The 110693-nt window shown below is 60.8% G+C and carries 108 protein-coding genes and 5 tRNA genes (1 of these 113 running past the window's edge); 55 read left to right on the top strand and 58 right to left on the bottom strand.

All coding sequences use genetic code 11. The annotated features are described in order from the left end of the window. From VGO12_RS03305 to VGO12_RS03280, 6 genes are all read left to right on the top strand, one after another. A protein-coding gene (locus VGO12_RS03305; RefSeq protein WP_327511308.1) for a M15 family metallopeptidase crosses the window boundary here: on the top strand, nucleotides 1–930 show its 3' portion. The gene continues 2136 nt to the left of window position 1, outside the view; only the last 930 of its 3066 coding nucleotides appear in the window; its start codon lies beyond the left edge, outside the window; it ends in the stop codon at nucleotides 928–930. A gap of 2 nt (nucleotides 931–932) precedes the next feature. Further along, complete coding sequence (locus tag VGO12_RS03300) at nucleotides 933–1676, top strand: hypothetical protein (RefSeq protein ID WP_327511307.1); 744 nt, start codon at nucleotides 933–935, stop codon at nucleotides 1674–1676. Further along, nucleotides 1676–2278: a hypothetical protein gene (locus VGO12_RS03295; protein WP_327511306.1), complete on the top strand. Its 603-nt coding sequence runs from the start codon at nucleotides 1676–1678 to the stop codon at nucleotides 2276–2278. Before VGO12_RS03300 ends, VGO12_RS03295 begins: the two co-directional genes overlap by 1 nt. A gap of 9 nt (nucleotides 2279–2287) precedes the next feature. After that, nucleotides 2288–2725, top strand: a complete 438-nt coding sequence (locus tag VGO12_RS03290) for a DUF6950 family protein (RefSeq protein WP_414650668.1) — start codon at nucleotides 2288–2290, stop codon at nucleotides 2723–2725. 14 nt (nucleotides 2726–2739) lie between these two features. After that, complete coding sequence (locus tag VGO12_RS03285) at nucleotides 2740–4908, top strand: hypothetical protein (protein ID WP_327511304.1); 2169 nt, start codon at nucleotides 2740–2742, stop codon at nucleotides 4906–4908. Between the two features lie 74 nt (nucleotides 4909–4982). Continuing rightward, nucleotides 4983–7601, top strand: coding sequence for a hypothetical protein (locus VGO12_RS03280; protein WP_327511303.1), 2619 nt, complete (start codon nucleotides 4983–4985; stop codon nucleotides 7599–7601). Nucleotides 7602–7670: 69 nt separating this feature from the next. Here the strand turns inward: VGO12_RS03280 and VGO12_RS03275 are convergent, their stop codons facing one another. Together VGO12_RS03275 and VGO12_RS03270 are read right to left on the bottom strand one after the other, a co-directional pair. Beyond that, nucleotides 7671–8360, bottom strand: coding sequence for a hypothetical protein (locus VGO12_RS03275; protein ID WP_327511302.1), 690 nt, complete (start codon nucleotides 8358–8360; stop codon nucleotides 7671–7673). A gap of 399 nt (nucleotides 8361–8759) precedes the next feature. Beyond that, the gene (locus tag VGO12_RS03270; protein WP_327511301.1) at nucleotides 8760–8972 is read right to left on the bottom strand and encodes a hypothetical protein; all 213 of its coding nucleotides are present in this window, start codon (nucleotides 8970–8972) and stop codon (nucleotides 8760–8762) included. A gap of 304 nt (nucleotides 8973–9276) precedes the next feature. On the opposite strand from VGO12_RS03270, the gene VGO12_RS03265 reads away from it, so the two are divergent. From VGO12_RS03265 to VGO12_RS03245, 5 genes are all read left to right on the top strand, one after another. Then, nucleotides 9277–10023 carry a hypothetical protein gene (locus VGO12_RS03265; protein ID WP_327511300.1) on the top strand — a complete coding sequence of 249 codons (747 nt, stop codon included), beginning with the start codon at nucleotides 9277–9279 and terminating at the stop codon, nucleotides 10021–10023. Beyond that, nucleotides 10020–10220 (top strand): hypothetical protein, encoded by a 201-nt coding sequence (locus VGO12_RS03260; protein WP_327511299.1) that lies wholly within the window; start codon nucleotides 10020–10022, stop codon nucleotides 10218–10220. The genes VGO12_RS03265 and VGO12_RS03260 overlap by 4 nt, the downstream gene beginning before the upstream one ends. 174 nt (nucleotides 10221–10394) lie before the next feature. Further along, complete coding sequence (locus VGO12_RS03255; RefSeq protein ID WP_327511298.1) at nucleotides 10395–10586, top strand: hypothetical protein; 192 nt, start codon at nucleotides 10395–10397, stop codon at nucleotides 10584–10586. Further along, nucleotides 10583–10891: a hypothetical protein gene (locus tag VGO12_RS03250; protein WP_327511297.1), complete on the top strand. Its 309-nt coding sequence runs from the start codon at nucleotides 10583–10585 to the stop codon at nucleotides 10889–10891. The genes VGO12_RS03255 and VGO12_RS03250 overlap by 4 nt, the downstream gene beginning before the upstream one ends. A gap of 411 nt (nucleotides 10892–11302) precedes the next feature. Continuing rightward, entirely contained in the window at nucleotides 11303–11836 is a 534-nt protein-coding gene (locus VGO12_RS03245) for a hypothetical protein (protein WP_327511296.1), read from the top strand. A gap of 119 nt (nucleotides 11837–11955) precedes the next feature. Here the strand turns inward: VGO12_RS03245 and VGO12_RS03240 are convergent, their stop codons facing one another. The 10 genes from VGO12_RS03240 to VGO12_RS03195 all read right to left on the bottom strand — a co-directional run bounded on the left by VGO12_RS03240 (nucleotide 11956) and on the right by VGO12_RS03195 (nucleotide 16963). Next, nucleotides 11956–12507 carry a hypothetical protein gene (locus tag VGO12_RS03240; protein WP_327511295.1) on the bottom strand — a complete coding sequence of 184 codons (552 nt, stop codon included), beginning with the start codon at nucleotides 12505–12507 and terminating at the stop codon, nucleotides 11956–11958. Nucleotides 12508–12588: 81 nt separating this feature from the next. Continuing rightward, on the bottom strand, nucleotides 12589–13080 hold the full coding sequence (locus VGO12_RS03235; RefSeq protein WP_327511294.1) for a thermonuclease family protein: 492 nt from the start codon (nucleotides 13078–13080) through the stop codon (nucleotides 12589–12591). A 113-nt stretch (nucleotides 13081–13193) separates the two neighbouring features. After that, nucleotides 13194–13409 (bottom strand): hypothetical protein, encoded by a 216-nt coding sequence (locus VGO12_RS03230; RefSeq protein WP_327511293.1) that lies wholly within the window; start codon nucleotides 13407–13409, stop codon nucleotides 13194–13196. A gap of 623 nt (nucleotides 13410–14032) precedes the next feature. Continuing rightward, entirely contained in the window at nucleotides 14033–14311 is a 279-nt protein-coding gene (locus VGO12_RS03225; protein WP_327511292.1) for a hypothetical protein, read from the bottom strand. Between the two features lie 50 nt (nucleotides 14312–14361). After that, a complete protein-coding gene (locus VGO12_RS03220) occupies nucleotides 14362–14931 on the bottom strand; it encodes a hypothetical protein (protein WP_327511291.1) in 570 nt (189 codons plus the stop codon). Between the two features lie 42 nt (nucleotides 14932–14973). Further along, nucleotides 14974–15456, bottom strand: a complete 483-nt coding sequence (locus tag VGO12_RS03215; RefSeq protein ID WP_327511290.1) for a hypothetical protein — start codon at nucleotides 15454–15456, stop codon at nucleotides 14974–14976. After that, nucleotides 15453–15743, bottom strand: a complete 291-nt coding sequence (locus tag VGO12_RS03210) for a hypothetical protein (RefSeq protein WP_327511289.1) — start codon at nucleotides 15741–15743, stop codon at nucleotides 15453–15455. Before VGO12_RS03210 ends, VGO12_RS03215 begins: the two co-directional genes overlap by 4 nt. After that, a complete protein-coding gene (locus VGO12_RS03205; RefSeq protein WP_327511288.1) occupies nucleotides 15740–16216 on the bottom strand; it encodes a helix-turn-helix domain-containing protein in 477 nt (158 codons plus the stop codon). Before VGO12_RS03205 ends, VGO12_RS03210 begins: the two co-directional genes overlap by 4 nt. Before the next feature lie 273 nt (nucleotides 16217–16489). Next, nucleotides 16490–16711 (bottom strand): hypothetical protein, encoded by a 222-nt coding sequence (locus VGO12_RS03200; protein WP_327511287.1) that lies wholly within the window; start codon nucleotides 16709–16711, stop codon nucleotides 16490–16492. A 21-nt stretch (nucleotides 16712–16732) separates the two neighbouring features. After that, on the bottom strand, nucleotides 16733–16963 hold the full coding sequence (locus VGO12_RS03195) for a helix-turn-helix transcriptional regulator (protein ID WP_327511286.1): 231 nt from the start codon (nucleotides 16961–16963) through the stop codon (nucleotides 16733–16735). A gap of 119 nt (nucleotides 16964–17082) precedes the next feature. Between VGO12_RS03195 and VGO12_RS03190 the strand changes: the two genes are divergently transcribed. Both VGO12_RS03190 and VGO12_RS03185 read left to right on the top strand, forming a co-directional pair. Then, entirely contained in the window at nucleotides 17083–17409 is a 327-nt protein-coding gene (locus VGO12_RS03190) for a hypothetical protein (RefSeq protein WP_327511285.1), read from the top strand. Between the two features lie 323 nt (nucleotides 17410–17732). Then, complete coding sequence (locus VGO12_RS03185; protein ID WP_327511284.1) at nucleotides 17733–18056, top strand: succinoglycan biosynthesis protein exoi; 324 nt, start codon at nucleotides 17733–17735, stop codon at nucleotides 18054–18056. 90 nt (nucleotides 18057–18146) lie between these two features. Here the strand turns inward: VGO12_RS03185 and VGO12_RS03180 are convergent, their stop codons facing one another. Beyond that, nucleotides 18147–19034, bottom strand: a complete 888-nt coding sequence (locus VGO12_RS03180) for a DUF4238 domain-containing protein (protein WP_327511283.1) — start codon at nucleotides 19032–19034, stop codon at nucleotides 18147–18149. Between the two features lie 162 nt (nucleotides 19035–19196). Next, nucleotides 19197–19272, bottom strand: a tRNA-Lys gene (locus tag VGO12_RS03175). Between the two features lie 192 nt (nucleotides 19273–19464). Between VGO12_RS03175 and VGO12_RS03170 the strand changes: the two genes are divergently transcribed. Both VGO12_RS03170 and VGO12_RS03165 read left to right on the top strand, forming a co-directional pair. Beyond that, on the top strand, nucleotides 19465–20211 hold the full coding sequence (locus tag VGO12_RS03170; protein ID WP_327511363.1) for a cytochrome c biogenesis CcdA family protein: 747 nt from the start codon (nucleotides 19465–19467) through the stop codon (nucleotides 20209–20211). 135 nt (nucleotides 20212–20346) lie between these two features. After that, nucleotides 20347–21309: an AEC family transporter gene (locus VGO12_RS03165; protein ID WP_327511282.1), complete on the top strand. Its 963-nt coding sequence runs from the start codon at nucleotides 20347–20349 to the stop codon at nucleotides 21307–21309. Here the strand turns inward: VGO12_RS03165 and VGO12_RS03160 are convergent. Then, nucleotides 21277–22488, bottom strand: coding sequence for a UbiH/UbiF family hydroxylase (locus VGO12_RS03160; RefSeq protein WP_327511281.1), 1212 nt, complete (start codon nucleotides 22486–22488; stop codon nucleotides 21277–21279). The two genes, VGO12_RS03165 and VGO12_RS03160, sit on opposite strands and share 33 nt — an antisense overlap. A 278-nt stretch (nucleotides 22489–22766) precedes the next feature. On the opposite strand from VGO12_RS03160, the gene pcsA reads away from it, so the two are divergent. The 8 genes from pcsA (at nucleotide 22767) to VGO12_RS03120 (ending at nucleotide 31682) form a co-directional block, all read left to right on the top strand. Next, complete coding sequence (gene pcsA, locus VGO12_RS03155) at nucleotides 22767–23492, top strand: phosphatidylcholine synthase (protein ID WP_327511280.1); 726 nt, start codon at nucleotides 22767–22769, stop codon at nucleotides 23490–23492. 9 nt (nucleotides 23493–23501) lie between these two features. After that, nucleotides 23502–24479 carry a quinone oxidoreductase gene (locus tag VGO12_RS03150; RefSeq protein ID WP_327511279.1) on the top strand — a complete coding sequence of 326 codons (978 nt, stop codon included), beginning with the start codon at nucleotides 23502–23504 and terminating at the stop codon, nucleotides 24477–24479. A 48-nt stretch (nucleotides 24480–24527) separates the two neighbouring features. Then, a complete protein-coding gene (locus tag VGO12_RS03145; protein WP_327511278.1) occupies nucleotides 24528–26102 on the top strand; it encodes an ABC transporter ATP-binding protein in 1575 nt (524 codons plus the stop codon). Then, nucleotides 26092–27186 carry an ABC transporter permease gene (locus VGO12_RS03140; RefSeq protein WP_327511277.1) on the top strand — a complete coding sequence of 365 codons (1095 nt, stop codon included), beginning with the start codon at nucleotides 26092–26094 and terminating at the stop codon, nucleotides 27184–27186. The genes VGO12_RS03145 and VGO12_RS03140 overlap by 11 nt, the downstream gene beginning before the upstream one ends. Further along, nucleotides 27186–28106 (top strand): ABC transporter permease, encoded by a 921-nt coding sequence (locus VGO12_RS03135; RefSeq protein ID WP_327511276.1) that lies wholly within the window; start codon nucleotides 27186–27188, stop codon nucleotides 28104–28106. Before VGO12_RS03140 ends, VGO12_RS03135 begins: the two co-directional genes overlap by 1 nt. Nucleotides 28107–28155: 49 nt before the next feature. After that, the gene (locus VGO12_RS03130; protein ID WP_327511275.1) at nucleotides 28156–29226 is read left to right on the top strand and encodes a BMP family ABC transporter substrate-binding protein; all 1071 of its coding nucleotides are present in this window, start codon (nucleotides 28156–28158) and stop codon (nucleotides 29224–29226) included. Nucleotides 29227–29481: 255 nt separating this feature from the next. After that, entirely contained in the window at nucleotides 29482–30225 is a 744-nt protein-coding gene (locus VGO12_RS03125) for a FadR/GntR family transcriptional regulator (RefSeq protein WP_327511274.1), read from the top strand. Between the two features lie 164 nt (nucleotides 30226–30389). Beyond that, on the top strand, nucleotides 30390–31682 hold the full coding sequence (locus tag VGO12_RS03120; RefSeq protein WP_327511273.1) for a hemolysin family protein: 1293 nt from the start codon (nucleotides 30390–30392) through the stop codon (nucleotides 31680–31682). A gap of 317 nt (nucleotides 31683–31999) precedes the next feature. Here VGO12_RS03120 and glp read toward each other — a convergent pair whose 3' ends face one another. The 5 genes from glp to VGO12_RS03095 are packed head-to-tail and all read right to left on the bottom strand — an operon-like array spanning nucleotide 32000 to nucleotide 37459. Beyond that, a complete protein-coding gene (glp, locus tag VGO12_RS03115) occupies nucleotides 32000–33211 on the bottom strand; it encodes a gephyrin-like molybdotransferase Glp (protein ID WP_327511272.1) in 1212 nt (403 codons plus the stop codon). Between the two features lie 4 nt (nucleotides 33212–33215). Continuing rightward, entirely contained in the window at nucleotides 33216–33704 is a 489-nt protein-coding gene (moaC, locus tag VGO12_RS03110; protein WP_327511362.1) for a cyclic pyranopterin monophosphate synthase MoaC, read from the bottom strand. Next, nucleotides 33704–34519: an indole-3-glycerol phosphate synthase TrpC gene (gene trpC, locus VGO12_RS03105; protein WP_327511271.1), complete on the bottom strand. Its 816-nt coding sequence runs from the start codon at nucleotides 34517–34519 to the stop codon at nucleotides 33704–33706. Before trpC ends, moaC begins: the two co-directional genes overlap by 1 nt. Before the next feature lie 15 nt (nucleotides 34520–34534). Next, nucleotides 34535–35548: an anthranilate phosphoribosyltransferase gene (gene trpD / locus VGO12_RS03100; protein ID WP_327511270.1), complete on the bottom strand. Its 1014-nt coding sequence runs from the start codon at nucleotides 35546–35548 to the stop codon at nucleotides 34535–34537. A gap of 18 nt (nucleotides 35549–35566) precedes the next feature. Continuing rightward, on the bottom strand, nucleotides 35567–37459 hold the full coding sequence (locus tag VGO12_RS03095; RefSeq protein ID WP_327511269.1) for a peptidylprolyl isomerase: 1893 nt from the start codon (nucleotides 37457–37459) through the stop codon (nucleotides 35567–35569). A 339-nt stretch (nucleotides 37460–37798) separates the two neighbouring features. On the opposite strand from VGO12_RS03095, the gene VGO12_RS03090 reads away from it, so the two are divergent. Then, nucleotides 37799–39445, top strand: a complete 1647-nt coding sequence (locus tag VGO12_RS03090) for a Na/Pi cotransporter family protein (RefSeq protein WP_327511268.1) — start codon at nucleotides 37799–37801, stop codon at nucleotides 39443–39445. 8 nt (nucleotides 39446–39453) lie between these two features. Here VGO12_RS03090 and VGO12_RS03085 read toward each other — a convergent pair whose 3' ends face one another. Then, nucleotides 39454–41220: a hypothetical protein gene (locus VGO12_RS03085; RefSeq protein WP_327511267.1), complete on the bottom strand. Its 1767-nt coding sequence runs from the start codon at nucleotides 41218–41220 to the stop codon at nucleotides 39454–39456. Nucleotides 41221–41465: 245 nt separating this feature from the next. On the opposite strand from VGO12_RS03085, the gene glmU reads away from it, so the two are divergent. The 5 genes from glmU to VGO12_RS03060 are packed head-to-tail and all read left to right on the top strand — an operon-like array spanning nucleotide 41466 to nucleotide 46115. Then, nucleotides 41466–42836, top strand: a complete 1371-nt coding sequence (gene glmU, locus VGO12_RS03080) for a bifunctional UDP-N-acetylglucosamine diphosphorylase/glucosamine-1-phosphate N-acetyltransferase GlmU (RefSeq protein ID WP_327511266.1) — start codon at nucleotides 41466–41468, stop codon at nucleotides 42834–42836. Nucleotides 42837–42845: 9 nt separating this feature from the next. Beyond that, a complete protein-coding gene (locus tag VGO12_RS03075) occupies nucleotides 42846–43070 on the top strand; it encodes a hypothetical protein (RefSeq protein WP_327511265.1) in 225 nt (74 codons plus the stop codon). 14 nt (nucleotides 43071–43084) lie between these two features. Further along, entirely contained in the window at nucleotides 43085–44911 is a 1827-nt protein-coding gene (gene glmS / locus VGO12_RS03070; protein ID WP_327511264.1) for a glutamine--fructose-6-phosphate transaminase (isomerizing), read from the top strand. Continuing rightward, nucleotides 44911–45408 (top strand): N-acetyltransferase, encoded by a 498-nt coding sequence (locus VGO12_RS03065; RefSeq protein WP_327511361.1) that lies wholly within the window; start codon nucleotides 44911–44913, stop codon nucleotides 45406–45408. Before glmS ends, VGO12_RS03065 begins: the two co-directional genes overlap by 1 nt. A 17-nt stretch (nucleotides 45409–45425) precedes the next feature. Next, nucleotides 45426–46115: a DUF502 domain-containing protein gene (locus tag VGO12_RS03060; RefSeq protein WP_327511263.1), complete on the top strand. Its 690-nt coding sequence runs from the start codon at nucleotides 45426–45428 to the stop codon at nucleotides 46113–46115. A 96-nt stretch (nucleotides 46116–46211) separates the two neighbouring features. Here VGO12_RS03060 and recG read toward each other — a convergent pair whose 3' ends face one another. Next, entirely contained in the window at nucleotides 46212–48317 is a 2106-nt protein-coding gene (gene recG / locus VGO12_RS03055; RefSeq protein WP_327511262.1) for an ATP-dependent DNA helicase RecG, read from the bottom strand. 220 nt (nucleotides 48318–48537) lie between these two features. On the opposite strand from recG, the gene VGO12_RS03050 reads away from it, so the two are divergent. Continuing rightward, the gene (locus VGO12_RS03050) at nucleotides 48538–48843 is read left to right on the top strand and encodes a succinate dehydrogenase assembly factor 2 (RefSeq protein WP_327511261.1); all 306 of its coding nucleotides are present in this window, start codon (nucleotides 48538–48540) and stop codon (nucleotides 48841–48843) included. Nucleotides 48844–48849: 6 nt separating this feature from the next. Continuing rightward, the gene (mfd, locus tag VGO12_RS03045; RefSeq protein ID WP_327511360.1) at nucleotides 48850–52353 is read left to right on the top strand and encodes a transcription-repair coupling factor; all 3504 of its coding nucleotides are present in this window, start codon (nucleotides 48850–48852) and stop codon (nucleotides 52351–52353) included. 138 nt (nucleotides 52354–52491) lie between these two features. Here the strand turns inward: mfd and VGO12_RS03040 are convergent, their stop codons facing one another. Then, a complete protein-coding gene (locus VGO12_RS03040) occupies nucleotides 52492–53154 on the bottom strand; it encodes a DsbA family protein (RefSeq protein ID WP_327511260.1) in 663 nt (220 codons plus the stop codon). Nucleotides 53155–53244: 90 nt separating this feature from the next. After that, the gene (locus tag VGO12_RS03035; RefSeq protein WP_327511259.1) at nucleotides 53245–55059 is read right to left on the bottom strand and encodes an extracellular solute-binding protein; all 1815 of its coding nucleotides are present in this window, start codon (nucleotides 55057–55059) and stop codon (nucleotides 53245–53247) included. Between the two features lie 273 nt (nucleotides 55060–55332). Here VGO12_RS03035 and VGO12_RS03030 point away from each other — a divergent pair, with 273 nt between their 5' ends. Next, nucleotides 55333–55962 (top strand): invasion associated locus B family protein, encoded by a 630-nt coding sequence (locus VGO12_RS03030; protein WP_327511258.1) that lies wholly within the window; start codon nucleotides 55333–55335, stop codon nucleotides 55960–55962. A 116-nt stretch (nucleotides 55963–56078) separates the two neighbouring features. On the opposite strand, the gene hspQ is transcribed toward VGO12_RS03030, so the two are convergent. The 3 genes from hspQ to VGO12_RS03015 all read right to left on the bottom strand — a co-directional run bounded on the left by hspQ (nucleotide 56079) and on the right by VGO12_RS03015 (nucleotide 58505). After that, on the bottom strand, nucleotides 56079–56411 hold the full coding sequence (hspQ, locus tag VGO12_RS03025) for a heat shock protein HspQ (RefSeq protein WP_327511257.1): 333 nt from the start codon (nucleotides 56409–56411) through the stop codon (nucleotides 56079–56081). Between the two features lie 280 nt (nucleotides 56412–56691). Next, complete coding sequence (glnA, locus tag VGO12_RS03020; RefSeq protein ID WP_327511256.1) at nucleotides 56692–58101, bottom strand: type I glutamate--ammonia ligase; 1410 nt, start codon at nucleotides 58099–58101, stop codon at nucleotides 56692–56694. A gap of 65 nt (nucleotides 58102–58166) precedes the next feature. After that, complete coding sequence (locus tag VGO12_RS03015) at nucleotides 58167–58505, bottom strand: P-II family nitrogen regulator (protein ID WP_025427016.1); 339 nt, start codon at nucleotides 58503–58505, stop codon at nucleotides 58167–58169. 346 nt (nucleotides 58506–58851) lie between these two features. On the opposite strand from VGO12_RS03015, the gene VGO12_RS03010 reads away from it, so the two are divergent. Continuing rightward, nucleotides 58852–60333 (top strand): NAD(P)H-hydrate dehydratase, encoded by a 1482-nt coding sequence (locus VGO12_RS03010; protein ID WP_327511254.1) that lies wholly within the window; start codon nucleotides 58852–58854, stop codon nucleotides 60331–60333. Between the two features lie 67 nt (nucleotides 60334–60400). Here VGO12_RS03010 and gpt read toward each other — a convergent pair whose 3' ends face one another. Beyond that, entirely contained in the window at nucleotides 60401–60898 is a 498-nt protein-coding gene (gene gpt, locus VGO12_RS03005; RefSeq protein ID WP_043620356.1) for a xanthine phosphoribosyltransferase, read from the bottom strand. Between the two features lie 130 nt (nucleotides 60899–61028). Further along, the gene (locus tag VGO12_RS03000) at nucleotides 61029–61784 is read right to left on the bottom strand and encodes a competence/damage-inducible protein A (protein ID WP_327511253.1); all 756 of its coding nucleotides are present in this window, start codon (nucleotides 61782–61784) and stop codon (nucleotides 61029–61031) included. A 164-nt stretch (nucleotides 61785–61948) separates the two neighbouring features. Here VGO12_RS03000 and wrbA point away from each other — a divergent pair, with 164 nt between their 5' ends. From wrbA to VGO12_RS02985, 3 genes are all read left to right on the top strand, one after another. After that, complete coding sequence (gene wrbA, locus VGO12_RS02995) at nucleotides 61949–62548, top strand: NAD(P)H:quinone oxidoreductase (protein ID WP_327511252.1); 600 nt, start codon at nucleotides 61949–61951, stop codon at nucleotides 62546–62548. A gap of 229 nt (nucleotides 62549–62777) precedes the next feature. Further along, nucleotides 62778–63020, top strand: coding sequence for a DUF2188 domain-containing protein (locus VGO12_RS02990; RefSeq protein WP_327511251.1), 243 nt, complete (start codon nucleotides 62778–62780; stop codon nucleotides 63018–63020). 175 nt (nucleotides 63021–63195) lie between these two features. Then, a complete protein-coding gene (locus VGO12_RS02985; RefSeq protein ID WP_034791089.1) occupies nucleotides 63196–63414 on the top strand; it encodes a hypothetical protein in 219 nt (72 codons plus the stop codon). An 84-nt stretch (nucleotides 63415–63498) separates the two neighbouring features. Here the strand turns inward: VGO12_RS02985 and VGO12_RS02980 are convergent. The 5 genes from VGO12_RS02980 to VGO12_RS02960 form a co-directional block, all read right to left on the bottom strand. Further along, nucleotides 63499–63583 (bottom strand) — tRNA-Leu (locus tag VGO12_RS02980). Between the two features lie 68 nt (nucleotides 63584–63651). Next, entirely contained in the window at nucleotides 63652–63909 is a 258-nt protein-coding gene (locus VGO12_RS02975; RefSeq protein ID WP_327511250.1) for a hypothetical protein, read from the bottom strand. Between the two features lie 113 nt (nucleotides 63910–64022). Next, a complete protein-coding gene (locus VGO12_RS02970) occupies nucleotides 64023–64727 on the bottom strand; it encodes an HAD family hydrolase (RefSeq protein WP_327511249.1) in 705 nt (234 codons plus the stop codon). A 5-nt stretch (nucleotides 64728–64732) separates the two neighbouring features. Further along, nucleotides 64733–65323, bottom strand: a complete 591-nt coding sequence (locus VGO12_RS02965; RefSeq protein WP_327511248.1) for a hypothetical protein — start codon at nucleotides 65321–65323, stop codon at nucleotides 64733–64735. Between the two features lie 81 nt (nucleotides 65324–65404). After that, nucleotides 65405–66859: a TrkH family potassium uptake protein gene (locus VGO12_RS02960; RefSeq protein WP_327511247.1), complete on the bottom strand. Its 1455-nt coding sequence runs from the start codon at nucleotides 66857–66859 to the stop codon at nucleotides 65405–65407. Between the two features lie 153 nt (nucleotides 66860–67012). Here VGO12_RS02960 and ilvA point away from each other — a divergent pair, with 153 nt between their 5' ends. After that, the gene (gene ilvA / locus VGO12_RS02955; RefSeq protein ID WP_327511246.1) at nucleotides 67013–68260 is read left to right on the top strand and encodes a threonine ammonia-lyase; all 1248 of its coding nucleotides are present in this window, start codon (nucleotides 67013–67015) and stop codon (nucleotides 68258–68260) included. Nucleotides 68261–68337: 77 nt separating this feature from the next. Further along, on the top strand, nucleotides 68338–68658 hold the full coding sequence (locus VGO12_RS02950; RefSeq protein ID WP_327511245.1) for an HlyU family transcriptional regulator: 321 nt from the start codon (nucleotides 68338–68340) through the stop codon (nucleotides 68656–68658). 188 nt (nucleotides 68659–68846) lie between these two features. Here VGO12_RS02950 and VGO12_RS02945 read toward each other — a convergent pair whose 3' ends face one another. Next, nucleotides 68847–70820 carry a bifunctional 2',3'-cyclic-nucleotide 2'-phosphodiesterase/3'-nucleotidase gene (locus tag VGO12_RS02945; protein ID WP_327511359.1) on the bottom strand — a complete coding sequence of 658 codons (1974 nt, stop codon included), beginning with the start codon at nucleotides 70818–70820 and terminating at the stop codon, nucleotides 68847–68849. A gap of 240 nt (nucleotides 70821–71060) precedes the next feature. Here VGO12_RS02945 and VGO12_RS02940 point away from each other — a divergent pair, with 240 nt between their 5' ends. Next, entirely contained in the window at nucleotides 71061–72308 is a 1248-nt protein-coding gene (locus VGO12_RS02940; protein WP_327511244.1) for a GGDEF domain-containing protein, read from the top strand. 6 nt (nucleotides 72309–72314) lie between these two features. Here the strand turns inward: VGO12_RS02940 and VGO12_RS02935 are convergent, their stop codons facing one another. After that, nucleotides 72315–72776: an Lrp/AsnC family transcriptional regulator gene (locus VGO12_RS02935; RefSeq protein ID WP_034791115.1), complete on the bottom strand. Its 462-nt coding sequence runs from the start codon at nucleotides 72774–72776 to the stop codon at nucleotides 72315–72317. A 157-nt stretch (nucleotides 72777–72933) separates the two neighbouring features. Between VGO12_RS02935 and ald the strand changes: the two genes are divergently transcribed. Next, the gene (ald, locus tag VGO12_RS02930; protein WP_327511243.1) at nucleotides 72934–74052 is read left to right on the top strand and encodes an alanine dehydrogenase; all 1119 of its coding nucleotides are present in this window, start codon (nucleotides 72934–72936) and stop codon (nucleotides 74050–74052) included. 52 nt (nucleotides 74053–74104) lie between these two features. Here ald and VGO12_RS02925 read toward each other — a convergent pair whose 3' ends face one another. From VGO12_RS02925 to VGO12_RS02905, 5 genes are all read right to left on the bottom strand, one after another. Further along, complete coding sequence (locus VGO12_RS02925) at nucleotides 74105–74572, bottom strand: DUF1203 domain-containing protein (RefSeq protein ID WP_327511242.1); 468 nt, start codon at nucleotides 74570–74572, stop codon at nucleotides 74105–74107. A gap of 92 nt (nucleotides 74573–74664) precedes the next feature. Next, nucleotides 74665–75228, bottom strand: a complete 564-nt coding sequence (locus VGO12_RS02920; protein WP_327511241.1) for a GNAT family N-acetyltransferase — start codon at nucleotides 75226–75228, stop codon at nucleotides 74665–74667. 4 nt (nucleotides 75229–75232) lie between these two features. Further along, nucleotides 75233–76087, bottom strand: coding sequence for a 3-mercaptopyruvate sulfurtransferase (gene sseA / locus VGO12_RS02915; RefSeq protein WP_327511240.1), 855 nt, complete (start codon nucleotides 76085–76087; stop codon nucleotides 75233–75235). A gap of 15 nt (nucleotides 76088–76102) precedes the next feature. Then, complete coding sequence (locus VGO12_RS02910) at nucleotides 76103–76852, bottom strand: alanyl-tRNA editing protein (protein WP_327511239.1); 750 nt, start codon at nucleotides 76850–76852, stop codon at nucleotides 76103–76105. A 7-nt stretch (nucleotides 76853–76859) separates the two neighbouring features. Next, the gene (locus tag VGO12_RS02905; RefSeq protein ID WP_327511238.1) at nucleotides 76860–77900 is read right to left on the bottom strand and encodes a cysteine synthase A; all 1041 of its coding nucleotides are present in this window, start codon (nucleotides 77898–77900) and stop codon (nucleotides 76860–76862) included. A 314-nt stretch (nucleotides 77901–78214) separates the two neighbouring features. Between VGO12_RS02905 and VGO12_RS02900 the strand changes: the two genes are divergently transcribed. Next, on the top strand, nucleotides 78215–79054 hold the full coding sequence (locus tag VGO12_RS02900) for an SDR family NAD(P)-dependent oxidoreductase (RefSeq protein ID WP_327511237.1): 840 nt from the start codon (nucleotides 78215–78217) through the stop codon (nucleotides 79052–79054). Here the strand turns inward: VGO12_RS02900 and VGO12_RS02895 are convergent. From VGO12_RS02895 to VGO12_RS02875, 5 genes are all read right to left on the bottom strand, one after another. Then, a complete protein-coding gene (locus VGO12_RS02895) occupies nucleotides 79042–79368 on the bottom strand; it encodes an SMR family transporter (RefSeq protein ID WP_327511236.1) in 327 nt (108 codons plus the stop codon). The two genes, VGO12_RS02900 and VGO12_RS02895, sit on opposite strands and share 13 nt — an antisense overlap. Further along, nucleotides 79355–79726 (bottom strand): SMR family transporter, encoded by a 372-nt coding sequence (locus VGO12_RS02890; protein ID WP_327511235.1) that lies wholly within the window; start codon nucleotides 79724–79726, stop codon nucleotides 79355–79357. The genes VGO12_RS02895 and VGO12_RS02890 overlap by 14 nt, the downstream gene beginning before the upstream one ends. Nucleotides 79727–79901: 175 nt before the next feature. Beyond that, nucleotides 79902–81155: a cyclopropane-fatty-acyl-phospholipid synthase family protein gene (locus VGO12_RS02885; RefSeq protein WP_327511234.1), complete on the bottom strand. Its 1254-nt coding sequence runs from the start codon at nucleotides 81153–81155 to the stop codon at nucleotides 79902–79904. Nucleotides 81156–81250: 95 nt separating this feature from the next. Then, nucleotides 81251–82696 carry a deoxyribodipyrimidine photo-lyase gene (locus VGO12_RS02880; RefSeq protein WP_327511233.1) on the bottom strand — a complete coding sequence of 482 codons (1446 nt, stop codon included), beginning with the start codon at nucleotides 82694–82696 and terminating at the stop codon, nucleotides 81251–81253. Between the two features lie 95 nt (nucleotides 82697–82791). After that, nucleotides 82792–82866 (bottom strand) — tRNA-Asn (locus VGO12_RS02875). A 155-nt stretch (nucleotides 82867–83021) separates the two neighbouring features. On the opposite strand from VGO12_RS02875, the gene VGO12_RS02870 reads away from it, so the two are divergent. From VGO12_RS02870 to VGO12_RS02855, 4 genes are all read left to right on the top strand, one after another. After that, nucleotides 83022–83318: a hypothetical protein gene (locus VGO12_RS02870; protein WP_414650664.1), complete on the top strand. Its 297-nt coding sequence runs from the start codon at nucleotides 83022–83024 to the stop codon at nucleotides 83316–83318. A 194-nt stretch (nucleotides 83319–83512) separates the two neighbouring features. Beyond that, entirely contained in the window at nucleotides 83513–84256 is a 744-nt protein-coding gene (locus VGO12_RS02865; protein WP_327511232.1) for a thermonuclease family protein, read from the top strand. 141 nt (nucleotides 84257–84397) lie between these two features. After that, nucleotides 84398–84471: transfer RNA gene (locus tag VGO12_RS02860), tRNA-Cys, on the top strand. Between the two features lie 413 nt (nucleotides 84472–84884). Continuing rightward, entirely contained in the window at nucleotides 84885–85217 is a 333-nt protein-coding gene (locus VGO12_RS02855; RefSeq protein WP_327511231.1) for a hypothetical protein, read from the top strand. A gap of 87 nt (nucleotides 85218–85304) precedes the next feature. Here VGO12_RS02855 and lexA read toward each other — a convergent pair whose 3' ends face one another. Beyond that, the gene (gene lexA, locus VGO12_RS02850; RefSeq protein WP_327511230.1) at nucleotides 85305–86027 is read right to left on the bottom strand and encodes a transcriptional repressor LexA; all 723 of its coding nucleotides are present in this window, start codon (nucleotides 86025–86027) and stop codon (nucleotides 85305–85307) included. A gap of 267 nt (nucleotides 86028–86294) precedes the next feature. Continuing rightward, nucleotides 86295–86591: a hypothetical protein gene (locus tag VGO12_RS02845; protein WP_327511229.1), complete on the bottom strand. Its 297-nt coding sequence runs from the start codon at nucleotides 86589–86591 to the stop codon at nucleotides 86295–86297. Between the two features lie 367 nt (nucleotides 86592–86958). On the opposite strand from VGO12_RS02845, the gene VGO12_RS02840 reads away from it, so the two are divergent. Continuing rightward, nucleotides 86959–88359, top strand: a complete 1401-nt coding sequence (locus tag VGO12_RS02840) for a DUF6538 domain-containing protein (RefSeq protein WP_327511228.1) — start codon at nucleotides 86959–86961, stop codon at nucleotides 88357–88359. A 139-nt stretch (nucleotides 88360–88498) separates the two neighbouring features. Here VGO12_RS02840 and VGO12_RS02835 read toward each other — a convergent pair whose 3' ends face one another. Further along, nucleotides 88499–90088: a GmrSD restriction endonuclease domain-containing protein gene (locus VGO12_RS02835; RefSeq protein ID WP_327511227.1), complete on the bottom strand. Its 1590-nt coding sequence runs from the start codon at nucleotides 90086–90088 to the stop codon at nucleotides 88499–88501. A 207-nt stretch (nucleotides 90089–90295) separates the two neighbouring features. After that, complete coding sequence (locus VGO12_RS02830; protein ID WP_327511226.1) at nucleotides 90296–90652, bottom strand: hypothetical protein; 357 nt, start codon at nucleotides 90650–90652, stop codon at nucleotides 90296–90298. A 187-nt stretch (nucleotides 90653–90839) separates the two neighbouring features. Between VGO12_RS02830 and VGO12_RS02825 the strand changes: the two genes are divergently transcribed. From VGO12_RS02825 to VGO12_RS02800, 6 genes are all read left to right on the top strand, one after another. Further along, nucleotides 90840–91481, top strand: a complete 642-nt coding sequence (locus tag VGO12_RS02825) for a recombinase family protein (protein ID WP_327511225.1) — start codon at nucleotides 90840–90842, stop codon at nucleotides 91479–91481. 185 nt (nucleotides 91482–91666) lie between these two features. Continuing rightward, a complete protein-coding gene (locus VGO12_RS02820) occupies nucleotides 91667–94012 on the top strand; it encodes a hypothetical protein (RefSeq protein WP_327511224.1) in 2346 nt (781 codons plus the stop codon). Between the two features lie 54 nt (nucleotides 94013–94066). Continuing rightward, on the top strand, nucleotides 94067–94345 hold the full coding sequence (locus tag VGO12_RS02815) for a hypothetical protein (protein WP_327511223.1): 279 nt from the start codon (nucleotides 94067–94069) through the stop codon (nucleotides 94343–94345). 1086 nt (nucleotides 94346–95431) lie between these two features. After that, nucleotides 95432–96145 carry a hypothetical protein gene (locus VGO12_RS02810; protein WP_327511222.1) on the top strand — a complete coding sequence of 238 codons (714 nt, stop codon included), beginning with the start codon at nucleotides 95432–95434 and terminating at the stop codon, nucleotides 96143–96145. Nucleotides 96146–96285: 140 nt separating this feature from the next. Then, nucleotides 96286–96429 carry a hypothetical protein gene (locus VGO12_RS02805; protein ID WP_327511221.1) on the top strand — a complete coding sequence of 48 codons (144 nt, stop codon included), beginning with the start codon at nucleotides 96286–96288 and terminating at the stop codon, nucleotides 96427–96429. A gap of 10 nt (nucleotides 96430–96439) precedes the next feature. After that, entirely contained in the window at nucleotides 96440–96895 is a 456-nt protein-coding gene (locus tag VGO12_RS02800) for a BRO-N domain-containing protein (protein ID WP_327511220.1), read from the top strand. On the opposite strand, the gene VGO12_RS02795 is transcribed toward VGO12_RS02800, so the two are convergent. Next, nucleotides 96870–97817 carry a nucleotide-binding protein gene (locus tag VGO12_RS02795; RefSeq protein WP_327511219.1) on the bottom strand — a complete coding sequence of 316 codons (948 nt, stop codon included), beginning with the start codon at nucleotides 97815–97817 and terminating at the stop codon, nucleotides 96870–96872. The genes VGO12_RS02800 and VGO12_RS02795 overlap by 26 nt on opposite strands. Nucleotides 97818–98166: 349 nt before the next feature. Between VGO12_RS02795 and VGO12_RS02790 the strand changes: the two genes are divergently transcribed. Both VGO12_RS02790 and VGO12_RS02785 read left to right on the top strand, forming a co-directional pair. Further along, a complete protein-coding gene (locus VGO12_RS02790; protein WP_327511218.1) occupies nucleotides 98167–98355 on the top strand; it encodes a hypothetical protein in 189 nt (62 codons plus the stop codon). A gap of 2 nt (nucleotides 98356–98357) precedes the next feature. Further along, entirely contained in the window at nucleotides 98358–98687 is a 330-nt protein-coding gene (locus tag VGO12_RS02785; RefSeq protein ID WP_327511217.1) for a hypothetical protein, read from the top strand. Nucleotides 98688–98785: 98 nt separating this feature from the next. Here VGO12_RS02785 and VGO12_RS02780 read toward each other — a convergent pair. From VGO12_RS02780 to uvrA, 6 genes are all read right to left on the bottom strand, one after another. Next, nucleotides 98786–98861 (bottom strand) — tRNA-Ala (locus tag VGO12_RS02780). A gap of 152 nt (nucleotides 98862–99013) precedes the next feature. Beyond that, the gene (locus VGO12_RS02775; protein ID WP_327511216.1) at nucleotides 99014–99442 is read right to left on the bottom strand and encodes a GNAT family N-acetyltransferase; all 429 of its coding nucleotides are present in this window, start codon (nucleotides 99440–99442) and stop codon (nucleotides 99014–99016) included. 177 nt (nucleotides 99443–99619) lie between these two features. Beyond that, entirely contained in the window at nucleotides 99620–103426 is a 3807-nt protein-coding gene (locus tag VGO12_RS02770) for a vitamin B12-dependent ribonucleotide reductase (RefSeq protein ID WP_327511215.1), read from the bottom strand. A 929-nt stretch (nucleotides 103427–104355) separates the two neighbouring features. Beyond that, a complete protein-coding gene (locus VGO12_RS02765) occupies nucleotides 104356–105159 on the bottom strand; it encodes a DUF72 domain-containing protein (protein WP_327511214.1) in 804 nt (267 codons plus the stop codon). 41 nt (nucleotides 105160–105200) lie between these two features. Further along, nucleotides 105201–105656, bottom strand: coding sequence for a GNAT family N-acetyltransferase (locus tag VGO12_RS02760; protein ID WP_327511213.1), 456 nt, complete (start codon nucleotides 105654–105656; stop codon nucleotides 105201–105203). 41 nt (nucleotides 105657–105697) lie between these two features. After that, on the bottom strand, nucleotides 105698–108619 hold the full coding sequence (gene uvrA, locus VGO12_RS02755) for an excinuclease ABC subunit UvrA (protein ID WP_327511212.1): 2922 nt from the start codon (nucleotides 108617–108619) through the stop codon (nucleotides 105698–105700). A 279-nt stretch (nucleotides 108620–108898) separates the two neighbouring features. On the opposite strand from uvrA, the gene VGO12_RS02750 reads away from it, so the two are divergent. Then, nucleotides 108899–109459, top strand: coding sequence for a single-stranded DNA-binding protein (locus VGO12_RS02750; RefSeq protein ID WP_327511211.1), 561 nt, complete (start codon nucleotides 108899–108901; stop codon nucleotides 109457–109459). A 94-nt stretch (nucleotides 109460–109553) separates the two neighbouring features. Here VGO12_RS02750 and VGO12_RS02745 read toward each other — a convergent pair whose 3' ends face one another. Beyond that, nucleotides 109554–110183, bottom strand: coding sequence for a MarC family protein (locus VGO12_RS02745; protein ID WP_327511210.1), 630 nt, complete (start codon nucleotides 110181–110183; stop codon nucleotides 109554–109556). Nucleotides 110184–110693 lie beyond the last annotated feature (510 nt).

Below are 110693 nucleotides of genomic sequence, written 5' to 3'. Positions count from 1 at the left end.
CTGCCAGCAGCAGGAACGTCTAAGACGGGCATTGGCCTGTCCACGATCAGCACGGCAAGCGGTCTGACCGCAGATGTGAATTCCAAGTTCGCTTCGCAGTTTCAGTCGCTCGTCAACGACCTTGAGGCCACTGGCTACCAGATCAAGTCGATTGGCGGCTACAACCACCGCAACATCGCCGGGACAAACAAGCTGTCGAACCATGCCTATGGCAATGCGATTGACATCAATCCGCAGGCCAATCCGATGGGGCGAAATCTTGTCACCGACATGCCGACTGGCGTCAGCGCCATAGCGGCTCGAAATGGCTTCAACTGGGGCGGCGACTGGAAGTCCAAGAAGGACGCCATGCATTTCGAAATCTCGCAGGCCAAATCGGCCGGCGAGGCGCTCGAGAAGTTGGCAGGCGCTTCCACGGAAACGACCAAGGGCCTTAGCAGCCTCGCAACCAACCTCACCTCGGCAGGTGGTGGCGGATCATCCTGGCTGTCATTCCTGTCCGGCACAGCTTTCTCCGGATCCAAGCAACTCGCGGCGAGCGGCGGCATCGGCCTGTTCGATAAGGGCGGGTATACCGGCTCAGGCGGCAAGTACACGCCTGCCGGCATCGTCCACAAAGGCGAGTACGTCTTCGACGCAGCAGCGACCAGCCGCATCGGCGTTCCAACGCTTGAGCGTCTTCGCGGCTACGCCAACGGCGGCCTCGTCGGCGCGCCGCGTGCTCCGCGGCTAAACGGTCGCGCATCGGCGACGAACAGCAACTCACAGCCGGGTGTTCTGCAGGTGCACATCAGCGGCGCCAGCGGTGACGATCACGTGCGCACGCTGGTGAAGCAGGGTGTGGGCGAGGCTTTGGCCGCGCAGAACGACAATGAGCGCCGCGGCGGCTTCGGGACCATGCAGGTCCGCTATACAAACCAGAAGGGCTGACAATGGCTGTTTACATCAATCAGCCGACGCTGGCGGCCAACTTTCTGGCCCCGTTGCGAACCACCTATGACGTCACCGGCTCGTCGATCGACGGCGGCCGCAATGGCGTGGGTGAGGGGCAGTCAATCGAGATGAGCGGTGGCGGTATCGTCACCGCCATCTATGAAGACTGCAAAATCAAGGATCCGGAGCACTACGAATATGTGAATTGGCTCGGCGCCCGCCTGAATGGTGGGTACCGATTCATCAACGTTCCGATCATCACCGACTGGTTCGGGCCGTTCCCTAAAATTGGGCGGTTGCCGACGCCGATCGTCAGCGGCATTCCGCATTCTGATGGGTCCTATTTCGATGATGGCTCCGGCTACAGCCAGGCGACCGCCTGGGGCGAGATCACCGAAGCAGCGGCCCTGAATGCTGGTGTAATTCGATTGAAGGTCTACGGGTTGTCTAGACCGCTGCGGTGGTCGGATTGGTTTTCGATCTACCACCCGACAAAGGGCTGGCGAGCGTATCGATATTGGGAAGTCTTGGACTCGACCGAAGGTTCAGACGGCTCGGGCGCATTCACCGACTATCAATTGGCCATAGCACCCCCGCTGCGGGAAGCCGTGACGGTCGGAACGCGTGTCGAATTCGCTCGGCCGATGTTCGTCGCGAAGTTCAAATCGGATTTCACGTTGCCGTCCGTGGTCGAGGCGTTCTTCGTGACGCAGCAGGCCATTCAGTTTGTTGAGGCGTTCTGATGGGCTGGGTTCCAGACAACGTTATTGAGGAACTGCGCGGGAGCCATCAACTTGGCATCTTTCTTCGCATTGCCACCGACCCTGCTTTGCATATGTGGTTCGGAATCAACGATATACCAGCGAATTTTGACAGCATAGATCCAGACGGGACCGTCTATCTCGGCGGCGGCCGACTTGTCGGCGTCCCCACGCTCGAAGTGCTGGTCAACGGAACTGCGGATAGTGTGGAGTTCACGCTGTCGGGCATCGACCCAGCGACGGCCGCAAAGACGATCGACAGTCTGCCGGTGGTGCGCGGCGCGAACGTCCAGATGGGCATCACGACGCTGGATCAGTATTTCCAGCCGATGAGCGACATCATCCCGATCTGGACAGGGACCGCCTCCCACGTCGGCGAGCAATCACCGGCAACGCCGAGCGGCCAGTCGGTGACGCTTACCCTTTCGCTGGCCGTAGTGGCCGGAGAGGCGACACGGTCGAGGCCGGCGCGCACGCTCTGGTCTTCGGCTCACCAGAAGGCGATTTCGTCGAGCGACAAGTTCTGTGATGAGACGGCCCGCCTTGCCCGCGGTGTCCAGCCCACATGGACGCTCGGCTACTAGCCCCGGCCAATCGCTGCCGCGTGGCGGCAAGGAAACAAGATGACATTGCAGGAATTTGCAGCCCTGCCGCACCGATTCAGGTGGGGCGGGATGGGCGGTGACGACTGCACGACGTTCTGCGCCACCTGGCTGCAAGAGAGCATCGGCGTCGATCCCGCCGCCAGTTACCGCGGCACTTATTCCACGGCCAGGGGCGCTCACGAAATCCTAGCGCGTGCTGGGGGCACCGTTGCTTTCGCCGCGAAGACACTAGAGCCACTGGGTTTCAAGCGCATCCAGCACCCACAGGACGGCGACGTCGGCGTGGTCAAGGCACCTGCCGGCATGGACGGCGAAATCACCGAGATTTGCGCAATCAGGTTTGGCCCGCTCTGGATGATGTTGGGGCCTTCCGGCGTTGTCGCGAAACAGATGAATTACGTTGCAGCGTGGAGGTTTACGGGGTGAGCTTACACCATCGCATGATGCTGCAGCGATATGGCCTTGGTCATTCGACATCGCTTTACAGCACGGTCGTTTTTGACCCCATCTTTACGCCACTGTTTACCGCCGTGCTGGGCACTGGCGGCATCACGATTGGCGCCTCGACTATCACTTACGCGTCGATTGCATCGGCCATCGCGACGACGGCGCTATCGATCGGCATTCGGATGCTGATGGCGCCCAAACCCCCGAAGCCTGAGGCGGCCAAGGTTCCGCTGACGCAGTCGATACCATACCGCATCTGGGCAGTCGGCCGCACGCGAATGGCTGGCGCCTACATGCTTTGGGAGTCCAAGGGCCACCGCCTTTTCGGCATCCAGGCGATGGCCGGTCACCGCATCAAGTCGTTCAATCGCTATTGGCTACACGACGATGAAGTCTCTCTCGACGGCAGCGGCTGGGTGATTTCGCCCGGTGGCGGCCGCTACGGCAACACCAGCGTCCAGATCCAGACGCGTCTGGGTCTTCCTACTGAGACGGCCTACGCTAACGCAGTGGCCGACTTCTCGTCGGAGGGCCTCTGGACCAACGATCACCGCGGGGACGGGCAGGCGTCTCTTTGCATGTTCGCCGGCGCGACCCGGATGAAAGACCAGCAGAAGCGGTTCCCCTATGGCGTGCCGCAGGTTTCCGTCGAGCTCGATGGTGCCCTTTGCTGGGATTTCCGAGACCCGGCACAGAACCCTGCTGATCCGAGTACCTGGCAGTGGACGCGAAACAGCGCGATCATCACCGCATGGCACCTTTGCTTTAACGAGTTCGGGTTCGGCCTCGACTATCAAAAGGCGTTGCTCCCGGTCATCGACCTCTGGAAAGAAGAGGCCGACATCTGCGACGAAGCGGTAACCCTTGCCGGCGGCGGTACTGAGAAGCGCTATGAATGCAACGGCTTCGACACCACTGAGAACGGACCGAAGGCTGGCCTGAACGCCATGCTTGCCGCCTGTGACGGGCATTTAGTGGCAAGAGGTGACGGCGCTCGCATCCTGACGGTCGGCAAGTTCCGCGAGAGCCGCTGCGTTACGCTGTCGGATCGCGATATCGTCGGCCACAACATTCAGTACGACGTGCTTTTCGAGGACGAGTGCAACCGCCTCATTCCGAAGTTCACGTATCCATCCACCGACTACACAACGTCGGACACCGACTATTTCGAGGATGTGGAAGCTCAACTTGAATCTGGGCGCATCTTGGCTGAGGAGGCTGAGTATCAGTGGGTACACCAGTGGCGGCAAGCACGAAGGCTCGGCAAGCGTGACTGGTTGCGGCTTCGTCAGAAAGTCAAGGGCAGCATCGACGTTCGTTTATCCGGCATCAACGCGGTATATTCGCGATGGGTTCGATTGGATACGCCGCTGCGGCTGCCAAGGCTAAACGGAAAGCTGATTGAAAATCGCCGTTCACTGCTTGCACTCACGCGTGGCGGCTTTTCGATGGATATTGTGCAGCATCCGGACAACATCGACGCATGGAATCCTGCGGTCGACGAGGGGGTGCAGCCTCCAGTTCCAAACCAGCCGGCCGTCTCTGGGATTGTAACTCCAGTCATCAATCTGGTGCAGTCAAAGGCGAACGGCGGCTCCGTCTACATCCGCGTGGTGGTCATTGACCCCGGCGACGCAAGTCTCACGCCGATTGTCAGATACCGCGTTGCCGACATCGGGGCGGGGGTTCCGGGCGCGTGGGTTGAGCAAAGTTTCCCCGATGCTCAGCCCTCGATCGGCTACATCAACTTGAACACCAACACGGTTCCGGTGAATCAGGCGCTTGAAGTGCAGGTCGCTTATACAAGTCCTGGCGGTGCCTATTCAGCGTGGTCAACCACCGAAAGCGTCACATCCACCGCCGATCCGACGCCCCCCGGCGCGGTGACTGGTGTTTCTGTAACGCCCGGATCTGGCACAGCAACTTTCAACTGGACGGCTCCGAACAGCGCGAACTACGCCGGAGCGAAAATCTATTGGAACACGGTCAACAACTTCGGCACTGCGACGTATCTCAGCCCGCCTGAGTACGGAGCTCCGAGTTCCACCGACAGTGCTTCGCGCACAATCTCGGCCGGCACTCGCTATGCCTGGATCGTTTCAATCAACAGTTCCGGCATCGAGGGCACGCCCGTAGCTACGGGTAGTTTCGTCGTAACCTGACGCGCCTCTGACGCTGACAATCAAACATCTTGAGCCCTGCCGTTCGGCGGGGTTTTTCTTTTCAGGAGAGCCACGTGGCATTTTCCCCGAACGCACAGACTGTTTATGCGGATGGCCCTGCTGGCTCGCCGCTTCAGCCGGCGAAGTCTGAAATCCGCAAGCTGCTGAAGCAGTATGAGAATGTTATTGACGCCTTCCTGTCCAACGGCGGGTTGCTTTTCTCGTCCAAGGCCAGCCTCGACGCCAGCCTGAACTACGCCGCCAACAGCATGGCGTGGGTGCTGGGCGATGCGACCGTCGCCAACAACGGCGTCTACAAGAAGGTTGGCGCTAGCGGGACCGGAAGCTGGACGCGCGTCAGCGATCTGCCGTTCTCCTTCATCATTGCGAGCGATGTGGGTGCCGGCACGGCGAACGCCATCCAGGCGACGACTTCGATGCCGGTTTCGGGCTCGGCGCTGATCTGGACAAACGTGTTTCGCGCGAACACGGGAAGTCCGGTGACGATTAGCTTCAACGGCGGCTCGGCACTCACGATCAAGACGAATACCGGCAATAACGTTAGCGCGGGCGGTCTGGTCGCGGGCATGATCGTTCTCGGTATTGTTTCCGGCTCGACGTTTAGGCTGCTCAACGACCAAGTGTCTAGCGCTATCGTTGCTGCTGCTGAAGCGGCGCAGGTGGCGGCCGAGGCTGCGCAGGCGGCAGCAGAAGCGGCGGCTGCGATAGGAGGAGGCGGCAACCCCGTCAATAGCTGGCGCGGATACACGGAACTCAACACTTTCACGGCGACCGGCGCGGCCAAGTCGAATGTTGATGGCTACCTTAAGCTCATTGCTTCCGGCGCAAGTACACAGATCACCCTGAGTGGCCTGACCATCAATGGGGCGACCGAGCGCTATCTTGCCATTCGGTATCGGCGCACTGTTGGGACTCCTGGCTGGGACTCCGACGAAGACGCCTTCGGCTGGTCTACGTCCGGTCACGGCTTCACCAGCAGCTTCCTCGCCAAGATCATCAACACGTCGACGGGCTGGAAGACCGCATACCTTGATATGTGGAGCCCCTTTGCGGGCGGGACTGACTGGAAAACGAACACGATCACCGGGATCCGCTTCTTCGCCGCCAATGGCGTTGGAGCTGACATCGATATCGCTTGGATTGCTACCTGTGCTGATGCTCCTCGGCGTGGCGATGTGCAGAATGATCTGAGGTTTCTGCAAACGCAGCAGGACGCGGGGTTCACTGGTAGTGGAATCTACTCAGTAAAAAACATTATCGAAGGCCACCTCGATCTTTTGATGACTGCGCCGTCTCTGGCGAATGGGGCAGACGTTTCTGCCAAAGTTCAAGCTTTGGTGAATGCCGCCGCAGTCGCAAAGAAGACGGCGTTTATCCCGGCGCACCCTCTCGGCTTCGTCTGGCGTTTCGACAGTCAAATTGACTTGCCGGCAAATACGAAGCTTGTTTTCGACCCGGCGTCGAAGAGCACGACGCAAGCCGCCGTGAAGACTTTCAGGGTTACGGGGTCGCGCGTCTACTTGGATGGCGGTTTTGGCGCGGAATTCTCGCACGGTGGCGATGGGGAATTCCTCGACACCAACCAGAAGGACGCCATCCAGATGCGAGGCTTCCGGCTCGATGTTGGAGGCGTCACCACAAAAGACGGCATCATCGTTTCCGGCTCCGATACTTACATCGAAGACAATGCTTTCGGCTCGTTCCGGACCTCAAGCTACGCTATCCGGGTCGCGAAGAAGGCAGGACAGATCAACATCAATAACAAGATCGTTGATAATTATTTCGGCGGGACCGGTCGAGCTTTCTGCGTTTCTTCAGAAGAGGCCGGCGAGCGGCCGGAGGGAATCACGTTCTCTCGCAACAAGTCGGTATTGACCGGAACGACGATTGTTCAGGTCGAAGCGGTTCTGTCGCTGCATCTGCTCGATAACATGCTTGACCAAGGCTCTTTCGCTATCATCAACCTTGCCTCGTCGGCGGCTGGTATCCAAGGACTAACGGTCGATACTTGCTATATAGCGGCGGCTCAATCTCCTACCGGAGTCGGAGGTGGCATCGGCATCCGCGTTGATTCTGGCAGCGTTGGCGTGATTGACGATGTGAAAATCACGAAAAATGAAATCGCTTGGAGCGCCTACGGTATTTCCCTGCTCAACAAGGTTTCGAACGTCTCCATTGAAGGCAATAGCCTGTTGAACATTGACCAGATTGGCATTAGCGCAGACGCCGACCGTCTTCGGTTGAGAGACAACACGTATACGATGACGGCGGCCGGGATTAAGAAAAACCTAGTCCTGACGGAAAAGGCCGGCGGCGGGTCGATCTCAATCGAAAACGAAAACTTTGATGCGGCTGGAACTGTTGATGTCCCGGTGTCAATTACCCGCGATCGGTGGAATATCGGCCGGACCTTTGGGAAGGTGCTAAGGAAAACTTCCAGCGCAACAGCGGCCAGCCCCGCCAATCAGGCTTACCTCCCCATTCCTCACGGACTGATCCGGGCACCTAGCGTCATAACCGGCCTGACCGCTACCGTGGCAAACGGAGCAGTTTATATGAACCTGCGATGCTCCGTTGTTTCAACGGACGCCACAAACACTACGGTTCAGATCTGGCATGATGGCGCCGTTACCCCAGGGAACATAACATTTTCCTTGGATGCCTCAATTTAAGCGTTCAATAGCACGGCGTCGGCGAACCCGACGCCGTGCTGAAGTGATGCCAAGAGATCGAAACTTCAGCTACTTGGACCTGGGCCGAGTTCCTCTGCTTGACTCCGGGTCCCACGGGGAAGGGGCTAATTGTAGCTCGAGCCACGCTGTACTGCGCAGGTCGATTTTCCCGTCTAGCATAGATGCAGCCCAGAGGTCGTCGCGTGAGTATTTGTACATCACATCAATTTCGGTTTTCCGCACGACCCAGTAAATGTCACTGATGGTTTTCGCGATCGCATCAACTTCGTCGATCGTGAGATAAAAGTAGAAGTTGTTGGTTGTTTCGTAGTTAAAAATCTCATGATGCGTTGTTATTGGCCTGCGGAGCTCAATGTACTTAGATGATTCCTCAATCGAGGATGAGTTATGACAAATGCAATTTCTTGCAATCAGTAAGTCGTCGAAAATCGTTCGCGCGTAATCGACATTTGAGATGAATAGTTCTTCCGCGTCTATCGCGCATACAGCTTTCCTGAACTGAGCAAAACGCCGCTTCAATGCTCCCTGGATCTTCTTGTCCTCTTCGGTGAAGAGATCCAAGTCCTTCCTATTCAGATAGCTACCCTTGAGGCCGTACTCGACAATATTCTTGATCGCGTCGTGCATGGCACTGTCTAGCTTCCCGAAATTTCGAACCAACCGCCCGATCGCTGCATCAAAGAGTAGTTCAGCATTAAGATGATCCGCTGCTGTTAAGGTCTCTGTGGCTATATGCATCAACTTACTTCCTCAAAAAAATTGACCGGTATCGGGGAATCAATCTCCACACTAGCTAAACTAACTTATAGTGACTAAGTAAAACAATTGAACATCCTCACGGTCTCTTGAGCCTTATTAGTTGCTACTTGGTCGCACCGCGGATCTCTCTAACGACGTCGCTGTCCTTTCCGCAGCATTCTGCGGCAATGTCCAAACAGCGTTGCCGCTCCAGAGCAATAGCCTCAGCAACCATCTTGGTCGGGTCGCTTTGTCCGCGCGCAAGGTGACGGGCCGAAAGGCTCCACGCTGTTTCAGTAATGTCTTCTGGAATCATAACTCGCCTCAGTTGACGCTCAACTAAGCGTAGGCGTCCTCGCTTTCCTGAAACGTGTGCGCACATTAGACGGCCCTGTTCAATCACATCCCATCATCAAACTCCACCGCCTGCCCGTGCGAAAGGAACTGCACGAGTGCCGACAGCAATGCCTCCGCACTATACCAGTCCATTGAAACTTCGATCGTCGTGTTCGTCGAAGTTGAAAACTCGAAGAACCCGATGAGTGGGTCGCTGGATATGATAGAAAAGTTGCCCAGAAATTGGGCGCTGATCGTGGTTCCGCCAAGCTCCATAAATGCCCCCTGAAATTCTTCGGTTCTAAAAATCGACGACGAGCCGTTCGCTTAGATATATAAGAAAGCGATAAAATACATGGTTTCTACCGATGGTGGAAGCCTGCTTTCTGACAGGTGGCCAAGCACTGGGTTCCGACGGGAAGAAGCTGGGGCCGTTTCGCTAAGTGGCGGGCCAAAGGGAACCACCTATGAACCCAATCGTCAACTGCGCGAGGTGCTCCGCTATTCTTGGAGCATCCACCTGATGCGGCCGACCTATCCACCAAGGCGGCACTAACCACAACATTCTAGGAGACCACCAATGGACCGCGCGAAATTCTTCGCGGCGGTGCGCTCGCCCTTGTCTGTCAACAAGAAAGCACAAGTGCAGGGCATCGACGCGATTCTCGACGAGGCAGAGCGCCGCGGTACGCCGTTGGCGCATCTGGCTGCGATCCTTGCCGAGACGCACCACGAGACAGGCGGCGCAATGCAGCCAATCTCGGAAAATCTCAACTACTCAGCAAAGCGGTTGACGGAAGTCTGGCCTAGCCGATTCCCGACGCTTGCCGCTGCCGCACCGTATGCCGGCAACCAGCGCAAGCTGGCCAACAAGGTCTACGGCGGCAGGATCGGCAATGTTGGCCCAGACGATGGCTGGCTCTACCGCGGGCGCGGCCTGGCCCAGATCACTGGCAAGGCAAACTACGTCAAGTTCGGGCTCTCGGGCACGCCTGACAAAGCCGGCGAGATGGCCACGGCCATCAATATCCTTTTTGACGGCATGACGGGGGGCACGTTCACTGGCCGCAAGTTGAAGGATTACGACGCGCCAGAGGGTTATCGGTATGCGGCATCGAGGGCAATCATCAACGGCGACGTGAAGGCGAACGGGCCGCGTATTGAGAAGTACGGGCGCTCCTTCGAGGCCGCGCTGCTTGCGGCTGGCTACGTGCCGGGTGCCGTTGTTCCCAATAAGCCCACTACGCCCACCACACCCGCCGCAAACGGCTTCTGGGCGGCGCTCGGTCGCTTTCTGCTGGCGCTCATCAAGGGAGGCAAGAAATGACCGTCTGGATAAGAATCGCCCTCTACATGATTGCGGGCTGGCTCTACGGCTCCGGATACATCGGCGAGGAAGTCAGGTCGCTCATCACAGAAGACCCCGCCGTTGCCGCTTCGATCGAGGCTGGCATCGCCGCCGCTATCGGCGCCATTCCGGTTGCCTGGTGGCAGTGGGCGAGGAAGGTGGGGCATCCGACGTGATAATCATCGCGGCAATCTGGTCCCGCATCTCAAGTTGGCTGGCTCCTGTCGGCGCTGCGCTCGCGATCGTCGCGGGCGCCTTTTTCTATGGACGCTCCAGCGGCAAGGCTGATGCCAAGGCGGAGCAAGCTAAGGCAAACGCGAAAGCCATAAAACAGGCGAGGGGCGTCGAGGATGATGTTCAGAACATGGGGGGTGGCGACGTTGATCGCGCTCTCGGTAAGTGGCTGCGTGACGGCCGGTAGCTACTGCGACGTTGCGCGCCCCGTTCGACCGTCGGTCGAGGACAAGTTGACGGAAGGCACCAAGCGCCAGATCCTGGCCGAGAATGAGAAGCTGGCGAAGCTCTGTGGGGTGAAGCCGTGACCGGCGCCGAAATCATGGCCGTTGTAGGGTTTATCGTCATGCTGTTCGGCGCAGTGTCTGGTGTGTGGTGGCGCATCGAGGGGAAGGTGAAGGTCGCCGAGGACAAGGCGGATAAGGTGGCTGCCGACCTAGCGCAACAGCGCCTTCATGTGGCCGAAACCTACATTACCAAGCAGGGCATGCGGGAAGCGACCGAAAGCATCATGGAGGCCATCAGCGGCGTAAAGACTGCCGTCGACCACATGACGCTGCGCGTTGACCGCATCGTCGAGAATCAGGCGAAGCCGCGAACGACGCGCGCGTAACGTCTTGCGCAAGCAACACAGAACCCCTACGTACGCAGGCAGTTGCGCGATGTGACGTTGAAACGTTCGCGCGCGAAACACCCAACAAAGTGTTGGTGGAACGTTGCGGAATTCGCAACTATGCGTTATGCATGTTGAGTAACGGTGAAACGCAGCGCGTGTCGGCGCGTGTGGAACAAACGCTTAACGATTTACGTTTTATTCTCGCCTAACAAGAATATGGAGGCCAACATGGTTGCGCTTTTAAAAGACAACGGCGATTTCACACCCATGCCGGTAGTGTGTGACACAGCGAAGTTTGAGCAGTTGAAGGCGGAGTTGGATAAGCCCGCGAAAGTTGCTCCTGCGCTCGTTGACCTTATCCGAAGCGCCCGTAAATCGGCGAACGCAAAGTAAGGCCATCGACCTACTATGAACGACATCGTTATTGAGCCCCTCGGCGAACACCCGCGAGGGGCTTTTTGCTGCGACCTTCAGCGAATAGACAATTTCTTTAAAAACAATGCGTTGAAAAGCCATAGGGCTTACGCTCAGCGTGTTTTCGTTGCGTGCACCGCCGACGATAAGTCGCCGGTAGGATTCTACGCTCTGACGACGATGACTTTTCGGCCTGGGATGAACGCTGAAGCTGATAAGAAATTTGGTAGGTTCGACGCTATTCCCTCTATCTACCTCACTATGATTGGGAGGGATAAAGCGGCCCCCAAAGGCTTGGGCGCTCGCATGATGCTGGACGCGTTCCAACGAGCATTAGAAGTTCGCGAGCACGTGGGCGTCTATGCGCTAACTCTGCACGCATTCAATGAAAAGGTGAAGGCATACTACGAGACCTTTGGATTTCAACAGTTTGCGGATCCAGCCCAGGATCAGGAGGAATACAAGGCAATGTTTATTCCCCTATCAACCGTCGCTGAGGCGTTTGTCGAAGCGGGAGACGCCGAATAACCTGCCGCCACCACCACTCCACACGCCCAGGCCCGCCACCCTAATCGGTGGCGGGCCTTTTTTGTTTTCTGGGCGCCATGTTCTGCTGTTGAAACTTGTTTGTCCGCAGGTTCGATAGATCATTCTTGGATGATGCTGTTGGCGAGCTTGCCAGTTATAGTGGAAAGCACCATCGTGAATGACTGCATCTTAAAGGCCCCATCGTACCGTCCATTTGAGAGGCCAGCCAGCAGCTGGTAGTGCGCCGTACCTGTATTTGAGTAGCATTGGGTTGATTTTAACCAAAGGTATAGTTCGGTAGCCTTGGCGCCCCCTACCGCATTCAGCAAACTCTCAAAAATGCTGATGCAATTCGTAGAAAGCGCGCCGAGCTGCTCATGGGCATATGCAGGAGAGTTGACGGCTCGGTTGATCCGCATCGTGTCGGTCGTATCCAGTTCACGGCGGAGCCACGCAGTATCAGCAGGGGAATTGCGGGGGATACGACTGTCGAAATTCTTCCAATATGCCAATGAAGTTTCGGCTAGTTGCTTGCGCTGTTCTGCGGGCATTGTCTGAAATTCTGAGAGGTGAAGAGCGGCAATGATGGCCTTCTCAAATTCTTCGGTGCTTGCCATCACCGGCTGTGAAACGCCCATCGCAAGCAAGAACGGAAGCGCAAATCGAGACATTTTCCCCCCTATGAATCTCCGAGACCCCGCCGACCTCGCGCGCGTGCAGGTTGGCAGGCGAGCGTTTGACGCCACTCTTCGTCAACATGCCGGCAACTGCTTCGCACGTTCCGCTCGAGCTTCGCAAGGTAGCTGGAACTCGCCGCGCCAAATACCAACTCCTGACGTCCGAGCCTTGTCCAGCGCGGCCGCATAGGCGCCCATGCTGTATTTCTCCCAATCAACGGCATATCCATTGGCAACGAGCCAATGGTTGACCGCCTGGCCGTCGGCGCGAAAGCAGACGCCAACGAGGCGTTTGTATCGGTCGCGCTCCACTGTCTCGCAACGGGTAGGCCGCGAGGCTGCGAGGAATCTTTCAAGCGCAAAAGCAGCTTCCTTTCCGCATCGGTACGTGCCTCCATCGCCATCCTGGCATTTCTGCCAACTCTCGGGCGCGTCAATGCCGTGAAGGCGTATGCGCTCGCCGGCGATCTCGATCGTATCACCGTCAATCACCGAAGCGCGCCCGATGATGGGCTCTTGGGCGGCGGCCACATTGATGCTCAAAAGCGCCGCTGCGAAAATAGACAATTCTCTTCAAAGCAGGCAGCGCCTCCGAAGTAGCTGCCGGTGATCCCCGTTGTTGCGCACGATCGGTGCGAACGATCCGGATAGACGTCCATGATGTTCAACGTTGCCGATCATCACGCGGAGGGGCACGTGCCTGCGTTCTCGCTGGGCCGCCAGCCACGAGTGAAACCAACGCTCATTGAGGCTTCGGCAAATGCCAGTTGTTCGCGAAGGTGCCGGCAGTCGTTGAGCAGCGTTTGGACGGTCGCGATCGCGTCTCCATTGTGCCAGTCGAGGGCGGCGGCGAGTTCGTCGGTGTCGGTGGCGTTTTCTAGCTGGGCGGCGGACATGGCTTCTCCTTCTCCGCAGGAACGGAGTTTAAGCGTGTTCTGTCAGGATGGCGGCCGCAACGCCGTGAATGTTCTTATTATGTTCTGGTTTGGTGGGGTGTCAAGAGGTCGGCATCCCTTCGATGCAGCATTAGAAATCTGACAGCTTGCTGAGCTCTTCGAGCGACATCCTTCTCCGCTCCACGGAGCTTTTCAAGAGTGCCGGCAGCTGCGCGTCATGCTGTCTTTGTGCTCTGATGCTTTCTGGGTGGAACAAATTGTTTCACCCACGGGCCTCCTGATCTCCGACCAGATCGCTTGCCTGCGCAGAATATGCGCAGCTTCCTGCGCGGGCGACAGTTCCGCCCGTGCCAGGTTCTCGTCGATCTCCATAAGTTCAGCATGTAGATCATCGACATCATGAACTGCGCATTCTACAGCGGCGCGACCAAGCTCTTGCATCGCCAGCAATCTGTGATGCGTTGGGACATGCGCTCAAGCTGGTCGTCTTTCGCCTGCTTGGCATATGACGCCAGTGCTGCCGCCTTGTCTGCCCAATCTTGGCATTCGTCGAGCGAAGCGCATTCCGCAAGTGCGGTTCTCGCTTTCTCATATGTCGCATGCAAGCTGGCCGATGAACAGCCTCACCTCTCCCGACCCAAATGCGCCGCCCCAATCGCCTGATAGAGGTCGAACAGCGCCTCCTGCGCCCGCTCGGCCAATGCATACCATTCCGGCACCATCAGCACCGCTGGATGATCGCAGAGACGTCCGTCGACGAGATCGCCCAGCATGCTCGCGACGTGCAGTGCCTCGTGGCAACCGTGAGTGCCTGGCGAGAATTTCTCGCACATTTCGTCGAGGGTGTAGTCGCGCCTATCGATGGCGGCTTGTAGGCGCTGTTGGCGGTCTTGTTCTGACATGGCGTTGTCCCTTTTCCAATGGCTAGCCCAATTGCAATATGAGGTGGAGATCAGGCGCGCGGTGTTCCTCGCCGCCAGCTAGGCCGATACGTGATGCCTTTGTGCCAGTCATTAATGCGGGCAATTTCCTCCCGCCCTATGTCGGTCACGGTCCATGTGCGGTCGCCCTGGCTGTCTCGTTTTCCCTCTTTAAGTGCTCCAACCTGCGCCAACTGCTCGAGGGTTAGATCGCGAGCACCCGAGATTTCTGCACTGGTGCGAATATCCGGGTGCTCGACCATGTGGCGCAGAGCTTTCTCGCAGCGGGTGCTTAGACCCAGTTGGGGTTTGCGTTCAGCCCGAATCTCGCGCTTGGGGCGCCAAGCTTCCGGGTTGTCTTTCGCTGGTTCCAAGGTCTGCAACACATAGCTTTTATCGACGCCCATGTATTGATTGTACCACTTGCGGACCAACGGGACCGGCCGGCCGCCGTGAAGGGCGTCGACTTTGGGGAATCCCCGCGCCTCCAAAATCAATAGGGCGCCGCGCTTCCACGTTGATGCTCGTGCCTTGCCGACGATCGCAATGGCGATCTCGTCGTCCGTGGCGAACATGGGTAATTTTGAGAGAGGATCGGTCATCTCACGCTGCCGCAAGGACTCATTCAACTTTTGGGTCACAGGCTACCGCCTCTTCCAGCTCTCGACGATCCTACATGCCTCTGCGTGCCCATCTTCGGTGATGATATAGAGCTTCTGCCCATCCGCGGTCTCGCAATTCACCAAACCCTTCCCGACCAGACGCCCCATCAACACCGACCCGGCGCCAGGCAGAAGATTCAGCGTGTTCAGTTCGGTGTTGTACGACATCGCTACCAGGATGTTTTCACTCTTGGCGTCGAGACCGAACCGTGGCCTGTCGACTTTATCCTCGTCTTGTCGTGCGCGATTAGTGGGTATCGCATTGGCGGATGGCGGTTCACCGATACCGCTGAATGCATTCAGCAAAGCATCGATCGCATGCCGATCCCACTTCCGGGTCCCAGGCACCGTCGGTGGCGCTTTGCCTTTGGCGACCCACAAAGAAAACGTGCTCACGGCAATGCCGCAATACGCGGCAGCCTCTTTGCGGCCGATGAGGCGAGGGGAGTTGTCGTTGTGGGTCATGCGCGCGCCCTTTTCTTGCGTGCTCTCTGAAGCATGGCAAGCGCGTCGGGCCGGTTGGATTTCTTAATCAGACGTTCGCGTTTTTCCGTCTTGCTTTCTTCTTTTAGCAGCGCCGGAATATCTTCGACCGCTACCAGCATTGCCCTGCCTATCTTCTTGGCGACGCCGATTCTCCTCGCCTTTTCCCAGATAGTGCGAGCCGTCATATGCACGCCGCTCGACGCCGTGATACGGCGCGCAATTTCTTCCGGGGTGAGTAGGCCGTCGAGGAGATCATCTTTAGTCATGTTCGCGCCACCCAGCCCTTCTTCTTTGCCAGGCTCTCTAGACGGCGGCGCTCTTTCCGCTCTGGCGTCCAGTAGTCCTGATCTCGCTTGCTGTGATCCAACGGCTCATCGTCCTTCCATTTCTCGATGGCTGCTTTCGTCGCCTCACGCATTTCCTTGTTTTTGGCGTTGGTGGCTTCCCATCTAGCTCGACCACGCCCCTTCTTATTGGCGGTAAGCTTCTGAAGAGTTTGGTAGAGCCTTAAATCAGAGATGTGCGTCTTCACCGTCGGAAGCTTCGACACTTTCGGCGGTTCGCGGAGAACTTCCCACAGCGCCAAAAGATCGCTCTCGGAAAACAGATAGTTGCGACCGGAGCGGGAACACAGGCCATGCGCCTTCGCGAGTTTGATCACGCCGCGATTGGTCAAGCGCAGGCGCGCCGCGGCTTCATCGGCGGTGTAGATCGTATCGAGCGGAACGGTAGGCTCCATGGCCACCCTCCATCAAAAGAGGAACAGACAATGCCGCCGGCACGCATGCCGACCGCGTTAATGTTGTCTCCTCGATGTGGTGGTGGCGCCGAACAGGCGGTGCGCTTGGTGGGCGCTAGTGGAAGCTATTGGCAGAAATCGGAGCGGTCAAGGCCGGAATTCCAAAATATTAGATCTAAGTCTTTGACAAATTTGTAAAATTTAGGTTTCTGGCTTTCCATCGTGCCGAGAGGATCACTCACGGCTGCCTGTCGCGTAGTCGCACGCCGGGGTCTACTTCCTGATCATCGATGGAACGTTCGGCCGATAGAGCTTGCCATCCTTCTCGCCGCTCCACGGATCGCCAAACGCCTTCGCAGACGGCAGTTCGTCACCTTTGGCAAGCGCGTCGGCCACAGCGCGTCGCTCTCGACGATGCTCGCGCTTTTTGAATGGCTTGTCGCTCTCGGCAGTCGTCACGCCAGAGATCGGAGTCTTTTTTCGGGAGCGGGTCATATTGCTTGCCTCAGTTTTAGGTCACCACCTCAAAGCCACGCCCGCGCCCGGAGCTACATCGCCGTTCTCAAGGAAGGTCACACCGGCCGATTCTAGAGAGGTGCGGATAGCCGCCAGGTTATTAGCGATTGGCACGCGTTTTCCGGACTCAAAGTCCCGTAGAGTTGACGGCGACACTCCGGCCGCTTCGGCAAGATGCGGCTGCGTCCAGTTTACAAGTGCTCGCGCGGCGCGGCATTGAGCGGGCGTCATCAGTCAACCTCATTAAAAAACAACAATGTCATTATTTTTTGTTGACATTGATGTGATGTTGGTGTTTTTTAATGACATACCGCTTTTTCGGTAACATCGCAACACGAGGAGCCCAGCCAATGACCAACGTTCGCAGATTAAGACCGCAACCTGCCGTCGCAGTCGAACTCGACGAAGGCAGATTAAGACGCCAGTCCCACGAAACTGGCAGAACGAACGTGCAGGGCGCCGATGACGGTCGCCCGCACCACCCTTGGCGGAGCGAAGTTTACGACCTCCAGATGATGGCGAAGATCGCGGTGACGCTGATCGATGAAGTCTTACGCAACGTAGTGTCTCTGGAGGGTCTCCACGAGATCGGCCTCCGTGAGCATCTAGGCTTCGACGAGTTGTGCTTCCAGGTGCACGCCCTGAGGAACGCTGCCGACGCTCTACAGCCTCAGTAAGTTTCCGGCCGCACCTCCGGCCCTTGCCCCTGAGCGCCTTATGGCGACGGGGCCTTTTATCCCCACCCCCGCGGGGGCGGCGAGGCGCTTGATCCGCCAAGCCGGGCGGGTGGCTGCGTTCACAGCGTCAACCGCCCGCTACAGAAATACCAATGGCCGGCGCGATCACCACCTGCGCCAACACAAGCAGCGCGCCGGCCGGTAACTCCAAGCCCACCACAGCGACCCGCCGGTCTCACCAGCCGGCGGTTATTTGCTTTTTAATTGATTGCTAAATCATGCCTCAACTCACCGTTGTTACACTGTGGGCAAGGGAGGCTGACATGCGAAACTATCACCAATTCCGTAAGGCAAAGCCGAAGCAGTCTTTCTTCGCCAAGGCTCCGGCATTGACGTTCGGCTTGGTCACCGTCGCCATCGCAGGCATTTTCTCAGCGGGCTCGTTTACATCGCTGGCAACCGGGTTGGGCTTATCGCCGAGCTGCAACATCAAGGGTAATGTCAGCATCAATTCCCGCGAGCGTATCTATCACGTACCGGGCCAAGAGCGGTATGCGGAAACAAATATCTCTCCGCAGTACGGCGAGCGCTGGTTCTGTTCGGAATCCGAAGCGAGGGCGGCCGGTTGGCGCAAAGCGGGCCGGTGAAACGCGGTCTGCGTGATATAGATTCTCTGAATGGTCAGGCCCCGGAAGCATCATCCAATTTTGGATTATGCCAATATCAATCGGCGGCCGTCATCGACTCGGCCGCGTGATATCGGTGTTCGTCCCGACGTATGGTGCCAACGATTTAATCAACGCCTCTGATCGTCCCGCAATCTGGCGGCTCTGTTCCGCAAACGCCAAGTTCATATGTCGGACCTGACCGTCGGTAAGGTCGACGACTGCCGTGCCTCCACCATAGTAGCCTGGGCTAACCGCGAGATCTGGGCTGATTGGCAACCAGGCATGGACTCGTTCATCAGACAACAACTTAACTGCACCTGAGGTGACTTTGACGACCGGCCGGCTGGCGAGGATCAACGACTTCCGAGGGTTGGTCACGCGCGCGAAGATCAGTCCTCTGCCTGCGAGCGCATTTCGGATTATGCCACTCTGAGACTTCAAAGTGGTGATGTGGAGGTTATTGCGCGCCGATTTCATTTTGTCAGCGGCAAGATATTTTTCACGCTCGCCGTCGCTCACTGGGCGAACGTTCTTGCTGAAATCGTCAATCGCCTCTTCGATTGCGTCGCGATAAGCTTCGACAGACATCAATTCGTCTCGAAGATCAGGCACCCGGCGCCACTGCTGGAGGAAGAATTCGTCCCAGACAGCGCGCTCATCAGCGGTAAGTAGCGGGCGGCGATTCTTGGACATCGCGTCAATCATTTTAGTTATGAGTGGATCGGCCAACGCTTCGAGCCGACTAAAGTCGACTTCAAGACTCACGTCCTTTGCCCCGCTCTTCGCAACGTGGGTGTATAAATGCCCCTCGAGAAACAGATTCTTAGGCATGTCGGCGCGGACACCGCTTTCGGCACGACGCGAGTCGTAAGTCCACAGACCTGCTTGGTCATTTACAAATCGCTTCTGCAACATCTCCGGCACGAAATGATGCCGTTTGGGAATTGGACGATTCATTAACTCCCCCGAGTTGAGCGTACAAAGCAATCGGCCAATTCATGTACCATGTGCCAATCATGTGCCGTAAAAGCCGGAAATGTGCCGTAAACATCGTAAAATGAGGCGCATTTGGTAGATTAGGAAGGTATGCGTAAGTAGTTGATTTTATTGAGATTTAAATGGTGAGCGCGCAGGGATTCGAACCCTGGACCTACTGATTAAAAGTCAGTTGCTCTACCGGCTGAGCTACGCGCTCCCTGGCCGCGGCCCTTGAAGCCCGGCGGAAGTGGGCGGACATATGCACGCGTGTTTCCCGCCGGTCAACCGAAAAATTGTGATTTTCCCGAACAAAGGGTGCATGGTTTCGTGATCGCCAAAAGGTGATTGGTATCGTGGAGATGCCGCGGTTAAGGGATAGCCCACATGCCGCATGCCGGAGTTCTTGCCGTTGTCGATTGCCGATATTTCCATTTGGACCGCCGTTCTTGCCGGCGCGCTCTCTTTCCTTTCGCCCTGCGTCCTGCCCCTTGTGCCGCCCTATCTGTGCTACATGGCGGGCGTCTCGGTCGATCAGTTCCGCAGCGGTGATGCGGCAACGATCGGCAGCACCAGGCGCGCGGTGCTGCCGGCGGCATTGTTGTTCACGCTCGGTTTTGCCACCGTTTTCGTGGCACTCGGGGCAGGGGCGTCTTCGATCGGACTGTTGCTCCGGCAGCATATGGATCTCTTGTCGCGCATCGGCGGCGTGATCATCATCATCATGGGGCTGCATTTCCTCGGCGTCTTCAAGATCGGGCTCCTGGCGCGCGAAGCGCGTTTCCAGGGTGCTGGCAAGCCGGCGACGCTGTCGGGCGCCTACATCATGGGACTTGCCTTTGCCTTCGGCTGGACGCCCTGCATCGGCCCGGTGCTCGGCACCATCCTTGGCGTTGCCGCGGCGCGCGATACGGTCGGCGACGGCGCCATGCTGCTTGCCATCTATTCGCTGGGCCTCGCCGTACCGTTCTGGATCGCCGCTGCCTTTTCCGGCTCCTTCATGCGTTTCCTCTTCCGCTTCCGCCGTCATCTCGGCCTGATCGAGAAGCTGATGGGAGGCTTGCTCGTCGTTGCTGGCCTCGCCTTTCTGTTCGGTTTCATCAGTTCCGTCGCCATCTGGTTCCAGCAGACCTTCCCGATCCTGATGAAAATCGGCTAGGGCATTCCCTCGTAAACCGGAATCACTTTTCGTCTGGAATAGCCTAATGCGTGGCATGGTTCATGCGTTAGGCGTGTCGCCGTTCTTCGGCGTCGGTGCGGCTGAAGCGATGAGTGACTGGGACGGGGAAATGACATGACGGAAATCGCGGGCCTGGTGCTGCCGTTCTTCGGCCTGATCTTTCTCGGTTACCTGACCGCGAAATTCGTCCATCATCCGGGCGAGGCGATGGGGTGGCTCAACACCTTCATCATCTATCTTGCCCTGCCGTCCCTGTTCTTCAAGCTCGTCTCACGCACCCCGATCGAGCAGCTGGCGCGGGCCGATTTCATCCTGACGACGGTCGGCGCGACCTATATCGTGTTTTCGCTGATCTTCCTCGTCGGCGTTTATGTCAGGCGCAACTCCATCGCCGAATCGACCATTCAGGGCTTTGGCGCGGCCTATGGCAATATCGGCTACATGGGCCCCGGCCTCGCGCTGCTGGCGCTGGGCGATGCTGCTGCCGTGCCGGTCGCATTGATCTTCAGCTTCGAGAACGCGGCGCATTTCGCCGTGGCCCCTGCGATGATGGCGATTGCGGGTGGCCGGCAGGAAAAGCCGCACGTGCTGGCCGCAAGTGTCGCCCGCAAGATCATCCTGCACCCGTTCATCCTGGCGACGCTTGCCGGCGTGGTTGCCGCCTTCTTTTCGGTGCAGCCGCCGGTGCCGGCGCAGCGGTTGATTGACTATCTCGCCCAGTGCGCGGCCCCTTGTGCGCTGTTTGCCATGGGCGTGACGCTGGCGCTGCGGCCGATCAAGCGCATCCCGGTCGAGATCGGCTATATCGTGCCGGCAAAGCTCGTGCTGCACCCGATCATCATGTTCGTCGCGATGAGCCTGACGGGCAACTATGACCCGATCTGGGTTCAGACCGCGGTGCTGCTTGCGGCACTGCCGACGGCGACAAACGTCTTTGTCATCGGCCATCAATATGGCGTCTGGCAGGAAAGGGCGTCGGCGACGATCCTGATCACCACGACGCTGTCGGTCGCAACCGTGACGGGCCTGCTTTATCTGATCCGTTCAGGCGCTCTTCCGCCCGATCTTTTCCCTTAAGCCCTCTTTCAGCGCATTGAGGGCGCTGCCCGGGTGAACGCCCTCGCGCATCATCAGGCTGCGCAGCGGGCCGACCGCGGAAAGCACGTGCAGGCCGAGGGCACGCAGCGCCTGGACCGGCAGGAAGCCGGATAGAAGCGACCGGTTGAGCAAGTCGACGCTCGCGGTGCGGCTCACAATGTCGAGGCGGCGACGGCTGTCGAAACGGCCGCCGATGTCGCCGGCAAGCCGTTCCCCGTTCGGCGCACCGATGAGGTCGACAAGCGTCATGACGTCGCGAAGGCTGAGGTTGAGACCCTGCGCTCCAATCGGCGGGAAGGCGTGGGCGGCTTCTCCGAGAAGCACGACGCGCCCCTTGCCGAAGCGCTGTGCCGTCATGCCGGAGAGCGGGAAGGATTGCGGCGCCCCCTCGACGGTCACCTTGCCGAGGATCGACTGCATCCGGTCCTCGACCGCGCGCGAAAGTTCTGCCGGATCGAGCGACAGCGTCTGCGCGGCGTCTTCCGGCGTGCGCACCCAGACGAGGCTGGAGCGGTTGCCGGGCAGGGGTACCTGGGTGAAAGGCCCGCTTTCGGTGTGGAATTCCGTCGAGATGTTCTGGTGCGGCAAGGTGTGCGCAAAATTGAGAACGACCGCCGTCTGAGGGTAGGACCAGGTGCTGGCGGCGATCTTGGCCGCCTCGCGTACGGGGGAGCGCCGACCATCGGCGCCGACGAGCAGATCGGCGCTCAATCGGTTGCCATCGGCAAGTTCGACCGTTGCGACGGTATCGGAAAGCTCGAATCCGAGCGCCGACGTCGTGATGCGGCTGAGTGTTGGGCTCGCTTCCGCACGCTCTCTCAGGATGTCGATGAAGGGCGCATTCGGGATGTTGTAGCCGAACGCCGACAGCCCGACCTCGGAGGCGCGAAAATTGACCGGCGGCGCGCGCAGCAACCGGGTGGTGCCGTCGAGGATGCGCATGGTGGCAAGCGGCGCGGTCAGCGGCTCGACCTTCTCCCAGAGCTCCAGTCTCTTCAGGTATTCGATCGACTGGTCCATCAGCGCCGTGGTGCGCCCGTCCGCCACCGAGGGTTCTGGACCGATCAGTGCGACGCGGTAGCCGGCATCGGAAAGCGCGATCGCGGCAAGCGATCCGGCAAGACCAGCGCCGATAATGGCGATATCGTAGTGATCCATGATGTGAACGAACCTTTTCGCACGCGCTTGGATGTCTCCTGATCGAGACCCGATCATACCTCTAGTCCCGGCCGAGATCGAAATAAATGGGTAGAATCAGCGCAGAAGCAATTTGCAGGTGTCCACAGAACATTGGGCCGAACAGAGGCTGCAACGCTTGAATTTTAGTGGCGATGCGTTGCAAAGGGTGCATATTACGCGCAATTACGCCGCAGAGCGGTCGAGGCGGGCCTTGGTGCCCGCACGGGGAAAACAATAGGGGTAGGCGTCGTCCGCTGATGAAGTTCTTTAACTACAGACGAGTTCCCTACGCCGAGATCCGCGCCTTCTCCGTGCATATCCTGACGGCATCCGGATCGTTTCTCGCCTTCCTCGGTGTGGTGGCCGCGGCCGAGCATCGCTTCGTCGACATGTTCTGGTGGCTGGGGCTGGCGTTGCTCGTCGACGGCATCGATGGCCCGATCGCCCGCAAGGTGCGGGTCAAGGAAGTGCTGCCCAACTGGTCGGGCGACACGCTCGACAACGTCATCGACTACGTCACCTACGTCCTGTTGCCGGCGTTTGCGCTCTATCAGAGCGGCATGATCGGCGAGCCCTGGTCCTTCGTTGCCGCCGGCGCGATCGTCGTTTCGAGCGCGATCTACTATGCCGACATGGGCATGAAGACCGACGAGTACTTCTTCTCGGGCTTTCCCGTCGTCTGGAACATGATCGTCTTTACGCTGTTCGTCATCCAGGCAAGCGAGCTGACGGCCTCAATCGTCGTCTTCGTCTCGGTGATCCTGACGTTCCTTCCGATCAATTTCCTCCATCCGGTGCGCGTCCAGCGCCTGCGGCCGCTCAATCTCGGCATTTTCTTCGCCTGGTCGGCTCTTGGCATCTACGCTTTGCTGTTGCACTTCGCGACGCCCGCCTGGGTGGTGACCGGCTTCGTGGTCACGGGCATTTATCTCTATGTGATTGGCTTCGTGCTGCAGATTTTCCCGAATCTCGGCCGGAATTAGGAGCAGGCAATGGCGCAGGCGATTGTGGTACGCGAACTCGGTGGACCGGAGGTCCTCAAACTCGAAGGCGTCACGCTCTCGCCGCCGGGACCCGGTGAGGTCCAGATCCGGCAGGTGGCCATCGGCCTCAATTTCATCGACGTCTATTTCCGCACCGGTCTCTACAAGTCCGCCTCGGGCCTGCCCTTCGTCCCGGGCAAGGAAGGTGCCGGCATCGTGACCGCCGTCGGCGACGGGGTCAGCCTGTTTTCGGTCGGCGACCGCGTTGCCTATGCATCCGCCGATGGCGCCTATGCCAGCGAGCGCAATGTCGATGCCTCGCAACTCGTCAAGGTGCCGGATGGCATCACGCTCGAGACCGCGGCTGCGATGATGCTGAAGGGCATGACGGCGCAGTACCTGCTCAACCAGACCTACCAAGTTGGTCCGGGCACGACGATCCTGTTTCATGCGGCAGCAGGCGGCGTCGGCCTGATCGCCGGCCAGTGGGCGAAGGCGCTCGGCGCGACGGTGATCGGCACCGCGGGATCGCAGGACAAGATCGACCTGGCGCTCGCGCACGGCTACGATCACGTGATCAACTACCGCACGGACAGTTTCGTGGCGCGCGTCAAGGAACTGACCGATGGCCGCGGCGTCGACGTCGTCTACGATTCGGTCGGTCGCGACACCTATCCGGCATCGCTCGATTGCCTGAAGCCGCGGGGCCTGTGGGTCTCGTTCGGGAATTCCTCCGGTCCGGTCGATGCCTTCAGCATCGGCATCCTGGCGCAGAGGGGATCGATCTTCGCGACGCGTCCGACACTCTTCGGTTACGTGGCCACGCGGCCTGCGCTGGAAGCGTGTGCAAATTCCCTGTTTGATATTGTGCAAAGCAACAAAGTGCGTATCAATATCAATCAGACTTATCCGCTGTCCGATGCCGGTCGAGCGCATACGGATCTCGAGACAAGAAAAACGAGTGGAACAACACTGCTGATGCCGTGATCGAAGCCTTAAGGCGGACGCGGATCAACAGAGGGGAAAGAGGGCAGCGTGCCTGTTGAGGGAGTAGCGGCGAACAGTCACCTATTGGCTGTGAGCAATCTGACGAAATTGTTTGGCAGCTTTGCGGCCTGCAATGGGATCGATCTGCAGATCGAACCGGGCGAAATCCACGCCCTTCTCGGCGAAAATGGTGCCGGAAAATCGACGTTTGTAAAGATGTTGTTCGGCGTACTTGCGCCGACGGCAGGCGAGATCCTCTGGCAGGGTCGCAGCGTCAGGATCGCTAATCCGGCCGCCGCCCGCAAGCTCGGCATCGGCATGGTTTTCCAGCACTTTTCGCTGTTTGAAGCTTTGACCGTTGCCGAAAACATCGCGCTCTCGATGGATGGCAACATTTCGCTCGCCAAGGTGGCAGACGAGGCTTCGCGGCTGTCGCATGCCTACGGCCTGCCACTCGACCCCCATGCGCATGTCGCCGACCTTTCGGTCGGCGAACGCCAGCGCATCGAGATCGTGCGCGCGCTCCTGCAAAACCCGCGTCTTATCATCCTTGACGAGCCGACCTCAGTGCTGACGCCGCAGGAGGCCGATCGCCTGTTCGAAACGCTTCACAAGTTGAAGGCCGAGGGCCGTTCGGTACTCTATATCAGCCATCGGCTGGAGGAAGTTCAGCGCATCTGCGATCGCGCGACGGTGCTGCGCCACGGCAAGGTCACCGGCGCCTGCGATCCGAAGGCTGAAACCCCGTCATCCCTGGCGCGCATGATGGTCGGGAGCGACGTTGCGGCCGTCAGCGCTGCGGGCACCAGCACCAAGGGCGCGGTTCAGCTCGAAGCGCGCCATCTGACGGTTCCGGCGCGCACGCCCTTTGCCGTCTCGCTGAAGAACATCTGTCTGAAGGTCCATGCCGGGGAGGTGCTGGCGATCGCCGGTGTCGCCGGCAACGGGCAGGGCGAGCTTTTCGACGCGCTTTCCGGGGAGTATCCGGTCGCCGACGACAATGCGGTGCAGATCCGGCAGAAGAGCGTCGGCGTCAAGAACATCAACGCGCGCCGGCTGATGGGCGCAGGCTTCGTTCCGGAAGAGCGACACGGCCATGCAGCCGTGTCGGCGCTGCCGCTATCGGACAATCTCGTGCTCGCCCGCAGCCGATCGGACGCCAAGGCGTTTCTCGGCGGCGGCTTCCTCAACATCATCCGGCGCGATGCGGTGGCGAGCGCCGCCAAACGCATTTCCGAAGCGATGGACGTGCGCAAGAGCGGCGAGGATCCGCCCGCGGGCTCGTTGTCGGGCGGCAACCTGCAAAAGTTCATCGTCGGCCGTGAGCTTGATCGCCAGCCGAGCGTGCTGGTCGTCAACCAGCCGACCTGGGGTGTCGATGCGGGCGCCGCAAGCCGCATTCGCCAGGCTCTGGTCGACCTCGCCAAGGCGGGTTCCGCCGTGCTCGTCATCAGCCAGGATCTCGACGAGATCTTTGAAGTGGCGACGGAAATCGCCGTCATCAGCGACGGGCGGCTCTCCGATCCCTATCCGGCGCAGGAGCTTTCACGTGAGAAGATCGGCCTGTTGATGGGCGGCATGTACGGCAAGACGGAAGGTACGGGGGCCGAACATGCGCATTGAACTGGAAAAACGGGCCAAGGTATCGACCCTGTTTTCGATCCTGTCGCCGTTCATCGCCTTCCTGCTGACGATCATCTTCGGCGGCATCATGTTCGCGCTGCTCGGCAAGAACCCTGTCATGGCGCTCTACAGCTTCTTCGTTGAACCCTTGAGCGAAGTCTGGTCGCTGCATGAGCTGGCGATCAAGGCGGCCCCTCTCATTCTGATCGCCGTCGGGCTTTCCGTCTGCTTCCGTTCGAACAACTGGAACATCGGCGCCGAGGGCCAGTTCATCATGGGCGCGATCGCCGGCTCGATCCTGCCGGTGGTGTTTTATGACTGGCAGTCGCCGCTGGTGCTGCCGTTGATGATGCTGATGGGCATGCTCGGCGGCGCGCTTTTCGCCGCCATTCCCGCCTTCTTGAAGGCGCACATGAACACCAACGAGATCCTGACGAGCCTGATGCTTGTCTATGTCGCCCAGCTCTTCCTCGACTGGCTGGTGCGCGGGCCCTGGCGCAATCCCGGCGGCATGAATTTTCCCGAGACGCGCACCTTTGCCGTTGATGCCATATTGCCGGAAATGATCGCCTCTGGGCGGACTCACTGGGGTTTCGCCTTCGCCATCATCGCGGCAATCCTCGTCTGGTTCATGATGCGATACACGCTGAAGGGCTTCGAGATTTCCGTTCTCGGCCAGTCGGCGCGGGCAGGGCGCTTTGCCGGCTTCTCGTCGCGGCGGATGATCTGGTTCTCCATGCTGCTTTCGGGCGCCTTTGCCGGCCTCGCCGGCATTTCCGAGGTCAGTGGCGCCATCCAGCAGCTGCGTCCGGTAATTTCGCCCGGTTACGGCTTTACCGCCATCATCGTTGCCTTCCTCGGGCGCCTCAACCCGCTCGGCATTGTCGCGGCCGGGCTGGTGCTGGCGCTCACCTATCTCGGCGGCGAGGCGGCACAGCTTTCGATCGGCGTTTCCGAGAAAGTGACACGCGTCTTCCAAGGACTGCTGCTCTTCTTCGTGCTCTCCTGCGACACGCTCATCCACTACCGCATCAGGCTGGTCTTCGACCGGTTGACCGCGACGAAAACCGAGGGGAGCCACTGATGGGTATCGTTGAAGCGATCCTCCTGAGTGTGATCACCGCGGCAACGCCGCTGGTGCTCGCCGCGATCGGTGAGCTGGTGACGGAGCGCTCCGGCGTACTCAATCTCGGCGTCGAGGGCATGATGATCATGGGGGCGGTCTCCGCTTTTGCGGTCACCCAGCTCACCGGCTCGCCCTATCTCGGCATGCTCGCCGGTGTTGTGTGCGGTGCGCTCTTCTCGCAGCTTTTCGCGTTCCTGACGCTGACGCTGGTTGCCAACCAGGTGGCGACGGGTCTTGCGCTTACCCTGCTCGGGATCGGTGTCTCCGGCATGCTGGGCGAGAGCTTCCTCGGTATCCAGGGCATCAAGCTGCAGCCAATTGCGATCCCGCTGCTCTCCGATATCCCGTATCTCGGGCCTCTTCTGTTTCATCAGGACATTATTTTCTATCTTTCGATCGCGATCGTCGCGGGCGTGAACTGGTTCCTGTTCAAGAGCCGCGCCGGGCTGAAGCTGCGCGCCGTCGGCGACAGCCATGCATCGGCGCACGCCCTCGGGGTCAATGTCATTCGCACGCGTTATCTTGCGGTCATGTTCGGTGGCGCGTGTGCGGGTCTTGCCGGAGCGCAGCTGTCCCTGGTCTACACACCGCAATGGGTAGAGAACATGTCGGCTGGACGTGGCTGGATCGCGCTTGCGCTGGTCGTCTTCGCCTCGTGGCGCCCGTGGCGGCTTGTCGCCGGCGGCTATCTCTTCGGCGCCGTGTCGATCAGCCAGCTGCATGCCCAGGCCTTCGGTATCGGCATTCCCTCTCAGCTGCTCTCGTCGCTCCCCTATATCGCGACGATCCTCGTACTCATTCTCATTTCGCACAACCGGCGCATGACCTTGATCAATACGCCGGCATCGCTCGGCAAGCCGTTTGTGCCGGATCGGTGAAATCAAGCTTTTCAGACGGACGTTTACTCTAACCGACAGAGGACAAAAAATGAAAAAACTACTGCTCGCCCTCGCAAGCACTGCGGCGGTTATCGGCTTCGCCACGACCGCCGGTGCTCAGGAAAAGGCCAAGATCTGCTTCGTCTACGTCGGTTCGAAGACCGATGGCGGCTGGACCCAGGCGCATGACATCGGCCGTCAGGAGCTGGAAAAGGCGCTCGCCGACAAGATCGAGACCCAGTATCTCGAAAGCGTGCCGGAAGGCCCGGATGCCGAGCGTGCGATCGAGCGTCTGGCGCGTTCGGGCTGCGGCCTGATCTTCACCACGTCCTTCGGCTTCATGGATGCGACGGTCAAGATCGCCCAGAAATTCCCGGACGTTAAGTTCGAGCACGCCACCGGCTACAAGACCGCCCCGAACGTCGCGACCTACAACAGCCGCTTCTATGAAGGCCGCTACATCCAGGGCCAGATTGCCGCCAAGATGTCGCAAAAGGGTGTCGCGGGCTACATCGCCTCCTTCCCGATTCCGGAAGTGGTGATGGGCATCAACGCCTTTGTCATCGGCGCGCGCTCGGTCAACCCGGACTTCAAGATCAAGGTCGTATGGGCCAACACCTGGTTCGACCCGGGCAAGGAAGCCGACGCTGCCAAGGCGCTGGTCGACCAGGGCGTCGATATCCTGACCCAGCACACGGACACGACCGCGCCGATGCAGGTTGCCGCCGAGCGTGGCATCAAGGCCTTCGGCCAGGCCTCCGACATGATCAAGGCGGGCCCGGAGACGCAGCTGACGGCAATCGTCGATACCTGGGGCGCCTACTACATCAAGCGCACGCAGGCCTTCCTCGACGGCAAGTGGGAAACGACGTCGAGCTGGGACGGCCTGAAGGACGGCATCCTGACCATGGCGCCCTATACCAACATGCCTGACGACGTGAAGAAGCTGGCCGAGGACACCGAAGCCAAGATCAAGTCGGGCGAGCTGAAGCCCTTTACCGGCCCGCTGAAGAAGCAGGACGGCAGCGAATGGCTGGCTGCAGGCGCGTCGTCGGACGACGGCACGCTGCTCGGCATGAACTTCTACGTCGAAGGCGTCGACGACCAACTGCCGAAGTAAGCACCGCCTCGAGCGTGAATTTGCAAACCCCGCCGATCCGGCGGGGTTTGTCGTTCTGGATCGCGTTATGGTTGCTTCCGCATCCTACGCTGCTCGGTTTACGGTGTTGCCGCCGCCCTGGGGCTTTCCGGAATCGATCGTTCAAACTACAGTCATTTGCGCAAGTTTTGTGATGAACGCCCGGACTTTGCGTGAGGGCGTTATGGCGCGCTACGCCGGTCGGAATCAGGCAGGGGAGTGCCTGGAGGAGATGGATTGAGCAGGGGATTGCTGGAAACCGTGGTATCCGGCTCGCGCAAACGCACGAGCCACGCGCATGTCGTCGACCAGCTTGGAAAGGCGATCATCTCCGGCGAGTTTCCGGTCGGTTCGATCCTGCCGGGCGATCCGGAACTGGCGGCGCGCTTTCGCGTGTCGAGAACGGTTCTGCGCGAGGCGATGAAGACCTTGGCCGCCAAGGGACTGGTCGTGCCGCGGGCGCGCATCGGTACGCGCGTGACGCCGCGCAACGACTGGAACCTGTTCGACAGCGATATCCTGACCTGGCATTTCGAGTGCGGTGTCGATGAGGATTTCCTCTATCACCTGAGCGAAGTGCGGCTCGCCTTCGAGCCGCATGCCGCGGCCCTCGCGGCGCGCAATGCATCCGAGGCCGAAATCAGTCGGATGATGCGCCTCGCAGTCGCCATGGGCGAACTCGGACACACGGCCGAAAGCCTCGCCGTTGCGGACCTCAAGTTTCACCTTGCCGTTGCCGAAGCCTCCGGAAATCCGTTCATGCGCACGGTCGGCGGCCTGATCGAAGCGGCCCTTGTCGGCGTCTTCAAGTTGAGCTCGCCCGTTGCCGAAAAAGGCGGCATCGACGAGGTCGCCCGCAATCACATCCGCATCGTCGAAGAGATCGGACGGCGTGACGAAGCCGCCGCGCGGCTCGCCATGGAGAATGTGATCAAGATCGGACGCGAGCGTGTTCGCGGAGCGCTCGGCAGCCGCAGCTGACATCCTGGTTCGGGGATTGTTCAGAAAAACGGACCCTATCGCTGTCAATGTTCAAGAGATTGCAGGGTTTTCAACGCTTTCGCTTGCTCAGATCGGCGGCTGGCCTTATCTGGTGAAGGGTCGCGCCTTGTGGCGCGGCTTTCGTCAACGGTGATTTGGAGACCATGTCCGAGTTTTTTGTCATTTTCGTCCTGCTTTTGATCAATGCATTTTTTGCTCTCTCGGAAATGGCAATCGTCTCGGCAAGCAAGCCCATGCTTCGCCAGATGGCAAAACAGGGCAACACCCGCGCCGAAGTGGCGCTGCGCCTTGCTGAAGATCCCGGCAAGTTTCTGTCCACGGTACAGGTCGGTATCACGCTCGTCGGCACCCTGGCCGGCGCCTACGGCGGCGCGACAATCGCTGCGAAATTTGCCCCGCTGCTCGATGAGGTCGCCTGGATCAATCCCTACGGCAACACGGTCGCGCTCGTCCTCGTCGTAACCCTCATCACGTTCCTGTCCGTAGTGATCGGCGAACTCATTCCGAAGCAGCTTGCGCTGAAGAATTCCGAGGCGCTGGCGATGTTCGTCGCGCGCCCGATGTACCTTCTGTCGCGCATCGCAGCACCGGTCGTCTATCTGTTCGAGACCGCGGCCTCGCTCGCCATGCGCCTGCTTGGCATCCGTCCTGACGATCCGGACCATGTGACGGAGGAGGAAGTCCACGCGATCATGGCCGAAGGCGTCGAAAGTGGTGCCATCGAAAAATCGGAACACGAGATGTTGCGCCGGATCATCCGGCTTGGCGACCGCAACGTGAAGTCGATCATGACGCATCGCACCGAGGTGAGCTTCATCGACGTCAACGACAGCCTGGAGACGGTGGGCCGCAAGATCACCCAGTTCGGCCACTCCCGCTATCCGGTGGTCGACGGGCCGAGTGGCGACGTGCTTGGCGCGGTCCTCGCAAAGGAGATCCTGAACGCGCCCGCGTCCGGTCCGTTCGATGTCCGAAAGTACATCAAGGAAATCCACACGCTTCCGGAGACGGCGTCGTGCCTGAAGGCGCTCGAGGCCTTCAAGTCGTCGAGCATCAACATGGCGATGATTGTCGATGAATACGGCAGCACCGAAGGCATCATCACCATCGCCGATATTCTGGAAGCGATCGTCGGCGTCCTGCCGTCGAACTATGACGACATCGAGCATGCGCTGATCCGCCAACGCGAAGACGGCAGCTATCTCGTCGACGGCCGCACGCCGATCGATGAAATTCACCTGACGATCGGCATCGAGGGCATCGACGCCGATGGCAACTTCGAAACGATCGCGGGCTTCCTGGTGCAGCAACTGCGCAAGACCCCGGAAGAGGGAGATATCGCCATTGCCCACGGCTATCGGTTCGAGGTGATCGACATGGATGCCCGCCGCATCGACAAGATCCTCGTCAACCGCTGCGACGAGGCGGCCGGCTGACGCAGCCGATCGGACGCGAGACCGGGGCGACGCCCCGGCTTTGCCACGCGCGGCGAGCGCTCCTCTTTGCCTCCGTCATCGGAGCCAGCTGGACAGGCGGAAATTCCGAGTGTTGCAGCGCCCATTGTGCATCTGAAATGACGCAGCGCTTCTCGGGAGAAAAAGCAAAAGGCCGGGCATGCCCGACCTTTCTCCAGATCATCGCGGGTCCGCTAGTTCATCCGTAGTCAGACGATCTCGGCGACGATCAAGTGGTTTTCTTGTACCGCGTTTTCATGTCGGCGCCGTGACATCACCCACAGAGCGCGCATCGACGGTCAACGCAGTCGCAGGATGTCGCAAGCGGTTCCGGCTGGCGATTCTGCGGCATATGGCGGCCGCACGATCAGGCAGTCCGACTGCGCAAAGACCTTCATCATCGACGAATCCTGGCGGGAGAAGGGGTGGGCAACCAGCGTGCCGCCGTCGTCCCGGGAGAGCCGCGCCCGCACATAGTCCTTGCGGATGTCATTGGCTGGCAGCGCGCTGGCAAGACGTGCCGTGGCCTGTCGGTCGCGATCGGGCAGACGGGCAAGCTTGCGCACCAGCGGTTCCAGGAACAGGAGGCTGCACACAAGGCTGGAAACCGGATTTCCCGGCAGGCCGAGGACGATCGTTTCGCCGAGCTGCCCGACCATCAACGGTTTTCCCGGTCGCATGGCGATGCGCCAGAAGTCGAGTGTCATGCCGCAGGCAAGCAGCGTCGACTGGACAAGGTCGTGGTCGCCGACCGAGGCGCCGCCGAGCGTGACGAGCACGTCGATGTTTGCAGCCTGCGCCCTTTCGACCTGGGCCGTGATTGCCTCGCGGTCGTCGCCGACGATACCGAGATCGATGACATCGGCACCGTTGTCACGCGCGATCGCCGCGACACCGAAGCTGTTCGACGCGATGATCTGGTCGGCGCCGGGCTCACTGCCGGGCACCAGCAGTTCGTCGCCGGTTGCAAGGATCGCCACCCGCGGCCGCTTGAAGACCGGCAGGCGTGAATGGTTCATTCCGGCGGCAAGTGTCAGTCGTCCGGGATCGAGCACGTCGCCCGCAAAGAGTGCCGCTTCGCCGGCGGTAAAATCCTGACCAGCCATCCGGATGTGCCGCCCTTGGCCGGGCACGAACTTCGTCCGGATCCGGTTGCCCGGCAGGCGTTCGGTGTCTTCCTGGATGATCACCGTATCGGCGCCGGAGGGCACAGGCGCACCGGTGAAGATGCGCACGGCCTCGCCGGGTTTCACATCGCCCTTGAAGCCATGGCCCGCCGCGGACTGGCCGATGACGGTCAGCTCGGCGCCGATGGTCTCGATGTCCTGGTGGCGAACCGCATAGCCGTCCATGGCCGAATTGTCGAAGGCGGGGTGCGTAACCAGTGCCGGAATATCCTGGGAGAGCACCCGCGCCGATCCGTCATGCAGATCGACCAGTTCGCTCAGAGACGGAGGCGTGGCGCTGGTGAGGATCCGCCCGAGCGCATCTTCGACGGAAAGCAGTGACATCGCCTCAGTTTCCTTCGCGCTGAAAGTCTCCGGATCGTCCGCCAGATTTGCTTACAACCTGGATGCCGCCAATCTCCATCTCACGGTCCGCGGCCTTGGCCATGTCGTAGATGGTCAGGCAGGCGACGCTGACCGAGGTCAGCGCTTCCATTTCGACACCCGTACGGCCGGTGAGCTTGGCAAGCGCCTCGACCCTCAGGCCCGGAAGCGTGGCGTCCGGCGTAATGTCGACCGTGACCTTGGTCAACATCAAGGGATGGCAAAGCGGGATGAGGTTTGCCGTCTGCTTGGCGGCCATGATGCCCGCGAGCCGTGCCGTGCCGATGACATCGCCCTTCTTGGCGTCGCCCTCGAGGATCAGCGCCAATGTCTCCGGCTTCATGCGCACATGGCCTTGCGCCACGGCGACCCGAACGGTCTCTGCCTTGTCACCGACGTCCACCATGTTGGCTTCGCCGCTTCCGCCAAGATGGGTGAGCGTCGGCTTACCCATCATTCGGCCGCCAGGGTGCTTGCGGCACCCGTCAGGAGCGCGCGTGTTGCTGCCTCGACATCGTTCTTGCGCATCAGGCTTTCGCCGACGAGGAAGGTTGTGATGCCGCTCTTTTCAAGCCGCTGGCAGTCCTCGTGGGTGAAAATGCCGCTCTCGCCGACCAGCAGGCGATCGTCCGGGACCATCGGCGCAAGTTGCTCCGAGACGGCGAGGTCCACCTCGAAGGTGCGCAGGTTACGGTTGTTGATGCCGACGAGCGGGGAGGCGAGCTTCAGGGCCCGTTCCATCTCTTCGGCGTCATGCACCTCGATCAGGACGTCCATGCTAAGCTCGAATGCCGTGTCTTCAAGATGGCGCGCATCGTCGTCGGAAAGTGACGCCATGATCAAGAGGATGCAGTCGGCGCCCCAGGCGCGCGCTTCGAACACCTGGTAGACGTCGAACATGAAATCCTTGCGCAGTGCCGGCAGGTCGCAGGCGGCGCGTGCCGCCTCGAGAAAGGCCGGCGCCCCTTGGAAGCTCGGCGCATCAGTCAACACAGAAAGACAGGCCGCACCACCAGCCGCGTAAGCCTCGGCAAGGGCCGGCGGATCGAAGTCCGGGCGAATGAGGCCCTTGGATGGGCTCGCCTTCTTGATCTCGGCAATCAGTCCGAAGCCGTGAGCCTCTTTGCGTGCAGCAAGCGCCCTGTAAAAGCCGCGCGGCGCCGACTGTTCGACGATACGCGCCTTGAGGTCCGCCAGGGAGACTTGCGATTTGGCGGCCGCGATCTCGTCGCGCTTGTAGGCTTCGATCTTGCGCAGGATATCCGTCATCGTGCCAATCCTTCCTCAGGCCGCGTTCGAAACGCTGATCAGGCGCTGCAGCGCCGTTCTGGCGCCGCCGCTCGACAGCGACTGACGAGCAAGCGCCATGCCCTCGGTGAGGTCCTTCGCCCGTCCGGCTATCATCAGCGATGCCGCCGCATTGGCAAGGGAAATGTCGCAATAGGCGTTCTGCGCGCCATCGAGGACGGCTTGAAGCGCCACGGCGTTGTGTGCCCCGTCGCCCCCCTTGAGGGCATCGAGCGCCACCGTCTCAAGGCCGAAATCGGCGGGCGTCAACGTAAAGCTCGAAATCGTCCCGTTCTTGAGAGCGGCGACCTGCGTGCTGCCGGTGGTGGTGATTTCGTCGAGGCCTTCGCCGTGCACGACCCAGACGTCTTCTGAGCCGAGATCGCGCAGAACCTCCGCGAGCGGCTCGACCCACTGGGGCGCATAGACGCCGACCAGCTGCCGCTTGACGCCCGCGGGATTGGAGAGCGGACCGAGCAGGTTGAAGATGGTTCGCGTACCGAGCTCGACCCGGGTCGGGCCGACATGGCGCATGGCGGAATGGTGCTGCTGGGCGAACATGAAGCCCACGCCCGCTTCGCGGATGCACTGCGAGATGGCTTCGGGGCCGATGTCGAGCTTGACGCCAAGGCACGAGAGTGCGTCGGCAGTGCCGGACTTGGAGCTCAGCGCCCGGTTGCCATGCTTGGCGACCGGCACGCCTGCGCCGGCGACAATCAGCGCTGCGAGCGTGGAGATGTTGTAGGTGCCGGCGCCGTCGCCACCAGTTCCGACGATGTCAACCGCATCGGCCGGCGCTTCGACCGGCAGCATGCGGGCGCGCATCGCGCCGACTGCGCCGACGATCTCGTCGACCGTCTCGCCACGCACCCGCAACGCCATCAGGAAGCCGCCGATCTGCGACGGGGTCGCCGCACCCGACATGATGATTTCGAAGGCTGCGCGCGCGTCATCGCGGTTCAGCGCCTCACGGGCGGCGACCTTGGCGACGAATGGCTTCAGATCACTCATCGGTCTTTTCCTCGGGGCCTATCGCTGCGCGATTGCGGTTTCGGCAAGCGTCTGGTTGATGGAAACGCCATAGGCGGCCTGCAGCGATGCGACCATCTGGTCGAGGATGTCCTCACCGCTGACGCGTGCCAAGGCCTCGATCTGGCGGCTGTCGTCCTCAAGTACGTCTGCCGGGCCGGCATTTTCGACCGCGGTCACCTGCACCAGGACCTGGCCTTCGCCACCGACACCGGGGGCATTGGCGACATGGCCGTTGGCGCCGGAGAAGGCTGCAGCGATGGCCGCGGGGCTGAGGGCCGCATCCGAAGTCGCGCGTGTCAGGCCGGATTTGGTTTCGACCACGAGACCGAGTTCGGTGGCGATGTCGGCGAGCTTCGCGCCCTGTTCGACGCGCTTCTTCAGTTCGCCGGCCTTCGTGGCGAGCGCTGCGCGCTGCTGTTCCGCCATCCAGTCCGCACCGATTTCGTCGCGGGCCTCGTCGAGCGTGCGGTCGCGTGCAGGCACGATCTCGTCGAGATCGAACCAGACATAGCCGTCCCGGCCGACATTGACCGGCAGCGTTTCCGCGCCGACATCGGCCTTGAACACTTCCTGCAGCAGGGCCGCCTGTTCCGGCAGGCCTGCAACGTCGTCTCCGTTCTTGTCCTTGCCGGTTGCATCTACTGCGTCGACCGTCACGAGTTTCAGCTTGAGCTGATCGGCGACTTCCTTCATCGGGGCGCCGGACGCGCGCTCGTCTTCGATCTTGTCATGCAGGCGCATCACTTCCTCGCTGGCGGCGGAAAGCGCGATGTCCTTGCGCAGCTCTTCCTTCACCTCGTCGAAGCCGCGCACGGTTTCCGGTCGGATGTTGGTGACCCTGAGGATCACGGGACCAAAGGCGCCATCGACAACCGAGGTCACGCCGCCATCGGCCGGCACGGCGAAGGCAGCTTCGCCGATCTTGGCATCGGGAACGCGATCCTTGGTGAAGTCGCCGAGGAGAACGTCGGCGGACGTCTTGCCCTCGGCCTTGACGAGATCGTCGAAGCTGGTGCCCGAGGCAAGCTTGACTGACGCGGCGTCAGCGGCGGCGCGCGACGCGAAGGCAAGCTGCTCGATCGTCCGCGTCGCGGCTGTACGGAAGCTCTCCTTGCGGCGGTCGTATTCAGCGCGGATCTCGTCCTCCGTGACGGTGGCCGTATCGGCGACATCCGAAGGCTCAAGCTTCACATAGCTGATCTTGCGATATTCCGGCGCACGGTAGTTGGCCTTGCGGCTGTCGTACCAGGGGGAAAGCACGTCGTCGGCCGGCACCTTGATCGCATCGATATTGGCGTTCGAGAGCAGCAGATAGTCGACGGTGCGCTTTTCGTGGCGATAGGCGCCGATGGCATCGGTGAGAACCTTGGGCGCCGTGTAGCCGTCGGAGAGGGCGTCGACGATCTGCGAGCGGATTGCCGTCTGGCTCTGGCTGTTGATGTAGTCCTGTTCACGCAGGCCCGCATTGCGCAGCACACTCGAGAACGTCAGGCGGTCGAACTGGCCATTGACGCTGTGAAAGGCCGGGTCGTCCGCGATCAGCTTGGCAAGCCGATCCTGCGACAGGCCGAGGTTCATGTCGTTGGCGAGCTGGTCGAGTGCCGCGCCGGCCACGATCTGCGAGTAGACCCGCTGTTCGATGCCGAATGCACGGGCCTGCTGCGGCGTCAGCCGCGTGCCGAGCTGACGGGAAGCCTGGGCCAGCATCGTTTCATAGGCAAGTCGGAATTCCGGCGGCTTCACCTTGACGTCGCCGACGGTGACCACCGCGTCCGACTGGTTGGTCATCGTCAGGGACGAACCGCCCCACACCATGAACGACAGCACGAGAATGACTAGCAGGCCTTTGACAACCCAGGTCTGGGCGGCAGTTCTCAGGAATTCGAGCATGGGGGCAGAAACCTCGTTGCAGTGCGGCGGCCATCGGCCAAATGAATTCGTTCCTTAAAACAAACGAAACAGGAAATGAAGCATTGTTTGCCGCAAATTGCGCGCACTCACGGGATCGTTCCCTTGACCGCGGCCACCCGGTTTTCACTGCAGATCACCGGCGCATCGCCACGTGTTCGAAGGGGCTGCGACGGCAATGCCGGCCCATCGGCCAAACTTGCGGGAATTCATTAGCCGGCAATCGAATTTTTCTGTCATATTGGCTCGAATACGCCCCGGAAATGTGGTTCTGTTACAGGCGTTAAGGGCGATTCTCATGGCCCTTCGGGAAGGCATGCGATGCAATCGACAATCGTAATGGTCAATCTGTTCGGCGCAGTTGCGCTGCTTCTCTTCGGCCTGTCGCTGGTCAAGGAAGGCGTGACGCGTGCCTTCGGAGCGCGGCTTCGCGCCGGCCTTGCGCAAGGGACCGATGGCGCCGTCAGGTCGTTTGCGACCGGGCTCGTTGCGACGCTTGCGCTGCAAAGCTCGACCGCCACGGCGCTGATGACGGCGTCTTTCGTGGAGAAGGGGCTGATCCGTTCGCGCATGGCGCAAATCGTCCTGCTTGGCGCCAATGTCGGCACGGCGATGACGGCCTGGATCGTTGCGGCCGGCATCGCCTGGCTGTCGCCGCTCGTCATTCTCGTCGGCGTTGTTCTGCATCGCGCCAGCCGTTCGAATGCCCGTCAGGGACTGGGATCGGCGTTTGTCGGGATCGGCCTCATGCTTCTCTCGCTGCATCTGCTGGGCGCGGCGACCGAACCGATGCGCGACAGCCCGGCGCTGGCGACCTTCCTCGGCATGCTCGACAGCGCCTGGCCGGTTGCGCTGATCATTGCGGCGGGCCTCGCCTTCGCCTCGTCCTCAAGCCTTGCCGTCGTCATGCTGGTGTTGTCGCTCTCGTCGGCCGGTATCCTGACCGTCGGGCTGACGGTGGCGCTCGTGCTCGGCGCGAACCTTGGCGGCGCGATCCCGCCGGTCATGGCCACCCTGTCGTCGGCGCCGTCGGCCCGCAGGGTTGCGCTCGGCAATCTGGTCGTCCGTGCGGTCGGCTGTCTGATCGCGCTACCGCTCACGGGCATGAGCGTCGAGTTTCTCCAGAGCTTGCCGCTGCCGCGGCAGAACCTGCCGGTCGATATCCATCTCGCCTTCAACCTGGCAATGGCGATCCTCGCCTGGCCTTTTGCCGGGCTGCTGTCGCGAGTCATGGCCCGGTTCATTCCCGACAGCGAAACGGAAGACACCGGTCCGCGGTACCTTGACGTCGCCACGCTGAACACGCCCGTCATGGCGTTGTCAGGCGCGACCCGCGAGGTACTGCGCGTCGGCGATCTCGTCGAAATGATGCTGATGCGGGCAGCGAACGCATTCAACAACAACGACCTCTCCGACATCCGCGATATCGGGAAGTTCGAAAAGCAGGTCGATCTGCTGCAGCAGGAAGTGAAGATCTTCCTGTCCCGGTTGGGTCGGGACGGTCTTGGGCCGGAGGATGGCCGCCGGTCGATCGTCATCATCGACTACGCCATCAATCTCGAGCATATGGGCGACATTATCGAGAAGGGGCTCTGCGAGCAGATCACCAAGAAGGTCAACAACGGCTTGAAGTTCTCGGACGAGGGCTATCAGGAACTGAAGAGCCTGTTCAACATGACGATCGACAATCTGCGCATCGCGCAGACCATCTTCGTCACGCGCAATGCCGACCTCGCCAAGCAGCTGATCGAGGTGAAGGTCAATGTCCGGCATCTCGAGAAACGCTCGGCCGAGCGGCATATCGAGCGCCTGCGTGATGGTCTGGTTCAAAGTCTGCAGACGAGCTCGCTGCACCTCGACATGCTGCGCGACCTGAAGAGGGTCAATGCCCATATCGCATCTGTCGCCTATCCGATCCTCGAGGAGAACGGGCTCATCAGCGAAAGCCGGCTTAGGCCGGGCGCCTGAGCCACGGGCTAGGAGTTCGTGTCCGCCGTCGTTCCCGTTTTCAGGCCCTTGCGGATGAAGGCATCGAAACACGTCGTCAGGGCAATCCGATCGTGGTTTGGCTCAAGGCTCGGAAGATAGAGCGACAGCAGCGTCCTGTTGACGTTGGTGACCGGGCAGGTCGGCACCAGCGCGATGTCAACGGCGCCGATTGCCGCCCTTACAGCGGCATCCGGTGGCGGAACGGCCCGGAAGGGGTCGGCGCCGATCGCCACATGGTGCGGGGCGCTACGGTCCATCAGCCACGGAAAGGGATTGGCGAAATCGATGTTGAAGATCGTCGTGAAGCGTACGCCATTGGCGCTTTCGTAGGCCTTGAGCGCATCGATCGCCTCGTCGACATTGCTGAGCCAGCCGGCCTGGAAGTCGAAGTCGCTATAGAGCAGGAACGACGGCAGTTCTCCCGCCGCGGCAAAGGCGTCGAAGGCGGGGCGCTGCGACGCATAGATTTCGCGCAGGCGCTCGGCGCGCAACGCCAGGATCGGCCGTACGTTGACCGCGCCCATCGTCTTGAGGTTCCGGCTCTCGACCGGGACATTGTTGATCGACCCGATCCAGGCGCGCGCACTCTTTTGCACGACGGCCGTCAGCGGCGGCAAGGCTGCCGCCAGAGCGAGCACCGCCACGCCGATGACGAGCGGCCGGGACCCGGCGCCTTCGATCTCATCGACAACGAGTCTGAGCAGCAGCGGCAGCAGGAAGATGAAGGCCTGGCTGCCCGTGTTCTGGCTCTCAAAGACGATCCCCGAAAGAATGAAGGCGGCAAGCCAGATGAACGGCTGGTCGATTGCCCTGCCGGCGGCTGCGAGCGAAGGTCGCCGGGTGAATGAGCGCAATGCCTGGAGGAAAGAGGCAAGATGCGTGATGAACAGCAGCAGGCACAACAGGCCGGCCGGAATGAGCAGGCCGGCATTCAGCGACGCGGCCTGGAACAGCCGCGGCAGCAGGCTGCCGTCGTTGACCGACAGCAACGCCAGAATGTCCGCGAGATAGGCCGAGACCCCACCGAGCGTGATCTCGACGGCTGCGAGAACAGCCAACGTGACGAGTGCCGCCGCGGCCGCCGCGCGGAACGACAGGCGTCCGGCGGCAAAAGCCATGAGGCACATCATCGTGCCGGCGACGGCGCCGGTGATCTTTACGAAGAAGAGCGCCGCCATCGCGCCGCCGACCGTGAGCGCAAGCATCCGCCGATCGCGCACGTGCACAAGTGCCGCCGCGAGCACATAAAGCAGCTGGCAGACCTGCCGGTTGTAGATGCCGAAACCATCCGAGCCCGGATAGGGGTAAAAATCGCCGGTATTGAACGGCAGCACGGCGAAAACCAGGAACGGTACCAGGATCGCGTAGGCGAGCGCTTTCGAGCGCCGCTGGACATCGACGACGACGAGGCCGGTCAATGGTCCGGTGACGAGCAGCAGGCACCAGCTTGCCAGCAGCAGCGGCTGCCCGTTTGGAAAGACGTCCTGAAGCGCGGTGAAGAGGTAGTAGCCCAGCGCGCCGACCGGCGCGAAGAAGTCGACCGAGGGCACCTGACCGTCGCGAATGCGGTTGGCTGCGTCGAGGTAGAGGTAATGATCCCAGAACATCGGGCCGATCGGCTGCGGGATCGTGAACGAGATGAGAACTGCAAGGACGGCAACGGTGAGGATGAGCAGCAGCAGGGGCGAGCGGCCATAAGCGAGCAAATCGCTCCTGGAACCTGCCGGCGTGGCAATTTCGGTACGGCTATGCATGGCGGCGTCGTTCTCCCCCGTGGGAGCGATGCACCCGCACTGCTGGCTGACACTGGCTCCGCGCCCTGTTATGCCATTGCCAGGTTTTAAGCCGGTTAATGCGATGTGATTGTGCGAATTTTGCTTCTCGCAATATCTTGACGATACCACCGCGCCGAATCGAGCACGATTTTGTACTTAAGGTGATTCCGATTTAACGGATTGCATGTAGGGTTTCGGCCCTGGGAAAGACCAAGGAGAGTTAAATGGAACGGACGTGCCTGGCCATCATCTTGGCTGCGGGTGAAAGCACGCGGATGAAGTCATCCATGTCGAAGGTGCTGCATCCGGTGGCCAGCCGGCCGATGATTGCCCACGTCGTCGAGGCGCTGGCCAACGCGTCGATCTCCGATATAGCGCTCGTCGTCGGTCGGGATGCCGAGGCTGTGTCGGCGGCGGCCGATATCGGCGGTGTCTCGATTTCTTCCTATCTCCAGAAGGAACGGCTCGGTACGGGCCATGCGGTGCTCGCCGCCCGTGAAGCTATCGGCAAGGGTTACGACGATGTTCTCGTCGTTTTCGGCGACACGCCGCTGGTCAAGCCGGAACCGCTCAGGGCCGCCCGTGCGGGGCTGGCTGCCGGCAACGACGTCGTGGTCATCGGCTTCGAGGCGGCGGACCCGACCGGTTACGGGCGCCTGATCGTCAAGGACGGGGCCTTGCTTGCCATCCGCGAACACAAGGATGCGACGGAGGAAGAACGCCGGATCACCTATTGCAATGGTGGCCTGATGGCGATCAACGGCCGAAAGGCGCTCGACCTGCTCGGCCGCATCGGCAACGACAACGTCAAGGGCGAGTACTATCTGACCGACCTCGTGGAAATCGTCAGGGAAATCGGCGGCAACGCCGTTGCCGTGGAAGCGCCCGAGGAGGAACTGACCGGCTGCAACACGCGCGCCGAACTCGCCTTCATCGAGCGGCTCTGGCAGCAGCGTCGGCGCCACGAGCTCATGCTTTCGGGCGTATCGATGATTGCGCCGGAAACGGTGTACGTCGCCTGGGATACGGTTCTCGAACAGGATGTATTGGTCGAGCCCAATGTCGTCTTCGGTCCTGGTGTGCGCGTGGAAAGCGGCGCGATCATTCATGCGTTTTCGCATGTGGAAGGCGCGATCGTGCGCGCCGGCGCCACTGTCGGCCCGTTTGCACGCCTGCGCCCGGGAGCAGATCTCGGCGAAAAATCCAAGGTCGGCAATTTCTGCGAGGTCAAGAAGGCGGAGATCGGGACCGGCGCCAAGGTCAACCACCTGACCTATATCGGCGACGCCTTTGTCGGCGCGGGCTCCAACATCGGAGCCGGTACGATCACCTGCAACTATGACGGCGTGAACAAGCACGAGACGCGGATCGGCGAAAATGCCTTCATCGGCTCGAATTCGTCGCTGGTGGCACCGGTTTCGATCGGCGACGGCGCGCTCGTCGCCTCCGGCAGCGTGATCACCGAGGATGTGCCGGCCGATGCCGTTGCCTTCGGCCGCGCCCGCCAGGAGATCAAGCCGGGCAGGGCGCGTGTGCTGCGCGAGCGCTACGAGGCGATCAAGGCGACGAAAAAGGCAGTCAAGGCGGCCAAATAGGCCGCAACCTTGCGCATTTCACGCGGCCTGGACAAGTCGCGACAGCGCTTGGGCGCTGCTGAGGATTACCCCTGGACCGGATACGGTTCGGGCAAACATGCTGTCGCGTTAAATACTGAAACCGAAAGTGAAATCGGGCCGGATTGCCTCGCCCGGCAAATGCTTTACCAAGGCAGCGCGCCGGGCGGGTTTATCGCCCTCGTTGAACAGGGCGCCGTGATCGGCGCGGGATGAATTCGGAGACGGCTATGTGCGGTATTGTTGGCATCGTTGGCAACCAGGCGGTCTCGGAGCGACTGGTCGATGCGCTGAAGCGCCTCGAGTATCGCGGTTATGATTCGGCTGGTATCGCCACCATCACCGGCGGTGCGCTCGAGCGCCGTCGCGCCGAGGGCAAGCTCGTCAATCTCGAGATCCGCCTGCGCGAAGAACCGCTCGCCGGCACCATCGGCATCGCCCACACGCGCTGGGCGACCCACGGTGCGCCGACCGAGCGCAACGCCCACCCGCATTTCACCGACGGCGTTGCTGTCGTGCACAACGGCATCATCGAGAATTTCGCCGAGCTCAAGGACGATCTGATCGCCAGCGGCGCCCGCTTTGCGACCGACACCGACACCGAGGTCGTGGCGCATCTCTTGTCGAAATTCCGCCGCGAAGGCCTCGGCCGGCGCGAGGCGATGCATGCAATGCTGAAGCAGGTCACCGGCGCGTATGCGCTTGCCGTGCTTTTCGAGGACGATCCGTCGACGATCATGGCGGCGCGCAATGGCCCGCCGCTGGCGATCGGCCATGGCAAGGGCGAGATGTTCCTCGGCTCCGACGCCATCGCGCTGTCGCCCTTCACCAACGAGATCACCTACCTGATCGACGGCGACTGGGCGGTGATCGGCGCGAACGGCGTGCATATCTTCGACCTCGACGGCAACGCTGTCGATCGCCCGAAGCAGATCTCGTCGGCCGCCGCCTACATGATCGACAAGGGCAACCACCGGCACTTCATGGAGAAGGAAATCTACGAGCAGCCGGAAGTGATCGCGCACGCGCTCAGCCACTACATCGATTTTTCCGGAAAGCGGATCAAGGCTGCGGATACCGCATTCGATTTCGCCGCCGTACCGAGCCTTGCGATCTCGGCCTGCGGCACAGCCTATCTCGCTGGCCTCGTCGGCAAGTACTGGTTCGAGCGCTATGCCCGTCTGCCTGTTGAAATCGACGTCGCCTCCGAGTTCCGCTACCGCGAGATTCCGTTGTCGCCTCAGGCGGCCGCGTTGTTCATCTCGCAATCGGGCGAGACCGCCGACACGCTGGCGTCGCTGCGCTATTGCAAGGAGCAGGGTTTGAAGATCGGCGCGGTCGTCAACACCCGTGAATCGACGGTCGCGCGCGAATCCGATGCCGTGTTTCCGATCCTTGCCGGCCCGGAAATCGGTGTCGCCTCGACCAAGGCCTTCACCTGCCAGCTCGCGGTGCTGGCATCGCTTGCGATCGGCGCCGGTCGCGCCCGCGGCACGGTAAGTGCGGAGGAAGAGCAGCTTCTCGTGCGCCACCTCGCCGAAATGCCGCGCATCATGGGGCAGGTGCTGAACGCCATCCAGCCGCAGATCGAGCTTTTGTCGCGCGAGCTGTCGAAATGCCGCGACGTGCTCTATCTCGGACGCGGCACCAGCTTCCCGCTGGCGATGGAAGGCGCGCTGAAGCTCAAGGAAATCTCCTATATCCACGCTGAAGGTTATGCCGCCGGCGAGCTGAAGCACGGGCCGATCGCGCTGATCGACGAAAACATGCCCGTCATCGTCATTGCGCCGCACGATCGCTTCTATGACAAGACGGTGTCCAACATGCAGGAAGTGGCAGCCCGCGGCGGCCGGATCATCCTGATCACCGACGAGAAGGGCGCTTCCGCCTCCAAGCTTGAGACGATGGCGACGATCGTGCTGCCGAATGTCGACGAGATCATCGCGCCGATGATCTTCTCGCTGCCGATCCAGCTGCTCGCCTATCACACCGCCGTCTTCATGGGCACCGACGTCGACCAGCCCCGCAACCTTGCAAAGTCGGTGACCGTCGAATGATCTATGTCAGACACGAACGCCCAGGTGACGAAACGGCGATCGGCCAGGTGACGGCGGCCGCCTTCGAGGGGCATCCGCACAGCGACCAGAGTGAACCGTTGATCATCGAGCGCCTGCGCGCGGCGGGTGCTCTGAGCGTGTCGCTCGTTGCCGAGAAGGACGAGGCCATCGTCGGCCATATCGCCTTTTCGCCCGTCACGCTCGTGCCTGCCGAAACAGGCTGGTTCGGCCTCGGCCCGGTCTCGGTCCTGCCGGACCTCCAGTCGCAGGGGATCGGCAGGCTGCTGATCCGCGAAGGCCTTGAATGGCTTCGTGCCGAGGGGGCTTCCGGTTGCGTGGTCGTCGGCGATCCCGCCCTCTATCAAAAGTTCGGCTTCCGCAACGAATCTGCGCTTGAATTCCCGGGTTGTGCGCCGCAATATTTCATGGCGCTGGCTCTTTCCGGCGCAATGGCAACCGGCACGGTCGCCTATCATCCGGCCTTCGGCGGCGCGTGAGGTAAGACGGAAGAAGCATGACGGAACCCACGAAACGCGGCTATATCGGTGGCCGGCTGCGCACTTACTTCCTCACCGGCCTGATCATCTGCGCGCCGGTAGCGATCACTGTCTGGCTCGTGCGCACGTTCATCGATTGGGCTGACGGTTGGGTGAAGCCGTATCTGCCGAACTTCTATAATCCCGATACCTATTCGCCTGTCGCCATTCCCGGATTCGGCTTGCTGGTCGCGATATTCGTGATCACGTTCGTCGGCTTCATGACGGCCAACCTCGTCGGCCGGTCGATCGTCAATTTCGCGGAGTCTCTGCTCAACCGCACGCCGCTGGTCCGCACGATCTACAAATCGACGAAACAGATCTTCCAGACGGTGTTGCAGGAGCAGTCGTCCTCCTTCAAGAAAGCCGGGCTGATCGAGTATCCAAGCCCGGGGCTCTGGTCGCTGGTCTTCATCGCAACGGACGTCAAGGGCGAGATCGCCGCAAAGTTTGACGATCGCGGCATGGATATGGTGGCGGTCTTCCTGCCGCCGACGCCGATCCCGACGGCGGGTTTTTTGCTGTTCGTCCCGCGCGACAAGATCATTCAGCTCGACATGAGCGCCGAAGACGCAGCCAAGTTGCTGATATCCGGTGGCCTTGTGACCCCCGATTACAAGCCGCTTGCCAATGCGCCCGTCAAGATCGGACAGCAGAAGACCGCCTGAGCCAGCGTCTCCTTCAGTTCCGCTCCCTGCGCTTCAAGTTCCTGATTTGCCGCATGTCGCCATCGCAAGACCGGTACGCACTCGTGCGCGACCTGCCTAGCCGGCGCGCAGGAACCGGATGGCCTCGTCGCGCCGGTAGAGGTAGAGCAGCGTGCGCAACGCTTCGCCGCGTTCAGACGTCAGATCCGGATCGCGCTCGATAACGTAGGCCGCGTCCTTGCGGGCGATTTCCAGGAGGTCGCCGTGGGCTTCGAGACTGGCGATGCGGAAACCCGGCGTGCCTGACTGTCGCGTGCCGAGCAGTTCGCCTTCGCCGCGCAGTTTCAGATCTTCTTCGGCGATCAGAAAGCCGTCCTCGCTGTCGCGCAGGATGGAAAGTCGCGCCCGTCCGGTTTCGCCAAGGGGGCCCTTGTAGAGCAGGATGCAGGTCGATGCCTCGTCGCCGCGTCCGACACGACCGCGCAGCTGGTGCAACTGCGCAAGTCCGAAGCGTTCCGCATGCTCGATCACCATGATCGTCGCGTCGGGCACGTCGACGCCGACTTCGACGACGGTCGTCGCTACCAGCAGGCGGATCTCGCCGTTCTTGAAGGCGAGCATGACAGCGTCCTTTTCGGCCCCGTTCATGCGGCCGTGCACCAAGCCGACGGCGTTGCCGAACCGTTGGGCGAGGGTCTGGTACCGCTCTTCCGCCGACATCACGTCGACCGCTTCCGATTCTTCTACCAGCGGGCAGATCCAGTAGGCTTTTTTACCGTCGCGCAGAGCTGCGTCGAGCCGGTCGACGATGTCGCCCACGCGCTCGGTCGGGATGGTCACGGTCTGGATCGGCTTGCGTCCGGCCGGCTTCTCCGTGAGCTTGGAGACGTCCATGTCGCCGAAGGCGGCAAGCACCAGCGTGCGCGGGATCGGGGTTGCGGTCATGACGAGCATGTGCGGAGAAATTCCCTTGGCGGTCAGGCGCAGGCGCTGGTGCACGCCGAAACGATGCTGCTCGTCAACGACGGCAAGCGTCAGGCTCTGGTAGTTGACTGTGTCCTGGAAGAGGGCATGGGTGCCGATCACCATCCGCGTTTCGCCCGATGCGATGCGCTCGAGGATCGCATCGCGCTCTTTGCCCTTGGTGCGGCCGGTCAGGACGTCGATGGTGATACCGGCCGGAGCGGCCATCCGGGCAAGCGTCGCATGGTGTTGCCGGGCGAGGATTTCCGTCGGCGCCATCAGCACGGCCTGTCCTCCGGATTCGACCGCGGCCAGCATCGCCATCAGCGCCACCATCGTCTTGCCGGAACCGACGTCGCCCTGAAGCAGGCGCAGCATGCGGTCGGTTCCCGCCATGTCCTTCAGGATGTCGGCGATCGCGGACGATTGGCTGTTCGTCAACGAGAATGGAAGCGCGTCGATGACGGGACGCGAGAGGACCCCTGTCGCATGCACTGGCGTGCCCGCAACCTTGCGCAGGCGTTGGCGGACGAGCGCCAGCGACAATTGCCCCGCAAGGAATTCGTCATAGGCAAGGCGCCGCCGCGCCCTTGCCTGCGGATCGATGTCGGTCGCGTCGCGCGGCTCGTGCAAGGCGCGGAAACTGTCGGCAGCGGTTTCAAAGCCCTGTTTCTCCACCAGTGCGTCATCGATCCATTCGGGCATCTCAGGGACGCGGGCAACGGCCGCTTCGATCGACTTGCGCAAGGTGCGCGGCGAAAGCCCGGCGGTCAGCCCGTAGACCGGCTCGACAAGTGGAAGGTTTTCAGCTTCTGCGGCGCGGACCGCATAATCCGGATGGACCATCGAGGGACGGCCGTTGAACCAGTCGACCTTGCCGCTGACGATCACCGTTTCGTCCACCGGCAGGGATTTCTCCAGCCAGTTGCCCTTGACGCGGAAGTAGGTGAGCGCCAGTTCGCCGGTCTCGTCGTGCAGGAAGATGCGATAGGGCAGGTTGGGCTTGCCACGCGGCGGCGGCTGATGCCGGTCGACACGTCCGGTGATGGTGACGATCACCCCTTGCGGCGCGTGCGCGATGCCCGGCTGCTGCCGGCGGTCGATCAGCGAATGGGGCGCATGGAAGACGAGATCGACGACGCGGCAATCCTCAATCGTTTCGCGGCCGAGCAGCTTGGCATAGAGCTCGCCGATCTTCGGGCCGATGCCGGGAAGCGTGTCGAGCGGTGAGAAGAGCGGATCAAGCAGGGCAGGGCGCATGGCGATGAAATTGCGACGATAATTCCGGCTTTGGCAAGGCTGACAATCGCCTATTCAGAGTTTATAGAGCGCATGAACGACAAACCGTAGCCTCGGGCGCCCCTCGTTTGAGTGGATTCACTGAACTCGGGTGGCGCGCCCGGGGCATCAAGACACTGGAGCGCCCTGGCGCGTCATTTCTGACGCGCGGCGCTGCCGAGGGCGGCAGGAAGGAATTCCCATGACTGGCATTTCGCGCACGAGCGCCGACCTTGATCCGCGTCGACGGCGCATCCTGTTTCGCGCCTGGCATCGCGGCATCCGCGAGATGGATCTCGTGCTCGGGCAGTTCGCGGAGGCGGAGCTCTCGCTGTTGTCCGATCAGGACCTGGACGAACTCGAGACGATCATGGGCGAAGAAGACAACGATCTGGTCAAGTGGATCACGGGCGAACAGCCGGTTCCGGAACGCTATCGGACCCCGATGTTTCAGCGCATCGCCGCCTACCGGCCTGATTTTGATAAGCTTCCCGAAGGGATGAAGTAAGCGATGATGCTGGCGGGTCTGGACGCGAGGAAGATTGTCGAAGCGCAGCGCGAGATCACGATCGGCCCGGTTCCCACGGGCGCCGAGGCGCTGGTTCTTGCCGAGCTGGCGCGCGCGGGCCAGCCGGTCGCCTATATTCTATCGGATGGACAACGGATCGCCGATCTCGAGCAGGTGCTTGGCTTCGTCGCACCGGACATTCCGGTCCTGACGCTGCCCGGCTGGGACTGCCTTCCCTATGACCGCGTTTCCCCCAGCGCCGACACATCTGCCCGGCGCCTTGCCGCGCTCAGCGCCCTGATCGCGCACAGGAAGAAGCCGCACGCTGCGATCGTTCTCGTGACCGTCAACGCCGCGCTTCAGAAGATCTCGCCGCAGGACGTCATAGAGAGCCTTGCGTTTTCCGCCCGGCCCGGCAACCAGGTGCGCATGGACGACATTGCCGCGCGCCTCGAACGCAACGGGTTCGACCGGGTGGCGACCGTGCGCGAAGTCGGCGAATATGCCGTGCGGGGCGGCATTCTCGACGTGTTCGTGCCGGGAAGCAGCGAGCCGCTGCGTCTCGACTTCTTCGGCGATACGCTCGAAACCATCCGCTCCTTCGACCCGGCGAGCCAGCGCACGACGGGGCAGGTGCGTTCGCTCGATCTCAATCCGATGAGCGAAGTGTCGCTGACACCCGAAACGATCAGCCATTTCCGCAAGCAGTATCTCTCGCTGTTCGGCGCGACCAACCGCGACGACGCGCTTTATCAGGCGGTTTCCGAGGGCAGGCGCTATGCCGGCATGGAGCATTGGCTGCCGCTGTTTTATGATGGGCTGGAGACGGTCTTCGACTATCTCGAAGGCTTCCGCATCGTCACCGATCATCTGGCGCGCGAGGCCGCCGGCGAGCGATCCAAGCTCATCCTCGACTACTATGATGCCCGCCTGGCGTCTGCCTCCCCCGGCAAGGCGCAGGCCACGCAGGGCACGCCCTACAAGCCCGCTCCGCCGGAACTGCTCTACCTGACATCGCAGGGCTTCAGTGCCGCCTTGAGCGCGCGCGACGCCATCCGTCTGTCGCCGTTCAACGAGCATGAGGGCGAAGCCCGGCAGGTGATCTCGGTCGATGCGCGCCAGGGCGTGCGCTGGGCGAAATCGTCAAGTGAAGGCGAAGCGGAGAGCGAGCGCGTCAACGTTTTCGACCAGGCGGTGAAGTACATTGCCGAGCGTCGATCGAAGGGCGCCAAGGTGGTGATTTCAGGCTGGAGCGAGGGATCGCTCGACCGGCTGCTGCAGGTGCTCGCCGAACATGGTCTCGGCAACGTCAAGCCGATCAAGGCCCTTGCAGAGGTCAAGGCGCTGAAGCCGGGTGAGGCGGCCGCGACGGTGCTCAGCATCGAAGCCGGATTCGAGACCGGCGATCTCGTCGTCATCGGCGAGCAGGACATTCTCGGCGATCGCATGGTGCGCCGTTCCAAGCGGCGCAAGCGCGGCGCCGATTTCATCGCCGAAGTCGCCGGCCTGGACGAGGGCAGCTACGTCGTGCATGCCGAGCACGGCATCGGTCGCTTCGTCGGTTTGCGCACGATCGAGGCCGTCGGTGCGCCGCATGATTGCCTTGAGCTCGTCTATGCCGACAATGCCAAGCTCTTCCTGCCCGTCGAAAACATCGAGCTTCTGTCGCGCTACGGCTCCGAGGGGACGGATGCGATCCTCGACAAGCTCGGAGGCGTCGCCTGGCAGGCGCGCAAGGCCAAGCTCAAGAAGCGCCTGCTCGATATGGCCGGCGGTCTCATCCGCATCGCCGCCGAGCGGCACACGCGCCATGCGCCGGTGCTTGTCGCGCAAGATGGTGTCTACGACGAATTCGCCGCCCGTTTCCCCTATGACGAAACCGAGGACCAGCTGAGCTCGATCGACGCGGTGCGCGACGATCTCGGAAGCGGTCGCCCGATGGACCGTCTCGTTTGCGGCGACGTTGGCTTCGGCAAGACGGAGGTCGCGCTGCGTGCGGCTTACATCGCGGCTATGAATGGCGTGCAAGTCGCGGTGGTGGTGCCGACGACGCTGCTCGCGCGCCAGCATTTCAAGACCTTCTCCGAGCGTTTTCGCGGTCTGCCGATCCGCATCCAGCAGGCCTCGCGCCTCGTCGGCTCGAAGGAGCTGGCACTGACCAAGAAGGAAGTGGCCGACGGCAAGACCGACGTCGTCGTCGGCACCCACGCGCTTCTTGGCACTTCGGTCAATTTCGCCAATCTCGGCCTGTTGATCATCGACGAGGAGCAGCATTTCGGCGTCAAGCACAAGGAGCGGCTGAAGGAACTGAAGTCGGACGTGCACGTGCTGACACTGTCGGCAACGCCGATCCCGCGCACGCTGCAGCTGGCGCTGACCGGCGTGCGCGAACTGTCGCTGATCACCACGCCGCCGGTCGATCGCATGGCTGTGCGTACCTTCATTTCGCCCTTTGATGCTTTGGTGATCCGCGAAACCTTGATGCGCGAGCATTATCGCGGCGGCCAGAGCTTCTATGTCTGTCCGCGCCTCAGCGATCTCTCGGAGATCCATGATTTCCTGAAGTCCGACGTTCCGGAACTGAAGGTGGCCGTGGCGCACGGCCAGATGCCGGCGACCGAGCTCGAAGACATCATGAATGCCTTCTACGACGGCCGCTATGACGTGCTTCTGTCGACGACGATCGTCGAGTCGGGCCTCGACGTGCCGACGGCGAACACGCTGATCGTCCATCGCGCCGACATGTTCGGTCTCGCCCAGCTTTACCAGCTGCGCGGCCGCGTCGGTCGCTCGAAGGTGCGCGCTTTCGCGCTGTTCACGCTGCCGGTCAACAAGACGCTGACGGGCATGGCCGAGCGGCGATTGAAGGTGCTGCAATCGCTCGACACGCTCGGCGCCGGCTTCCAGCTTGCCAGCCACGACCTCGATATCCGCGGCGCCGGCAACCTGCTGGGCGAGGAGCAATCCGGTCACATCAAGGAGGTCGGATTCGAGCTCTACCAGCAGATGCTGGAAGAGGCAGTCGCCGAGCTGAAGGGCGAGGAGGAAATCCACGATACCGGCTGGTCGCCGCAGATCTCGGTCGGAACGCCCGTCATGATCCCGGAGCACTACGTGCCGGATCTGCATCTGCGCCTCGGTCTTTATCGTCGTCTGGGCGAGCTGACGGATCTCAAGGACATCGATGGCTTCGGTGCCGAAATGATCGATCGCTTCGGCCCGCTGCCGATCGAAGTCCAGCATCTCCTGAAGATCGTCTATATCAAGTCGCTCTGCCGCACGGCCAACGTCGAAAAGCTTGATGCCGGGCCGAAGGGCGTCGTCGTGCAGCTGCGCAACAAGGAATTCCCGAACCCTGCCGCGCTCGTCGGCTACATTGCCAAGCAGGGTACGCTTGCCAAGATCCGGGCCGACCACAGCATCTTCTTCCAGCGCGAACTGGCAACGCCGGAGAAGCGGCTTTCCGGCGCCGCGATGGTGATGACGCAGCTCGCCGGTCTCGCCAAATAACAGATTGCCGCGCGACCGGGTTGCGGTGGCGCGGCGACAATTCGTGGAGATGTGCGAGGCGGCTACTACAATTCGAAGTGCTACAGCGACCTTTGCGCGTCTGACAAGACGCGCGGCGCTGTAGGCTTGCGGTCGCCGTCAGTTCGGCTTGCCGCTTGCCTTCATCTGCGCGATTTCAGTGAGCGCGTTGGTCAGGACCTCGACCGATTGCGCCCCCATGACGGCGTACTGGCCCTCGATGATGAAGCAGGGCACGCCGGTCACGCCCATGTCGCGCGCCATCTCGACTTCTTCGTTGACGGCGTCCTTGTCGGCGTCGGACGCGAGCAGGGTGGCGATAACAGGACGGTCGAGGCCGGCCGCCTCGGCGATATCGAGGAGCACGACGTGGTCGCCGACATTGCGCCCTTCCTCGAAATTGGCCTTGAACAGAAGGCCGACGACAGCCGATTGGGCCTCCGCGCCGCGGGTCGCTGCCCAGCGAACCAGTCGATGGGCATCGAGCGTATTGGGGCTGATCTTCACGGCGTCGAAGTCGAAGTCGATGCCGTCGGCGTTGCCAAGATCACGCAGCATGTCGTGGGCGCGGTCGACGGCTTCCTGACCGCCGAGTTTGGACGCGAGGTGCTTCTTGTGATCGACGCCTTCAGGCGGAAGGTCCGGATTGAGCTGATAGGGGCGCCATTGCACGGAAACGAGGACGTCAGGCACGTTGGCAATCGCCTGGTCAAGCCGGGCCTTGCCGAGATAACACCAGGGGCAGACGACGTCCGAGACGATATCAATGCTGACGGTTTGCATGGTGCGGGTGCCTTTCCTTGTTCGGTATGACCGCCAGATAAGCCGCCTTCACGCGGCTTTCAATGCGTTACCAAAAGGGAACCGACCCACTTACTGGGCGTTCTGATCCCACCACGTCGGCAACTGGTATCCGTAGAGCGGAACGACGTCGGGGCGGGCGATATGCTTGCGTCGCGCGATCCATTGTGCGTCCAGATGATAGAGTGGCACCAGATAGGCGTTGTTGACGAGCAGCCGGTCATGCGCCCGCACCGCGGCCGTGAAATCCTCCGATGTGCGGGCCTGAAGGATGTTGTTGACCATCCGGTCCACGTCCTTGTCGGCCACGCCCGCGAAATTGTCGCTGCCCTGCCTGTCCCTTGATTTCGAGGTCCAGCGCCCCTCCTGCTCGATGCCGGGAGACAGCGTCGATGGGAACGACTTGATGATCACGTCGTAGTCGAACGACTGGCTGCGCTGCTGGTATTGCGAATCGTCAACCGTGCGCACCGACACCTGGATGCCGAGCGGCGCAAGGAACCGCTGATAGGCAAGTGCGATCTTCTCCTGGCCGGCATTTTGGCTCATGATCTCGAAGGCGAGCGGCTTGCCCTGCGGATCGACCATCTTGCCGTCCTTGATCTGGTATCCGGCTTCGCGCATCAGCGAGACGGCGACGCGAAGGACGTTGCGGTCGCGTCCCGACGCATCGGTCACCGGCAGCCGATAGGTGCCGTCGAGGATTGCCGGGTTGATTCGTTCGCGCGCGTCGCCGATGAGGCCGAGCTCGCGATCGTCGGCAGGCGCGCCGAGGAAGCTCAGCGTCGAGTTCTGCCAATAGCTCTGGGTGCGGGTATAGGCGCTGTCGAACAGGTTCTTGTTGACCCATTCGAAATCGAACACCAGCGCCATGCCTTGCCGGAGCTTGAGGTTGTCGAACATCGGCTTGCGGGTGTTGAAGACGATGCCGAGCATGCCGGACGGTGTCTTCGGGGTGAAGGTCTCCTTGACCACATCGCCAGAACGCACTGCCGGGAAGTCGTAGCCGCGCGCCCATTTCGTAGCACTACCCTCGGGATAGATGTCGATTTCGCCCTTCTTGAATGCTTCGAAGAGCGAGTTTTCCTGAAGGAAATACTCGACGGAAATTTCGTCGTAATTGTCCTGCCCGACCTTCGATGGCAGGTCCTTCGCCCAGTAATCCGGATTTCTCTTGTAGATGATGCGCTCACCGGGCTTTACCTCGGCGACCTTGTAGGGGCCGGACCCGAGCGGCGGCTTCAGGCTCGTCTGGTCGAACGTCGCAACATCGATCGCATGCTTCGGCAGCACCGGCGAAAGCCCGAGCAGCAGCGGCAGCTCGCGGTCCGCTTCCTCGGTGAAGGCAAAGCGCACACTGCGGTCGCCGACCTTCTCCAGTTTCGCCACCTTCGACAGGCGGTTGCTGAACGGCACGCGACCCTTGTCGCGCATGAGCTCGAACGTGAAGATGACGTCGTCGGCCGTGACCGGCTGCCCATCGGCCCAACGGGCGTTGGGGTTGAGGTTGAACTGGATGAATGTCCGGTCCTCATCCCACTCGACCGTTTCGGCAAGCAGTCCGTACATGGTGAAGGGTTCGTCGCGCGACCGCTGCATCAGCGATTCGTAGACGAGGTTGCCGTATTCGGGGTCCCACATGCCGCGCGCGGTGGTGCGCATGCTCTTCAGGATGAAGGGATTGAGGCTGTCGAATGTGCCGACAACGCCATAGGAGATCTTGCCGCCCTTCTTTACATCAGGATTGACGTAAGGAAAATTCTTGTAATCGGCCGGCAGGGCCGGTTCGCCATGCATCGCTATCGCATGCACCGGAGCGGCGATCGCGCCATGGCTGAACGAAGTGACGGTCAGGGCCAAAGCCAGACCGGATAGAATTGCACGCAAGGTTACCTCCCGTGAGGGGCGTCAACAGGCCGATTCCCGTAACGTTACCAATGGTGGTCGATGAATCCAACCGATCGAACCGCCAAAATCCGGTAACTGGCTAGTCAAAAAATGACATGAAACACTGGATAATCGGAGCAAGCCAATGTAACAGGTGTTTCCGGAAACGGGGTCATGCATTTGCCTTATTTGGCCAACAGGACAACGGCGGCTGACGATACTCACCTGCGGAACGAAGTGTTCCGTTACCGGATTTCAGGAGACGGAATCACAATGATCTTCAAGTCGAATTTTACCAAACGCTCTGGACTGGCAGCGCTGGCGCTCTCTGTAGCTGCTGCGGGCGTACCGAGTGTTGCTTCCGCCCAGCAGGCAGGTGGCAAGCCGCCGCAGGGCTGGTTCAAGGTCTGCACCAAGCAGGAAGACAATGACGTCTGCATCGTCCAGAACCTCCTGACCGCCAACAACGGCCAGCTCGTGACCGCTGTCGGCCTCATCACGGTTTCCGGCAAGGTCAACCGCAAGGTCATGCAGGTTTCCGTACCGTCCGCGCGCCTGATCCCGACCGGCGTCCAGATGCAGATCGACGGCGGCAAGCCCGTCAAGCTCGACTACGCAATCTGCATGCCCGACAAGTGCGTCGCCGAAGCGCCGCTGTCCGACCAGCTGATCGCCACCCTGAAGAAGGGCAACGAAGTCGTCTTCACGTCGGTCAACTTCCAGCGCGCGCCGAACCCGATCAAGATGGCGCTTACGGGCTTCACCGGCGTATTCGACGGCGAGCCGATCGAACAGTCGCAGCTCGAAGAGCGTCAGCGCCTGCTGCAGGAAGAAATGCAGAAGAAGGCTGAAGACGCCCGCAAGAAGCTTGAGGAAGCCCAGAAGGCTGCCAAGCAGAACTAAGCGCTTTCAAGCGATCTCATAAAGAAACGCCCGGATCCTTGATCCGGGCGTTTTATTTTGCGCGGCAACACGGTGAGGCCAGTGTTCCACGCGCTGATCGGAACGTTCAACCGTATTCAGTGCCGGAACGTCGTCGTCTTCGGCTTGTAGTGACCGATCCCGTCCTTGTCGAAAAGCGCGTCGACTTGCGTGTGGCGCATCGGCCGGTCGCTGTCGTCGAACTCCAGGTTCTGCTCCGACACATAGGCGACATACTCGCTGTCGTCGTTCTCGGCGAACAGGTGATAGAAGGGCTGGTCCTTGCTGGGACGGATCTCCTGCGGAATGGCGTTCCACCACTCTTCGGTGTTGGCGTATTCCGGATCGACGTCGAAAATGACGCCGCGGAACGGGAAAACCCGGTGGCGAACCACCTGTCCGATCTCGAATTTGGCGTTTCTTTGTTTCATGACGCAACACATCCTTTCAGCAGATTATCTGGGTTCGCGAGCCCAAAACATCAATAGGGGAAATCCCTCCGTCTTGCGTTGATCACAAGCGCCTGCTTTTGCGCCGGGACGCGCAAAAGTTGCGCCATGCATAATATCACACAATTGCGCAAAGCCGCACTGACCCAGGGCCCGAACGCCGGAGCGCAAAAGAAAAGCCGGCGGCTCCGATCAGAGAGCCCCGGCTTTTCCGATGTCGAGAGGACCGGAAGCAATGTGTTTGCTGCCGGTCCGCATGGTCTTAGACCGAGTAGTACATGTCGTACTCGACCGGATGCGGGGTCATTTCGTAACGCATGACTTCCTGCATCTTCAGTTCGATGAACGAGTCGATCTGGTCGTCGTCGAACACGCCGCCGGCCGTCAGGTACTTGCGATCCTTGTCGAGGCTCTCAAGCGCTTCGCGCAGCGATCCGCAGACCGTCGGGATCTTCTTCAGTTCCTTCGGCGGCAGGTCGTAGAGGTCCTTGTCCATGGCCTTGCCCGGGTGCAGCTTGTTCTTGATGCCGTCGAGACCGGCCATCAGCATGGCTGCAAAGGCCAGATAGGGGTTCGCGGTCGGATCCGGGAAGCGGACTTCGACGCGCTTGGCCTTCGGGTTGGTGCCGAACGGAATGCGGCACGAAGCCGAACGGTTGCGGGCCGAGTAGGCGAGCAGGACCGGTGCTTCATAGCCCGGGACCAGGCGCTTGTAGGAGTTGGTCGACGGGTTGGTGAAGGCGTTCAGCGACTTGGCATGCTTGATGATGCCGCCGATGAAGTAGAGGCAGGTCTCCGAGAGGCCGGCATATTCGTCGCCGGCGAAGGTCGGCTTGCCGTCCTTCCAGATCGACAGGTGCACGTGCATGCCCGAGCCGTTGTCGCCGAAGATCGGCTTCGGCATGAAGGTTGCCGTCTTGCCATAGGCATTGGCGACCTGGTGCACGACGTACTTGTAAATCTGCATCTTGTCGGCGTTGCGCACGAGCGCATCGAACTTGACGCCGAGTTCGTGCTGGGCTGCTGCCACTTCGTGGTGGTGCTTTTCGACCGTTACGCCCATTTCGGCGAGAACGGTGAGCATCTCCGAGCGCATGTCCTGGCAGCTGTCGATCGGCGGAACCGGGAAGTAGCCGCCCTTGACGCGCGGACGGTGCCCGAGGTTGCCGGTCTCATAGTCGGTGTCGTCGTTGGACGGCAGTTCGGAGGAGTCGAGCTTGAACCCGGTGTTGTACGGGTCGGCCTTGTACTTGACGTCGTCGAACACGAAGAATTCGGCTTCCGGGCCGACGAAGACGGTGTCGCCGATGCCGGACGCCTTGAGGTAGGCTTCAGCCTTCTTGGCGGTGCCGCGCGGGTCACGGTTGTAGGATTCGCCGGAGACCGGGTCGAGAATGTCGCAAATGATGACCATCGTCGACTGCGCGAAGAACGGGTCCATGTGCGCTGTTTCCGGATCGGGCATCAGCACCATGTCGGACTCGTTGATGGCCTTCCAGCCGCCAATCGAGGAGCCGTCGAACATGACGCCATCGGCGAACATGTCTTCGTCGACGCAGACGACGTCCATGGTCACATGCTGCAGTTTGCCCTTGGGATCGGTAAAGCGCAGGTCGACGAACTTGACGTCGTTGTCCTTGATTTGCTTCAAAACTTCGCTTGCAGTCGTCATTGGCCGTAATTCCCTGTGTGAGATGACGAGATTTGAAATGTGACAGGGCCGATGGCCCTTGAGGATCAGATGGCGTCGAGGCCGGTTTCACCGGTCCGGATTCGGATGACTTCCTCGATGTTGGAAACGAAAATCTTTCCGTCGCCAATCCGGCCGGTTTGTGCGGCATTGCGGATCGCCTCGATGACGGCCTCCGCGTTTTCGTCCGCCAGCACCACTTCGACCTTTACCTTCGGCAGGAAGTCCACGACGTATTCGGCGCCGCGATAGAGCTCCGTGTGGCCCTTCTGCCGTCCGAAGCCCTTGGCTTCCGTGACGGTGATACCCTGCAGGCCGACTTCCTGAAGCGCTTCCTTCACTTCGTCGAGCTTGAAGGGCTTAATGATCGCTTCGATCTTTTTCATGAGAAAATGTCTCTCCGCTTCTCCCTTGAGAGCAGGATCATGCCCGCTCGCCCTGAATATGCACGTTGCATGCCAGTTTTTCTGCGAAAATCTCTCGAAACGACAAAAAATCTGTCGTCGGTCGGCAGATCACTGGAATTCAGTGCTCCCGTCGTCGCGGGATCTGCCTATTTTTTATGATTTTCGGTCGAAAGATGCCTCGCATTGGCAGAGGTGGCCTGACGTAGGTGGGTAAAAGCACGTTATTTGAGCAACAAATATGTGCAAATGCACAAAAATAGACCAATCGACGAAGTGCCTTGCCACGCTCTTGCCTCTGGCGACCGGGCGTGAATATGTCTAGCGCATGGGCTCCAAACTTCACGACCTGTTGGTCACACCGGCAGAGATGGCAACAATCGACCGGGCGGCGGCCCAATCAGGCATTGACAGCTTCATGCTGATGAAATGCGCAGGTACGGCCGTTGCCGCGGCTGCCTTGCGGCACTTCCCGGGCGCTCGTCGCTTTGCCGTGCTCTGCGGTCCCGGAAACAATGGCGGCGACGGCTATGTCGCGGCCCACGCATTGGGTCAGTCGGGTGCTGAAGTCTCCGTCTTTGCCCTCGGCGATCCGGCGGCGCTTCAGGGAGACGCCGCACGGGCGCGTGAACTTTGGCATGGTCCGCTGTCGGCAATCGATCTGTTCGAGCCCCGTGCCGGCGATGTCGTCATCGATGCGCTCTTTGGCGCGGGCCTGTCACGGGATCTCGAGCCCGGTGTGGTGCAGGTCATCGAACGGGTCAACGCCAGCGGCGTGCCTGTCGTCGCCGTCGATCTGCCGAGCGGCATCGATGGGCGCACAGGGGCGGTCCGCGGAGCCGCCTTCGTTGGCTGCCACACGGTGACCTTCATGGCGCCGAAGCCCGGGCACTGGCTTCTGCCCGGTCGTTCGCTGTGCGGTTCGCTCGAGGTTTTCGACATTGGCATTCCCCAGCGCATCGTCATGGCGAACGCCGGTCCCTTGCGCCTCAATACGCCCGCCGCCTGGTCGGAGTTCGTCGAGGGTCTTGCCCTGTCGACCTACAAGTTCAAACGCGGCCTCCTTGTCGTCTTTTCAGGCGATCGGCAGGCTACGGGAGCGGCGCGGCTGGCCGCCGCCGCAGGCCTTGCCGCCGGTGCCGGTCTGGTGACCGTCGCCAGCGCAAAGGCGGCAGTCGGCGTCAATGCGTCCCAGCTGAGGGCGGTGATGGTCAACGAGGTGAACACGAAACGGGAGCTGACGAAATGGCTCGAGGACCGCCGCCTCGGCAGCTTCGTCCTTGGACCTGGCTTCGGCATCGGCAGGAAGGCGAGGGAATTCGCGCTGGCGCTCTGCGACCGCTCGCTGGTGCTCGATGCCGACGGCATCACCTCGTTTCAGGCGTATCGCGAAGAGCTTTTCTCAGCGCTCAAAAGCCGCGGTGGCCGGGTGGTCATGACCCCGCATGAGGGCGAGTTTGCCCGCCTGTTTCCCGAGATCGCCGGCGACGCTTCGCTTTCAAAAATCGAGAAGGCGCAACGGGCCGCGCACCTCAGCCACGCGGTTATCATTTACAAGGGTGCGGATACGGTGATCGCCGCGCCGGATGGCCGGGCGCTCGTCAACGGCAATGCGCCGCCATGGCTGGCAACCGCCGGTTCCGGCGACGTGCTTGCCGGCATCGTCGGCGCGCATCTGGCACAGGGGATGCCGGCCTTCGAGGCCGCGGCGGCCGGTGTGTGGCGGCACGGCGCGGCTGGCAATAGGGCCGGGCAGGGCCTGACAGCCGAAACACTGGTCGGCGCGATTTCACCGCTCGAAGCAGTCTGATTGCCAAAAGAAAGCGGCCGCAACGGGACGCAGCGGCCGCATTTCATTCGTTGGAGAATGCCGGCGCTTAGCCGCGCGTCCCCTTGGCGATCGGCTCCTGGTAGGTAAAGCCCATGTCCCAGGGGAAATAGATCCAGGTATCCTGGCTGACTTCGGTGACGAAGGTGTCGACCAGAGGCCGGCCCTTCGGCTTGGCGTAGACGGCAGCGAAATGCGCCTTTGGCAGCATGGCGCGGACTTCGGCGGCGGTCTTGCCGGTGTCGGTGAGGTCGTCGACGATCAGCACGCCTTCACCGCCGCCCTCGGCAATCTCGGGGGCGATGCCCTTCAGCACCTTCATCTGCCCTTGAGAATCGTAGTCGTGATAGGAGGCGACGCAGACGGTCTCGATCATGCGGATATTGAGTTCGCGACAGATGATGGCCGCCGGAACCAGACCGCCACGCGTGATACAGACCATCGCGCGCCATTCCTGGCCATTGTCTGCGAGCCGCCATGCAAGCGCGCGGCAATCGCGGTGGAACTGGTCCCAGGAAACGGGAAAGGCTTTATCGGGCAGCGACATGGGTGGGCTCCGGCTTGTCTGAACGAGGGTAAGGCGAAGCGTCCGGCAGATCGGGCATGCGGAAACGCGTCATCCTGATTTGCCGACATGCAATAACGGCATTGAGGCCTCAAGTGCAAGCGTTTCGCGCTTATCCCTTCGCCCGCGCCTCGGCAATTGCCTCGATCATCGCCTGGACCGCGGCTTCCGCGGCGGCGAGCGCATCCTGGTCGCGCGCGCGCACGACGATATCGGTCGAGAAATGCGTGCCGTCGAACTTCGGATAGGAGCCGATGCTCGTCTCGGGATGATTTTTCTGAACCTCGGTCAGCGGGCTGCCGATATCGCCTTCGCCGAACGGCGACCGCACGGTTTTCGACAGGAGCGGCGAGCCGACCTCAAGGCCGGGCAAGAGCGCGTCGAGCATCGCCTGGAACACCTGCGGTACACCGGCCATGACGTGCACATTGCCGATCGCGAAGCCCGGAGCCGTCGAGACGGGATTGGGAATATGGCGCGCGCCGAGCGGCATGCGCGCCATGCGCTTGCGCGCGTCGGTGAACTCCATGCCGCGGCGTTCGTACATCGCGCCGAGCAGCGCCATGGCCTCCGGCTCATAGACGCATTCGACGCCGAAGGCACGTGAAACCGCGTCGGCGGTGATGTCGTCGTGCGTCGGTCCGATGCCACCCGACGTGAACACGTAGTCGTAGCGGCTGCGCGCGGCGTTGATCGCCTCGACGATGGCCGCCTCGTCATCGGCAACGATGCGCACTTCCTTCAGGTCGATGCCGACCATCGTCATCATGTCTGCGAGATGACCGATGTTCTTGTCCTTGGTCCGGCCCGACAGAAGTTCGTCGCCGATGGCGACCATGGCGGCGGTGACGACTTTTGTGCTGCTCATCGGTAATTCCTATGTTTAAGACAAACGCTCAACAGTGATTGCTTATTGTTCAGGCTGTGGAAACAGACTGTTTCTCCGAAGGCTTCTGGCAGCCGGCAGCATTTTGATAAATCTTCCGCCCAGCAGTGATCAAGTGGGATCGCTTGTATCCAAAGGAGCATTTCATGGCCAAGGTACTCGTTCTCTATTATTCCGCATACGGGCACATCGAAACCATGGCCTATGCCGTGGCCGAGGGCGCCAAGTCGGCTGGCGTCGAGGTCGACGTCAAGCGCGTTCCCGAACTGGTGCCGGAAGAGGTTGCCAGGGCATCCCACTTCAAGCTCGATCAGGCCGCAGCCGTGGCCACCGTCGAAGAACTTGGCCAGTACGACGCCATCATCTTCGGTGCTGGCACCCGCTATGGCACCGTTGCCTCGCAGATGCGCAACTTCATCGACCAGACCGGCAGCCTCTGGATGGCGGGCAAGCTCGTCGGCAAGGTCGGCTCGGTCTTCACATCGTCGGCGACCCAGCACGGTGGTCAGGAGTCGACCATCCTCGGCTTCATCCCTACGCTCATGCACCACGGCATGGTCGTGGTCGGTCTTCCCTACGCCTTCCAGGGTCAGATGGGCGTCGACGAAGTCAAGGGCGGCTCGCCCTACGGCGCATCGACGATCACCGGCGGCGATGGTTCGCGCCAGCCGTCCGAAATCGAACTCGAGGCGGCGCGCTACCAGGGTGCTCATGTCGCCAGGATCGCCGCCAAGCTTGCGGGCTGATCAGACCGAATACAATCGAATCAATCGTTTAGGCGGCCCCAAATGGGGTCGCCTTTTTTCATTGGCGCTAGCCATTCCGGGTGATTCGCGAATGTGGCAATCCGTACCACACCTGTGGTATTATCCCCGGCGTTCGGCATGAGCATGCCACTGACGAGGAGGAAGATCAGGACCGTGCGGCAACGGTCCGCCGAAGGCTGGAGGGTCTTCGGGTTGTCGGGAGGGAAGCATGGCGCGCATTACATACACCATCGTTCCTCATGACGGAGGCTGGGCCTACAAGGCTGCCGATGCCTTTTCGGAACCTTTTCCCAGCCGCGAACTGGCGCTTGCCGCAGCCAAAGCCGCTGCCATCGAACAGCAGGTCGGTGGCGACGATGAGGATATAAGCTTCCAGGACGAGCAGGGTCAGTGGCACTTCGAGCACACCGACGGCGGCGACCGGCCGGAAGCAACCGTAGACGACGGCTAGAGCGTCCTGTCTTCAAGCGGTGATACTTGCAGGCAGAAAGACGCTCCAGAAAGGGTTGGGCATCCTGAGTGCGTTCTTAGGGACCACGGCGCTCCGGCCCGATCCTCAACACCTGCCCAAACACGGTTCTGCGACAGTATTGCGTGCACACCATCTTATCCACGGAGGGTATTCGATGCACTACAGCGTTCAGATCTTCACCTGGACCCCGCGGCAGGGAGTCCACCAGGTTGGATCGGCAATCGAGGTGGACGCCCCCAATTCCAAGGCGGCAGCGGTCTCGCTTCTCGGCCTCAGGCTGGAGAACCAGGGATGCGCAACGAAACTCGCGGTCCGCGTCTGGCATGACGACGCCTACCAGGCGGAATGCGACTGCTACTATTACAACAACTGAGCGACAGCTCTCCGCGCTTAAGCTGTCGCCTGTGCGGCGAGAGCTTGAGTTGTTCGGCAAATGTGCGTGTGACAATCAGTTGCCTGGTGCGGGCGGCGGGGATCGAACCCGCACAGCCAAAGCCGAGGGATTTTAAGTCCCTTGCGTCTACCAGTTTCGCCACGCCCGCCTGAAGCCTAAATCAAGCACTCGGCAGCAACAGTCAAGGGTGACTTGCCGCTCGAAGGTGGAGAAAGCTCATGCGCGACTTTCCCGCCGCTGGAGAATGTAAAAGATGCCAGCGGCAATCACCGCCCCGATGCCGTAGACGATAAATGCCTCGCCAAAGGGCCGTCCTGAATTAAACGAGTACAAGGCCGGGGCCGCAAACAGGAGCACCGCCACGCCCGCCAGGCGAGACGAGAAAACGCTCAAGGCGGAGACCTTTCGCAACAACCACCCAATAAGCGTGCCAACCAGCACCATTGCCACCACTGCCCCAACCAATTGCGCCAAAGCTTTTCTCCTCATTCAAGCCATAGCGGGCAGAATAGACTGATTCGCGTGCATCATCGATGCGACTTCAGCCACTGATTGCTCATTTGTGGCGCTTGCGACGGCGCCGAACTTCAAGTGGTCAATCGTTCAAGGATGATGCCCAATCCACCGAGGTCCTCGATCTCGCGAAATCGCGGATGGTCCTCCGGCTTGTCATGGTGTTCGAAGGACCAGGTGAGCGCATGGGGCACATAGACGCCCCAGCTTCCGGCATCAAGCGCGGGTACGATATCGGACTTCAGCGAATTGCCGACCATCAGGCTGCTGCCGGCGCCGTCGCCGTGGCGACTGAAGATGCGCTCGTAAGTCGCGGCAGTCTTGTCGCTGACGATCTCGACGGCGTCGAAATAGTCGCCAAGGCCGGAGGCGGCGAGCTTGCGTTCCTGGTCGAAGAGGTCGCCCTTGGTGATCATCACGAGACGGAACTGACCGTGTAGAGCATCAAGCGTTTCCTTCACGTGCGGCAGCGGCTCCACCGGATGGACGAGCATGTCGCGTCCGACGGCGAGAATTTCGGCGATCACCGAGGATGGGACCTTGCCGTCCGTCACCTCAACGGCTGTCTCGACCATGGAGAGCACAAAGCCCTTGATGCCGAAGCCGTAGAGGCGAAGGTTGCGTTTCTCGGCCGCCAGCAGCCGTTCGGGCAGGTGCTCCGTATCGGTGTAATCCTTGAGAAGCTCGGCAAACCGCGCTTCGGTCAGGCGGAAGAACTGCTCGTTTTGCCAAAGCGTATCGTCGGCATCGAAGCCGACTGTCGTTACTGCATGGGGCATTATCTTTATGGTCCGGCAATCTTGAATGGTTGATCGACGCTGGCGGTCTTGCCGCTGTTGATGTCGTTGAAATGGAAGCGCAGCACGTAATCGCCGGCCGGTGCCCCGGACACGTCGATCGTCAGCGTCGAATAGATTTCCTGGTTCCTGAGAAAGCCAGTGAAGGTGAAGTCGCCGAAGGCCTTCTGTCCGGCAAGCACATCGCCCTTCGGATTGAGGATGTCGAAATCGACGGTGAAATGGGTCTCGAGTTTGCCCTTCTCGGCCGAGTCCTTCCACGTGAGGCCGATCGGTTCGATGTAGGAGATCATCGATTCGCCGGATCGGAAGCTCGCGCCCTGGCGCGGCTCGTACATCGCGTAGCCGGTCGGAGCCTTGGAGACGAAGACCGCCTTGCCGATGGCAAAGGGCAGCGTCTGGGAGAAGTCGCTCATTGCCTGGCGCAACAGGTCATGCGCCTTTGGGGCGTCGCCGGACGCCGCCAGCTTCTCCGCCTCGGCCGCTGCGTCGGCCAATGGTCCGGCCTGAGCCCCCGTATGTGCATAAAGGGTTGTGGCGGTGGTCAACGCCGCCAGAAGGAGCAGATGTTTCACCATGACGTTTCCCCAGCGCCGGCCCCGGCGGATTGTCAGCTTTTGCCGCACTCCATGAAGACGATAGGGCCAAGATGAAAATGGTCAATGCTTCCAGAAGACCGGCGTCAAAATCACCAGCACCGTCAGCACTTCGAGACGTCCGAGCAGCATCATCAGCGACAGCAGATACAGTTCCGGATCCTGAAGCGTGGAAAAGTTCCCGGCCGGGCCGATGAGGGGGCCAAGACCTGGACCGACGTTGGAAAGACAGGTGATGACCGCCGACGTCGCCGTGACCAGATCATAGCCGAGCGCGCCCATGGCGAGGCTGCCGAGAACCCAGAGCAGGATGTAGGTGATGAAGAACAGGAAGATGGCGCGCTGGGTGTCGGCATCGACCGTGTTCTTGCCGTAGCGCACCGCATAGATCGCATTGGGATAGACGAGCTTGTTCAGTCCCGAGCGGACCGCGTTGAACAGCACGATGAAGCGATAGGCCTTGATCCCGCCAGCCGTCGAGCCTGAGCAGCCGCCCATGAACGTTGCGATGAAGGCGGCAGCGACCACGAACGGACCCCACAACGTATAGTCCTGGCTCGCATAGCCTGAGGTCGAGAGGATCGAGGTGATGTTGAAGAAGGAATGGGCGAGCGCCAGATGGAATTCCACGCCGTTGACGAGGCGATGATAGACGGCGACGGCGATGGAAAAGGCGGAGAGATAGCCGAGAAACACGATGATCTGCGGGTCGCGCAGCGCGTCGAGCCTTCCGCGCGCGACCAGCACGATCAGGATCGAGAACGGCAGGCTGCAGAGCGCCATGAAGAAGGTGGCGGTCCACAAAAGCGGAATGCTGCCGAAATACCCGAAGGATGCATCATGGGTGGAGAAGCCGCCGGTCGCCACCGTCGACATTGCGTGATTGATCGCGTCGAAGCGGTTCATGCCCGTCAGGAAGTAGCCGATCGCGCAGAGAAGGGTGATGACGACATAGACTGCCAGAAAGGCGCGGCTGAAGCTGGCGAGCCGGGCGAAGGGTTTGTCGCTGGTGTCGGAGGACTCCATCTTGAAGAACGACATGCCGCCAACCCTGAGATAGGGGATGATGAACAGGCCGAGCACCACGATGCCGATGCCGCCGAGCCAGCACAACAGTGACCGCCACAGAAGCAGCCCCGGCGGCGCGTCGTCGAGGCCGACGATGACAGTCGCGCCCGTGGTGGTGATGGCCGAGACCGACTCGAACAGCGCCTGGGCAAAATCGAGCTTGAGCGAGGAGAGCCAGAGCGGGATCGCGCCGACGACGGAGAACACCGCCCACAACATATTGACGAGGACGAAGCCGAACTTCTTGGAAAACGGCGGCGGACCCATGCGGGTGGCCATGAAGGTCGCGAGCGACAGGCCGCCAACCATGAAAGCCGAAGCGGCGAAGATCTGCCAGTCCGGATGGCCGTAATAGAGGTCGACCATCGCCGGCACCAGCATGGCGCAGGCAAGGTAGATGCCGAGGATCGCTGAAATATGCACAGCATGCCGGATCAGGGTTGCGTTCAAGCGATTGTTTTCCCGGAAGGTGTTTGGCGAGCCGGCGATTGGATGCCGGTCGCATTGTTCACGGCGCGCCGATTCGTGTCAAAGCGATGGCTTCATGCGTTGCGATATGCAATAGCGACGGCCATCGCTCACTTCAATGGAAGACCGCGCGCAATGAAGCACGATGTTGAAACCGCAACCGAAGCCCTGCGGGAGATCTTCCCGCCGACGCCGCTGCAGCTCAATGAGCACCTCAGCGCACGTTACGGCGCCAGCATTTATCTCAAGCGCGAGGACCTGTCGCCGGTTCGCTCCTACAAGATCAGAGGCGCGTTCAACTTTTTCCGCAAGGCGATCGGTGCCGGCGCGTCGGGAAAGACCTTCGTCTGCGCATCGGCCGGCAACCATGCTCAGGGTTTTGCCTTCGTCTGCCGCCATTTCGGCGTTCCGGGCGTGGTCTTCATGCCGGTGACGACACCGCAGCAGAAGATCGACAAGACCCGCATGTTCGGCGGCGAATTCATCACCATCAAGCTCGTCGGCGACATTTTCGATCAGTGCTATAAGGCGGCCCGCGATCATGTGGACGCGATCGGCGGCGTCATGGTGCCGCCCTTCGATCACGCCGACATCATCGAAGGGCAGGCAAGTGTTGCCGCCGAAATCGCCTGGCAATTGCCCGAGGGTCTGACGCCCGATCTCGTCGTGCTGCCGGTGGGTGGCGGCGGTCTGGCCGCCGGTGTCACCGGCTATCTGAAGGACAGGGTTGCAGTGGACCACTTCGTCTTCTGCGAGCCGTCGGGTGCGCCGAGCCTGCGCGAGAGCCTGGAAACCGGCAGCGTGGTGACCCTCGATCAGGTCGACAATTTTGTCGACGGTGCGGCCGTCGGGCGGATCGGCGATCTCAACTTTGCAGCCCTTCGTCGATTCTCTGCCGATCAGGTCATGCTGCTTTCCGAAAACGCGATCTGCCAGACGATCGTCGATATGCTCAATGTCGAAGGGGTGGTGCTGGAGCCGGCCGGGGCGCTGTCGCTCACCGCGCTTGAGGAACTCGGGCCTGAGGCCCTTGCCGGCAAGACGGTCGTTGCGGTCGTCTCCGGCGGCAACTTCGATTTCGAGCGCCTGCCCGACGTCAAGGAACGGGCGATGCGCCACGCTGGACTCAAGAAATACTTCATCCTGCGCATGGCGCAGCGGCCTGGCGCACTTCGCGATTTTCTCAACCTGCTCGGCGACGAGGACGACATTTCGCGCTTTGAATACCTGAAAAAATCTGCGCGCAACTTTGGTTCGATCCTGATCGGCATCGAGACCAAGCACGCCGAGAATTTCCCGGTGCTGAAGTCGCGCTTCGACGCCGCGGGACTGCGTTACCAGGACATCACTGAAAACGAGATCCTGTCGAACCTGATTATCTAGGTCGTTAAGAAAGCGGCGCTGTCAAATATCGGCACTTAGGCTTTGACAGCGCCGACCCGCAAGTCTAAGTCTTGGCCATGGCATCGTTTTTCTCGAAATTCTTCGGCCGTTCCGGCAACTCCGACGAGCAGGCGCAGGCAGCGCCCGGCAAGACGGAGGCCTATGCGGATTGCACGATCCGCGCCACGCCGATGCGCGAAGGATCGCAGTTCCGCCTGGCGGGAAGCATCGAAAAGGCTTCGGGCGAAGGCGGCACCAAGCTGCGCAGCTTCATCCGCGCCGATCTGTTCACTTCCGAGCAGGATGCGATCGACGCGACGCTGCGCAAAGGGCGCCAGATCATCGATCAGACCGGCCCGTCGCTGTTTTCGGACGACGCTCCGTCGCGTCAGGTCTGATTGACCCGACATAACATTGTTTTTTTAACGTGTTGAGCAGCATCGCCTAGGTGATGCTTCGATCGGCTCGTTCGGCTGAAAGCAACTGCCCGGCGGGATGGCGGCCCGTTGTGTGCGCCGATGTTTCCGTTCGTGTTTGTCGACAAGTCGGGCCGCCGCGACCGGCGGCCCGATCTGTTTGTGTACGCCTAGAGCTTGATCCGGAAGCGGGCGAACCCGTCTGCGGCGTCACCAGCGTCCTCGATCGTGACGCCTTTCACCTGTGCCAGGAATTCTCTCGCCTTCGGTCCGCTGTCAAACGTCGCGCTTGTGTTTGCCTGCGGCGCGAACGTCCAGTTGGCGTCGGCCGACGGGTTGATGGTGCCCTGGTCGATGATATAGCGCACGACCACGTCACGATTGGTGTCGGGGGCCACGAAGACCACCTTGTCGGCGGTGATATCAGGGAACTTGCCGCCGCCGCCCGCGCGGTAGTTGTTGGTGGCAACGACGAATTTCTGTGCCGGATCGATCGGCTTTCCGTCGAATGCAAGGTTCTTGATGCGATTGGACGACGCATTGATCGTATTGCCGTCCTTGTCGAATTTCGGCGGCACCGAAAGGTCGATCTGGTAGGTGACGCCGTCGATGACGTCGAAGTTGTAGGACGGAAAGCCGCCGTTGATCAGCGGCGCGTCCACGGCGCCCGGTTTCACTTCATTGAAGATGCCGGCCGACATTTCCAGCCAGTTGCGCACCTGTTCGCCGGTGATGATCACGGCTTGCACCGTGTTCGGATAGAGATAGAGGTCGGCGACGTTCCTGATCGCGATGTCACCGGCCGGAACGTCGGTGTAGTAGTCCGCGCCGCCGCGACCGCCGGCCTTGAACGGTGCCGCCGCCGAAAGCACTGGCAGGTCGCGGTGCTCGGTGTCCTTGAGCATCTCCTTGATGTACCAGGTCTGCGCCTGGCTGACGATCTGCACAGACGGGTCGTCGGCAACCAGGGAGAAGTAGGAGTAGAGCGGGGCACTGGTCTTGCCGACGGGGGTGCGCACGTAGGCGAGCGTTGCCTCATGCTCTTTCTGCGCGGCGGCGAGAACTTCCTTCTTGTCGGCGACCTCGGCAATGACCTTCTTGTCCTCGCGGCGATAGATCGGCCGCGCCTCGCTGGTCGAACTGACGACGCGCCACGCACCGCCTTCGCGTTCGATCAGGAGGTCGATCAGGCCGAGATGCGAGCCCCAGAAGCCGCCCATCACGCCCGGCTTGCCGGCTATCAGCCCCTTCTTGTTGTCGACGCCGGCAAGGTCGGCGAATTTAGGGCCGGGAAAGTCCAGATGGCTGTGGCCGGTAACGATCGCATCGATGCCGTTGACGGCGGCAAGCGGCACGGAAGCGTTTTCGAGGTTCTCCGCATAGGCCTCCTGGCCGATGCCGGAGTGGGAGAGGGCGACGACGATATCGGCGCCTTCCTCGCGCATCTGCGGCACCCAGGCTTCGGCGGCCTTGACGATATCGCGCGCGTTGGCCTTGCCTTCAAGGTGCTTGGAATCCCAGGTCATGATCTGCGGCGGCACGAAGCCGATGAGGCCGATGCGGATCGGGTGCTCCTGGCCGGCTCCATCCTTCACCTTGCGCTCGAGGATGACATAGGGCTTCAGGAACAGCTCGTCCTTGCGCGCGTCGGCTGCCAGCGTGCCTTTTGTCAGGTTGGCGCAGACGAGCGGGAAATTCGCACCGTTCAGCACCTTGAACATGAAGTCCAGGCCGTAGTTGAACTCGTGGTTGCCAAGCGTGCCGCAGTCATAACCGAGCACGTTCATGGCCGCGATGACAGGATGAACATCGCCGTCCTTCATGCCGCGCTGATAGGCGATGTAGTCGCCCATCGGATTGCCCTGCAGGAAATCGCCATTGTCGACGAGAACGGAGTTGGTCGCCTCGGCCCTGATGGCGTCGACGATCGATGCTGTCCGCGCAAGGCCCAGCGTGTCGTTCGGCTTGTCGCCATAGTAGTCGTAGGGAAACACGTGGACGTGCAGGTCCGTCGTTTCCATGATGCGAAGATGCGCCTGGTTGGCTGCGGCGCGAACGGAGAATGGATGCAGCATGACGAATGCCGAAGAGGCCGCAACCCCCGCAAGAAGCGAGCGGCGCGTGAGGTTAAACGGGGATGTCATCGATGGCATGCGGTCCTCCATTTATCAAGAATGCGGGTCTTGCCCGGGATAATTGCAATCCGGAGTTTTGTTCACCGGCTGGCGAACCACGGGGGGTGGTGGCGACTATGCCGGAAAGTCTCCGGTTTCGAAAGCGGTGGATTTTCGCATTCTCAAACGCGCCGGCTGCCTGCCGGCGATAAAGTTTTCTTTAAGTTTGCTGGTTAACCCTGAGTGGGGAAACGGAATTTTTTCAAGCACATGCCAAACGCCAACCTTCTCCTCTTTGTCGGCGAGGCGCTCATCTACGTAACGGCGATGATCGGGCTCCTGCATCTGCGCGCGCGCCTTGGGCTCGGCGTCTTCGTGGCTGCGCTCGGGGTGATGCATTTCATCGAGACCTATCTCGCCGCGGTCTTTTACGTGCAGTTGCCGTTCGGCGTGATCTCGCCCGGATCCGCGGTGCTCTTCTCCGGCAAGCTGATGATGATCCTGCTGCTCTACGTGAAGGAGGACGCCGCCACCGTTCGCCAGCCGATCTACGGGTTGCTGGCCGGCAACTTCCTGACGGTGGCCCTCAGCCTGCTGCTGCGCCAGCACGATACGGTATCGATCGTCGCCGAGCGTTCCGCCGACATCGCGTTTATCGACGAGATGGGCTGGCTGATGGTCTGGGGGACGACGATTCTCTATTTCGATTCGTTGATGATCATCCTGCTCTACGAACGCCTGGGCCGGTGGTTGCGGCGGTTTGCGACGCTCCGTTTCCTGATCTGCGGTGTTGCGGTTTTGACCTTCGACCAGGCGGCCTTTTATCTGGCGCTTCGCTGGTGGAACGGCGCTCCGGCCGAAGTGTTCTGGGGCGGCTGGATGGCAAAGATGCTGGCAGCACCATTCTATGCGGTTGCGGTCGGGCTCTATCTCAACCTCTCGCGCCATCCCTCGCTCGCAATGTCCGACCGGCCGCTTGGCGACATCTTCAACACGCTGACGTTCCGGGAGCGCTACGAGGATCTGCTGTCGCGCTCCGGGCAGGATACGCTAACCGGCTCGCTCGACCGGAGCCGATTCGAGATCGAAGCGCCGCAGATGCTGCGCGCGGCAAACGGCGAAAATGCCGCCGTCACGCTGATGATCATCGATGTCGACCACTTCAAGGGTGTCAACGATCGCTTCGGCCATATCGAGGGTGACCGGGTGCTTCAGCGACTGGTCGGGACGGTCAAATCGAGGCTGCGCCCGGTGGATCGGCTCTACCGCTATGGTGGCGAGGAGTTCGTGATCCTCTGCCCCGCAATGACCCATGCGGACGCCTTGCGGCGGGCTGACGAGATCAGGATTGCCATCTCCAATCAGGTCACGACGCCCGATGGCCGGCCGGTGACCGCAAGCATCGGTCTCTCCTCGACCCCGGAGGACGGAATGGCCATCGAGAACCTGCTGTTGCAAGGCGACCTCAGGCTTTACGCCGCCAAGGGACGCGGTCGCAATTGCGTGGTCGGCCGCTGACGTCTGTCATATGCCGACGTTCGGCCGGTCGATAATCTCCCTCAGAGAAAAGCTGGAATTGATCTTCACCACGTGCGGCAGGGCCGAGAGCCAGTCCCGGTGGATGCGCTCGTAGTCCTGAAGGTCCTTTGCGGCCACGCGCAGGATGTAGTCGTATTCGCCCGACATCAGGTAGCAGACGAGCACGTTGGGACAAAGCTTCACCGCGGCCTCGAATTCGGCGAGCGTCTTGGCGAACTGACCCGACAGGGAGATATGGACGATCACCATGATCTGGTAGTCCAGCGCCTTGTGGGCGATGCGCGCGTGATAGCCGGCGATCGTGCCCGATTTTTCAAGGATATCGACACGGCGTGAACATGCCGATGGCGACAACCCGACCTTGGCGGCGAGATCGGCGTTCGAGATGCGGCCATTCTGCTGAAGAATGCGCAGAATCGCATGATCGATGGCATCGAGTTCGCTCATTCGTGATTTCTCCCAACGGATTGCTAAAATACGCAATCTTCTTCGAAATCATGGCGCACGCGATCATGACTTTGCAAGGACATTCGGTTCGCGGCGTGTTTTGCTGAATGCATAGACATAAACGGCGGAACGCCGAAAACAGGAGAGGAACGCAAACATGCGTGTCGGTTGCCCGAAGGAAATCAAAAACCATGAATATCGTGTCGGCCTGACGCCCGGCTCGGTGCGTGAATACATTGCCCATGGCCACGAGGTGATCGTGGAAACCAAGGCCGGGGCAGGGATCGGCGCGGACGACGATGCTTATCGCGCCGCTGGCGCGAAGATCGTCGCGACGGCAAAGGACGTGTTCGAAAAGTCCGATATGATCGTCAAGGTCAAGGAGCCGCAGCCCCAGGAATGGGCGCAGCTGCGCGAAGGCCAGATCCTTTACACCTACCTGCATCTCGCGCCCGATCCGGAGCAGACCAAGGGCCTGCTGAACTCCGGCGTCACTGCGATTGCCTATGAAACCGTCACCGACGATCGTGGCGGCCTGCCGTTGCTGGCGCCGATGTCCGAGGTTGCCGGCCGTCTGGCGATCCAGGCCGGTGCGACCTCGCTACAGAAGGCCAATGGCGGTCGCGGCATCCTGCTTGGCGGCGTTCCCGGCGTGCTTCCGGCAAAGGTGACGGTCATCGGCGGCGGCGTTGTCGGCCTGCATGCGGCCCGCATGGCGGCCGGCCTTGGCGCCGATGTCTCCATTCTCGACCGTTCGATCGCGCGGCTACGCCAGCTCGACGATCTTTTCGCCGGCCGTGTCCATACCCGCTACTCGACCATCGACGCGCTGGAAGAGGAGGTCTTCTCCGCCGACCTCGTCATTGGGGCCGTTCTCATCCCGGGGGCCGCAGCGCCGAAGCTTGTCACCCGGGAAATGCTGACCGGTATGAAAAAGGGTGCTGTCATCGTCGATGTTGCCATCGACCAGGGCGGCTGCTTCGAAACCTCGCATGCGACCACCCATTCCGACCCGACCTACGAGGTCGACGGCATCGTGCACTACTGCGTTGCGAACATGCCGGGTGCGGTGCCGGTGACGTCGGCGCATGCGCTCAACAACGCCACGCTGCACTACGGCCTGCAGCTTGCCGACAAGGGACTGAAGGCGATTGCCGAAGACCGGCACCTTCGCGCCGGCCTCAACGTTCACCGTGGCCGCGTCACCAACGCGCCGGTCGCCGAGGCGCTCGGCTACGACGCCTATGCGCCGGAAGCGGTCCTGAACGTCGCCTGATCGGAAATTCGAGCGGTCCGGTGCCATGCCGGGCCGCTCGCCTTGAAAGGCGTCAAACGCCGACGATGCGGCATTGATAACAATTGTACCTGGTCGAGCGCACATGCACGGCCGCGACGTCCGGACGGGCCAGCAGTTCTCGCGCGCGAATTTCGAGCTCTTCCCTGGCAACGACGTCGCCCGTTCCATAGACGATCCGTTCGTCCTTGCCGTAGCCACGCAGCAGGTAGTTTTCCCGCGAACCCAGAATAGGCGGCAGGCTTTCGCCATCGTGCTTCGGGCAGGCATCGGCATGCATGAAGACCGGACCGGTTTCCGCATAGGGCTGCACGGTGGAGAACGGCCGAAATGCAAATATCAGGTACGGCGCGCCAGCCTCGACGTAATCGAGGCAATGACGGCACGGCACACCTGCGCCATCGGAGATCTGCCGCTCCGGTCCGTTGCCATAGGCGTCCGGCCCGCCGTCTCGCATCCGACGAGCGTCTTCATCGGACATCGGAATGTAGCGCAACGACATCGTGTATCTCCTTGATCGTATTGCATCGTTCGATCAGGAGAATGAACCCGTGGCGGCCGTTCCGACACCCGGAACTTGCCGTCGGGAGGGCGTCAGAGGCTTTTTGCCAGTTCCAGTAGCTCTGCATCCTTCAGCGGTTCCACCGTCGCTTCGCGGGTCGAAACCGGCGAAAAGCCGAACTGCTGGTAGAGCTGCAGCGCGCGCGGATGGTCCAGACTGTTGGTCGTGACCGTCAGCTTGCTCGGGCTCAGCGCCCAGGCGGCAAAAAGCGTCTGCAACAGGAACCATTTTCCGAGACCGAGGCCGAGCGCATGCTCCATCAGACCGAAATGCACGAGTTCGACGACATCGTCCTCGCCCTGGTGCAACTCGAAGAAACCGGCCGGCGCGCCGTTGACGTAGAGAACCGTCACGCTCGTCCGCTTGTCGCCAAGCACCGCCGCCAGTTGCTCGTCGCTCATGCGCAGCCTCTCCGTCCAGTGCCAGCGCCTGCCGACACGCAGATAGAGAAAGCGGTAGTAGCTGAGCGGAATATCCGAGACGCGAAGGATCGCCGTCTGGATGTTGACCGGCATCGGCAGGCTCTGCTTCGGCGGAGCCGTCATTTCGAGTTCGGTGACATGCGCAGTGAGGGGAGCGGGTTTCGCAGGGCGCATGATTTCACCCGCGACCCGTTACGACAGTCGTATCCGAACGGCCGCCCCATTCCGACCAGGAGCCATCATAGAGCGTGTTGTCGGTATGCCCGAGCGATTGCAGCGCCAACGTGATAATGGCCGCTGTCACCCCCGATCCGCAGGTCGTAACCACCGGCCTTTCAAGATCGACGCCAGCGTCGGCGAAGGTCTGGCGCAGGCTGGCGAGATCCTTGAGCTTGCCGTTTTCCGAAAAGACGCCGGACGGCAGGCTGTGGGCGGCCGGCATGTGGCCGGAACGCAGGCCCGCGCGCGGCTCCGGTTCTTCGCCGTAGAAGCGGGCAGCGCCACGGGCATCTGCGATCTGGATGGTGCCGTTGGCAACGATCTCCTTCATCCCCGTGAGCGAGGTCACGGCCTCCGGCGTGAAGCTTGGCTTGAACGTCGCGGGCCTGGGCGAGGGGACCTCCGTCGTGACCGGGCGTCCTTCCCTCTTCCAGCCGTCCATGCCGCCATCGAGCACGTAGACGTCCCTGGCGCCCATGATGCGCAGCTCCCACCAGACGCGCGGAGCCGTCATGATGCCGGGGCCGTCGTAGACGACGATCGTATCGGTTTCGCTGACCCCAAGCGCGCCGACGGCTTCAGCAAAGGCCTGCGGCGAAGGAAGCGTATGCGGCAGGCCGCTGGTATGGTCGGCGATCGCATCCTGGTCGAAGAAGACCGCCCCTTGGATGTGGGCGGAATCGTATTCGGCCTTCGGATTGCGGTTCTGCGCCGGCAGGTACCAGGAGGCGTCGAGGATCCGGATCGATGGATCGCCGAGGCGTTCCTGAAGCCAATCGGCGGACACGACAAAGGCGCTTTTGGTGTTGGTCACGGTCGCAACTCCTACTCAGACTGAAACGCGATCTTCGGGCGTACCGAAGCGGATACGGAACCGGCGGTTCTCCTTACCCTTTTTCTCGATCTTGGCGATGTGGATGGCGCCGACTTCCTGTGTCTCGGACACGTGCGTGCCGCCGCAGGGCTGGCTGTCGATAGCCGAATTCTCACCGATGCAGACAAGACTGACGCGCCCGAGCCCCATCGGCGGGCGCACATTCTTGGATTTGACGATGCCCGGGTTGGCTGCCAGTTCCTCGTCGGTGATCCATTGCACATAGATCGGGTGGTTCTCTTCGACGAGCTTCATCAGCGCCGCCGTGACCTCATCCCTGTCGATCGTCTCGCTCATGTCGAAATCGACGCGGCTCTCGTCTTCGCCGACCGAGGCGCCGGTGATCGGGAAGGGACAGACGACGGAGAGCAGATGGCAGGCCGTGTGCATGCGCATCAGACGGTAGCGGCGCGGCCAATCGATGTGCAGCACGAGCTTTTCGCCAAGGTCCGGCCCTGGCTGTCCTTCGGACGGAACATGGATGATGACATCCTTGGTCTCGCCATGACGGGCGACGGCAATCTCGATGCGGGTGCCGTCGGCGCGCTCAAGGAAACCGGTATCGCCAGGCTGGCCGCCGGAGGTGGCGTAAAAGCAGGTCTGATCCAGCTCGATCCCGCCATCTTCCAGAATTGCCGTGACGCTTGCTTCGCAGGTCGAGAGGTAGAAATCGTCTCGGAAAAGGGCCGTCACGGTTCTGGTCATCGCATTCCTATCCCACTGATTCGTATGGCACGGCAATGTTGGAAGACGTCTTCAGCCAGGCGGGAACCGGCAGCCCCTTGGAGGCGAGGAAGTCCGGGTTGAAGAGTTTCGATTGATAGCGGTTACCATAGTCGCACAGGATCGTCACGATCGTATGTCCTGGACCGAGTTCCCGGGCAAGGCGCACGGCACCTGCAATGTTGATGCCGGTCGAGCCGCCGACGCAGATGCCTTCGCGCTCGATCAGGTCGAAGACGTAAGGCACAGCTTCCGAATCGGGGATCTGGTAGGAAAAGTCGGGCGTGAAGCCTTCGAGATTGGCAGTGATTCGACCCTGGCCGATGCCCTCGGTGATCGAGCTTCCCTCCGATTTCAGTTCGCCATTGGTGTAGAAGCTGTGGAGTGCTGCACCTTGGGGGTCGGCGAGGCCGATCTTGATCGCCGGGTTCTTCGCCTTCAGCCCCTGCGCGACGCCTGCAAGCGTGCCGCCGGATCCGACAGCGCAGATGAAGCCATCGACCTTGCCGTCCGTGTCGCGCCAGATCTCCGGTGCGGTGGTTTCGACATGGGCGTCGCGGTTCGCGACGTTGTCGAACTGGTTGGCCCAGATGGCGCCGTTCGGCTCGGTCCTGGCCAGTTGCTCGGCGAGCCGGCCGGAAATCTTCACGTAGTTGTTGGGGTTCTTGTAGGGAACGGCCGGCACCTCGACGAGCTCGGCGCCCAGCAGCCGCAATGCGTCCTTCTTTTCCTGGCTCTGGGTTTCCGGAATGACGATGACGGTGCGATAGCCGAGTGCCTGGCCGACGAGCGCAAGGCCGATGCCGGTATTGCCGGCCGTGCCTTCGACGATGACGCCGCCGGGGCGCAACTGGCCGGTGCGTTCCGCGTGGCGGATGATGGAAAGCGCCGCGCGGTCCTTGACCGACTGGCCCGGGTTCAGAAACTCGGCCTTGCCGAGGATCGTGCAACCGGTCGCCTCCGACACGGCCTTCAACCGGATGAGGGGCGTGTTGCCGATTGCTTCGAGGACGGACGGAAGAATGGCCATTTTCGGAACCTCGTGTTTGCGGACAGCCCCGGAGCTGGGCGGCGCGTACCAGAAAAAATGAAGCGGCGACCAACGAATATCGACAACGAATTCGGACCGTCGAAATGTTGGCGTGTTTTCGGCTCAGCCTGCTCTTCAGGCAAGAAATAGCGTTTCGCCGCCGCTCTGTCCCGAACAAAAAACGTCTCCGAGCCATGTCGGGTGCGGCGCGATGCGCGCTGCCGGCAAAGAGACCATGTCATCTTGTCGGGTCGCGTTCGGATGAGGCCAAAGGAGATGCGTGCGTGTTCCCGGCGCGTGCCGAGGAGTGAGTGATGAGTGGCAAGGCTCAGAAGTCGGAACAGAAATTGGCCTGGGTTACCGGCGCGAGTTCGGGTATCGGGCGCGCCCTTGTGCACCGGTTGTTGCGCGACGGCTATTCGGTGGTCGTGACATCGAGAAATCACGACAAGCTCGTCGATCTGCAGCACGAGGCGGCGGGTGAGGGCCGGGTAATCGTGCTTGACGGTGACGTGGCGGATGCCGAGGACATGGAGCGCGTGATGGCTGCTATCGAGTACGATCATGGTCGCCTGTCGCTCGTTGTCCTCAATGCCGGAATTGCCATCCCGATCCGGGGTGACGATCTCCAGCGGGAGGCTTTCGAACGAACCTTCGCGGTCAATCTCGGTGGTGTCGTCAACTGCCTGTTGCCTGCCGTCACCCACATGAAGGCCCAGGGACATGGGCACATTGCGATCGTGTCTTCTCCCGCAGGATACTGCGGGCTTCCGAGCAGCGCTGCTTTCGGGGCTTCGAAGGCCGCTCTGATCAACATGGCGGAAAGCCTGAAGTTCGACCTCGACCGCATCGGCATCCGCCTGCAGATCATCTGCCCCGGCGGCGTCGATACCACGGGAGCGGCGAAACTCCGCTTTCCGAAATCCTCCGTGCTCAGCGCCGAGGATGCCGCCGACCGCATCGCTTCCGGCTTGAAGTCGAGGCGCTTCGAGATCGCCTTCCCAAGGTCATTCGCTTTTCGGGCCAAGCTCATGCGACTGTTGCCCTACGGCCTCTATTTCAGGCTGCTCAAATGGCTGACGGCCGACAAGCCCGACGTCGGCGCAAGGGCCAAGCACGCCGGTCCGGATGGCGGTTCGCGTCAGGCCGTGTGAAGCACGAGAACGGCGCCAAAGATCATCGCCAGCCCCGCCCAGCCGATCGGCTTCAGCTTCTGCCCAAAGAGCAGCCGTCCGCATATGGCCGTGCCGAAAATGCCGGTCGCGCCCAGGACGGCATAGGCGATGGCAAGCTCCATGCCCTTGGTCGCTTCGGCAAGCAGCGCGAAGGCGGCAAGGACAAGCAGGATCGAGAGCGCCCCCCAGCCGCGACGGGCGAAGCCTTCCGACTTGGTCGATGCGAGATTGGCAGCGACGTCGAGGATGCCCGCAAGCACGGCGAGGACGAAATAGATGCTAGGCGCGCTCATCGGTTGCTCCTTCTGCCACGGTTTCGTCTTCCTCGTGCATTTCGCCGGCGTTGACGAGCAGGATGCCGATGATCGCCATCGATAGCCCCAGCATCTCGCGCACGGTCAGCACGTGGCCGAAGATGAAGACGGAAACAAGCGTGATGATCGCGACGCCAGAGCCTTCCCAGATGGCGTAGGCGACGCCAACCGAGATCGTCTTTACCGCCTTGGCAAGGAAGACATAGGAGAGCGCAATCGAGACATACATGACGAGATGGCCGAGGTAGGAGCCGCTCGAAGATGCGGCTTTCATCACCGTCAGGCCCACCACTTCGGTCGCGATCGCGAGCGCGAGGAAAAACCATGCAAGACGCATGTGGTACCTTCAAAACAGATTGGATCGGATCGCCTCTTAAGCGTTGCGCGGCACGCGGTAAAGACGCGCTGATTGCATGGTTTGCTTAAATTCTGCTCGTCGCGGAGCCATGCGCCAGTTCAAGCAGACGCCATGACCGAAAAACGATCCGTTCAGTCTTCTCGTGCCACCGTACTTACTCGAAGACGATCTGGCGAACGTCGATATTGCGCGAGCGGAATCCGGCTTCGCAGTAGTAGAAGTAGAACTCCCATAGCCGTTTGAAGCGCAGGTCAAAGCCCAAGGGTTCGATCCTGCTCCAGACCGACCAGAACCGCTCGCGCCATTCGCCAAGCGTGCGGGCATAGTCGATGCCGAACCCGAAGTCGTTGATCATGCGCAGGCCGACATTGCGGCCAAGGTCGACCAGATGTTCGCGCGTCGGCAGCATGCCGCCCGGGAAAACGTATTTCTGGATGAAATCGGGGTTGGAGCGGTACTCCTCGTAGGCTTCGGGCTTGATCGTGATGATTTGCAGGCCGGCCTTGCCGCCGGGCTTCAGGCACTTCTTGAGCTGGGAGAAATAGGTCCCCCAGAACCGTTCGCCGACGGCTTCGAACATTTCGATCGAGACGATACGATCATAGATGCCTCTTTCTTCACGGTAGTCCTGAAGCTTGAGCTCGACCTTCTCCGACAATCCGGCCCGGCGCATGCGCTCGCGGGCGAAGGCGAGCTGTTCGCGGCTGATGGTCAGCCCGGTCACCTTGCAGCCGATCTCGCTTGCCGCGAATTCGGCAAAGCCGCCCCAGCCGCAGCCGATTTCAAGCACATGGTCGCCGGCGCGCAGATTGGTCGCATCGGCAAGCGCGCGGTACTTCGCCCTCTGGGCCGAGCGCAGATCGTTGGCGCCCGTGGCATAGAGCGCGGAGGAATAGGTCATGCTCGGATCGAGCCATTCGCTGTAGAAGGCGTTGCCGAGGTCGTAATGGGCCGAGATGTTGCGGCGGGCACCGGACCTGGTGTTGGCATTGCGCCAATGCAGGAACCTGTCGATGAGACGCAGGAGGCCGCGCGCCCTGTTCGGGAAGTTGCGGCCAATTTCGGCGTTGACGAGGAAAAGTTCGAGAAAGGCGCCGACATCCGGGCTATCCCAGTCACCGTCGATATAGCTTTCCGCAGCGCCGATGGTGCCGCCTGCGATCGCTCGCTGCGGCAGGCTCCAGTTGTGAAGCGTGAGGATCGCGCGGGGACCTGCTCTCGCGCCATTGATCACCAGCTTGCGGCCGTCGGGGGTCGCAAGCATCAGCGAGCCGACCTGAAGATGCACCAGCGCGCCGAGTATCCGTCGCGCCTTGGGCGGAAAATCCCGCAGGACCATCGCGAGATTGGCAGTGGAAAGCGTCACTGCACCGTCGAAAGCGGCAAATTCTGCTTCCTGGTCACGCATACACAACCCCCTCAGCTGTTGCATCCGTAACGTGAGCCTAACTGCAATCGGCCGTCACGCCAACTGAGGAATTCACCTGCAAGGCATTAATGCCGTTACTGTTCCTCGGCGGAACCCTTGATCTTGCGAAAGGCTGCAAGCGCGCGGTCACGTGCGACGGCGTGATCGACCATCGGCTCCGGATAGGTGCTGCCGAGCCGGATTCCGGCCGCTTCGAGCGCAGCCTCGGGTGCTTCGAACGGGCGGTGAATGTAGCGAGGCGAAAGACGTTGGAGCTCCGGGACGAACCGTTTCACATAGGCGCCTTCGGGATCGAATTTTTCGCCCTGGAGAACGGGATTGAACACCCGGAAGAACGGAGCCGCATCGGCACCGCAGCCCGCGACCCATTGCCAGCTCGCCGCGTTGTTGGCGGGATCGGCATCGACCAGCGTGTCGCGGAACCAGGCTTCCCCCTTTCGCCAGTCGACCAGGAGGTCCTTGATCAGGAAAGAGGCGACGATCATGCGCACCCGATTGTGCATGTAGCCGTGCCGCCAAAGCTGCCGCATGCCGGCATCGACAATCGGAAACCCTGTCAGACCCCTGGTCCAGCGGACGAAGGCGTCGTCGGCGTTCATCCAGGGGAAGGCGTCGAAACGGCGGTCGAGATTGCGTTGTGGCAGTTGCGGATAATGAAACAGCAGGTGGTAGGAAAATTCACGCCAGGCGAGCTCCTTGCGAAACGTTGCAACGCCGTCGCCTTGCAGCCGTTCTGTTGCATGCCAGGCCTGCGCCGGTGAGATTTCGCCGAGAGCCAGGTGAGGTGAGAGCAGAGAGGTGCCATCCACCGCGGGACGGTCGCGGTCGCGCTTGTAGTCGGCCACCTTGCCGTCGATGAAGTCTTCGAGGCGATCGGCAGCCCCCTTTTCACCAGGTGTCCATATTTCGGTGAACGTTGCCGCCCAGTCCGGCCTTTTCGGCAACAGCGACCAGTCGTCGAGCCTATCCGACTGCGGCCATGATTTCGGTGCCGCGATCTGCTCTGGCGCATCGATCGGCGCCACCGGCCCGATTTTCGATTCGAGTGCACGCCAGAACGGCGTGAACACGCGGTACGGCCCACCCGTCGTCGTCTGCAGCCGCATGGGCTCGTGCAGCAACTGACCGGAGAAGCTCTCCGCCGTGAGGCCCTGATCGCTGAGACCTTTTTTCAACGCCGTGTCTGTGGCGATGCCGCTCGGGTCGTAACGCCTGTTCCAGTATATGGTCGTCGCCCCGGTTTCGCGCGCAAGGGCGCTGATCACATCGAGCGGCTCGCCTGAACGCAGGGTGAGCCTCGCGCCTTGCTTCTCCAGCCTGTCGCTCAAAGCCTTGATCGAATGATGCAGCCACCAGAGCTGTGCCGCTCCCAGCGGACCGTTGCCGCTTTCCATCGGCTCGCGGATGTAGAGCGGAATAACGGAAGCCTCGCTGGCGGCGGCTGCCAGCGCGCGATTGTCGGCAAGGCGCAGGTCCTTGCGGAACCAGACGATGATGGGCGCGATGGCTGCCTTTGTCATGGGTACCGTTTGCGGGTGGGATTGATCACGCAGGAAAGATAGGCGCAAAATGAAAAAGAGCCATTCGCATCGCTGCAAATGGCTCTTTTCGAAAGTGGCTCCCCGGGCCGGATTCGAACCGGCGACCTGTCGATTAACAGTCGAATGCTCTACCGCTGAGCTACCAGGGATCATCCGCGCCGCTGTTTGCTGTGCGCTTCAGAAGTGAGGCTGCTAATACGCATGCTTTTCCGATTTGCCAAGCGCTTTTTTCAAAAAAAATGACAAGGTCGGTTGCTAGGCTGTGGAGAAGTCCCCAATTGTGGGAAAACAGGCCGGATAGGGAATGATGAATAAAAACAGGAAGCAGACGCATTTCGGGATCGATCCGAAGACACGGCAGATCATACTTGGCAAATGGCGCATCGCGCTGCCCGACTCGCCGCTGTTGCGCATTCTCCTCGGATCCGTTCTGGTCTTCTGCGGCTTTCTCGGATTTCTGCCGGTGCTCGGCTTCTGGATGGTGCCGCTCGGCCTCATCGTCCTTTCGCATGATATTCCGTCGGTTCGCCGCCGCCGCCGCCGTCTTGCGGTCTGGTGGGCGCGCTGGCGCGGCCGTACCGATTCTTCGAAGGGCTCCTGAGCCGCGGTGCGCAGGTCGCCGCAGGCGGCGATGACCACTTCGCAGTGCAATTTTTTCCAGTCGGCATCACGGACGCCTCGGTCGTCTACGATAAAGTGCCTCAACCGCCTGCAGGCCCATCGTTGGGGAGCGCCCGAAAACCTTTCGGCAACGCATCGAACGCATAATGCGACCCGAATCAGGATGGGGGTCGCATGGCCAAGGCCACTACGAAACGTCGGCGCAAGAGTTCGGGGCGAAGCGGAGGTAAGCAGGGCGGGATGGCGCCGTGGTATCTGGCCGCAGCGCTCACCATAGGCGGCGTGGTTGCCTATGATCACCGCGCGGAGCTGAAGCATTGGCCGGTGGTTTCTGATGTCGTCGCGTTCACATCGAAAACGGAACCGCGGCCGAAGCCGCCCCGGGCGATACCCGAGAGCGAGACGCGCGTTGCCCAGCAGGCGGAGAGGCACAGGCCTGAGCCCGCGACGAAAGTGGCGCTGGCAGCGCCGGTGCCGGCCGTCGATGTCGGGGGCAGCCGCAACGGGCAGGGAGATCACGATGCGCCGACGCCCGTCGTCAGGCCGTCGGACCAGGTGAGCACGGCGTCGATCCGGACGGACCAGTTTTATTTCTGCGGAATTCGCAACGACAACTGCGTCATCGATGGCGCAACCTTTCTCTACCACGGCGAGACGATCCGCGTGGCTGACGTGGATGCGCCGCGAATCCGCCAGGCAAGCTGCGACAAGGAGCGCTCACGCGGCTTCTACGCCAAACAGCGCCTGCGCGAACTGCTGAACGCCGGCGACTTCAGGCTGGTGGCGGCCGGAAGGCAGGATGCCAAAGCCGGCGAAAAGCTGCGCCTCGTCACCCGCGGAGATCAATCTCTCGGACGAATGCTCATCTCCGAGGGCCTGGTGCGACCCTGGACGGGCCATGCGACACCCTGGTGCTGAGCAGACATTTTGTTCAGCACCGTCCAACCTGTGGAAAGCAGCACTCTGAAAATTGAGTGGCGCGTTTTTCGGAAAATGCCTCTTGCGGTTTTTCTGCAATCATTCTAAATCCGCGCCAACGCTCGGTTATCGGAGCGGTGAGGCCTCGTGGCGGAGTGGTGACGCAGAGGACTGCAAATCCTTGTACCCCGGTTCAATTCCGGGCGAGGCCTCCAAAAATTCTCACCATAAATGTTAGTGAAGTGGTCAAACGTCGTTCGGTTGGCGATGGCATCGCACTCGATTTCGGTCGTTGCTCGATTGTGCGTGTGATTCTGGGCGTCGCATCATCAGGGCTGGCCAGGAATACGCGATCGCCTCTCGATCTGCTAAGGCCCGGCTGCTGATCGCCTAAGCTGACCTCGTCGCTCGCTGTGGCCGCAGCTTTTGCGCTATGTGCTCTTGCGCTCGCGCAGCCTTCAGAGACGAGGCGATTGCGCACCCCGCCACACGCCCGCGCAAGCCAGGTCCCTTATGGTTCGCCTGGATCTTATCGCTCGGTGAAATCGGTAGAGGGGGAACGATGGCTCCGCTGACATCCGCCGCATCGGTAGCGTCCGTCATCATTCGAAACGGAGGCAATGCACATATGAAGACGAGACTTGTCCTGACGGCACTCGCCGTCCTGGCTGCGACCACGATTTCGGCGCGTGCCGAAGACCTGGTTTTCAAACTGAAGAACAACACCAGCGCCGTCCTTACAAATTTCTACACCTCCCCGGTCGGCGTGAACGAATGGGAAGACGATGTCTTCGGTCGGCAGGTTCTCAACCCCGGCGAAAACATCGAGATCACCATCGCCGACGGTCGCGACGTCTGCAAATACGACATGCGCTTCGAGTTCGAGGAAGGCTCTGGCCTCGACACGACCGAGGATACGCAGGATCTCTGCGAACTCGGCGAATACAGCATCCACGAATAGAGGCCGCAACCAGCGCGACCGCCTGGCATGAAAAAGGCTCGCTGCGGCACCGCAGCGAGCCTTTTTCATGTTCGAACGCTCTGACGTCTAATGGTAGCGGCGGATCAGTCCGACGAGCTTGCCCTGGATCTTCACCCGATCGGGCCCGAAGATCCGCGTCTCATAGGCCGGGTTGGCCGCTTCAAGCGCGATCGAAGCGCCTTTGCGCCGGAAACGTTTGAGGGTCGCTTCCTCGTCGTCGACGAGCGCAACGATGATGTCACCGGGGTTGGCGGTGGTTGCGTTGCGGATGATCACCGTATCGCCGTCGAAAATGCCGGCCTCGATCATCGAATCGCCTTTGACCTCGAGCGCGTAATGCTCGCCGTTGCCGATCATGTCGACGGGAACGGTAATGTCATGGGTGTTGTTCTGGATCGCCGAGATCGGCACACCGGCGGCAATGCGTCCCATGACCGGCACGGACACAGACGAGTTGTCCGCCACGGGCGCCGGCTTTGGTGGAGCAGGGGGCGCTGCGGGCGGTTTTCCAAGGCTCCCCTCGATCACGCTTGGCGAGAAGCCGCGGCGCGGCTGCTGTTGACCGGCGGCGTAGGCCTCGGGCAGTTTGATGACTTCAAGCGCCCGCGCCCGGTTGGGCAGGCGACGAATGAAGCCGCGCTCTTCGAGCGCCGTGATCAGCCGGTGAATACCGGACTTCGATGCAAGGTCGAGCGCGTCCTTCATTTCGTCGAATGATGGCGGTACGCCCGACTCCTTCATTCGCTCGTGAATGAACAGAAGCAATTCCTGTTGCTTGCGGGTCAGCATGGCACGCTCCAGAGAGGCATGAAACAAATCAAGAACAGACACTATCTGTTCCATATGTGTTCCGCAAGTGCCTAAAATTCCGTGAATTGCGGGCGCGCGAGCCGCCACACGAGGGAACAGCGCGTCATATGCCCGAAAATGGTGCGTTTGCCTGTTGAGCAGGCCTTGAACGGGAGACCTCGCTCACACGTGGCGAGGCAGGGAGCAACCTGACGATAGCCGCAATCGCATCGTGCGAATCACACGGGCCTGCGAATCACTTGGGGGTCAGACCGGCTGCGCGCCCGAGCAGGCGTCCTCGAATTCCTTCACGGTCTCGGCGCTGTTGTCTTCGGGCAGCACCGCGTCGGCCGCATCGGTTGCGACGGGCTTGTCGCCGTCATAGACGAAGGACTGGATATAGTAGGCGAGGGCCCCCTTCCAGACGTCGCGCCCATCGATCTGATGGCAGGGAACCGCCGTTTCGAAATCGGTCTGCAATTCGTCGACGGTCGCGGCGCTGAGTTTGACACCGGGCATATTCGGCGAGGCGACGATCGAGGCGATGAGCAGAGCGGCTAGCACGGGGAAACGTCCACTTGGGAAGGGGGAATGGGCGGAAGGTTAACGATCAGAACCGCGCTTTCGTTCCGAAGTCCAGCAAGCATGCCGATCACTGTCATGTGTTCAACAGTTCTTTGTGGAGACCGGGCACATTTGTCGGTCGAGGATCCCTGTTGCCAAACGACGGCTCCTGCGGAACCCCATGCCGCCGCGGTGATTTGATCGTCCACTTTCGAATCGGTCCGATGAAAACACTTGAGGCGATGGTGGAGCCGAAGGGAGGGTAACCTTTCCATCTCTTTTCTCTTTTCTTTTCAAATTCTTGTTGAAATTCAATGGGCCTTGGGACTAAGTGTGGGTACTTTTTTGGGTACTCACCGAGGATTTCATGCCAGCCCCATCATCAGCCGATACCAAATTTCTCGAAGTACACGGCAGCAAGTGGCGGGTGGTCATCAACGTCCCGAGGAAACTCCAGAGAAAGCTCGGGACGAAACTGAAGCGATCTTTGGGGACGGATAGCCTCAGCGAGGCTAACCGCCTGAAGTGGGACGTTGTGGCAGAGTTTCGAGCGACCATCGATCAAGCGAGGCGTCCGGATGTCTCGAAGGAAGCAGCTCTTGCCAGCGCCCGGGTGAAAGCCATGGAGGAGGCGCGGCGACTCTCTCAACAACGACTGGTGGCTTTCGGCACCGAGCAGCGCGAACGTGTTGATGACGCGATTGAGAACTATGCCGAAGCATTGGTCGGCGATCCGGTGGAAGTTGGCGACCACGGCCACCCGATCTATGAGCCAGATCGCGACACGCTTGCGATGGAGTTTCTTGCGGTAGCAAAGGGAAAGAGGACGCCCGTCGATTTCGAACATGCAAAGTACATGTCGATGTCTCAGGTGAAGGCCCGAACTGCCGCCGACGACAAACGAGCCATCAAGTATCTGAAGGACTGGTGCAAAGCGAATGGTGTGCCCCCATACCTTCAGGCCATTACAAAACGGGAAGCGGTCCGGTTCTGTGACGACCTTCCCGGTCTCGTTGGCAAAACAGACCCTGCGACACTGAACAAGTATATCGGTCGTCTTTCGGTGTACTGGCGCTGGCTCGAAGGGCGGCATGTGGTAGGCACCAACATCTGGCAGGGCCGCAGGTTCAAGAAGCCACTACAGACGACGGATGACAAGGAACGACCGTTCACGAACGAGGAGATGCGGAAGCTGCTGATGGGTCCGGCGACCCAAGCCATGCACGACGTTATGCGGGTTGGGGCGCTTACGGGGGCCCGACTGGATGCCATCGTTTGCCTCAAGGTGAAAGACTGCCAGAACAACACCTTCACCTTCAAGCCTCAGAAGAAGGAGCCGGGGTCGCGCCTTTGTCCGATCCATCCTGATTTGGCAGTGATCATCGCGAGGAGGTGTGAAGGCAAGGAAGACATGGACGACATCTTCCCCGAATGGCCCTTACCGAAGAAACCGGGCTCTGTGCGTGAGCGTTCATTCAAGACATCAAACCAATTCACTGACTACCGGCGAGAAGTTGGTGTGGACGACCAGAGGGAAGGCAAGCGCCGCAGCCTTGTGAACTTCCATTCGTTCCGTCGCTGGTTCATCACGAAGGCGGAACAGGCGGGGCAGCCTGAAAGTACCATCGCCGCCGTCGTCGGCCAGAAGCGGAGCGGTATCACGCTTGGGCGCTATTCCGCTGGACCAGCGTTGGAACAGGCCCGCCACTGTGTTGAGGCCGTGAAGCTGCCGGATTTGATCAGTCGCCCCAGCGAGCATCCGTCATAGCGGCGGCCGTCCCAGTCGGGTCAGGTATGTGCCTATGGGCAACTGATTCCCACAGAAGCAAATTGGATGTCAGCTCGGGGTGGCCCGACTCTGCCACCCCGGTGTGATCTGTACTTCGAACGCGTCAGGCGAACTTGACTTAGCCTTCGCAGAGCTTCCCGATGTGCGTGGCGATCTTCTCAGCTCTTTTTTTCAGGAAGGTCTCATAGTCGACGGCGGAGTAGTCGAGCTCAGTTGTCGACGGCATAAGATTTGCAGAGAACACATCGTCGACGTCCACACCGTGCTCTGAAATCGCTCTCGGGATATACTCCGTCGCTGGCGTATCCGAGACTGCGAGATTCTCCGCTGCTGCCAGCATACAGATGTTCGCCAGTGAATCGATGTTCTTCTTATTCTCCCGCTTGAGCCACGCCTGGGGGAAAATATGATGGAACTGCTTAGCGTTGTACGAAGAAAGGCACTCCACCAAGTCCACCGTCGCGCCATTCGTGATGTTTCGTGGCTTGGCTTTGGCCAGCGCAATCACGTAAGCCTTCACCACGGCGGCGCGGAAGTGAAACTTAGTGTCAATTAGGTTTGCGGCGGTGGGCGCACTGCCGAACCTGGCACACTCCCCTTCACCCTTTACGATCCATTTTACAGCCTCCCTGCTGGACGAAGTGACAAACGCTTCTGATGCACCCCTGAAATGTTCTGAGAACGAAGTTAGCCAGAACCACTGCCGCAACCGCTTCAATTGGGCCGCATCGAGCGATTTCACCTCACCGAAGACCTTCGTAAGGCAAATCATGTGAGCCTCGTAGGGCAGAAATGACATGGCTTGGATCGAGAACTCTTTCTGAAGTAGGTCAATCGCCTTGCGGAGAGCCTCCTTCGTCCGATTTGTGGCATCAGATATTCTCTGCTCCCCGAGCTCTCGAATGCGGAGAACGTCCTCCTTCTTCACGCTTTCAATCAGGACAACAGAGATACACTTCAGGATCGTTTCGTTCGAAATCCCATCGAACCCCTTTGGGGCGAGCTCGCTGGCTATTCCTTCCGCGTGGGCGGCCAAATCAAATGTCTTCGACCAAGTTGCCGCAGCGATTAAGTCGAAGGTGGACAGTCGTGTCCCCGAACTGTTGATCCTTTCAAAGATTGGGCAGACCTCTTCAACGGTAAGGTCGCGCAATTCTACGACGGGAATGCGATAGCCGGTAATTGCCCCGATCAACGCATCAAGTCGCTCCTGCAGGACCTCTCGATCATCAAGTGTCTGAAGGGCGGTTCGGAAATTGAGAAGGTCTGTCGTCCTGTAAACGTAGCGAAGAGGAAAGTGATGAACTTGCAGTGCGTCGGTGCCTACGTGAAACGCCTCGTTGCGCAAATCGTACACGGGCTTGAAACCCGGGTCTGTCGGGGCGGCACCAAACGCAGAGTAGACCACAGTGATTCGCTGTTGCCCATCCAAGACATACTTGGTTGGCGTCATCTCATCCGTCTGCGGTAGCTGAAACGTCCCGAGCTCTCTTTCGGAATTGAGCTTGTCAGCAGTTCTCCAGAGCAAGACGCTCCCCACAGGATAACCCCGAGCAATGCTGTCGACCAACTTGATCGCTTGGTCCTCTTTCCACACGAACGGACGTTGGAATTTCGGAATCTTGATCTCGCCTTTTCGAATATCAGCGATGATGTCTTCAAAGTTCAGAGGGTCAGTCGTCAGTCTGCCCCTTACGTGCGCCACCATTTACCTGTCCTTGTGCTAACCTGAAGCCCTGCCGTGCGGAACGGAGCCTACTCTGGGTTGTTCCAGAAAGCACGATGGCACAGGATTCGGATAGGTCTTTCTTCAAGCTGCCCGTAATTTTCAACGCAAATATTTGAGACCGCCATTCAGATCGTGAGATCACAAAGTTTCCCCCCCGGGTGGGGCAGGTGATCTCAGATCGGGGGGCTACTTGTGTTGGGTGGCAACTTCTTCAGCCTCGCATCGGGCATATTGCTCAGCTTCGCTTGCGAAGTCTGCTGCTTCCTTTGCAGCGTCCGCCGCTTCGCTAACGTAGTTGTTGAGTGTCCTGACGTAGCTGTCGACCTCATCTTGGTAGCTGGAGATTTCCCAATCCGAACAGGTGTGCTCTCCAGAGTAGCGGAAGTCAGACAGGCAGTGGGGTACATCAGGCTTCGAGAAAGACCCGGGCGCGTCGGGTAGCGAGATTGTAGTAGACGGCTCCGAACAGTAAGCGAAGACACCACTTGCGGTCGCCAGAACCAAACACCCCGCACTGACCGCAATAACTAAGACGCTGTTCATTCCTTCCCCCTTGAACTGAAGGCCCAGGTTATCGCTTTCGCATCTGTTCGCAATGCCTGTTGGGAGCCAGTTCAATTTGGGTGTGCATCAAGAGAACCGGTGCAAAGGCGGTTCGATAAATACCGATTGACAACCCATAGCGAACTGAAGATAAGCGAACCACCTAAATCGAACTCAGGGGTTCCCGATGCATATTCGTGCTTATCTCCGCGCCAGCACCAAAGAACAGGACGCGAGCCGCGCCAGAGATGACCTTCAGCGGTTCGCAGGTGAGCGCGGATTGAAGATCGTCTCTTGGTATGTCGAGAACGAGAGCGGCGCTTCCTTGGCACGTCCTGAGCTTTTCCGGCTTCTGTCGGATTGCCATCCCGGCGACATTCTCTTGGTCGAGCAGGTTGACCGACTGAGCCGCCTTAATGCCGAGGACTGGTCGAAGCTCAAGGCCGAGATAGCTGCGAAGCGGGTTCGCGTTGTGGCGCTGGACCTCCCGACCTCCTACCAACTGGCCAACTCTGGCGACGACTTCACGGGCCGGATGCTCGACGCGATCAATGGCATGATGCTCGACATGTTGGCGGCAATCGCTCGGAAGGACTACGAGGATCGCAGAAGGCGTCAGGCTCAGGGCATAGCCAACGCAAAGAGCCGTGGCACATACAAGGGTAGACCCGAGGACAGTGAGCGCAATGCGGCCATTTTGACGATGCTCATGAACGGCCAAAGCTGGACCAGCATCATTGCCGCGACCGGTTGCTCAAGGTCCACCCTGTCCCGTCTCTTGCAACGAGTAAGGGCCGAGGACGTGGGCACTGAACCAACTAATGGCTGATTTAACGTTGCGGCAGTGGAGTTTCAGCTCGTTGGGGCGTTTCGCGCTACTACCCCAACTAAAATCTCAGAACACGCTCAGGAGGCCGCTACGGTGACATGATGCGGGGTCGAATAGGGACAACAGGAGCAATTTCATTTCGATCTTGCGCCCACCTCCCATCGACACCGCGAAAGGAAATCACCATGGCACAAGGCCGGGTTCAGGCACCGGAGTTGCAGGGCAATGTCGCTCTGCGTCCCGCTCCCATTCAATCAGACACATTCGCCGCCCCGGCCCGACCGGCGCAGGACAACAGGATGGCGTCGTTGGCTCAGGCCCTCGGCGCTTTCTCCACAAGCATCGGCAACTACGCCCAGACGGTCCAGCCTTCGAAGGAAGACCGACAGAAAGCCATCTGGGCAGCCGAGCGTAGGATCGAGGGTATGACCCTGCCCGAGGTCCGAGAGGCCGTGGACAGTGGTCGTCTCCCGGTCTACGCCGACAAGTGGGCACAGCAGTCGTCCAACGCTATCGCCGGGGGCAAGGCCGGGTTCGTCTTCGCGACCGAGCTGAAGGACCAGATGACCCGGGACTTCGACTGGGACAATGGCGATCCCGACAAGCACATCACCGACGCGATGAACGCCTACATCGACAACAGCCCGTACAAGGACGACCCGAACTTCGGTTCCAACTTCGTGAAGAGTGCCTCGGCGCTTCGCGAGTGGTCCGTCAAGTTCAGGACCGACCGTAAGACCCAGCATTTCGTCGAGGGCCAGAACCAGTCCGCCTTCGACTATCTCGACACCTACATCCGCTCTCAGGCTGAAGGAACCGAGCCGACCGAACTTGCGAAGAACCTGTTCAAGCAGCTCCCGCTCCTCGGCAAGGAAGGTACCCTCGGTGTCAACGGGGAAGCGCTCGAAGGTGAGGTTCTGAACGTCGCTCGGCGCATCGCCGGCACTCACCCGGAAGTCGCCCTGGCTATCATCAATCACACCCGCAAGGGCCGCGATGGGATGGACCGATCGTTCGCCGGGGATCAGGACAAGCAGGATGTCGTTCTGCAGATCAGGGCTCAGGCTGCGAAGGCAATCGGCGATCAGTACGAAGCCTCCGAGAAGGAACGCATCGGCAACTTCAACGTCGAGCTGTTCCGGGCTGGAAACGGCGAGCAGATCGTGGACCGGACGATCAAGACCCCGGATGGACGAGAGGTCACACTCACGGCTGAGAACCAGCGCAAGGCCGTCGAGGAAGAGTACGGGCGTCAGTCCCAGCTCATCGCCAAGGATCGCAAGGAGACCTCCAGCGAGACCATGTTCCGAGAGCTGCGGGATTATCGCCGCCAAGGCATGACACACCCGGGTCTGGAGAAGACGCTCACCGGCATGGCTGACATGGCCTCCGTCGAGATGATCGGCGATCCCGAGAGCAAGGCGAGCCTGATGAACAAGCTGAACGTCTATCGTCAGCTCCGTCAGGAGAGCAAGAACTCGATCATGGCCTACACCAAGGAGAAGGACCGCGATTTCGCCGAGGCGTTTATTGAGGGCGCATCCTATCTCGACATGTCCGACGACGCCGCTCTCGACTTCGCCATCAAGGTCATCCAGCCGCTCGACGCTTCAGGCCGAGAGCAGGTTGCCAAGTATCAGCGCGAGATCGACAGTGCAGTCGGTAGCCTTGCGACGAACAAGGGCTGGCTCGGGATCGAATGGGACAGCGACCCCAGCAACTATTCGACCGTGCGGACCAAGGTCACCCAGCTCGCCAGCAAGATCGTCGCCGCAGGTGTCAAGCCGAAGGATGCGATCACGATGGCAGCGAACGCGGTCAAGGCGAACACCCAAGTCCACAACGGTACGCTCCTCGATCTCAATGGTCTGGACGTGCCGGATCAGTTCCCTGAGGCCGTGGACGAGGCTCTCGCTCAGTTTATATTCGCAAACCCCAAGGTGATCGAACGCTCAGGTCTCGACCCCGAGGACCTGACCATCGTTCCGCTCGGCGGCGATGTCTCAGGTGGGCGCTTCAAGATCGTCTCGAAGGAGAACATCGCGACTGCGCTCTACAACGATCGGCAGGAGGTTGCCATCCTGACGCTACCCGGCATCCGCAAGATGTGGAACGCCAAGACGGCAGCCGAGAACCACGTCACCGCCCGGACACACGTGTTTGATCACTCGGTCCAACAGAAGGGGTTTGTGTACGCAACAGATGTTGACGGCTCCAAAGCGTGGATCGATCCCAAGACCAAGGAGGTCTATTCCTTCCAGTACACCGAGAAGGACAATATGCCTATCTGGCGAAAGACCGGGAAGCGCTACAAGCGTGCCAAAGTGGTCGATGGGGACGGCGGTTTCGTGCTTCAGGGCTACGAGAAGGGCAAGTTCTGGGGGCGGATGAGCGGTTCCGACCTCAAGAAGCACCGTCAGGAAATGAAGAAGTGGGAAGACGACCATGATCGTGCTGCGGCAGAGCGGCGCAAGTTCTGGGGATCGTTACTCCCCAGCATCAAGGTCGGGAACACCGTCCTCAACGACTAAACCCAAGTTCGGCCTCGGATAATCTCCGGGGCCTTTTTTCATTTAGGAGAACCAATGCCCTCCAGCAGAAACAGCGAATACCGGCCCGTGCGCTACTTCGCGGTGACATACTTCGACGGGGACGAGACCCTGAGCGATGGCCGTCAGTCCGTCTTCCGTTCGAAACGATTGTGCCGTGCCAAGCGTATCGCTCGATCAAACATGCCGCTCAATGCCGACCGAATGGAACTTGTCGAGATCAACGGCGCAGACTTCGATGAGTTGCGAGAGGCGCACTGGCACCGCTCCGGGCAAATAGGGACAACAGTAGGTACGCCGGGGGTTCACCTATAGTTATACACTATGGTTACACCATGGTGGGCTCAGGTCCTGACCAAAGGCGCTCCTTCAGAGGGGAGGGTGTCATCACCTCTCCTCCCATGACCAGAGCCTCACTGCGGTAACCACGGTCCGCACCTGCGGCATTGCCTTGGGCTGTCCTGAGGCTCCCTCTCGCAGGTGATCACCGTGGCATCCACGCGAGAGCATTCAATCGCTCGCACCGAGGTCTAATCCGTAATGAGGAGGATCAGCGATCCCCTCCTGACCAGTAGTCAGCCTAAGGTCCACCGGAGTTGCACCGTCTGTCTTCGCCCTGGGCGATCTGTGACGGGCACGGACACTGTTTCGGAAGGCGACCACCAGACACGCTTAGGCTCGTCTCCGGTGCTGACGCCCAGCCAAACCCCCGGCGCTCGCAAATCGCCTCCACCGCATCAGAAAGATTGTCGGTCTGAGCGCAGCGGCTGGACGCGGTGCGCCCTGTTCATCGTCAACACATCACCACCAACAGGAAAGGTATCCTGCATTGATCCCTGCGGTCATCACCGCCATACACACCATTGAATTGATCGGCTCGTTTGTCGCCCGTCATGTCGAAAGCGACCTCACGGTCGATCTTACGTCCCGTCGAAACCGCAGCACCACCCGAGGCCCAATCTCCCCGTTGTGCCGGAAGCTCGTTGACCTCGGGCATGACCCGAGCGGGAAGGTCCACGTCATCCGCAAGGCGTTGGATAGCGACGGACACATTCCCGTCTTCCAAAGAGACCGAGCGTTGAAGACTTGGGCTGACCTCGATTGCGTCGAGAGTGAGGGTCGGTCGGTGGTTGTCCAGAAATATAGGCCATTCCCTGTTGCGGTAGACGCATTTCAGAGAGGTTAGCGCCTTCGGTTGGCACTGGTAGCCAGAAGACTTTGAACGCTTCCTTGGAGGGGGCTGGCGGTAACACGCTGGCTACCCTGTCGGGGCAACTGTCGCTGGATCAGCTTGTTTTGTCCTTTGGGGTCTTTATCGGTGTCTTTTCCTAAGTCGATCCACTTCTACTATTGCGCTGCAACTACTAAATATACGGTGGGTTGCGAAAGAGGGGCTGACAAATGCAATACGAGTTGATGACCGAGCAGGACTACGATGAACTTCCCGAAGACCCGGCTCTAAAGTTCGTTGCCCTTGAAGCGATTTGCCGAAGGAGGTTAAATGAGGCCATCTCGCAAGATACACCACAGCAGTTCGATCAGTTGATCCAAATGCAGTACATGTCTGTGGTGTCGGCGGCTGCTGCTGAATTGGGAGTCGAAGGCCCGTCGTATCCCTCCCATCTTGATGAACCTCACGCAGCCTTCAACGGCTTCATGCTGGAGGCAGCATCAATAGTCACACGAATACGATTGCGCACGACAGCGTCCAAGGCCGGTTCTGTACGGCTGAGCGAGAGATCGAAGGGCAAAATAGAGTTGCAACTTCGTCGGTTGGAGCAGCTTATCCGCGAAGCTGAAATGAGCGATGCGAAGAGACGGGCGTTGCTTAATCGAATTGCAGAGTTCAGGGAGGAACTTAGTCGCAACCGCCTTAACTTTGGTAAGACCATGGCAATCCTTGCAGCGGTGAGCGTTGTGATTACCTCAGGCACGAGTTTCCTTGCTGACGCGCCAGAAGCCATAGCGACTATCACCAGCATCATCGGGGCCGACAAAGAGGCCGAAGAAACCGAGGCCAAGCGGCTTGGCGCACCTCCGGTTCCTAAGGCGTTACCGGCGCCGGAGAAAGGCAATTCCCAGTTTGTCGTAGCAGATGACGACATCCCATTCTGAGTCCCTCCAATAGGAGGGTTCGGGTAACGCCGATCAAGAAACCGGCCAGGAGCCACACCCCGAGCTATCGCCCCAGCGGAGCGTCCAGCTACAGCCCAGCGCCGACCACGGTCATCCAGCAGCAGCGCTCGGGCGGCGGGATGTTCTCAAACATCGTCGGCACGATGATCGGCATGGGTGCCTACAATTGGCTGTTCGGGGATGACGAGAAGGAGCAGCCGCAGGTCCCGGCTGTTGCCCCGATCCCGACGCCGAGCCCGTTGGCTACCCCGGCTGCGAACTGAGGAGGCAGCGATGACAGACACCACTCTCTTCAAGTTCAAGGACCGCGAGGTTCGCACGGTGATGATCGACTGTGAGCCGTGGTTCGTGGCTGCAGATGCTTGCCGCGCCCTTGGCCTTGCGGTTTCAGCCAGAGGTCAGGTCAACGTGACCATGGCCACCGCATCCCTGAGCGACACCGAGGTTGGTTTCATTCAGATTGAGACCAAACACATCGTTGGAACGCGCCGGGTCAAAACAAAGGTGGTCTCCGAGAGCGGCCTCTACAAGCTGGTCATGCGCTCCGACAAGCCCGAGGCCAAGGACTTCCAGAACTGGGTCACCCGCGTGGTTCTCCCGGCGATCCGCAAGGACGGCGGCTACATCCACGGCGAGGAGCATGTGGTCTCCGGGGCGATGACCGAGGACGAGCTGGTGTTCAAGGCCATGGAGGTCATGAATTTCAGACGTTGTAACCGGCCTGTTTGAGTTCCAAGCGGATGGTGTCCTTCCAAGACCCGCCGTCATCCATGCTCACGTAAACGACCCCGCTGATGTCGTTGGGTGTTTCAACGTGGCCTTTGACCATCGCAGCAACTCGCTTTCGACCAAGCCGAGCAATGAGGTAGCCATGTTCAAAGACCACGTTCTGTCTGGCGCGGTAGCGCGAGTTAAGCTCGCCACGTCGCCGCCCTTCGTCGCACTCCGTGTATAGCGCGATGCCATAGCCAACGTTCGTGTAGTGCTCAATCTTCTCGATGATTGTCATGCCAAGGCTGGCTTGCTGATGCAAAATGATCGGAACAAGTCCGAGCGACTGTATAAAGCTCGCGGCGTCCAGTTTCGCAATCTCGTCCTGTCCATGGACGATAAAGACTTCCCTTGGCAGTCCTTCCGCTCCTGACGGATTGGATTCTGCCACAGGTAGGGGCATCGGAGCAGGACTACGGACCTTCAGAGCCGCGCTCACCTGCTCAGGCGTCAAGTATCCTTTGTCGATCAGAATTTCCCACAAAGGTTGGTCCTTGACGGCCCAGTGGGTCCGATACAGCTCGAGCTTTCCGAGTTCAATCTCTGAGCGCATGTCGTTCAGCGCCCCACTCGGGAGGGCTGGGAGATTGGGGTCGAACTCGAATTTGATCGCTACGCGTTCACCTGAAACCGCGACGTCCGTAAGGTAGCCAATTCGCGTCGGCACGGGTTCATGTTCAACGGCGAAGAGGCAGGGAAAGCTCTTCAGCTCGGCCACCGCCGCCTCGCTCAAATCACGGTAGCGTTCACTGACCGCTTCGGCAGTGTATTCGACCGCAACCCTTGACCTCTCGACCTCCCAATCGGTGCCGTCCCATTCGCTGTCTACGTAGGCAATTAGCAAGTTAAACACGGTGGCTCCTGCAATCGTAAGAAGCATCCAACTCCCGTGCTTAACCCGAGCTTCGCGTTTTGTTCAAGGACAGGGGGCAGGAATGCCCTCTTATGAAGCCCATCGTCCAATGGTTTTTTCCAAGGTCCGAATTTCGTTCCACCGAAGCAATTCTGTGGAGCCTCAGGAAAGTCCCACCCCTCGCAAGAGCCTGAACCGCAAAGCGTTTCTTCGGCTTGATAGAAGAGCGAGATGTTTCCACCAGCGGAATGGTTCCGTCAGTGGAGTAAATTATTGAAATCATTTACTAATGTGGAGATTGACGAAGCTGCCAATGGACGGATAGGTGCGATCGGGGGAAAGCCCCCAAGTGATTTGCGAACAGGGAGACGACGCAATGCTCATCAAGATCGGCGGCTTCGAGTTGGAGGTCTCGCACGACAGCATGTTCCTCGGCATCAACCTCGGGAAGCGCTGGCGTTACCAAACATTTCGCACATGGACGGCGACGGGGCTGAGTGCATCGGATTGGATCGACCGCAGCCTGAACAGCGAGGCCATCGAGGTCGATTGCAGGGGGCTCTGAAGATGCGGAAGAAGATCGCGAAGCCCACACAGCGGGTCCAGCCGGTGTCACCCCGCAAGTTCAATAACCTCCAATCCTTAGGTGTCCCGGTCCAGTATGACACCGTCTACGGCTACTTCTCCAGAAGGTTTCCTGACGTATTCGACAGGCTTGACGACCCCATCACCTATCTCGGCAACGACATTGAGGCCTTGGTCATCCGGTCGTTCGACATGGGACGCCTCTACAAGATCGTCGAAGCTCCACAAGCACTAAGGGAGCGCGGTGTGGAACGGGTTCTGGCTTTCCCGCATGTCGTGTTGGTCCGACACTACCATCGACGGACGGATTAAATGGGTACTCACAGTGGGTACTTTCTTGGGTACTCACGTCCCGGTGCTGTTCTTCTATCTAATTGATTTTGATAGATAATTACGAGTTCACCATGGGATGGTGGAGCCGAAGGGAGTCGAACCCTCGACCTCCGCAGTGCGATTGCGGCGCTCTCCCAACTGAGCTACGGCCCCGTTCCCGCGGGATCATGAACCAATCCGACGTCATTGCAAGGGGCATCGGATCAGCCAAATCTGGTTCCATCGCTCCCGTATCCCCGAGCAGAAAGGCGGCTCGAGCGTGGAGCGGGGGCGTCGGCAACGGATCGAGCGTGGAGCGCGGCGCATCAGTATCGCTTCTTCAGAAAATAGCGTGCGATCGCTCCGTCGCCGCCTTCGAGCTCGCCAAAGACTTTAAAGCCGAGCTTCTCGTAGAACGGCCGTGCCTGGAATTCGAAGGTGTCGAGCCAGAGGCCGATGTAGCCGCGCTCTCGCGCGATCTTCTCTGCCTCCTCGATCAGGCGTCGCCCAAGACCTTGGCCACGGTACTCATCGGGAACGGCGAGATAGCGGATGAAGGCCCAGCCATAGCCATCGGTCGCGTAGAGCCCGCCAGTGGCGGCCTTGGTCTCGGGATCGCGAAGCACGATGGCAAAGCCGGGCAGGTCGGCCATGCCGCTGTGAGCATCGTTGAAAGCGTCGAGCGGCGCGACGATGCCGCGCAGGTCTTCGCTGCAGGGGTCTGTGAGAACGACATCGATGATAGGGACGGACATGAGAGGAACTCGGTTGGCGGTTGGGCATGCGTGCGGCGCGCATTGCGCGTCAGCAGCGTATTCGCGGCCGGTTCCTGAAAGCAAGTCGACCCGAAGCAGGCTTCGGGTCGATGAAGGTGGTCGGTGTCGGCGAGCGGCGGCATGTGGGCAGCCACAGCAGCCCAAAGCGCCGAGAGCTTAGCTGCAGCCGCTGGTCGCGCCGCAGGTGTCGCACTTCTCGCAGGTGCCGTTGCGCACCATCGTGAAGTTCTGGCACTCGGTGCACATGTTGCCGGTGTAGCCCTGCATGATCGAGCGGGCGCGGCGCTCGGCCTCGACCTTCTTGGCATCCGACTTGGCTGATGCGGCTTCCGCGGCTGCCTTGTCGGAGAAGAGGGCGGTCACATCCGTTACCGTCTCGGTCGTTTCCTCTGCGATCTCTTCTGCGAGTTCCGCAGCGCGCTCTTCGTAGTCGCGCTTGAAGGCGACGATTTCGGACGTTGCGATCGCGGTCGTCGTTTCGATCTTGCGCACCGTGTTGCCGGCGATCGCCGTGATCGTTGCGCCGGAGGAGGCGCGGGCAGGGGCTGCGGTCGAGGAACCCTTGGGCTCGCTTGCCGAGCGGTCGGCCGTGCCGCCGACGATGGTCGGCTTGTAGCCGCGGGTCCAGCCGGTGGAGATCAGGTTGGTCTTGCCTTCCTGGATGCCCTTGCCGAGCGCCGTGTTGCCGAAGTCGGAGGTGTCGACATGGGCAAGGTCGTGGCGGCCGAGATAGGACACGGCCAGTTCGCGGAACACGTAGTCGAGGATCGACGTCGCGTTCTTGATCGCGTCGTTGCCCTGGACCATGCCGGCCGGCTCGAACTTGGTGAAGGTGAAGGCCTCCACATATTCTTCGAGCGGCACGCCGTATTGCAGGCCGAGCGAGATGGCGATGGCGAAATTGTTCATCATCGCACGGAAGGCGGCGCCTTCCTTGTGCATGTCGATGAAGATCTCGCCGAGGCGGCCGTCACCGAACTCGCCGGTGCGCAGATACACCTTGTGACCACCGACGACGGCCTTCTGGGTATAGCCCTGGCGGCGGTTCGGCAGCTTTTCGCGGGCCCGGATCACCTTTTCGATGACGCGCTCGACGATTTTCTCGGTGATGGTAACGGCCTGGGCGGCGGCGGGCGCCTGGATCAGATCCTCAAGCGCATCCTCGTCCTTGTCGTCCTCGATCAGCGAGGCGTTGAGCGGCTGCGACAGCTTGGAGCCGTCGCGGTAGAGCGCGTTGGCCTTCAGAGCCAGCTTCCACGAGAGCATGTAGGCGCTCTTGCAGTCCTCGACGGTTGCCTCGTTCGGCATGTTGATCGTCTTGGAGATCGCGCCCGAAATGAACGGCTGGGCAGCCGCCATCATGCGGATGTGGCTTTCGACCGACAGATACCGCTTGCCGATCTTGCCGCAGGGGTTGGCGCAATCGAACACCGGCAGGTGCTCGTTCTTCAGGAACGGCGCGCCTTCAAGCGTCATCGCGCCGCAGACGTGGATGTTGGCCGCTTCGATGTCCTTCTTCGAAAAGCCCATGTGGTCGAGAAGGTTGAAGTCCATCGCGCCGAGATGTTCGTCGGTGACCTTCAGCGTGCCCTTCAGGAAGTCGGCGCCGAGCGTCCACTGGTTGAAGACGAACTTGATATCGAAGGCGCTCTTCAGCGCGGCATTGACCGCTTCCACCTTTTCGTCGGTGAAGCCCTTGGCCTTCAGCGTCGACGGATTGATCGCCGGCGCCTGGTTCAGGTTGCCGTGGCCGACTGCGTAGGCCTCGATCTCGGCGATCTGGCTTTCGCCGTAGCCGAGCGAGCGCAGCGCATCGGGGACAGCGCGGTTGATGATCTTGAAGTAGCCGCCGCCGGCGAGTTTCTTGAACTTGACGAGCGCGAAGTCGGGCTCGATGCCGGTCGTGTCGCAGTCCATGACGAGACCGATCGTGCCGGTCGGCGCAATCACGGTTGCCTGGGCGTTGCGGTAGCCGTGCTTTTCACCGAGTTCCAGCGCCTTGTCCCAGGCGCTCATGGCGTGGATGACGAGATCCTGGTCCGGGTTGTCGCCATGGATGAGCGCGACCGGGTTGACCGACAGCGCCTCGTAACCGGTCGCCTCGCCATAGGCGGCGCGGCGGTGGTTGCGGATGACGCGCAGCATGTTGTCGCGGTTCGGGGCAAAGCCCGGGAACGGACCGAGCTTCTCGGCCATTTCGGCCGATGTCGCGTAGGAGATGCCGGTCATGATGGCGGTGAGCGCGCCGGCAATCGCACGGCCCTCAGCGCTGTCATAGGGGATACCCGAGGACATCAGGAGGCCGCCGATGTTGGCATAGCCAAGGCCGAGCGTCCGGTATTCGTAGGAAAGTTCGGCGATCTCGCGGGATGGGAATTGCGCCATCATGACCGAGACTTCGAGAACGATGGTCCAGAGGCGGACAGCGTGCTCGTAGTCGGCGATGTTGATGCGCTTGGTCGCCGCATCCTTGAACATCATCAGGTTCAGCGAGGCGAGGTTGCAGGCGGTGTCGTCGAGGAACATGTATTCCGAGCACGGGTTCGACGCGCGGATCGGGCCGGCGGCGGGGCTGGTGTGCCAGTCGTTCATCGTCGTGTTGAAGTGCAGGCCCGGATCGGCCGACGCCCAGGCGGCGTAGGAGATCGATTCCCAGAGGTCGCGGGCCTTCAGCGTCTTCATCACGCGGCCGTCCTTGCGGGCGGTCAGGTGCCAGTCGCCATCGGTTTCGACGGCGCGCAGGAAGTCGTCCTTGATCGAGACCGAGTTGTTGGAGTTCTGGCCGGAAACCGTGAGATAGGCTTCCGAATCCCAGTCGGTGTCGTAGGTCTTGAACTCGAGGTCCTTGTAGCCTTGCTTGGCGAACTGGATGACGCGCTGCACATAGTTTTCCGGAACCAGCGCCTGCTTGGCAGCGCGGATCTCGCGCTTCAGCGCCGGGTTCTGCTTCGGGTCATAGCAGGCGTCGTCGGTGCCGTCGCAGTTGACGCAGGCCTTCATGATCGCCTTCAAGTGCTTGGCGACGACCTTGGAACCGGTGACGAGGGCTGCAACCTTCTGCTCTTCCTTCACCTTCCAGTTGATGTATTCCTCGATATCCGGATGGTCGATGTCGACGACGACCATCTTGGCGGCGCGGCGGGTTGTGCCGCCCGACTTGATGGCGCCGGCGGCGCGGTCGCCGATCTTCAGGAACGACATCAGGCCGGAGGACTTGCCGCCGCCCGAGAGCTTTTCGCCTTCGCTGCGCAGGTGCGAGAAGTTGGAGCCGGTGCCCGAGCCGTACTTGAACAGGCGCGCTTCGCGCACCCAGAGATCCATGATGCCGCCCTCGTTGACGAGGTCGTCGGCAACCGACTGGATGAAGCAGGCGTGCGGCTGCGGGTGCTCATAGGCCGACTTCGACTTGGTCAGCTTGCCGGTGAAGGGGTCGACGTAGAAGTGGCCCTGGCCGGGGCCGTCGATGCCGTAGGCCCAGTGCAGGCCAGTGTTGAACCATTGCGGCGAGTTCGGCGCGACGCGCTGCGTGGCGAGCATGTAAGCAAGTTCGTCCTGGAAGGCGGAGGCGTCTTCTTCGGTGTCGAAATAGCCGCCCTTCCAGCCCCAATAGGCCCAGGTGCCGGCCAGGCGATCAAAAACCTGGCGCGCATCGGTTTCGGAGCCGTACTGCTCTTCCTTCGGCAGCGCCTTCAGCGCGTCCTGATCGGGAGCGGAGCGCCAGAGGAAGGAGGGGACATCGTTCTCCTCGACGCGCTTCATCTTGGCGGGAACGCCGGCCTTGCGGAAATACTTCTGGGCGAGAATGTCGGCCGCGACCTGGCTGAACTGCGCCGGTACGTCGATGTCGGCGAGACGGAAGACGATCGAACCATCCGGGTTCTTGATTTCACTCGTAGCCTTGCGGAATTCGATCTCCGCATAGGCGGATTGCCCGGCCTTGGTGAAACGACGTTCGATCTTCATTGTCCCTGGTCCTTCGTGTTGCCTTGCGCCCGCCACAGGCGCAGTTGTCCCCGCCCGGCCGCGAGGGCATCCCGCAGCCAGTCTCAGCTTCCGTCCTTGGAGAGAAACCCATATCTGGGTGACCCTGTATCTTGTGGAATAGGCTGGCTGCAAGCACTAAATATAGTGTTAACAGCATCTTTATGCCAGCCAAAATTTGCCCCGGCGGGCCTCAAAAATCGCACATAAATCCTCACGGCGACCGCATGGAGGAATCCATGACTGCCGCCTGTCAGAACCGCCGATTTGGTGAGATGAACCGGGCTCTAAACAATCCGGTCCGCCGCCGTCGCAACGTGAAATCCATTAACCGTGAATCGTCCGGGGGCGTCAAGGGGTGGTTTGTGACGGAAGTTTGAGCGCTAGATGTTGTGTGGGTCAGCTGTGGAAAACGGGGACATTGGCCAACACCATGAAAATCAGGCACTTCCGGAGGTTGCCTGTGAGACTGACGCAACGGTCGGCACGCGATCAAAAAATTGACGGGTAAAAACCCGCATAAAATTCATCCGTAGCGGCAAGCTCGGTTGCTCCCGCAAGGGCAATATGGGGTGGGCTGGTGATTCGCTTTTCTGGCGTGGCCAAACCTCGCTTGTCCGGCCTCCGCCATAACGCCGGCGTCACCTGCCGGGGACCCGTGAGCCGGTTGGATGTGGAGGACGCCCCAGCGGACACAGGCGCTCTTAAAGGCACGCAAGGGGTCGCTGCAATCGTATGATTTGCTGCGCGATTTTGTCCTTGGATCAGCGAGGATCAAGCCGAACTCAAGGATTGCCGAGGTCTCACGGGTCCGCACGTGCGGCATATGGAAGGGAGCGACGGCAATGGGGCCAGCTGCACGACTGCGCGCCGACCCCAATATTACGCTCTCCGCTGCCTCGTCGCCGGAATCAATCCACCCGCTTTTGCAGTTCGCGCGCGCCGTTTGGCGCATTCACCTTTCCCTCGGTGATGAAGAAGGCAAAGACGTCGCGAGGCTCTCTGGCGGGTTTGCGTTCCGGTGCGCTCTTTTCCAGACCGCTCGGCTCGTCGCCCGCCGCGAACGCCTTGGCGCGCTCGGCCCAGAGGTCCAGCTTGTCCGTTGAATAGCAGGTCTTGATGTCGTCGCTGCCCCTTTGCAGGCGCAGATAGACGAAGTCGGCGGTGACATCGGCGATCATCGGGTAATCCGCGTGTTCGGCAAGCACGACGGCGACCTTGTATTTCTCAAGCAGCGCCACGAACTCCGCCGTCTGGAAGGTCGGGTTGCGCACCTCGACCACGTGGCGAAGCGGCAGGCCGTCCTGCTTTGCCGGCAGCAGTTTCAAGAAGCCTTCGAAATCATCCGGATCGAACTTCTTCGTCGGCGCGAACTGCCAGAGAATGGGCCCAAGATGCGGCCCGAGTTCGGTCAGGCCCTGCGTCAGGAACCGCTCCATGGATTCACCGGCTTCCGAAAGCACCTTGCGATTGGTGACGAACCGGCTGGCCTTCAGCGAGAAGATGAAATCGTCAGGCACCTCGGAGGCCCATTTGGCGAAGGTCTCGGGCTTCTGCGAGGAATAATAGGTGCCGTTCACCTCGATCGCGCGCAGCTCCTTGCCGGCGAATTCGAGCTGCCGCTTTTTCGCGAGCGTCTCGGGATAGAAGGTGCCCTCCCAGGGCTCGAAGGTCCAGCCGCCGATGCCAACGCGGATCTTTGCGGAATTTGCCATGCCGTCCTCCTCAAGCGCAGCCGGTATATTGCTGCTTTCGTTCAATCTTTGATCGTCTTTACCATGTCCACGAGTAACCATCCTGGACGATGCGGATTGGGTCGGCGACCCGTTTCTTGAAATCCATGGGCGCGATAGAGCGCGATGTTACGCTCCATGCGCGAATTGGTGTAAAGCCGCACTTCCGGCAACGCCCAGTCGGCCGCCTTGCCGTCCGCGAATTTCAGCAGACCGACGCCAAGTCCCTGGCCCTGAAAGGCGGGCGCAACGGCGAGGCTGAAGATCATCAGGTGGTCGGCATGGCGTTCGATGACCGCAAGTGCCGAAATCGTTGCCTCGTCCTCACACACCCAGACTTCGCGGCGCCCGATGCGCGGCACATAGTCCTCGGTCATTGGCAAGGGTGGGCTGCCAAGCAGTGCCCGATAGGGCTCATAGGCGGCAGAAGTCACGCTGAGAACCGCTGCCAGATCGTCCGGACGAGCAAGCCGCATCATGTGGGGATCACTCCTTCCGGTGGCCGCACCGGTCGATGCGGCTATTCCGCCGCCTCGACCTTTCTCATCGGCCGGCGCTCCAGAAGCTCCTTCAGGAACTGGCCGGTATAGGAGCGCTTCTCCTTGACGACCTCCTCCGGCGTGCCCTTGGCAATGACCTCGCCGCCGCCGTCGCCGCCTTCGGGACCGAAGTCGATGATCCAGTCGGCGGTCTTGATGACCTCGAGATTGTGCTCGATGACCACGACAGAATTGCCCTGGTTGACAAGCTCATGCAGCACTTCAAGCAGCTTGGCTACGTCATGGAAATGCAAGCCGGTTGTCGGCTCGTCGAGGATGTAGAGCGTGCGTCCGGTCGAACGCTTCGACAATTCCTTGGCGAGCTTGACGCGCTGGGCTTCGCCGCCCGAAAGCGTGTTGGCCTGTTGGCCGACCTTGATGTAGCCGAGACCGACCTGATTGAGCGTCACAAGCTTGTCGCGCACCGAGGGGACGGCGGCGAAGAAGTCGACGCCTTCCTCGACGGTCATGTCGAGCACGTCGGCGATCGACTTGCCCTTGAAATGCACATCGAGCGTTTCGCGGTTGTAGCGTTTGCCATGGCAGACGTCGCAAGTGACGTAGACATCCGGCAGGAAGTGCATTTCGATCTTGATGACGCCGTCGCCCTGGCAGGCCTCGCAGCGGCCGCCCTTGACGTTGAACGAGAAGCGGCCCGGCTGGTAGCCGCGGGCCTTCGCTTCCGGCAGGCCGGCGAACCAGTCGCGGATCGGGGTAAAGGCGCCAGTATAAGTTGCCGGGTTCGAACGCGGCGTGCGGCCGATCGGCGACTGGTCGATGTCGATCACCTTGTCGATATGTTCGAAACCGTCGATGCGGTCGTGCTCGGCAGGGTTTTCGCGGGCACCCATGATGCGGCGGGCGGCTGCCTTGTAGAGCGTCTCGATCAGGAAGGTCGACTTGCCGCCGCCGGAAACCCCGGTGACGGCGGTGAAGACCCCGAGCGGGATCGACGCGGTGACATTCTTCAGGTTGTTGGCGCGCGCGCCGACGACGGTGATTTCCTTTTTCTTTTTCGGCTTGCGGCGCTCGGCCGGCACGGAAACCGAAAGTTCGCCAGACAGATACTTGCCCGTCAGCGATTTCGGATTGGCCATGACATCGGCGGGCGAGCCTTGCGCGATGACCTCGCCGCCATGGATACCTGCGGCTGGCCCGATATCGACGACGTAATCGGCCGTCAGGATCGCGTCCTCGTCATGTTCGACGACGATCACGGTGTTGCCGATGTCGCGCAGATGACGGAGCGTCTCGAGCAGGCGGGCGTTGTCGCGCTGGTGCAGGCCGATCGACGGCTCGTCGAGCACGTAGAGAACGCCGGTCAGGCCGGAGCCGATCTGCGACGCCAAGCGGATGCGCTGGCTTTCACCACCCGACAGCGTGCCGGAGTTGCGTGACAGGCTCAGATATTCAAGCCCGACGTCGTTGAGGAAGCGCAGACGGTCGCGGATCTCCTTGAGGATACGCACGGCGATTTCGTTCTGCTTGGCGTTGAGATGCTCCGGCAGCGCTTCGAACCAGTCGCGCGCGATGCGGATCGACATCTCGGTCACCTGGCCGATGTGCAGCTTGTCGATCTTGACGGCCAGCGCTTCGGGCTTCAGCCGGAATCCGGCACAGGCCGGGCAGGGGGCTGCCGACATGTAGCGTTCGATTTCCTCACGCGCCCAGGCGCTGTCGGTTTCCTTCCAGCGGCGCTCGAGGTTGGGCACGATGCCCTCGAAATTCTTGGTGGTGTTGTAGGAGCGTGCGCCGTCTTCATAGTGAAAGACGATCTTTTCTTCCGTTCCATGCAGGATGGCGTTCTGCGCCGCGGACGAAAGCTCGTTCCAGCGGTTGCCGAGCTTGAAGCCGAACACCTTGCCGAGCGCTTCCAGCGTCTGGTTGTAGTAGGGAGACGAGGATTTCGCCCAGGGCGCGATCGCGCCATCGCGCAGCGTCCGGTGTTCTTCCGGAACGATCAGCGCCGTGTCGATCTTCTGCTGGCTGCCGAGGCCGTCGCAGGTCGGGCAGGCGCCGAAGGGGTTGTTGAAGGAGAACAGCCGCGGCTCGATCTCGGAAATGGTGAAGCCGGACACCGGGCAGGCGAATTTTTCGGAAAACAGCACGCGCTCGTGCGTTTCGTTGAGCGACTTGTTGGCCGAGCCGCCGGCGGCGGTCTCCTCCGCCGGCAGCGGCTTGTCGGCAAATTCCGCGACGGCGAGCCCATCGGCGAGCGTCAGGCAGGTTTCAAGACTGTCGGCAAGGCGCGAGGCGAGGTCCGGCCGGACGACCACGCGATCGACCACCACGTCGATGTCGTGTTTGTACTTCTTGTCGAGGGCCGGGACCTCGGCGATCTCGTAGAAGGTGCCGTCGACCTTGACGCGCTGAAAGCCCTTCTTCATCAGCTCGGCGAGTTCCTTCTTGTACTCGCCTTTGCGGCCGCGCACGAGCGGTGCAAGGATGTAGAGGCGCGTGCCTTCGCCAAACTCGAGCACCCGGTCGACCATCTGGCTGACCGTCTGGCTTTCGATCGGAAGGCCCGTTGCCGGAGAATAGGGAACGCCCACGCGCGCAAACAGCAGGCGCATGTAGTCGTAGATCTCGGTCACGGTCCCGACCGTCGAGCGCGGATTGCGCGAGGTCGTCTTCTGCTCGATCGAGATCGCCGGCGACAGGCCGTCGATCTGGTCGACATCCGGCTTCTGCATCATTTCCAGGAACTGGCGCGCATAGGCCGAGAGGCTCTCGACATAGCGGCGCTGGCCTTCGGCATAGATCGTGTCGAAGGCAAGCGACGACTTGCCCGAACCGGACAGGCCGGTCATCACGATCAGCTTGTTGCGCGGCAGATCGAGGTCGATGCCTTTCAGATTGTGCTCGCGCGCACCACGAATGGAGATGGTCTTGAGTTCACTCATCGGAAGCCAGCTTTTGCATGTCGGTTGAAAGCCCCCTATGTAATGACGCTAACGCCCATGTCGAGGCGCAATCGGCAAAACAGGCGGCCAATTCGAGTCGGTTGACAGGATCATAGCCAAATACTAGAACAAATAAAGAACAAAACATCCATAAAACGACCAAAACTGTTGTGGATTATGTCTGAGGCGGGGCGTATCGGCGGGTTCTGACCGCTAAGATGCGCGCTCTTGAAATTCCAAGCCGGACCGTTGGTCCGGTGAAACCACGGGAAAAGCAACATGGCTGGAAGCGTCAACAAGGTGATCTTGATCGGAAATGTCGGGGCAGACCCGGAAATCCGGCGCACGCAGGACGGCCGGCCGATCGCCAACCTGCGCATTGCCACCTCGGAGACCTGGCGCGACCGCAACAGCGGCGAGCGCAAGGAAAAGACCGAATGGCACACGGTCGTCGTCTTCAACGAAGGCCTGTGCAAGGTTGTCGAGCAATATGTGAAGAAGGGCGCCAAGCTCTACATCGAAGGCGCGCTGCAGACCCGCAAGTGGCAGGACCAGAACGGCAACGACCGTTATTCGACGGAAATCGTGCTGCAGGGCTTCAACTCGACGCTGACGATGCTTGATGGCCGCGGCGAAGGCGGCGGCGGTGTCAGCCGTGGTGGCGGTGGCGGTTCGAGCGACTTCGGCGGCGGCGGCAACTACGGCGGCGGCGGTGGTTACGACGATTACGATCAGCCGCGCCAGTCCTCGGGCGGCGGCCGTTCCGGCGGCGGCCAGGGTGGTCAAGGTGGCCAGGGCGGCGGCTTCTCGCGCGACATGGACGACGACATTCCGTTCTGATGACACGCAGATCCTATTGACGAAAAACGCCACGTCCTTGCGACGTGGCGTTTTTCGTTGGGGCTTCCGCTGGGACGTTGGCCAGGGTCCCGATCTAAACCGCCATCGCCGACTTCACCCCGTCGACGACGAATTGCACCGCCAGCGCCGCCAGGATGACGCCCAGCAGGCGTGTGAGGATGGCGCGGCCAGTGACACCCAGAAAGCGATCGACGCGTTCAGCGATGACCAGCGCCAGGAAGAGGCTGAGCATCGACAGGGCGATGACGATCAGCAATTGCATGCGCTCGATGGCCGTCGGGAACGATCCGGCGAGCAGGATTGTCGCCGAGATCGCTCCGGGGCCGGCAATCAGCGGCAGGGCAAGCGGAAAGACCGCGATGTTGTGGATGTGGTCCTTGACCGTCGCGTTCTCGCCGGTCTTTTCCTTTCGCTCCTGGCGTTTCTCGAAGATCATCTCGAAGGCGATCCAGAACAGCAGCAGGCCGCCGGCGATGCGGAAGGCGCCGATCGAGATGCCGAGCAGGCCGAGGATGCTGTTGCCGAAGAGCGCGAAGGCCGCGAGAATGAAGAACGCGATCAGGGAGCCGCGTGTGGCGACCTGAAAGCGCTCCTGCCGGCTGAGGCCGACCGTGAGGCTCAGGAAGATCGGCGCAAGGCCCGGCGGATCGAGCGTGACGAGAAGTGTCGTCAGCGCATTGACCAGGAGGTCGACATTGAACATCCGTTTCCCCTTCCGGATTCTCGCCCCGGGTGTTCCCGGTGGCGTCAGCGCATTGTTAGGCAAGCGGCCGGGCCTTGGGAAGAGGGAGGCAAACAAAGTCTCAGCAATGACTTAATGAGCATTCGCTGCGCTCGTTGCGGCCTCAAATCCGCCGCGCGCCGGCCTTTGGCGGATGGGGGCTTCCGATTTCGCGCGCCATGCCCTAGAAAAGCCTGCTACGCCGGCAAAAGACTGTTCACAACTGCTGCATGGCGCAATTGGCCAGACCCGGGAAAATCTGGCGAATCATGCGGCGAATCAACGCGTTACAGAAACATCTTCACGTGCCGGCGGGCGATTGGCGCGAAGGGCCGCAGATTGGCGCTTCCGGTGGCAATCCGCTATAAATATCCGACTGATTCTGAACAAAGATCGTGATCACCATTGACTGAGCAAAGCACCCCCGGCGGCGGAAAAACTCCGCCAGGCATCGAGCCGATTTCCATCATCGAGGAAATGCAGCGGTCCTAT

The sequence above is a fragment of the Ensifer sp. genome, from assembly GCF_035999135.1.
Classification (GTDB): Bacteria; Pseudomonadota; Alphaproteobacteria; order Rhizobiales; family Rhizobiaceae; genus Ensifer.
The sequence above is the reverse complement of the archived record's forward strand: the minus strand, read 5'-3'. Positions and strand labels throughout refer to the sequence as shown.

Excerpts from the sequence above, each read along its gene's own strand:
- VGO12_RS03300 (WP_327511307.1), top strand. The coding sequence starts at position 933 with ATGGCTGTTTACATCAATCAGCCGACGCTGGCGGCCAACTTTCTGGCC.
- VGO12_RS03295 (WP_327511306.1), top strand. The coding sequence starts at position 1,676 with ATGGGCTGGGTTCCAGACAACGTTATTGAGGAACTGCGCGGGAGCCAT.
- VGO12_RS03285 (WP_327511304.1), top strand. The coding sequence starts at position 2,740 with ATGATGCTGCAGCGATATGGCCTTGGTCATTCGACATCGCTTTACAGC.
- VGO12_RS03275 (WP_327511302.1), bottom strand. The coding sequence starts at position 8,360 with ATGCATATAGCCACAGAGACCTTAACAGCAGCGGATCATCTTAATGCT.
- VGO12_RS03270 (WP_327511301.1), bottom strand. The coding sequence starts at position 8,972 with ATGGAGCTTGGCGGAACCACGATCAGCGCCCAATTTCTGGGCAACTTT.
- VGO12_RS03265 (WP_327511300.1), top strand. The coding sequence starts at position 9,277 with ATGGACCGCGCGAAATTCTTCGCGGCGGTGCGCTCGCCCTTGTCTGTC.
- VGO12_RS03260 (WP_327511299.1), top strand. The coding sequence starts at position 10,020 with ATGACCGTCTGGATAAGAATCGCCCTCTACATGATTGCGGGCTGGCTC.
- VGO12_RS03255 (WP_327511298.1), top strand. The coding sequence starts at position 10,395 with ATGATGTTCAGAACATGGGGGGTGGCGACGTTGATCGCGCTCTCGGTA.
- VGO12_RS03245 (WP_327511296.1), top strand. The coding sequence starts at position 11,303 with ATGAACGACATCGTTATTGAGCCCCTCGGCGAACACCCGCGAGGGGCT.
- VGO12_RS03240 (WP_327511295.1), bottom strand. The coding sequence starts at position 12,507 with ATGTCTCGATTTGCGCTTCCGTTCTTGCTTGCGATGGGCGTTTCACAG.
- VGO12_RS03230 (WP_327511293.1), bottom strand. The coding sequence starts at position 13,409 with ATGTCCGCCGCCCAGCTAGAAAACGCCACCGACACCGACGAACTCGCC.
- VGO12_RS03225 (WP_327511292.1), bottom strand. The coding sequence starts at position 14,311 with ATGTCAGAACAAGACCGCCAACAGCGCCTACAAGCCGCCATCGATAGG.
- VGO12_RS03220 (WP_327511291.1), bottom strand. The coding sequence starts at position 14,931 with ATGACCGATCCTCTCTCAAAATTACCCATGTTCGCCACGGACGACGAG.
- VGO12_RS03215 (WP_327511290.1), bottom strand. The coding sequence starts at position 15,456 with ATGACCCACAACGACAACTCCCCTCGCCTCATCGGCCGCAAAGAGGCT.
- VGO12_RS03210 (WP_327511289.1), bottom strand. The coding sequence starts at position 15,743 with ATGACTAAAGATGATCTCCTCGACGGCCTACTCACCCCGGAAGAAATT.
- VGO12_RS03205 (WP_327511288.1), bottom strand. The coding sequence starts at position 16,216 with ATGGAGCCTACCGTTCCGCTCGATACGATCTACACCGCCGATGAAGCC.
- VGO12_RS03200 (WP_327511287.1), bottom strand. The coding sequence starts at position 16,711 with ATGACCCGCTCCCGAAAAAAGACTCCGATCTCTGGCGTGACGACTGCC.
- VGO12_RS03195 (WP_327511286.1), bottom strand. The coding sequence starts at position 16,963 with ATGACGCCCGCTCAATGCCGCGCCGCGCGAGCACTTGTAAACTGGACG.
- VGO12_RS03190 (WP_327511285.1), top strand. The coding sequence starts at position 17,083 with ATGACCAACGTTCGCAGATTAAGACCGCAACCTGCCGTCGCAGTCGAA.
- VGO12_RS03185 (WP_327511284.1), top strand. The coding sequence starts at position 17,733 with ATGCGAAACTATCACCAATTCCGTAAGGCAAAGCCGAAGCAGTCTTTC.
- VGO12_RS03180 (WP_327511283.1), bottom strand. The coding sequence starts at position 19,034 with ATGAATCGTCCAATTCCCAAACGGCATCATTTCGTGCCGGAGATGTTG.
- VGO12_RS03165 (WP_327511282.1), top strand. The coding sequence starts at position 20,347 with ATGACGGAAATCGCGGGCCTGGTGCTGCCGTTCTTCGGCCTGATCTTT.
- VGO12_RS03160 (WP_327511281.1), bottom strand. The coding sequence starts at position 22,488 with ATGGATCACTACGATATCGCCATTATCGGCGCTGGTCTTGCCGGATCG.
- pcsA (WP_327511280.1), top strand. The coding sequence starts at position 22,767 with ATGAAGTTCTTTAACTACAGACGAGTTCCCTACGCCGAGATCCGCGCC.
- VGO12_RS03150 (WP_327511279.1), top strand. The coding sequence starts at position 23,502 with ATGGCGCAGGCGATTGTGGTACGCGAACTCGGTGGACCGGAGGTCCTC.
- VGO12_RS03140 (WP_327511277.1), top strand. The coding sequence starts at position 26,092 with ATGCGCATTGAACTGGAAAAACGGGCCAAGGTATCGACCCTGTTTTCG.
- VGO12_RS03135 (WP_327511276.1), top strand. The coding sequence starts at position 27,186 with ATGGGTATCGTTGAAGCGATCCTCCTGAGTGTGATCACCGCGGCAACG.
- VGO12_RS03130 (WP_327511275.1), top strand. The coding sequence starts at position 28,156 with ATGAAAAAACTACTGCTCGCCCTCGCAAGCACTGCGGCGGTTATCGGC.
- VGO12_RS03120 (WP_327511273.1), top strand. The coding sequence starts at position 30,390 with ATGTCCGAGTTTTTTGTCATTTTCGTCCTGCTTTTGATCAATGCATTT.
- glp (WP_327511272.1), bottom strand. The coding sequence starts at position 33,211 with ATGTCACTGCTTTCCGTCGAAGATGCGCTCGGGCGGATCCTCACCAGC.
- moaC (WP_327511362.1), bottom strand. The coding sequence starts at position 33,704 with ATGGGTAAGCCGACGCTCACCCATCTTGGCGGAAGCGGCGAAGCCAAC.
- trpC (WP_327511271.1), bottom strand. The coding sequence starts at position 34,519 with ATGACGGATATCCTGCGCAAGATCGAAGCCTACAAGCGCGACGAGATC.
- trpD (WP_327511270.1), bottom strand. The coding sequence starts at position 35,548 with ATGAGTGATCTGAAGCCATTCGTCGCCAAGGTCGCCGCCCGTGAGGCG.
- VGO12_RS03095 (WP_327511269.1), bottom strand. The coding sequence starts at position 37,459 with ATGCTCGAATTCCTGAGAACTGCCGCCCAGACCTGGGTTGTCAAAGGC.
- VGO12_RS03090 (WP_327511268.1), top strand. The coding sequence starts at position 37,799 with ATGCAATCGACAATCGTAATGGTCAATCTGTTCGGCGCAGTTGCGCTG.
- VGO12_RS03085 (WP_327511267.1), bottom strand. The coding sequence starts at position 41,220 with ATGCATAGCCGTACCGAAATTGCCACGCCGGCAGGTTCCAGGAGCGAT.
- glmU (WP_327511266.1), top strand. The coding sequence starts at position 41,466 with ATGGAACGGACGTGCCTGGCCATCATCTTGGCTGCGGGTGAAAGCACG.
- glmS (WP_327511264.1), top strand. The coding sequence starts at position 43,085 with ATGTGCGGTATTGTTGGCATCGTTGGCAACCAGGCGGTCTCGGAGCGA.
- VGO12_RS03060 (WP_327511263.1), top strand. The coding sequence starts at position 45,426 with ATGACGGAACCCACGAAACGCGGCTATATCGGTGGCCGGCTGCGCACT.
- recG (WP_327511262.1), bottom strand. The coding sequence starts at position 48,317 with ATGCGCCCTGCCCTGCTTGATCCGCTCTTCTCACCGCTCGACACGCTT.
- VGO12_RS03050 (WP_327511261.1), top strand. The coding sequence starts at position 48,538 with ATGACTGGCATTTCGCGCACGAGCGCCGACCTTGATCCGCGTCGACGG.
- mfd (WP_327511360.1), top strand. The coding sequence starts at position 48,850 with ATGCTGGCGGGTCTGGACGCGAGGAAGATTGTCGAAGCGCAGCGCGAG.
- VGO12_RS03040 (WP_327511260.1), bottom strand. The coding sequence starts at position 53,154 with ATGCAAACCGTCAGCATTGATATCGTCTCGGACGTCGTCTGCCCCTGG.
- VGO12_RS03030 (WP_327511258.1), top strand. The coding sequence starts at position 55,333 with ATGATCTTCAAGTCGAATTTTACCAAACGCTCTGGACTGGCAGCGCTG.
- hspQ (WP_327511257.1), bottom strand. The coding sequence starts at position 56,411 with ATGAAACAAAGAAACGCCAAATTCGAGATCGGACAGGTGGTTCGCCAC.
- glnA (WP_327511256.1), bottom strand. The coding sequence starts at position 58,101 with ATGACGACTGCAAGCGAAGTTTTGAAGCAAATCAAGGACAACGACGTC.
- VGO12_RS03015 (WP_025427016.1), bottom strand. The coding sequence starts at position 58,505 with ATGAAAAAGATCGAAGCGATCATTAAGCCCTTCAAGCTCGACGAAGTG.
- VGO12_RS03010 (WP_327511254.1), top strand. The coding sequence starts at position 58,852 with ATGGGCTCCAAACTTCACGACCTGTTGGTCACACCGGCAGAGATGGCA.
- gpt (WP_043620356.1), bottom strand. The coding sequence starts at position 60,898 with ATGTCGCTGCCCGATAAAGCCTTTCCCGTTTCCTGGGACCAGTTCCAC.
- VGO12_RS03000 (WP_327511253.1), bottom strand. The coding sequence starts at position 61,784 with ATGAGCAGCACAAAAGTCGTCACCGCCGCCATGGTCGCCATCGGCGAC.
- wrbA (WP_327511252.1), top strand. The coding sequence starts at position 61,949 with ATGGCCAAGGTACTCGTTCTCTATTATTCCGCATACGGGCACATCGAA.
- VGO12_RS02990 (WP_327511251.1), top strand. The coding sequence starts at position 62,778 with ATGGCGCGCATTACATACACCATCGTTCCTCATGACGGAGGCTGGGCC.
- VGO12_RS02985 (WP_034791089.1), top strand. The coding sequence starts at position 63,196 with ATGCACTACAGCGTTCAGATCTTCACCTGGACCCCGCGGCAGGGAGTC.
- VGO12_RS02970 (WP_327511249.1), bottom strand. The coding sequence starts at position 64,727 with ATGCCCCATGCAGTAACGACAGTCGGCTTCGATGCCGACGATACGCTT.
- VGO12_RS02965 (WP_327511248.1), bottom strand. The coding sequence starts at position 65,323 with ATGGTGAAACATCTGCTCCTTCTGGCGGCGTTGACCACCGCCACAACC.
- ilvA (WP_327511246.1), top strand. The coding sequence starts at position 67,013 with ATGAAGCACGATGTTGAAACCGCAACCGAAGCCCTGCGGGAGATCTTC.
- VGO12_RS02950 (WP_327511245.1), top strand. The coding sequence starts at position 68,338 with ATGGCATCGTTTTTCTCGAAATTCTTCGGCCGTTCCGGCAACTCCGAC.
- VGO12_RS02945 (WP_327511359.1), bottom strand. The coding sequence starts at position 70,820 with ATGACATCCCCGTTTAACCTCACGCGCCGCTCGCTTCTTGCGGGGGTT.
- VGO12_RS02940 (WP_327511244.1), top strand. The coding sequence starts at position 71,061 with ATGCCAAACGCCAACCTTCTCCTCTTTGTCGGCGAGGCGCTCATCTAC.
- VGO12_RS02935 (WP_034791115.1), bottom strand. The coding sequence starts at position 72,776 with ATGAGCGAACTCGATGCCATCGATCATGCGATTCTGCGCATTCTTCAG.
- ald (WP_327511243.1), top strand. The coding sequence starts at position 72,934 with ATGCGTGTCGGTTGCCCGAAGGAAATCAAAAACCATGAATATCGTGTC.
- VGO12_RS02925 (WP_327511242.1), bottom strand. The coding sequence starts at position 74,572 with ATGTCGTTGCGCTACATTCCGATGTCCGATGAAGACGCTCGTCGGATG.
- VGO12_RS02920 (WP_327511241.1), bottom strand. The coding sequence starts at position 75,228 with ATGCGCCCTGCGAAACCCGCTCCCCTCACTGCGCATGTCACCGAACTC.
- VGO12_RS02910 (WP_327511239.1), bottom strand. The coding sequence starts at position 76,852 with ATGACCAGAACCGTGACGGCCCTTTTCCGAGACGATTTCTACCTCTCG.
- VGO12_RS02905 (WP_327511238.1), bottom strand. The coding sequence starts at position 77,900 with ATGGCCATTCTTCCGTCCGTCCTCGAAGCAATCGGCAACACGCCCCTC.
- VGO12_RS02900 (WP_327511237.1), top strand. The coding sequence starts at position 78,215 with ATGAGTGGCAAGGCTCAGAAGTCGGAACAGAAATTGGCCTGGGTTACC.
- VGO12_RS02895 (WP_327511236.1), bottom strand. The coding sequence starts at position 79,368 with ATGAGCGCGCCTAGCATCTATTTCGTCCTCGCCGTGCTTGCGGGCATC.
- VGO12_RS02890 (WP_327511235.1), bottom strand. The coding sequence starts at position 79,726 with ATGCGTCTTGCATGGTTTTTCCTCGCGCTCGCGATCGCGACCGAAGTG.
- VGO12_RS02885 (WP_327511234.1), bottom strand. The coding sequence starts at position 81,155 with ATGCGTGACCAGGAAGCAGAATTTGCCGCTTTCGACGGTGCAGTGACG.
- VGO12_RS02880 (WP_327511233.1), bottom strand. The coding sequence starts at position 82,696 with ATGACAAAGGCAGCCATCGCGCCCATCATCGTCTGGTTCCGCAAGGAC.
- VGO12_RS02870 (WP_414650664.1), top strand. The coding sequence starts at position 83,022 with ATGATGAATAAAAACAGGAAGCAGACGCATTTCGGGATCGATCCGAAG.
- VGO12_RS02865 (WP_327511232.1), top strand. The coding sequence starts at position 83,513 with ATGGCCAAGGCCACTACGAAACGTCGGCGCAAGAGTTCGGGGCGAAGC.
- VGO12_RS02855 (WP_327511231.1), top strand. The coding sequence starts at position 84,885 with ATGAAGACGAGACTTGTCCTGACGGCACTCGCCGTCCTGGCTGCGACC.
- lexA (WP_327511230.1), bottom strand. The coding sequence starts at position 86,027 with ATGCTGACCCGCAAGCAACAGGAATTGCTTCTGTTCATTCACGAGCGA.
- VGO12_RS02840 (WP_327511228.1), top strand. The coding sequence starts at position 86,959 with ATGCCAGCCCCATCATCAGCCGATACCAAATTTCTCGAAGTACACGGC.
- VGO12_RS02835 (WP_327511227.1), bottom strand. The coding sequence starts at position 90,088 with ATGGTGGCGCACGTAAGGGGCAGACTGACGACTGACCCTCTGAACTTT.
- VGO12_RS02830 (WP_327511226.1), bottom strand. The coding sequence starts at position 90,652 with ATGAACAGCGTCTTAGTTATTGCGGTCAGTGCGGGGTGTTTGGTTCTG.
- VGO12_RS02825 (WP_327511225.1), top strand. The coding sequence starts at position 90,840 with ATGCATATTCGTGCTTATCTCCGCGCCAGCACCAAAGAACAGGACGCG.
- VGO12_RS02820 (WP_327511224.1), top strand. The coding sequence starts at position 91,667 with ATGGCACAAGGCCGGGTTCAGGCACCGGAGTTGCAGGGCAATGTCGCT.
- VGO12_RS02815 (WP_327511223.1), top strand. The coding sequence starts at position 94,067 with ATGCCCTCCAGCAGAAACAGCGAATACCGGCCCGTGCGCTACTTCGCG.
- VGO12_RS02810 (WP_327511222.1), top strand. The coding sequence starts at position 95,432 with ATGCAATACGAGTTGATGACCGAGCAGGACTACGATGAACTTCCCGAA.
- VGO12_RS02805 (WP_327511221.1), top strand. The coding sequence starts at position 96,286 with ATGTTCTCAAACATCGTCGGCACGATGATCGGCATGGGTGCCTACAAT.
- VGO12_RS02800 (WP_327511220.1), top strand. The coding sequence starts at position 96,440 with ATGACAGACACCACTCTCTTCAAGTTCAAGGACCGCGAGGTTCGCACG.
- VGO12_RS02795 (WP_327511219.1), bottom strand. The coding sequence starts at position 97,817 with ATGCTTCTTACGATTGCAGGAGCCACCGTGTTTAACTTGCTAATTGCC.
- VGO12_RS02790 (WP_327511218.1), top strand. The coding sequence starts at position 98,167 with ATGCTCATCAAGATCGGCGGCTTCGAGTTGGAGGTCTCGCACGACAGC.
- VGO12_RS02785 (WP_327511217.1), top strand. The coding sequence starts at position 98,358 with ATGCGGAAGAAGATCGCGAAGCCCACACAGCGGGTCCAGCCGGTGTCA.
- VGO12_RS02775 (WP_327511216.1), bottom strand. The coding sequence starts at position 99,442 with ATGTCCGTCCCTATCATCGATGTCGTTCTCACAGACCCCTGCAGCGAA.
- VGO12_RS02770 (WP_327511215.1), bottom strand. The coding sequence starts at position 103,426 with ATGAAGATCGAACGTCGTTTCACCAAGGCCGGGCAATCCGCCTATGCG.
- VGO12_RS02765 (WP_327511214.1), bottom strand. The coding sequence starts at position 105,159 with ATGGCAAATTCCGCAAAGATCCGCGTTGGCATCGGCGGCTGGACCTTC.
- VGO12_RS02760 (WP_327511213.1), bottom strand. The coding sequence starts at position 105,656 with ATGATGCGGCTTGCTCGTCCGGACGATCTGGCAGCGGTTCTCAGCGTG.
- uvrA (WP_327511212.1), bottom strand. The coding sequence starts at position 108,619 with ATGAGTGAACTCAAGACCATCTCCATTCGTGGTGCGCGCGAGCACAAT.
- VGO12_RS02750 (WP_327511211.1), top strand. The coding sequence starts at position 108,899 with ATGGCTGGAAGCGTCAACAAGGTGATCTTGATCGGAAATGTCGGGGCA.
- VGO12_RS02745 (WP_327511210.1), bottom strand. The coding sequence starts at position 110,183 with ATGTTCAATGTCGACCTCCTGGTCAATGCGCTGACGACACTTCTCGTC.